Below are 115,343 nucleotides of genomic sequence, written 5' to 3'. Positions count from 1 at the left end.
GAGCTCCTGCCGCCCCGCCAGCGCTTCACCGTCTGGTCGGTGGCGGTCCGGCACCGGCCGATCGCCGAGGTCGCCGCGGAGACGGGCTGGTCCCGGGCCCAGGTCGTGCGCCTGCTCAACTCCGGGCTGGCCACCATGACCAAGTGGAGCCGGAAGTCCATCCCGTTCGCTTGAGACGCCGGTCCGGTCCGGTTTGGTCGGCGGCGCGGCCGGGAATCCGGATCCGGTATTGAGGGGCCGCCCCAGTCCCCGGCGCCGCAGGACTCGGGAAGGACCCCCATGGACGTATCTTCGGTGCTCTCAGCCGCCTTGTGCGGCGTGAAGGCCTGCTTGACCGGCGCTACGGCTACTACGCGGCGAAGATCAGCCTGACCTTGCTGGCGTTCGCCGGCGGCTGTGCGGCGTTCGTGCTGCTGGGCGATTCTTGGTGGCAGCTGGTCACGGCGGTGTTCTTCGCGTGATGTTCGCGCAGATCGCGTTCCTCGGTCACGACGCCGGGCACAACCAGGTCTTCCGCACCGGGCGGGCCAACGACCGCGCCGGTTACGCGTTCGGTGGGATCGTCGGCATGAGCTATGGCTGGTGGATGGGCAAGCACACCCGCCACCACGCCAACCCCAACCACGAGGGCGACGATCCCGACATCGAGTAGCTGAGACGTTCCCCTGCCTCGCTTCACCGCGAGCCCCGCGCGCCCTCGGCCTGGCGCCTGCTGCTGGTCATCGAGCAGGTAGAGCAGCAAGATCGATCCTCCAGCAAAGGTTCCTGAATCGATCCGTAGTGGATCTTCAGGTGATCACCGAAGATCATCGATCAAACGAGAAAACCCTCCCTTATCTGCGGAAGTTTCCGCAGATAAGGGAGGGTTTCCGTACTGTGGAGCTAAGGGGACTCGAACCCCTGACCCCCTCACTGCCAGTGAGGATCAAGCAGGGCGCTGACCTGCGGTTATCGAGAACCCGCTGGTCGGCTGCCGCAGTTGCGCTGTGTTTGATGCGGTTCGGTGTCGTTGGGCGCTGTTGTAACCGACGTCGTGCTCCAGGGCTGCTCCAGGAAAATTGGTGTGAGAGTTGAGGGCGGCTCGATGTCAAGAGGATGGGTGGTAGTCGGCGACTACGGCAAGGCCGCCTTCGACGCTGTAGGCCCATTGCTGCTGATCGGCTGGGCAGAGGTCGGCCCCGATCTGTTGAGTGCCCTGTCGACGGCGTGCCCAGCAGACGCGACGACGCAGCCAGTGCCTCCGGCGATGGTCACACAGATCAAGGAAAGCGTCTCATCACGACCCTTGATCAACTCGAAGTCAGGCGACGATATTGTCGATCAGCCCAGCAAGCAGCTAACACCGACTGCGGCGGACGACGATCTATTTAAGCAGGCACGGGCGGAGGATGCTCGGCATTAGGAGGCTCGTCGTCGGCCAATATCCGCGGACACCCTTCGCCGGAGGTTCCGCATCGGAGCCGCACGCTCTCGGTTGCTTGTGGCGGTGATCAGAGCCGAATCAGCGGGACAGCCAGCTCGACCTGAGCTGGCGGCGTGCGGGTTTGATGCCTCAACAATGAGGCGCCTCTTCCGCAGCCAGTCCAATACTCTGAGGCGCTCGGCCACCGCTCCTCCGCTACCGGGACGTCAGCCGGATGGCGTGTGGTCGATGATGTTGATCAGTTCTGGCAGTTCGGCCAGCTCCGGTCGGCACTTCAGGAGCGCACGCAGCCGTGCGGCGTGCGCCCGGCGAACAATTGGGGTGCCCAACTCGGCGAGTTGACGGCCGATATCCATCGCCGCGTCCGGCCGACCCTGGTCTAGCAGGTGACCGACGACGATCAATCCCCAGGTGGTCGGTGTTGTCCGCAACTCGGGCGCCGTTTCGGCGATGGCCCAGAGCCGACCGAGGTGCCCAGTCTCGATGGCTTGGAACGCGGCGTCCGTGGCCGTCGCGGAATCGGTGACGATGGCCAACACGTCATCCGGGGACAGAGTGGTCCCGAGGGCCAGGACCGCGAGACCAACTGGCGTCGCTGGATCGTCGAAGGTGGCCAGACGCCGCTGGCAGCTGTCGCGCGAGAGCGCTTCCCAGTGCGTGCGGTAGAATCGTACGAAGTCATCCCGGCTCGGCATTGCGAGCCAGGACTTCAGCAGTTCGTGCTCAGCGTGGCGGGCGTCCTGATCGGCCACGTACGCGTCGAACCCGTCTCGCGCGATCACCTTCAGCGGTACACCCAGCTTGCGTTCGATCGAGGTATTTGACCGGAGAGCTGCGATGATCTCCACGTTCGCGGCGAACTCGAGGTCGTCGAACACCTCCTTGTACTCGCACAACAGCTTCCGTGCGGTGATCCAGTCCTCGACTGTTTCCATCGCGTCACAAAGTTCGAGCTGAGCTCGTGGAATCGGCCGCACCGCCCACGTTGGCAAGCCGTCGGAGATCATGCCGTACTCAATGACGACGTCACGGATCGATTGTCTGACACGGAAGGCGTGTGCCTCTGCATCGGCCGTGTCGAGCGCTGGGTCCTCCAGTTCGGCCACGGCGCGGAACACCTGTTCCAGTGCCGACTCGGTATGGTCCGCCGCTGCCCACCGCCGCGCCAGGGCAGTGCGTAGCTCTGAGCGCGCCGGTCCGGGCGGCACAGCGTTGATCGCGTCGTCCCACACCTTACCGGCGGCCTCGTCGTTCTCGTCCACGTCGAACTGTTTGCTGAGTGTGTTCAGTACAACGCAAAAACGGGGAAGGTGTGCGACCGGATCCGCTTCGGCAAGCTGACGGTACAGCGCGACAGACTCCGACATTGCCGCGGTCGCGTCGTGGGGCCGATCCACGCGGGACAGGTAAACGCCGAAATTATTCAGTGAGTCGGCAAGTTTGGAAAGGTGCGCGGTCGGATTCTCCTCGGCCAGCTGGCGCTGGATCGCAACACCTTGTTCTGCGGTCGCGACCGCCTCCTGATGCCGACCCTCCGCTCCCAGTCTGCTGCCGAGAGTGATCAGTGAACTCGCCCACTCAGGCAAAAGCCGGACTCGGCTCAGCTCGTCGAGTTGCTCGTATAGCGCGACGGCTTCCTCAGCGACCATCAGCGCGTCCTCCCGCCGCTCCAGCGCGGACAAGGCATCGCTGAGACCGCTCAAAGCGTTGGGAAACTGGGGCAGATAAGCCAACACGTCGTCCGCAGTCAGTTCCTGATAGAGCTGGACAGCCTCCTCAGCGGCGAGCAGTGCCTCTTGCAGCCGGTCCATCTCGGAGCAAACGACGCCGAGGTTGTGCAGCGACGCGGCAAGGTCAGGCAGGTAGGCGTTCCAGTCGGCGTCAGCCAGTTCGCGATACAGACCAACGGCATTCTTCGCAGATGCCAGCCCGTCATCGAACCATCCCAAGCTGGTCTGGACCGCTCCGAGTAAGTCCCGTGCACGAGCCAGATCAGGAAGGTGTCTGGCGGAATTCACGTCGGTCAGACGTTCGAAGAGGTCGACGGCTTCTACGGCACACTGGTGCGCACGTCGCCACTGCCCGAGATCTACCAGACTCAGGCCAAAGCTGATCAGTGCGGCGCCGAACTTGGACAGGTCGTCAACAGTGGGGTTCCCCTCCGCCAATTGTCGATACAGTGCCGTGGCTTCCTCTCCAGCGGCGAACTCCTCGTCGCGACGCTCCGTCCCGGAGAGCAGACGACTGACGGAGAACATCGAGTCGGCAAGGTGCCGCTGGTGGCGTGCCGGGTCGAGTCGGACGAGACGCCGGTACAGGGCGAGTATTTCTTCCGCTGCTTCCAGCGCTTCCCCGTGCCGCCCCAGATCCGATCGTGCGTTTTTGAGAGCGTTCAGTGCGTTGGCCAGTCCGCTCAGGTGAGCGACCCGGTTCGCTGCGGCGAGTCGCCGATGAAGGGTAACGGCTTCTTCTGCCGCTTCGAGCGCCTTCTCGTGATGGTTCGTGCACGTCAGGGCGAGACTGAGCGTGAGGGTGGCTATGGCCAGGTGTCGAATGTCGGCGTCCGGATTCATTATGAACAGCTGCCGGCAGCTGTCCACGGCTTCCTGCGCGGTTTCGAGCGCTTCTTCCCACTGTTTGACAGCCATCTGGCATTTGCTCAGGCTGATGAGCGACGCGGCGAAGTGAGCCCTATGTCCGGCCCGTCCCGATCCCGCCAGTCGCCGGTAGATGTCAACGGCCTTCGTGACGACCGCGAGGGCACCCCGGATGTCTACTTCGGACAAACGATTGCCGAGGTTGGTCAACGCCGCCGCGAGATCCGGAAGATGGACGGCGGGGTTGGCGTCGGCCAGATATTCGTGAATGTGGACGGCCTCCACCGCCGCGTTGAGCGCCTCACCCAGTCGATCCACGTCGGATAACTGCACACCGAGGTTGGCCAGCGAACCAGCGAGATCGGCCAGGAAGCCCGCCGGGTCGTCAGCGGCGAGCTGCCGATAAAGCGTCACTGCTTCTTCGGTCGCGTCTAGTGCCTTCTGATGAATGCCCAGGTCGGTCCGGGTCGCGCCGAGGATCGACCACGCTCTGGCCCGTTCACGTCGGCGAAAGGTCGAGTCAGGCGTGGTCAGGCGTTGATGGATGTCCACGGCCTCTTCAGCGGCTGCGAGCGCATTCTCATGACGCCCCAGAGCGAGCAGTCGGTTGGCGAGGCTAGCCACCCCGCTTGCCAGTTGGGGCAGACCCGTTCCGAGCTCTGTCCGCGCCATCAGCCGGTAACGTGAGACGGCCTCCTCGGTGGTCGTCAGCGCCTCTTGTGGATGTCCCAGCTGGACCTGGAACACGGCCTGGCGTTCCAGGGACATTGCCAGATCGCGCTCGTAGCCGGCGGGCTCGGTGATCACGAGTTCCCGGTAGTGACCAACCGCTTCGGTGATCGCGGCGAAGCCGGTAGTCGGGTCACCGGCATAGCGGGCACGCTCTGCGACCTGTACGAGAAGCGCGGCGACAATATGCCGAGGCGCTCCGGTCCGCCGCGCGTCGTCCAGGCGGGTCTTGTCGACGATGAGGCCGAGTTCGTACATCGGCACGGTCCTGAGTGGCAGTTCGGCAGAGAGGGAATCCAGCGGAATGGCGGTCGAAGGACGGGAGACGACGTCGCACAGTGCGGTGAGCGCTGGCCCGGGCTGTCGGATCGCCACGGCGAACGCGGCTCGCCACCGTGTCGGCTCGGCACCGAGGATTGCGGTGATCATGGGGACGGTGGTGGCCGGCTCGCGCTGTCCGGCCCTGTCCAGAATGGCGATCGCGGTGTCAATCCGCTGCTCACCAGCGTGAGCGAGCGTCGCGTGGAGCAGTGATTCGTCTCGAGCGAGTTCGCTGAGCAGCAGGTGGTCGCCGATCGGATCGGGGCGGACTGCGAGCCCTTCCCCGCTGGCCGGGCTGAGACAAGTCTGCAGCGTGCGCCGGATGAGGCGTCGTTCCGTTGGGTCGTCGTTCAGGTCGTCGATGGCGGTTAGCACCCGACCCGCCTGCTTTTCGTCTGCGGCCACGAGCGACACACAGGCCGCGGCGGTGCGCAGCAGTCTCCGGTCAGGTGTACGGCCCGCCAGCTCCGTATACACCTTGCACCAGTAGTTCTCTTCGTGCCGCAACGCTTCGTCGTACAGTTCGGTTTGGGTGGTAGGCAGTGTGGTGACACCGGAAGCGGCGATCCACCCGAGGAGCACGAGGTCAAGCGTCGTCCATCGGATGGCGGTACTTGGTGTGAGCGGAATCGACACCCGGCCGTTGGGAGCCAGCGCGGCGATGGTCCGGAGAAATATGTCCGTCGTGCTCGGGTGCTCGTCCGGAAGGTTGATTTCCTCACGTCGGTAGGAATGCCGGTCGTCGTCCAGGGCACCCACGATGTCGGTGAACCACTGGCCGGCGGCGGACCGAGCTGTAAGCACCACGACCGACGGCCGCTCTCGTCCGGCACGCAGCAGTTTTAGCAGGTTCGTCACCTCGCTGACCCGACCGTCCGCGTAGTCCACCACTACCAGGAGGGGTGTGCTCACGGTCGTCAACGAAGTCGGATCGGCGCCCTTGGGCAGCACGCCCGAGTGCCAGCCCCTCTGCCGGAATCGGTTGGCCAACTCGAGCACCAGTCGGGTTTTGCCCGCGCCGCCAATTCCGTCCACGACCGCGATGCCCGTTCGGTCACCCTCGACGACCTGACGGCACCATTCCAGCAGCACAGTCAGTTCATCACGTGCCTGGAACGGCACCAACGCGTATTCCGCACGCAACAGCCGCACCGGTGTTTCCGCGCTGTCGGCCGGCCGGTACGGCTCTCGCAACGGTCCCCCGCCCAGATCCGCTTCCAGGCGCCGAGTCGCGTCGAAGTCCGCCCGCCAACGAGCCAGATCGAATGACTCGGGTGGTACGCCTGCTCGTCTGTCCTTGGCATATCGCTCGCATGCCAACACGAATGATTCCACCGTGGGCCACCGTGAGGCTCTGCCACTCAACAAGTCGCTGATGGTGGCTCTGGCCAGCCTGGCTCCAGGCAGCCTGCTGGCGCAAACTTCCAATTCCCGATAGCTCGGCTCGCCCACCAGTACTCGTAACTCGCGCAGGTGTGCAGCAAATGTGAGACGCGGGTCCACGTGCGGCACTCCTCGGGCGCTCAATCATGCTGGGAAATTGACGCCCAATCTTAGGTGGTCTCGCGTCCGGCTTCGGCGGCCGGACCAAACCGGACACCAGGCGAGCCACTGTTGACTCATGACAACCATGAGGGCCAGAGCAGTTGTCGGCTGCTACGCGCTGGCCGTGACACAACTGTCTACGCTGGCGGCCGTCGCGTGCAGCGCCGCGATAGTCTTGTTCGCCGTCACCTCGGGCCTCGTCGCGATCAGCGTCCTGGCCAGGACGAAGACCCGCCGGGACGCCGCTTACCGGGTCTTGAGGCTTCTACTCGGCCACCGATGCACATGCTGTGATGCCCTGGCGTGCCAGCGCCGCCTTGACTCCGCTGGAGAAAGCGGCGGCACCGGTGGAACCGCCACGACTATCGGTCAGGACGCCGCGATCGAAGCTTCCGATGGGCTCCACACCCGGGACGTGTCTTGAGCTCGGCGGCGGCGACCCTGTCGCGACCGCCGACACGCTCGACGTGGCGATTCTGCTGCTCCAAAGGCGGACCCGACTACCAGGTCACCGCGAACGACGACCTTCCTCACCGCAGTCCAGGTTTACCAGGCCCGCGACGACGACCATCGCCGGCTACTCAACCATGCTCTCTTCCGTCGGCTCTGCATCGCCGACAGCCGCATCACTGACCACGAACCTTTGGTCAGCAACACCCTGACCTAAACATCACCTGTCACGGCAGGCGCGACACCTTGGGACATTAGAACCCGAAAACGGGACCTGACCAGGAAAACCCTCTCGCTCACGTTTCGAGCGAGAGGGTTACTCTACGAACAGATTGCAGGTCAGAGCATGAAAGTCGAACTTCCGGTGGAGCTAAGGGGACTCGAACCCTGACCCCTCACTGCCAGGTCCGGGCAGGGCGATGACCTGCGGTTATCGAGAACCAGCTGGTCGGCTGACGCAGTTGTGCTCTGTTCGATGCGGTCCGGTGTCGTAGGGCGCTGTTGTAATCGACGGCGTGCTCCAGGACTGCTCCAGGTAAATTGGTGTGAGATCTCGGGTCTTAGCAGGAGGTTCATTGCTGCTGACGCGGTACGTCGTAGATGGAGGGCACTTTCTCGGACCAGTCTCAGCCGTGCGGGGAAGACTTCGAGACGAGGACGATCGTGCCGGTTGTGGGGAGAACACGCCCTAAGGGAGTAGGTCGTTGTTTCAACTCGGCGGGTCGGAGTCGGCCAGTTTTGACACGTCGCTAGCGGGTGGTTGCTGCTCGGAGGTCTCGCCCGCGGCATCCTTGGGAGTCGGCGCAGGCGGGCCGATTTCGATCTCGAAGAACAGCGCTTTGATCCGGATCCGGCCGCCTGGCATCACTTTGTCGCGGAACGGGCGCAAGACGAGCCAAATACCGAAGATCACGGTCATGCCAAGGACCCATGCGACCACGACACTGGTTGTGGACATGGTCTCGACACGAGCAACGAACTCTGACACGCGCAACCCTCACCGCTAGCAGAGCCGAGGCGTCTCCACCAGCCGGTAAAGGTGAAGTACGAGGTACTGCACATGCCGACACTCGTCGGCGGGTGTTGCTCCTGGGTTCCGGCCTCGATGGTGCTGTACCGCGCCAAACGGAACACAGGTGTCCAGGCTCGCTGGACGGGTACATGTCCGGACACGTTGCCGACTCATGCACGACTAACCACACTGCCGATCCGCCAAGAACAGGCTGGCACGGCTTTCGCTCCGTGAAGGATGTTCAATCTGTGCTCGGATATCGCGCGTGAGCTTGTCAGGCTCGCACGCAGACCGGAAGGTCTGTGACTCAGCGTACATGGTGTGGCTGATGGGGGATGCGAGCACCTAGGTGTGATGCTCACTTCAGACGGCCATGTCGTGGTGTCCTTGGTTCTCATCTCATCATTCAGGCGTTGTGTCACCTGTAGAACACCACTGTGACCAGGAAACATGCCGTTGTCACGCCCCCTCAAATAACGGATAGACTGCTCCGTAGTTGGCTAACCGTGTAACGAACTACGGAGCGGTCTATCTGCTCCGGTCTATCCGCTTGAATTAATCTTGATGATCATGAAATTGGTTAGTTGATCATGGGGAGGGTTGGATGGAACGCACCCCGCGGCCGATGCCGGAACGCATCTCCAAACGGATCGCCCGCCTGGAGAGCCTGCTGGACACGCCGCCGCGTGACAGCGCCAGCGCCTTCGACGCTGCCACGAAGGCCCGGCGGGCTTTGGTGGCCGTGCGTTCGATCGACGAGCCGCTACGTATGGTCAGAGTGCGGTCGGCGTTGTTCGGCCGGGACGACGATGAGGAAGGGCCGACGCGGATTCAGCACATCAGCACTTCCAAGGGGGCGGCGCTGAAAGTGCTGCTGTTGGTGTTGTTCGAGCTGCAGGCTCGTCCCCCGAGTCGCACGGGGGCTGCCTTGGTGGCCCGGACGATGCTTCCGTTGGATGCGAAATCGTCCGTCGCGGGCGGCGAGCTATCGAGCTGGATCACTTTCTCGGCGCTGCCGACCAAGGATTCAACGCGTCGAACGACCTTCGCTGGAGATCGGAGACGCAACCGGCTTCGCCAGTTGCACTCGGCCCTTGATCGACTGCAAGAGCATGGGCGTATAGAACTGCGGAAACCGCGTGGGGCGCACAACCGGTACGAGTCATTCTGGGTTCTGGATGAAGGACGTCTCAACGACGGTGCCGCCGGGCGGGTCAGGTACACAGTCCCAGAGCTCGGGGCGGGCAGCGCTCGCCGGAAGATCACGACCATCCCGGTGGAGTTCTTCCTCAATGGCTGGATCGACGCGCTCAACGACAACGAAATCATCACTTACCTGGTGCTGCGGCTCATGGCTCAGTCATTCCCCGGCCAGCACGCGGCCAACGGAGTGTTCCTCACCAGCTCCTTCCGTGAAACCACGTTCAATCTCGACCGCGGCTTCGAGGCGCACCGCATGCTGGCCCGATACGGGCTGATCAGAACGCACCGGGATCCCCGGCGTACGGTGCGCGGCACCATCCACCAGCAGTCGCCCGAGGACACGGGAAACCTGCATCGATTCCAGCTCGACGATGAGGCGCTGAACCGAAGCGGTCCGCAACGTGTCATCACCTGCCTGCAGCGCTACGCCGAGCACGAAAGCCTCGACGACTCCCTGATCCAGGACTTGAAAGACGCCAGCAAGAGCGCAGAACCCGCCGCCGAAGAGAAAAGCACCACGGGCTCATTCTTTGCCGGCTGATGCACGGCCCGGCCAGTGAATTTCGGCGACGGCCGTGTCATTCGAAGGCGTTGTGACATAACCGGACCAGCAGCGTCTCCTCGTGTCGATGTCAGGTCGGTTGCGATCCAGCCACCCCGAAAGACGCCTGCCGCATGCTCGGCGTGGCGGAGTTCGGCCGCCACGACTGGCGAGCGCTGGCCTGCTGTCGCCGCAGCTGGCCCGGTACTCCATGATGAGCCCCGCCTGCAACGCTCCGATCATCGCCTGCAGCCGTCCGAACCATCTCAACGCCGGGGAACCTCGCGATGACGCGCTCGACCAACTTCTCGGTGACCTGCGCCGAACGCCTCGAACAGCCCTGGGGCCACCACCGGGTTGACCAGAGGGCGGTGATGGCGGTGGCGTCGGGCGCTCAGCTGATCGAGGGATAAACAAGATCCCGTTGGCCTGAGACTGGTGGGTGGTGCAACGGGGGCTCGTTGCCGCGGGTGCTCGCTCGACCACTTTCGAAGCGAAGAGCTCGGCTGTATTGCCAAGCGCGACTGACGGGACTGGAAGCAGCTGCCGCACTTGGTTCATTTTCGAGCACTTGATACTGCATTGGGGTAGAGTTCGGTCTCGTGACTGAGCAGGCGAGGGTTTTGGGCATGTTGCGTGGCTCTGGCGTACTGGATGGCATCGCCTGGGCGCACAGGTCGGCCTACCAGCAGGTGCGCCAGGACTACAACCCCGCAGGTGGCCACAAGCAATCCTGGATCGGCTACAACGCCTACATCTATCTGCTGGATCGTCTCGACCGGGTCTTTCAGTGCGGGGACTTCGCGGCACAGCCGGGACAGGAGTCAGTGGGGCGCGACGTTCTGGCTGATGGCATCGCTGGCCGGGACTTCCAGTCAATACCGTTGCTGCCGGCGGGCACCGTGGTCCGACATGACCTCAACGGATCTCCTGGCTGGGCGGTCGATGGTTGGCGGTGGCTGCTGGCCTCTTACAAGTTCGGGCAGGTCAGGAAGATTCGCTGGCCGGAGAAAAGCGACACGAAGCAGACAGTTGCACGTCAGCCTCACTCCGAGGACGACGGTGGCCTGTTCCCCGTCACGGCGATCCCCGGCTTGCCTCCGTTGGAAGGCCTTCCGGACGACGAGCGTGATCTCCGGAAGACCTTGGTTCTCGCACATGCGATGGACCCGGTGACCGTCGACTTCGAGTTGTACTTCGGTCGCATCCGGTGGAACTCTGACCGTGGCGATGCCTGGGCATGGCGGGAGGATCTGCTGGATCTGCCGCCTGGGCCCCAGAAGAGCGGAGTGCGGCCCCAGCCGGTCGACCCGATTCTCCCGCCGTCCGGAGATGCTGCTGACGCGGACGTGCGAGTCCGGAGGTCGGCGCGCGGTGACGGCGGACCACGTGCTATTGGTGACGCATGACTGAACGGCTGGGCGATATCGCCGCCTTCTTCGACGGCGGTCGCCTGACCCTGGCTCGACAACTGGCGGGCTTACGGAAGAACGCTCTAGCGGCGTTGATCCAGAAGACGCCTACAGCGGTCGCGGCATACGAGAGCGGGATGAAGCGACCGGCGCCGGCCACGGTGGGCGCCCTGGCGATGGCATTGGAGGTCGACCCGGGATTCTTCCTGGCCAGGAAGCAGTCGTTCCCGATCGCCGCCACCGCTCCGCATTTCCGATCATTGAGATCGACCAGTCAGATCTCGCGGGATCAGGCCTACTCCTACGGATGCCTCGCCGTCGACATCGCGACCACGATCGAGCGGCATGTCGAGTTCCCCAAACGCGATCTGCCCAGCTACCCGGTATCAACCGAAGAAACCAGTGGCCGCGCACCGGAGGAGGCGGCGCTACTGCTGCGGAAGCAATGGGAAATGCCGTCAGGGCCAGTTGGACATCTTGTCAGGCTGGCGGAGAGTCACGGCAGCCTTGTCGTGTTCAGTCCCCTGGACAACGCGACGGTCGACGCTTACTCCTTCGACACGCCCGAGTGGCCGATTATCCTGCTCAATCCATTGAAGGACGACTACTACCGCCAACGCTTCGACGTGGCACACGAGCTCGGGCACTTGGTGATGCATGTGGACGCCGAACCAGGGGGCCGGATCGTCGAGGATCAAGCGCACCGCTTTGCCGCGGAGTTCTTGATGCCGGCAGATGAGATCGCCGAACAGCTGCCAAGCAGGGCGGACTGGCGACGACTCGGCCAGCTCAAGCAGCACTGGAACGTCAGCCTGCAAGCCCTCTTGTTCCGGGCGCGAACGCTCGGTGTCATGAGTGACGTCACCTATCGCAACGCGATGGTCACGGTGTCGTCCAAAGGATGGCGGCGCCGCGAGCCTGGCCCGATGCCCCTGCTGGAGCGGCCGTCTCTGTTGCCTCGCGCCATCGAACTCATTCGCACCGAAACCCAGGTAGACGAACTTGCACTCGCATCGGAGTGTCAGGCACCGCTTGAGCTATTCAGGACCATCACATCGCGTTCTCCGGTGGTTGGCTAGCGCCAGAATCCGCCGAACTGTGCTGTCGGAGACATCTGAGGCTCGATCTACAGTCTGGTAGCGCCGTAGCGATCTTCGTGCAGCCAACGATTAATCTGGGACGAAGTCGGTGGCGAAGCGTCGGCTGGGGAGGTCGTATGGGCAGGCTTGGACGCCGCTTCTGGTGGCTCGGAGGCATGGCTGCTGTCGGCCTGGTGCTCTGGGGAGCGTGGCAGCTTGGCGCATTGAACTGGCTGTGGGAGGAAAACCATCCATATCGGCCGGTGGTCGAAGCACTGAGCTGGGTTGCAGGCATCGCAGGACTGATTCTCGGGGCAATCGCTCTGATCGTCTCGCTACGCCAGCTGCAGCGCGAACACAGAACCGAGGGTGGGGCTGCAACGCGACCAGCAATGGAGGTGGCCGGAAAGTATACGGTCGAAGTTCGAGATGGTCGTGGGGTCCAGATCGGTGACCACAACACGCAGACCAACCACTTCGACCGGTAGTTAACAGTGTTCTCCCGAGATCGACAGGACCGCGGTCCGACCCCGTCGGAGCTGGCGCGGCGTGTCGACGTCAGCCAAAGCGAAGGCGTGCAGGTTGGCGATCACAACACGCAAAACAACACCTACGTGGTTATTCACCCCGAGGGTAACGGTGTCGTCCCGCCAGCACGGGACGATGAGGCGATCAGTGATACCGTGGACAGGAACTACCGGCGGAACCGGATCACGCGGCCGCCGGTCATGGCTGCTCATCCTGGAGCGTCACTTCTGGCCGACCGGTTGACTGCAGATGATGGCCGTCCAGTTGTTGTGATGCACGGTCGTGCCGGTTCAGGCAAGAGCACGGTCGCGGCCGAGGCTGTGAAACAGCTGACCGAGGCCGGCTGGACGGCCGCGGTAGTGCGCATGGACGCGGTCGACAGGGTATGCCGAAACGCCGCGGCACTAGGGAAGGCAGCAGACCTGCGGTCATCCCCTGTGGACGTCCTGGCTACGGCAGCCGGCGGTGGACCGACCGTACTCGTCATTGATCAGCTCGATGCGGTGAGTACGTACAGCGGCCGGATCCCCGACAGCTACCACGCCGTCGCCGAGGCGGTCGAACAGGCGAGTAGGCACGGCCGAATGAAGGTCGTCCTCGTCGTGCGTACAGCTGATCTTTTGGATGATCCGAGAATGAGGTTTCTGCTACTCGACGAGGACAAGGTCGAGCAGCTCGAGGTCGGGGACCTTGATGCCACCGCGGTACGTGCTGCTCTCGCTGAGTTTAGCGTCGACGCGACCTCACTAGCGGCGGATACGTTCGACTTATTGCGAGTCCCTCTGCACCTGGCGGTTTTCTTCCGGCTGGAAGCCAAGTCTCGTGAGCTGCCGTACCGGACACTTCCGGACCTGTATCGACAGTTCACAGGCCAGCTCCGTTCGCTGGTCGAAGGCGACCTTGGGGCGGCTGGCTGGCACGGGGCGATCGCACCTCTCGTGACCTACATGAGCGAACACGAGACCCTGCATGCACCAGCTGCGCTCCTCGATCGGCTTCCGCAACGTGCACGGCCAGCACTGGCTTCGGCGGGGATCCTCCGCGATGACGGCGACACCGTCCAGTTCTTTCATGAGACCTACTTCGACTTCTTGTTCGCACAAGAATTCGTCGCCCAGGGACAAGATCTGCACGACTTCGTGGTGAACTCGGGTCAGCAACTGTTCCGGCGCGCCCAGCTGCGCCAGGTCCTCGAACACCTCATCGGGGTCAATCGACGGCGGTTCCGGACAGACGCGGTCCGGCTCTTGACCAGCGACGCGATTCGTTCGAACCTTCTCGACGTCGTGATCGGGGTCCTCAGTTCCCTGCCGGCCGCGGCAGACGACTGGCTGGCGATCGAACCGTTCGCATTCAGTGGCTCACGTCGTAGTGGGCGGCTCCTCGCGCTGCTGATGGAGCCCGCTTGGTTCGATGCTGCCGACTCGGCCGGTCGTTGGGAGCCGCTGCTCGCGGAGACTGCGACGGCTACACCCACGGCCAACGTGCTGATCAGGGCGGCCAGGGAGCGCGGGAAACGCGTCGCTGAACTGGTCAAGCCGTTCATCGGCAGCTCTGACGAGTGGACGCTTCGACTGCGGTCCATGGTCGAGTGGTTTCTGTCGCCAAGCCTGGTCGACCTGACCGTTGAGCTGCTCCGCCGCGGCTTGTTGGACGGAGCTCGAGGGCCGATCGCGGTCAACAGCAACTTCTGGTCGATCATTGCCGGCCTGCATGACGAAGACCCCGCAGGAGCGGCGCGGGTTGTCGGTGCGTACTTAAACCGCGCCAGAGAACGAGCACAGGCCGACGACGTCGCCAACCCGTTCCCGGACTACATCGACCAGGCAGGAGGTGCCGGTGGCGACAAGACGATCGTCGAGATCGCCACAGCAGCGCCTCAACAGTACCTGGAGCACGTGCTCCCCTTCGTACTTACTGTATTGGACGACACTGCCACGGACGCCGATGGCGAGCGAAAGGCCGGCAGTCCTTGGGCGTACAGGTTCTACCGATCTCATCAAGTCACCGCCGCAGTCTTAGACGGCGTCGATATCGCCCTACGCGCGACTGCACATGACCTTTGGAGCAGCTCGAGCTCCATTATCCCCACTTTGCGCAGCAGTGATCACGAGGTCGCGCGGTTTCTCGCGTGCCGTGCCTACGCAGTCATCGCCGAGCAAGCAGCAGACGAGGCGATCGACTGGCTGCGATCGGACGACCGAAACCTGAAACTGGGCTGGCAGGGCAGCAACGTCTGGGCATCACGGCTACTCATCGAGGCGGCCACACCGCACTGCGGCGATGCCCAACTCGAGGCTCTAGGCACGAAGCTCCTTGCCTACTACCCCGCCTGGGAGAAGAAACCCGGTAGAAATGGAGCCTGGGGGTGCACCCAGTACGTGCTGATGTCGGCGTTGTCTGAGAGCCGGCTGTCACCTGCTGTCAGACGCAGGCTAGGTGAACTCGAGCGCAAGTTCACTCGCGCCGTTATCCGGCCTCCCGAGCCTGTTGAAGCTCACTTCGTTGGCCCGCCGGTGCCCGAAAAGGCAGGCGAACACATGACCAACGAAGACTGGTTGCGAGCTATCGCCAAGTACAGTTCGAGGGAGGAACTCGCTCGTCGGAACTTTGCGGTCGGAGGCTCGCGAGAACTCGCACAACTGCTCGGTCGCCGTGCCACGATCGAACCGCAACGCTTCACCGAACTCGCCTTGACCTTTGACGAACAGATGCCGACATCCAACATCATCGAAGTCGTCAACGCAGTCGCTGGCAAGATCACCACCGCAGAGCTGACTGAACTGTGCGAACACGCAAGGCATATCGTAGGAGAAGCGGCTGGCCAAGCCGTGTGCCGCGCAATTGCGAACTCCGCTGAGGAAGCTACGGACGCACTGATCGACCTGGTCGAGCACTACGCTCGAGCAGCTGATCCTGCGGTGGAACGCGCGGGAGGACGACCCGATGACGACTTCGAGCTGGCAACGGAAGGGATGAACTCGACGCGTGGAGTTGCCGCTGCGACGATCGGTCAGATTCTCGCCGCCGAGGCGACGTACGGACCTCGGCTGCTCCCAGTTGTGGCGGAACTCGCGCAGGATCCAATCCTGTCTGTACGCGCAGAGGCCGCTCGTCCTAGTTTGGCGCTATTCGCAAGCCACTTGGAGCAGGCCCTCGATATCGCTGACGCCCTGTTCTCCACAAGTGCGATCGAGATACACTATTCAAACCCCGCTAACGAGCTGCTGCTGCAGGCCATCTTCGATGCAGGTCCGCGTTTCGCACGGCACCTCAATCATGCGCTCGAAACAGACAGCCCCATCGCGGTGAGGGCTGGCCACATCTGGGCCAACGCCTTATTGAACGACCGGCTACCGGAGGCATGCCCCTCCGACGTCACCGACTTGCCGATCCTGGCGCGGCAGGGAGCCGCGCAAACCATGGCCACTGCACCGCACCTTGCTGCCACCGAGCTCGTCAGGCTATTTGACGACGGCGACCCAGATGTCCGCAAAGCCGCCTCTGTGGCGATCCGAGTCCTCCACGAACCAGCCTCTGCCTCGATCAGTGAACGCGTCGTGGTGGCGTATGCGACCAGCCGAGCCTTCCCAGACAACTTCGGTGACCTCTTCCACGCGCTCGAGCAAAGCCTGAGGCTTCTGCCCTCCACCACGATCATCGCTTGCGAGCGCGCCGTCGAACACGCTGGTGTCGAACTCGGTGATCTAAGCAGGGCTACCGCGGCTATCAGCTGTGACATTGTCACCGTCGTTCTCCGGCTCTATCGACAAGGCGACGCGGCGATGCGCGATAGATGTCTCAACGTCGTGGACAAGCTGGCCGATGTCGGGGCATACGGGCTGCCAGAGGCGCTCCAACACGAGCGCTGACAGGCGGGCGCGCGGCCTGGGCAGCGCCTCTGGTTGTCTACCTGTTCAGAGGACGTTGCTGAGGCATTTCTTGTGATCCCATTTTCGCCACCGCCGGCCAGTGCTCCAGCGTCACCTAGTGACCCTGCCGGGTAACCGTGGACTCGTTGATGGCAGGGATCCGCTGTAGAGCGGCGAGGCCGCGCTTGCGCCGTCTCCGATTGGGCTCCGTTGCCGAAGTAGAGCCCGACACGGCCCGATACAGCCTGGCACTTGGATGGAACGCAAGACCTGCGCTGACCTGCACAGATGGCCGAAACTCGACCCTTTGCGTCACTGGCTGACCTTGCGGTGGAGGGGACTTGTAATCCGAAGGAATCTGCAGCTCATCGACGTGGCGTTGCGTTCCTTGCCTTCATCGCGTTTGCACGGGTAGTAGCCGAGTTGCGAACTGTCAAACGGTGGCGCATACCGGGTCTGTCCATTTTCGACGTTGGCGTCCGGGAGGTTGGTATGGCTTGGACAGAGAAGATCGGCCCGCGCTCGTGGCGTGTCCGTTATCCCACGGCTGACGGCAGGATCGGGTCGCGTTCTGGTTTCGGTACCAAGAAGTTGGCTGATGACTATGCCAATCAGATTGAGGCCGATCAACGGCGTGGTATCTGGTTGGATCCGCAGGCGGCGAAGACCAGCGTGTCCGCCTGGGTGGCCTTGTGGACCGAGACTCTCGACGTGGAGGTCCGCACCGAGGAGAACTATCGCAGCCGGATCCGTAACCAGATCGAGCCGCGGTGGGGGAGTACCGCGGTCGGCGATATCACCGCCCTGGCGGTGACGTTGTGGATCAAGGAGTTGCGGCGCCGTTACGCCCGGTCGACGGTGGCTGGCATTGTCACGGTGTTCTCGATGATGCTTGACGACGCTGTCGACGAGCGGCTCATCGCCGTCAATCCCGTGCGCAGGAGAGCGCGACGTGGTCGGCGCCGTGAGCGGTCGCCTGTTCCCGCGGAACGGATCTGGGCCACGCCCGAGCAAGTCGTCCGGATCTCCGACAACGCTGAGCTACTCGGCGGCCACTGTTACGGGCTGTTGGTGGTGACCGCGGGCTGGACCGGGGCACGCTGGGGCGAACTGACCGGGCTGCGCCGCGTCAACACGCACCTCGACGACGGCTGCATCGTCATCGATCCGGACACCGGCTGCTTGCATGAGGGCAACCACCGGCTCTGGCTCGGGCCGCCCAAGACGCCCGCGTCGGCACGCACCATCACGCTGCCACCGTTCCTGATCGATCAGTTGCGGGATCACCTGGACGGTCACGATGATGACTTCGTGTTCGCCAGTCCGCGTCGCTGCTGGTTGCGCCGCAGTGACTTCGATCGAAGAGTCTTCCGCCCCGCGGTGGACGGAAACCTTCAACGTCCCGACGCTGCTGTGCCGATCGAACCGGTTCGGCCGGGGCTGACGTTCCACGGACTCCGGCACAGCCACAAGACATGGATGATCGCCGACGGTATCCCCGAGATCGCCCAAGCCCGACGGCTCGGGCACCGGCTCGACAACCGCATCGTGGAGACCTATAGCCATGTCGCCCCTGAAGTCGAGCGACGCTTACTCCGCTGTCTCGAGCGGCGCTGGCGCAAAGCCCGCACGGCTGGTGGCCGACCGAATGCGTCACAGTCGGCTGGATCTGCACGAAAGCTGGTTGACCCCCACCGCGCCGCGGTGGGGGAAGAAAGGGTGAGAGCCTGCGGCAGCTGAGGGTTTTCCTGCCTTGCTTCGCCAAGAGCCCCAAGTGCCCTCGGCCTGACGCCTGTTGCTGATCATCAAGCAGCCAGAGCAACAAGATCGATCCTTCAGAAATCCTCCAGCAGAGGTTCCTGAATCGACCCGCAGCGGATCTTCAAGTGATCACCGAAGATCGACGGTCGAACAAGAAAACCCTCCCTTACCTGCGGAAAATCCGCTGATTTGGGAGGGTTTCGTACTGTGGAGCTAAAGGGACTCGAACCCCTGACCCCTCACTACCAGCCCTCGACGCGCCCACCACGCTTCAACAGCGTCGCCGGCTGGAGCAGCTCGGCCCCTGGAAATCCTGACGCGTTCCGAAAGCTGCCGAGGGGAAATCCGGGGTGGGCGAACCCGTCGAATCGATTTCTCTTACGTCAAGCTCGGTGCTCTTCCGGGCCATTTCCGTTTCAGGCGAGTGTCGCGCGACCTTCTTCGACAAGTCGCAGCAGGTCGCGCGCGACCTTTTCCGCTTCAGTCAAGGTGAAGGCGAATCCCTTGCCGTGCACGGTGCTCTCCGGAGCCAACGTCACTCGTGGACCGAGTTCACGGAAGCCCTGGGTCATCGTCACCAGGAGCCGGAGCGGAACCTCGAATGTTTCCTCGCCGATGCGTTCGAACTCCGCGTCGGCGAGCACCGGTTCGAACGCCAGAGACTCGACCGACCAGTGCACGCGGTCGACCGGATGGGCTTCGTCGTGCCTGCCACCGCACCAAGGCGGACAAGGTACTGTCTCGGGCGCGCCGATCCACGTCATCTTCTCGTCGGTGTCGGTCATGCAGCACCTCCGTCGATCAGGTCAGCGGCCGCGTTGAGTTGAGCGGCCAGCGCCCTAGCGGCGTCCGCGCTGAACCAGCCCTCGCCTCCGTCCGCGTCGCCGTCGGACAGCAGGTGGATCGACACCGACTGCAGTCCGTCTTCCTCACGGGCCCAAGCGCACGCGCTGACAGTCGGTACCGGGTCTCCGGCCAGCAACCCGTGCATGCCGTCGATGTACGGGGCATCCCCGCCCACGCAGTTATGTGCGGCGGGTTTGTCCCCGGGGCTGCTGCACCATGGCGCGTGTTCGAACAGCGCATCGGCCTCGTGACACGCGGATCGGTACTCCGTCTCGAGAATCGCGAGTTGTTCAGGCCTGACCTTCGCGGACTCTGGCGCGGCACGCAGCGCGCGTAACGCGGCACCGAACCCACTTGCCCGTTGGGAAGCGCTCGATCGCGTGGCCCTCGTCTCCTCGGGGCGGGTACTCGTTGCGATTGCGGCCATGCGGGGTTCCTTCTCTCGTCGTCCTTGTTCGGCATCGCGTGCTGATGGATTCGAGAGTCGCCAGCCTGTTTCAGATTGTTACGCGGTTTCTATTGATCGGTCATCACCGGATAGGTGTATTCGATCGGCCGAACGGAGCACAACGCGAGTAGCCGACCAGCGGGTCACCGTGGTGACGACAGAGTTTTCAGAAAGGGTGATCCGCGTCGAAAGGCCTCGACTTGTGAGCACCGGGCTGGCCACGCTGCTGGAGCGCAGGCGAGAAGACGCGCGGATGACCCGGGAGAAGCTGGCCGAGCTGGCCGTAGTCGATGTGCAGATCATTCATGACTTGGAGTCCGGCGAGAGCGCGGAACCGCGCGAGCCTGCGGTGCGCCGGGTCCTCTTCGCGCTCAGACTGGAACCCGAGGAACGTGAGACAGCGGTGGACACGGCGTTGCCTCACCGGGAGACGAAGCCAGCACCGGGCGTCCAGGGTGAGTCGCAGGTCGAGCTGGTGGCGTGGTTCGACCTTCCGTGCTTTCATGGCGTTGCTGGGGTTCGGTTCGCTGGTGGTCTTCGCGGTGGTCGCGACCGAGTCCAGCAAGGCGCATTCGCCGATTCAGGCAGGTGTCGCCCTCGGTGTCGGCGCTGTGTCCGTCGTGACGATCTTCGTGAGCGGACGGGCGGCAGGTCCTTTGTTCGAACGTTCGAACCCGGACCAGGCCAAGAACGAAACCTCGCCGTGAAGAAAACAGCCGCGATGGGCGGCCAGGATGTAATGCCCGGTGCGAGCCGGACGACTCCAGGATGGAGGTGGCGGGAGGCGAATGGATGACGGGATCGGCCGGCGATCGGGCCGGGGGTGATCTGCACGGCCGATGGAAGGCCTTGCAGCTGCTTCAACCGGTTTTCGAGCTGGTGAACCGCGGTGCCCCTCGCGCGGGATTTGACCATCGTCGCTACGACCTGCCGCAGCTCGCACTCCGCTTGATCGATTTCGTCGTCCTGAACCAGGCGAGTATGGAGGGCTCGGTCAGCCCGGCCGCGATCGTCGATCACGTGACGCTCGCCGCACGCCGGATGAGCCCGGACGACGAGGCACGGCCGTGGACGAAGGTGGCCAAGCTGGTGCTGATGACACTGCTCAACGACGGACGCCCGCACGAGGTTCTGTGGCGTGAACCGGTCGTCAACGGTGAGGAGTGGAGTGAGGCCATCCCTTTCCGGTTCCAGCTCTTGACGGTCACCGAGGAGATCGAGGGAATCGCGGTCAAGGCGACCGACCAAGCCATTCTCATTTTTCTGCAGGCGCTCAACACCGATTTGGCCGATCAGGCGCTCGCCCTGAAGATCATGGTCGAGATCCAGATGTCGGCCAAGGAGTTCGACAAGGCGCTCGCGACAGCCAGGCAGGCGACCCGAACCGCGCAGGCGTTGTCGGCGAGCCTGCGCGAGAAGCTCGACGACACCCGCCGCGACATCCGGAGTGTCGACTGGGCCGGTGCGATGCCCACCTGGTTGGCGGAGGTGCTCGGCCAGGTCGGTCAGCAGCTGGACAAGGACCGGCAGCTCCGGGACCTCGCCCGGCGGGCGGGTGAGGATCCGGCCGCGGCCGGGGTCTGCCGCCTCATCGAGGAGACCGTGGGGCGAGGACAGGACGTGTGGGTCCGCTTGGAGTTGTTTCTCCAGCAGGCCATCCCGGTCTTTCTCGCCGCGCAGGAAGTCCAGCGGTTCCAGCCGCATGGCCTCGCCGCCGCGATCGATCTCGGCGCGCAGGTCCTGACCCCCGCCTTGTTCGCCGACGATCCCGAGTTCGAGGCGCTTGTGGAGGTGCTGATCGCGGGGACGTCACCGCCGCACGTGCTGCCGCAGTGGGGTCTCGACGATCTGCTTCGCCAGCTGCTCCGGGAGCCGACCGTGCGGGAGATGCGCTCACCGGACGTCGACGATCCGGGCGAGCTGCGCGATACGGCCCAGGACTCGATTCCGGACGACATCGCCGTGTGCGCCACCGAGATCCTTCTCGCCGCCGCGCACAGCCCGGCACGGTTGTCCGGAATCCTCGCCGCCGGGCGAGAGGCAGGCGATCGGGTCGAAGAACCGGTCCGGCTGCTCGACATTTTGTGGGGAGCGGCCTTGTACGTCTTCGTGAACAGCACGGAAGCCGTTTCCGATGAGCAACCGGCGCGACCGGACCTGGCCGCCGCCATCGCGGCCTTGGTTGCGGTCGAAGACGGCACTCCGCTGGAGGATCCGAGATTTTCCGGTCCGGATCTGCTCCTGGCTTCTCCCCTCGCGTTCGATCGCATCGATGCCGCGAGTACCGCCGACTTGATGGGAGCGGAATGAACCTGACCGATGTCGGCGAGGCCGCTTCGCTGCTGCGGTTCGCTCTCGTGCCGAAACAACGCCCGACTCCGGACAGTCCGTACCGTGCCTTGCTGGACCGGTATCGCACGGACGCGGAGTTCGCCGAGGTCGTGACGCGGATCGCCGGTGGACTGGGGATTCGAGTTCATCTGCCGACGCAGCTCGGCCTTTTGCTCACCGGTGCTTCCGACGGTCCCTTCGCCGTGACTCTGGACAACAGCGGATTGCTGCGGCGAACCGGGCCGAAGCAACTGCAGGACAGATATTGTTTCGGGCTGGTCCTGGTCGGGTTGGCCGCCTACGCCTATCCGAACGGCGAGGCATTGCTCGACTCGGGGAGCCCGAGCGTGCGTTCCGCCGAATTGCTGCGGTTCCTCAGCCGGCACGCGAGGGCCGCGGCGGACGAGGTCGACGAGTCCGGTCAAGTCCAGAGCCGCCAACTGGGCGAGGCGGCCAAGTTGTGGTGCGACCTGCCCGAGGTCCCGGTGAACGACAGCGGCCGGAGCCGAGATAACCGGCGCTACTACGTCCACGCATTGCTGCAGCACCTCGTGGCGAACGGCCGGGCCCGGAGAGAAGCCGCACTCGACGATGAACGGGGCGAGGCCTATCAGCTGAACGACCGCTTCCGGATCGGGCTCGCCGAAGTGACCGAAAACGCCGTGTTCGCGGTGCTCGCCGGCGCACGCCGAGCGGAAGAGGAGCGTGACTAGGTGTACCGACTTCGCCGGTTCTACCTCGATTCGATCGGTGTGCCGGACAACCGGTTCTCGGATCTGCTGGTCGATCTGACCGATGCTGACGGCGGTCCCGCCGACACCATTGTGTGGCTGCGCAACGGTGCGGGGAAAACCACCATGCTGTCGTTGCTGCTGGCGGTGATCCTGCCCGACCGCCGTGACTTCCTCGCCACCAGGACGAAGAAACGCACTCTGGAGGACCTGGTCCAGAGCCGCGACACCGCGCATGTCGTCGCCGAGTGGGCGGATCCCGAGGGGCGGCTTCTGCTGACCGGGGCGATCTACGAATGGGACGGGCGGGTGAGGCCACGTGACTACAACGGTCCGGGAAAGGACGGCCTGAAACGTACGTGGTGGTGCGTGAACCCGGAACCGGCGATCGAGGGGTCGTCGCTCGACGAACTGCCGTTCACCTTCCGCACCGGTGGACGCTACGACCGCGAGGCGTTTCGTAAGCATCTCAGCGGACTAGCCGCCGATGGGGTGAACGTCGTGGTGGCCGGCTCGACGATTTCCGAGTGGCACCAGGCGCTCCGGGAGCGGCGCTTCGATCCCGAGCTGTTCCGGTATTTCACCGAGGTCAACGCGACTGAAGGGGGTATCGACGCGTTGTTCGACGGGATCGATTCACCGGGAGCGTTCGTCCGGTATCTGCTCCGGTTCGTCAGCGACCGCAACCGGACGGCGCCGGTGCGTGATCTGCTGTCGGAAACGGCCGTGGAGATCGCCAAGCGTCCCGGCTACGAGGCCGAACGTGACTTCTGCGCCGAGGCTCGGCCCAAAGTGGTCCTCTTGGGTGAGGCCCACAAGAAGGTCGTCGCCGCGACAGCCGCGCGGGACGAAGTGCGCAGGCGGGTCGCCGGCTTCAAGAAGGCGTTGCTGGACGCCGCTGACACCGCGGCGGGGCTGGAACACCTTGAGCGAGGACGCCAAGCGGTCCTCGATGAGCGCTTCCGTGAGAAACGCTCCGAAGCGGACATGGCACGCAGGCAGCGAGACGAGTACCTGAGGCTCGCCGCGGTGTTCAGGCTGGGGACCGCGCGAGCCGGTGTTCGCGAGGCCACCGAGTTGGCCGGGAAGCTCGCTCTCGACGCGGCCGCGTGGCAAGCCGTCGAGGACAAGGCCGCTCTGGACGACGCGAGCGCGACTCTGCTGGTTCGCAGACAGGCCCTGGCCGCGGCGGCCGAGGACGCGCGCCCCTTGCTCGAGATTTTCGAAGCGGCCCAGGCGGAATGGGCGGGAGCTCTCGAGCACGCCGTCGAGAGAGCCCGGCGCCAGCTCACCGAACTCAACGGGGCGGTGCGGACCACACAGGAGGAGAAGGCGGTCGCCGGGCGTGCGAGCAGAACCGCCCATGACCGATATGTCGACTTGGGTCGAGAATATCGCGAACTCACCGAGCGGATCGGCCGCCACCAGGCGGCCATCGCCTCAGCCGTCGAAGACGGGGCCCTCGAACCGAACGAACGGCTGGAGACCGCGGTCGATCGGCTCCGACGGCGGCAGAGCGAATGCGAACGGGCTTGTGAACGGTTGGCGGGGGAGCGGCTGGCGCTCGACAACGCCCTGTCCGTCGCGGCGTCCGGTTACGACGAACTGAAGCGTGCCAGGGAGAACGCCGGCAAACTGTTCGATGCGCTTCGTACCCGGCTCACCGGACTTGAGACACGCTCGGCGGAACTGGGCGACGATCCCACGCTCCGGCAGCTCCTCCAAACGGACTCGGTCGATCTAACCGAGTCGGCGGCCGACGCTATCGCCCTCCTCGCCGAATCGGTGGCGAGTACGGATGCCGAGATCTTGGACGTGCGCACCGCGGTGGCGCAGGACGAGCACGCGGTTCACGGCTTGAACGTGCAGAGGCTGCTGCCTCCTCGTCCCGCCGTCACGACCGTCCTTTCGAAACTCGACCAGGCGGGGATCACGGCCTTCTCCGGATGGCGCTACCTCGCGGAGCACGTCACCGCGGCGGATCAACCGGCGAAGATCGCCGAGATTCCCGAGGTGGTCGACGGAGTCGTCGTCTACGGTGATCCGGCCGCGGCCGCCGCGTCGATCGAAGCAGAAGTGGACGACGTCGTCGTCATCGCTTCCGTGAAAGCATTTCAGACCTCTCGGGCGCCGTACGTCGTCCTCGGCCCGGCCAGAGCACGGTACGACGTGGATGCCGCGGCTACCGAACTCGGCCGTCGCGCGGCACGGCTGGAGAACGGTCGTGGCCGGCTTCGGGACCTCGACCGGAAGCGTGGCGACGAAGCCACCAAGATCGCCGGGATCCAGGCACTTGTCCGGGAGTTTCCCGAGGACGGAGTCGCCGGTCTCCGGCGGGAGGTGCGGACGGCGGAGTCCGCGCTCCGAAACGCGGAGGCAGAAGCGAGCGCGGCCGAGGAGCACCTGGGAGACCTGACAGCACAACGAGCCGACGTGATCGATGAGCTCACCGCGCAGCGAGTCCGTCTCCCCGAGCTCAAGGCCGCCTTGCGCAGGATCGAAGAGCTTACGAAAGAGGAGCGGACGTTCGTCAATCCCGCGAGCGCGAGGCTGGAAGCCATTCCGAGCCTGCAGGAGGTCGAGCGGGAGGCGGAGGCGACGGCGGACGAGGCATTCACGGTTGCCGAGGAACGGATCGAGCACCTGCGCGGTGAGATCCGCGGCCTCGAAGGGAGCCGGCGCGGGTGGGCCGCGACCCGGGCGACGTTGTCCGCACAGGCGTCCTCGACGACGAAGAGTGTGGAGGCTGCCGAAGCCGCTGCACTCGAAGTCGACGAATTGGTACGGCGGCGATTCCCGGAAGCGGAACTCCGGCGAGCGGAAGCGGAGGCCGAGCGGGCGGTCCGCGCTGTCGCCGAACGCTGGGAACGGCACGTCGTCGCGGTCCGGTCTCGCGCGTCTGAAATTGCGGAGTCGGGCTTGGCCGGTGAGCGGGAGCTTCGCCGAGAGGCACTGGACCGGGTTCGGGCCGAACAGAGTGTGACCGAACGGAAGCTCGGCTCTGCCGAAACCGAAGAACGCGAAGCAAGCGCTGAACTCCGAAACGCGACACCGCGCGGCAGGGCTCGCCATACCGAGCAGGTCGGCGAGCCAGAGGACCGCGAAGACTCGCTACGGCGAGCGGCCGAGGTGAACGAACAGGCCACCGTCCTTCAGATGGCCGCCGGCCAGTTGGAGAGAGAACGTGACGACGCTGGACGTGCCGCAGACGAAGCGGCGCGCTCGGTCGGGATGCTTCGCGACCAGGCCAACCTTTTCCGCGACGTCGACCCCGCCGAGGTGGCCGCGGGGCTCGTGCCGGACGACGATGCCGGGATCCGCGCCAAGGTCAACGGGCTGGTGGCCGAATTCGACACGAGGGAAAGCGAATACTCCGGGTTCGTCACGAACCGGTCCCAGCAGGCCGAGCGGCTTCGGGACTGGGCGGCGGACGACCGGTTCGCCGCGGTGGCGGAAGACGAAAACGGTCAGGCGGTGCGGCGTCTCCGGGAGCTGTTCCGCGGTGAAGGGCTCTACGACCGGGTAGCCGACCGCGCCACCGAACTCGCCGACGACCTGGAGACCCGTCAGCAGGCCATCACGAGGCAGCTCGCGCAGGTCGAGGAGCACAAGCAGAACGTGGTGTCCCGGCTGGGCGACCTCGTGGAAGACGCGCTGCGATTGCTCGGCCGGGCGTCGGCACTGTCGGAACTTCCGGAGGGTATCGGGCCCTGGGCCGGATACCGCTTCCTTTCCGTCGACGCCAAGCAGAACCCGACGCGTGAGCAGGTCTCGCTGCGCGTCGGCGAGCTGGTGGACCGGATGGTGTCCGCGAGCAAGGTCAAGATCGAGCTGGATCCAACCGAACTGCTCTGGCGAGCGACCGAGGCTTCGGTCAGCGCGGGCTTCCGCGCGTCGGTGCTCAAACCGGCCCCGGAGCAGCCGACCGGGCGTACCCCCGTCGAAGACATGCGGAAATGGTCCGGTGGGGAGAACCTCACCGCCTCCCTGGTGCTGTTCTGCGTCCTGGCCAGGCTGCGCACCGAACAGCGGACCGGCCACCGCACGGGTTCGGCGGGCGGCCTGGTGCCCCTGGACAACCCGCTCGGGAAAGCCAACTACCTGCCGTTCCTCGACCTGCAGCGGCGGGTCGCCAAGGCGAACGGCGTCCAGCTGGTGTTCCTGACCGGCATCGGCGACCTCGGCGCGGTCACCGCGTTCCCGCGGATCGCCGCGATGCACAAACGGCCGTCGGTGACCCGGCCCGGACGCGCTTACGTGTCGAACGACCTGGACAACTCGTCCACCGGCGGAGGCCAGCTGGTCGATGTCGTCTCGTCGGTGCGTCATGAGCCCTGAGGAACCTCAACTGGCCGAGGCGATCGCGGCGGTGATCCGCGAGCACGGTCCTCGCCGGGTACCACTGGAGACGGTTCTCGCCGCCGCGGCGACCGTGGATCGCACGGCCGCGGTCTCCGTGGGATGGCGCCGACGGGTGCTCTCCGCGATCACATCGCTCGTCGGCGACGGCGTGATCACCGCTCCACGCACGAGGTTCGACCGCAGCGCCGATCCGCCTTTGCCAGCCTATGTGACCAGATGTGAGGTCCGGCCGTGGCGGGGCGAGACGCGGGAGGCGATCATCTGGCACGCCGATCTCGAATGGGTGGCGATCGGCGACGAGTTCGGAGAGTGGAGCGCCTCGGAACGCGCGTTCCTCGCGCTCGTGAACGCCTGGCTGCCCCTCCGCCGTCGCATGATCGTCCCGCTCCGGGAGCGGTCGCTGGACATCACCGGCGACGACAAAGAGCTGGAGTCCCGGCTGTTCGGCCCGCTGTTCAGTCCAGGGCGGCTGACACTGGACCTCCTGCGCTGTGAACCCTGCTGGCCGCCGGTGGAGCGCCGTGTCTTCGGCGAAGGTCCGTGTCTGGTGATCGAGAATTACACGACATACGTCTCCTTGGCGCGTCGGGCGGAGCGGCTGGGCTTCACAGGGCAGATCGTCTGGGGCGGTGGGAATCAGGTCCGGACGAGGTTGAGGGCACTGGCCGCCGGTGGGGAAAGACCGGTCGCGTGCTGGTACTTCGGTGACATCGACGCAGGCGGGTTCCGTGTCGCGAGGTCGGCTTGGGAGTGCGCCGCCGAGCTGGGCTTCGAGGACTTGCGACCGGCTCGCGGCCTGTACCGCCTGGCGCTCGGCCAGGGCGAGAGGCGGCGGACCCGTACTCCGCCCCGGATGAGCGAGACGACCGTCGAGTGGGTTCGCTCGTGGCTGGGGGCGGAACTCGGCGCGTCCTGCCTGATCATCGCTCGCTCAGGCAAGCGGGTCGTCCAGGAGAACGTGGGAGCGGAGCTCCTGGCCACGACGACGCTCGAGGACTGGTTCGACGGCGAGTGACCCTGCCGGTCACCGCACCTCGCGACGCGGCGAGTCGAGCCGGTTATGTCCACGCATATTCCACCGGGCGTAGAGGTTCGACATCGCCAGCGCCGCGGTGCTGAGGTCGGCGGCGCGAGCCCCGGCGATGAAGAGCGAAACTCCGGCGACAACCACCGTGAGCAGGGCGAGCAGGTCGTAGAGATGAGGACGGGAGGGCATGTCGGGGTGCTCCTGGATGAGGTGAGGACGGGTTCGGCGGACTCGCCGTATGACGCCGACTCTGCCCGCGACCGGCCTGCTGGGTAAACTTCTCTCTGAGACAACTCAACTTGTTGCGAGACAAACGAGGCGATGGCCGCACGTCAGGGACGGCCGCGGGGCCGGTGCCGTGGCGATTCCCAGGAGATCAACACACTGGCGCAGCTGCTGCAGGAGCAGCTCCGGCGGGCCGGAATGTCAGTCCGCGGACTCTGCGCGGCCTTCGAGGAGAGGCATTTCCCGGCCGGCGCACCCGCACACGCCACGGTTCAGCGAAGGCTCAACGGTGAGGGCCTGGGCAACCAGCGCGCACTGATTGAGGCGGTCATCGAGCTCTGCACGCCGGCGAACGATCAGGAAGCGATCCGGACCACGGCGTCGCGGCTGATGCGGAAGGCGGCCGCGGATCCGACGCCGGTCCGGCCCGAGGAGCCGTCGGACCGGCTCGCAATCGTCGCCGCCGAGCTCGGCAGGGTCCGATTGCGGCTGCTCAACGTCCAGCAGGAACTGATCGAGGAACGTAAGCTCCGGGCTGAGGCGGAGAAGAGCGCGTTCCGGGCTTTCGCCAGCTTGACTTCGGTATTGGGCCTTCTCGACACGTCGCCGCCGCCTCCGGCCGGTTCGACCGACACGAAGGTGCTTGACCGGGAGATCCCACAGGTCACCGCGCAACGCGACGAAGCCGGCCCTCCACGACCGGCCCAACCGACGAACTCTGATGGCTCGCTTTCTGATCCCGCGCTCGACGCCCTGGAAGCGAAGTTCCGGACGATGGATCCCGACGGACGCAGAATGGCCGCCTGCCTGCGCCGGGTCCTCGACCAGCAGCTCGATGGCGGTCACACGGGCCGTTTTCAATGGACGCAGCTGTCGAAGGCCGAGAAAGGAGCCACAGGAACACTCGTCGCCTTGAGCGTCGGCAAGGAGTTCGGGCTGGGATCCGGCGACGTCGCCGAATTCGAACTCGACGGCGTCGAGTTCGCCGTACGCTATTCGGTGCGGCCGAGCGGCTGGCTCATTCCCCGGGAAGCGGTCGACGGGATCTGCCTTCTCATCACCGCGGACGATCGAACATCCGTCTGGAGTGCCGGCCTCGTGCGGCCCAGGCAGAACATGTTGCTCGGAAACGTGCAGAGAGACAGGAAGGCGCCGCTCAGCAAGGGCAGCCTGGAGGAAGTCCGCTGGCTGCAGCGGGATGCCGCCCTGCCGGAGAACGTGCTCGCCCGGTTGCCGCAATCGGATGTCGTGGCGATCTTCGCCCCGGTTTCGGGGCAAGCGAGAATCGATGAACTCCTGCGGCGGGTACAGGGCAAACGGATCAGTCACACCGTGGTCGACACCGTCGCTCTCCAACGGGACAGCGTGAAGCGCCTCCGCGACGCCAAACGACGCTTGGTGGACGATGGGATCGTCGTGCTCAATGGCTCTCCACGAAATCAGGCGGTCGCGGGGGCTCTCGGTCTTCCCGTCCCGGAAGTCAAAGGGCAATGGGTGAGCGCACGCGTCGTGCCTTCCGAACAGGATGACGACCGCGCGTTCTTCGAGGCGGATGGGCGTCGCTGGAGGCTGGCGGATCCTCACGACCCGGTCACAGCCGGGCCGGTCTTGTAGGTCGACAACTCACGGGCGGCCACGATCCTGAGCGGAGTCTGCTGCGGCCTGATCATGCCTTCGCGGAGTGTGTTGCTTGAACTGCGACTATTCTCTGTCCGACGTCAGTCGTACTATGTTGCGCGGTTCGAATCTCGAGCGCCGTTGGCGCAAAGCACGCATGGCTGTTGGCCGACCGAATGCGCCACAGCCGGCCGGAACTGCCTGAACGCTCATTGACCCCCACCGCGCCGCGGTGGTGGGAAAGCAGGGGTGAGAACCTGCGGCAGCTGAGAGGTTTCCTGCCTCGCTTCACCGCGCGCTCCACGTGCCTTCGGCGTGGCGCCTGTTGCTGATCATGAAGTAGGCAGGGCAGCAAGATCGATCCTCCAGAAATCCTCCAGTTGAGGTTCCTGAATCGATCCGCGGCGGATCTTGAGGTGATCACCGAAGATCATCGGTCAAACGAGAAAACCCTCCCTGACCTGCGGAAGTTCCGCTGATTCGGGAGGGTCTTCGTGTTGTGGAGCTAAGGGGACTCGAACCCCTGACCCCCTCACTGCCAGTGAGGTGCGCTACCAGCTGCGCCATAGCCCCGGAGCGGATTTGCACTCCGCATCTCGTGTGTCCATACATTACACCGCCCGCGGAGGCCGTTCACGCGGGGGTCACTCTATGCGCCCATGGGTCAGGCAAACGTCGTTGACCTGCATCTTTGCGACTTATTTTTAGCCGTGTATTGACTCCGCGTGTGACCGCCGTTACGTTTTCGGGCATCGTGACGCCGAGGTCTCCGCCCGCTACGCCGCGTCTCCACTGGGCTCCGCCTCAGCTCGCCCTGCCCGAATGACGCGGAGGAGATCCTGATGAGGGCCAGAGCAGCCCTGATAGCCCTGTTTTCCCTGGTCGGAGCACTGTTGGTGGTGGCTCCGGCAGCGCAGGCGGCCATCGTTCCCGACACCTGGTACACCGTGTCGACCACCGGCGGGAAATGCGTGGACGCGCGCGCCGCCGGGACGGCGAACGGGACGGTCGTCCAGCAGTACGCCTGCAACCAGACCTTTTCCCAGCAGTGGCAGTTCCAGCCCACCTCGGGCGGCTACTACCGGGTCAACACCCGTAATGCCCCGGCGCAGGTGTGGGACGTCGCCGAGGTGTCGACGGCCGACGGTGGGCTGATCCACCTGTGGGCCTACGGCGGCGGGAACAACCAGCAGTGGCAGCCGGTCGAGGAATCGGGCGGGACGTATCACTTCGTGAGCCGCAACAGCGGCAAGTGCTTGGACATCCCGGGCCTCTCGACCCAGGACAGCACCCAGCTCCAGCAGTACGCCTGCAACGGCACCGGCGCCCAGTCCTTCCGGCTCACCCCTGTCACCGGCACCGCGAATCCCGACCTCGGGCCGAACGTGCTCGTCTTCGATCCGGGGATGTCGCAGTCGGCGATCCAGTCGCAAGTGAACAGCGTGTTCTCGCAGCAGGAGACCAGTCAGTTCGGCTCGAACCGGAAGGCGCTGCTGTTCAAGCCGGGCTCGTACAACGTCGATGTGAACGTCGGGTTCTACACGCAGGTGCTGGGGCTCGGCTTGTCTCCCGACAACGTGACGATCAACGGCGCGGTGCACGCGGAGGCCGACTGGTTCCAGGGCAACGCGACGCAGAACTTCTGGCGTGGCGCGGAAAACCTGTCCGTCAACCCCAACGGCGGCACCGATCGGTGGGCCGTTTCGCAGGCTGCGCCGTACCGCCGCATGCATGTCCGCGGCAACCTGCAGCTCGACGACGGCGGCTGGTCCAGCGGTGGGTGGATGTCCGACGTGAAGGTCGACGGTCAGGTGCGGTCCGGCTCGCAGCAGCAGTGGATCTCGCGCAACTCGCAGTTCGGGAGCTGGAGCGGCTCCAACTGGAACATGGTGTTCGCCGGGGTCGGCGGCGCGCCGTCGACCAGTTTCCCCACTCCGCCGTACACCACGGTGAACACGACACCGGTCGTGCGGGAGAAGCCGTTCCTCTACGTCGACGCCGCGGGTGCGTACCAGGTCTTCGCGCCTTCCAAGCGCACCAACGCCTCCGGCATCACGTGGGGCGCCGGCCAGCCGGGATCCTCGCTGCCGATCAGCCGGTTCTTCATCGCGAAGCCCGGCACGACGGCGTCGCAGATCAACGCGGCCCTCGCCGAAGGCAAGGACCTCCTGATCACACCGGGCGTCTACCACCTCAACGAGACGCTGCGAGTCACCCGGCCGGACACCGTCGTGCTGGGCCTCGGCCTGGCGACGTTGATCCCGGACAACGGAATCACGGCGATGACGGTGGCCGACGTCGACGGCGTCAAGATCGCCGGGGTGCTGATCGACGCGGGCACCACGAACTCGACCACGCTGATGGAGGTCGGCCCGGCGAACTCCGCGCAGGACCACGCGGCCAACCCGACTTCGCTGCACGACGTGTTCTTCCGCATCGGCGGGGCGGGCGTCGGCAAGGCCACGAACAGCCTGGTGGTCAACAGCGACGACGTCATCGGCGACCACCTCTGGATCTGGCGCGCCGACCACGGCAGCGGGGTCGGGTGGAACACCAACACCGCCGACACGGGCCTGATCGTCAACGGTGATGACGTCACGATGTACGGCCTGTTCGTCGAGCATTACCAGAGGTACCAGACGATCTGGACCGGCGAACGCGGCCGGACGTACTTCTACCAGAACGAAATGCCTTACGACCCACCGAATCAGGCCGCCTGGATGAACGGCTCGACGCGGGGTTACGCGGCCTACAAGGTGACGGATTCGGTGACGAACCACGAGGCCTACGGGCTCGGCAGCTACTGCTTCTTCAACGTGAATCCGAGTGTGGTGGCGGATCGTGCGATCGAGGTGCCGAACAACGCGAACGTCCGGTTCCGCAGCATGGTCGCCGTCTCCCTCGGCGGGAACGGGACCATCGCCCGGGTGATCAACGACCGCGGTGGACCGGCCAATTCGGGATCGAACGTGGCCAATCTGGTCGCTTATCCCTGATGACCCCGGTGCGCGCCGTGATGGCGGTCGCGGCGCGCACCGGCCTCACCCCAACGGGTGGCGTGCCGCGCGCTCCCGCGCGGGCGCTCCGATACTCGGCACATGCCTCTCGTCGGTCTCACCGTCGTCGAACCCCGCCTGGCCTGGCCGCTCGCCGCCGTGCGCGGGGTTTTCGCCATCCTGTTCGGCATTCTCGCGTTGATCTGGCCGGGAACGACCGTGCTGGCCCTCGCGATCCTCTACGGCATTTACGCCATCTTCGACGGCATCGGCGGCATCATGCAGGCCTTCCGGCCGGGCGACGCCGCTCATCGCGCCGCCTACGGTGTCCTCGGCGCGTTCGGGATCATCGCCGGTGTCCTCGTCCTGATCTGGCCGGGGATCACGGTGCTGGTGCTGGCCCTTCTGGTCGGCTTCTGGGCGATCTTCACCGGCATCGTCGAGATCGTCGCGGCGATCCGGCTGCGCAAGCAGATCGAGGGCGAGGCGTTCCTCATCGCGGCGGGCGCGCTGTCCCTGATCGCGGGCATCGTGATCGTGTTCAACCCGATCGCCGGCGCGTACGGGATCGCCCTCCTGGTCGGGATCTACGCCCTGCTGTACGGCGTGATGCTGCTCGTCCTGGCCTTCCGGCTGCGGAAACTCACCCAAGCCTGAAGGCCCGCCGCGAGTGGACCCGGGCTCCGGCGCGGCGCAGATTCGACAGGCTCGGCGAACCTTCCACCGCGGTCGCGACGGCGAACCGGTGACCCTCGCGAGCGGCCGTCGCCAGGCCGTGGAGGAGCAGCCGGGCCTGCGCGCCCTTGCCGCGGTGGGCTCGTGGCGTGGCCGAGCCGCCGAGGAGGACGCCGGTCCCGTGCGAACTCAGGGCCGCGGCGGAGATCGGCACACCGTCCTCGACCAGCAGCGACCGCCGGATCCGCGGGTCGGTGTGCTCGGCGGCCATGAACGCGGTCACGGCGTCTCCGCTTTCGTAGCCGTCGAGCAGGACGCGGAGGAAGACGTCGATGTCGGGAGAGTCGTCGATGCCCGCGTCCGACGCCGCGAGATCGGTGAGCGGAAGAGTCGCGATCGGACGGACCCCGGCGGGCACGAGACCGGTGCCGTGGGGGACCAAGCCCTCCGGGAGCACGAGCGTCGGCGGGTCGCCGTCCCAGCACGACGCCCTGGCCAGCCGGACGGCCCGCGGCAGGTTCTCCTCGGTGACCCCGGAGATCGTGCGCAGGAACCGCAGGTCCGGCGCCGTGGCCAGCACCGCCAGCAGGCCGTCGTCACGCCAAGCCTCGAAACGGCCGGGAAGCCTCGCGGCGGTGGCCGCTTCGCACGCGACGGCGGTACGGGCGTGAATCACTTTTTCGGCTTCGGTCGGCATGGACCGAACGTAATAGGCTGATCCGGTGAGCCAGCCGATCCTGTTGACCGTCGACGACGATCCCGCCGTATCCCGCTCGGTCGCCCGTGACCTGCGCCGAAGGTACGGAAAGGACTACCGGATCATCCGGGCCGATTCCGGCGCCGACGCCCTCGACGCGCTGCGCGAGATCAAGCTGCGCGGCGACGCCGTGGCCGCGATCCTCGCCGACTACCGGATGCCGCAGATGGACGGCATCGTCTTCCTCGAGAAGGCGATGGACCTGTTCCCGAACGCGCGCCGCGCGCTGCTGACCGCGTACGCCGACACCGACGCGGCGATCCAGGCGATCAACGTCGTCGACGTCGACCATTACCTGCTCAAGCCGTGGGACCCGCCGGAGGAGAAGCTCTATCCGGTCGTCGACGCGCTGGTGGAGACGTGGCGCGCGGTGGGGGAGCGGCCGGTCGACGAGATCAAGCTCATCGGCCACCGGTACTCCTCGCCGTCGTTCCACCTGCGCGACTTCCTGGCGCGCAACGCCGTGCCGTACCGCTGGTACTCCGTCGACGACGACGAGGGCCGCCGGATCCTCGAGGCGGCGGACGCGGCGCCGCACGACATCCCGGTGCTGGTCACCCCGGGCGGCACGGTGCTGCGCCAGCCGTCCGGTCCGGAACTCGCCGACGCCGTCGGCCTCTCCACCCGGCCCACCCAGGAGTTCTACGACCTGATCGTGATCGGCGGCGGACCCGCCGGGCTCGGGGCGGCCGTGTACGGCGCGTCGGAGGGCCTGCGCACGGTCATCGTCGAGCGCAAGGCGACCGGCGGGCAGGCGGGCACCAGTTCCCGCATCGAGAACTACCTCGGCTTCCCGGACGGTGTCTCCGGCGCGCAGCTCACCGACCGCGCGCGGCGGCAGGCGCTCAAGTTCGGCGCCGAGGTGCTCACCGCCCGCGACGTCGTGGGCCTGGAGGCACGCGGCTCCGCGCGCGTGGTCGTGTTCGGCGACGGGACCGAGATCTCCGCGCATTCCGTGGTGCTGGCCAGCGGCGTCACCTACCGGGCGCTGGAGGCTCCCGGCGTCGCCGAACTCGCCGGCCGCGGCGTGTACTACGGCTCGGCCGCGACGGAGGCGCCCGAGTGCAAGGGCGAGCACGTCTACATCGTCGGCGGCGCGAACTCGGCGGGGCAGGCGGCCGTGTTCTTCTCCAAACACGCCGCCGACGTCACCATCCTCGTCCGCGGCCAATCACTCGAAGCGTCGATGTCGCATTACCTGATCGAGCAGATCGCCGGGATCGGGAACATCCACGTCCGCACCCGGACCACCGTGGTCGAGGCCCACGGCGACGATCACCTCGAACGGCTGACGCTGTGCGAGAACGGCGGCGCGACCGAGACCGTGCCCACCGGACACCTGTTCATCTTCATCGGCGCCGCCCCGCGCACCGACTGGCTCGGCACGGAGATCCAGCGGGACGACCACGGTTTCGTGCGCACCGGGCCCGATCTGCTCACCGACGGCGGCCCGCCGCCGGGCTGGCCGCTGGATCGCGACCCGCACTACCTGGAGTCGTCCATCCCGGGCGTCTTCGTGGCGGGCGACGTCCGGGCCGCGTCGGTTAAGCGTGTCGCGTCGGCCGTCGGCGAAGGCGCCATGGCGGTCACCCTGGTCCACCGTTATCTGGAGGAGCAATGAGCGTTCTGCCCAGGGAAGAACTGCGCGGGCTCTTCCTCTTCGAGCATCTCAGCGAGGAGCAGCTCGACTGGATCGACGAGCACGCCGTGCTGGAGCAGTACACCGGCGGCACCACGGTCATGCGCGAGGGTGAACCGGCCACCTGCTTCTATCTCCTCCTGTCGGGCGCGTTGCGGATGACGCGGCTCGTCGGTGGCACCGAGGTCGAGACGATCCGGTCCGACCAGCGCGGCGCGTACTGCGGCGCGACGCAGTTCTTCGTGCACCAGGAGACCGAGCACACCTACGGCGCTTCGGTGCACGCGGTCAGCGACCTCACCTTCCTGACCCTGCCCGCGGCCGAGTTCGCCACCGAGTTCCGCCGCTGGTTCCCGATGGCGACGCATCTGCTGGAGGGCATGTACCTCGGCTGGCGCAACAGCGACACCGTCATCGGTTCGCGACGGCGGCTGCTGGCGCTCGGCGAACTGTCCGCCGGGCTGACCCACGAGCTCAACAATCCTGCGGCCGCCGCCGTCCGCGCGACGGCGTCGCTGCGGGAGCGGGTCGCCGGGATGCGGCACAAACTGGCGATGCTGGCGAAGAAGAACGTCGACCCGACGCTGCTGGAGCAGCTGCTCGACATCCAGGAACAGCTGGTCAAACAGGTCGCGTCGGCGCCGAAGCTGACCGCCATGCAGCAGGCCGACCGAGAGGACGAGATCGGCGACTGGTTCGACGACCACGGTATCGACCAGGGCTGGGATCTCGCCGACATCTACGTCCGCGCCGGGCTGACGGTGCCGGATCTCGACCGGCTGCTCGACGCGGTCGGCGAGACCTTCCTCGACGGCGCCGTCCGCTGGCTCGCGTACGCGCTCGAGACCGAGATGCTGATGGGCGAGATCGAGGATTCGACCACCCGGATCTCGGTGCTGGTCGGCAAGGCCAAGCAGTACTCGCAGATGGACCGCGCCCCGCACCAGTGGATCGACGTCCACGAAGGCCTCGACTCGACCCTCGTGATGCTGGCGGGCAAGATCGCGCCGGGGATCCGCGTGGTGAAGGAGTACGACCACACGATCCCGAGGATCCCGGCGTACGCGGGCGAACTGAACCAGGTGTGGACGAACGTCATCGACAACGCGCTCGGCGCCATGGGAACCGAGGGCACGCTGACCCTGCGGACGTCCAGGGTGGACGATCACGTGCACGTCGAGATCGGCGACACCGGACCCGGTATCCCGGCGGAGGTGCGGCAGCGGATCTTCGAGCCGTTCTTCACCACGAAACCGGTGGGGCAGGGGACCGGCCTCGGCCTGGACATCTCCTGGCGCATCGTCGTCGAACGGCATCAGGGCGACCTGCGGGTCGATTCGGCGCCGGGTGACACGCGGTTCACCGTGTGCCTGCCGGTCTCGGAGCAGTCCGTGATCTGATTTTCCTTATCCCCCAAGGTTTCGACAGAAAGTACCGACGGCTTCCGTTCATCGATCGTTCACTTCGAAATGGCTCGCCCGCGCGTCAAAAGAGTCGTACGGGCTGAAAGATCGAGCCTGTGAACGAGGGGGTTGGCCGGTGAAACGCCGTCTGTCGATCGGTCTGGCCGTGGTGCTGCTGCTGGCCGTGGCCGCGGTGATCGTCTGGGGCCGGGACGGTGACGAGAACACCGCGCAGGGCACGGATCTGACCACGGTGCGCGGGGTCATCGGTTCGGAGAAGCTCGCCTTCTTCTCCGACAAACGGGTGGCGGACGCGTTCGCGAAGCACGGGCTGAAGGTCGAGGTCGACACCGCGGGCTCGCGGCAGATCGCGAGCATGGACCTCGGGAAGTACGAGTTCGCGTTCCCGTCCTCGTCGCCCGCCGCGCAGCGGATCCAGCGCGATCACCAGGTGACCGGTGTGCACACGCCGTTCCAGTCGCCGATGGCGGTCGCGACCTTCGAGCCGATCGTGAACCTCCTGAGCGCCAACGGGATCGTGCGCAAAGGCGCCGGCGAGTATCAGGTGCTCGACATCGCGAAGTACCTCGAAGCCGCCCAGAAGGGCACGCGCTGGGACCAGCTTCCCGGCAACACCGCGTTCCCCGCGCGCAAGAACGTGCTGGTCACGACCACGGACCCGCGCGAATCGAACTCGGCGGCGATGTACCTGTCGATCGTCTCGTTCGTCGCCAACGGGAACAACGTCGTCAGCACGCCGGAAGCCGAGGCGAAGGTGCTGCCCGCGGTGTCGAAGCTGTTCATCGACCAGGGGTACACGCAGAACAGCACCGAAGGCCCGTTCGAGGACTACCTCGCGGCGGGGATGGGCAAGACGCCGATGGCGCTGATCTACGAGTCGCAGTTCGTCGACCGGCTGGTGCGCGCCGACGGGTCGATCCGGCCGGACATGCGGCTGCTCTACACCGCGCCGACGGTGTACTCCAAGCACACGCTCGTGCCGCTGAAACCGAACGGCGACCAGGTCGGCAGGCTGCTCGCGACCGACCCGGAGCTGGGGAAACTCGCCGCGACGTTCGGTTTCCGTACCGGGGATCCGCGGTTGTTCGCCGACGTCGTCGCCGCGGCCAAGGCGCCGGTGCCCGCGGATCTGGTGGACGCCGTCGAGCCGCCGTCGTACGAAACGCTGGAGCGTCTGCTCGACGCGGTGAAGAAGCAGTACTGATGGACGATTTCACGCTCACTCCACCCGAACCGGTGGAGGCGATCCCGGCCGAGCGGGCGGCCGGCCTGGTCACCCTCGCGCCGGAAGTCCACGCCGCAGTCACGAAGCGCGCGGAGGGGTTCGCCTGGCGTCTCGAAGCGCTCGACGTCCGGTCGCCGGACTTCACACGCGTCCTGGACGAACTGCTCGCGGTCGGCGAGTCCGACATGCGCGCGGCGGCGACCGTCGCCGGTGCGCTGCTGGACCGGTCGACGCGGGCGCTCACGGAAATCGGATCGCCACAGCACCAGGCGACGGTCAGCCTGGCCGGGCTCCGGCGGGCCGTGGCGGAGATCGATCCGGCGAAACTGCCGATCACCGGCCGCAAGCTGATGGGGCTGATCCCGGTCGCGGGCAGCGCGAAGAAGGCTCTGGACCGCTATCGCGCGGCGAACGAGCCGGTGAACGCGCTCGTGCTGGACCTGCGTGCGCGACAAGACCAGCTGCGACGGGAGAACGCCGCGCTCAAGGGTGAACGAGAACGTCTGTGGGCGACGCTCGGCAAGCTCTCGGAAGCGGCCGCGTTCGCCGAAGCCGTCGACACGGCCGTCGACCGCCAAGCCGGGATCTTCGACTTCACCGACCCCGCGCGGGCCAAGGCCTTGCGGGCGGACGCGGTGCATCCGATCCGGCATCGACACCAGGATCTGCTGACCCAGCTCGCCGTCAGCGCGCAGGGTTACCTGGCGCTGGATCTGGTGCGGCGCAACAACGACGAGCTGATCCGCGGGATCGAGCGGGCGGTGTCGACCACGGTCGCGGCGCTGCGGGTCGCGCTGGTGGTGAGTGGGGCACTCGCCGGGCAACGCGACGTCCTCGACGAGATCCAGGCCGTGCAAGCCACGACCGACGGCCTGATCAGGGCCAACGCCGAAATACTGGAACTGCGCAGCGCCGAGATCCAGCGTGCGGGCAGCGATCCGGCGGTGGCGGTGGCGACGATCCGTGAGTCGTTCGAGCGGATCTACCGGAGCATCGACGCGATCGACGAGTTCAAGGCGGGGGCCGTCTCGACGATGGCGGCGACCGTGGAGGCGCTGTCCGGGGAGATCCGGCGGGCCGAAGACCATCTGCGCCGGTCACACGAGACGGCGGCGGCCGAGGGGGCATCGTGAAACGCTGGGCTGTGCTCACGGTGGCGGCGATCTGCGCGCTGTCACTGGTTTCCTGCGATTCGAGCGAAGGCGGGACGGGGCTGGGAGAGGCCGAGGCAGGCACCCTGCGGGTGCTCGCGGGCAGCGAATTGGCCGATCTGCGGCCGCTGCTGGAACAGGAGGCGGCGGCGACCGGCGTCAAGGTCAAGTTCCAGTTCACCGGGACGTTGGAAGGCACCGAGTCGTTGGCGAACGGCAAGGTGGACGGTCAGTACGACGCCGTCTGGTTCTCGTCGAACCGGTATCCGGCGGCGGTTCCGGAGGCAGCCGAACGGTTGGGCGAGCAGGTGAAGATCATGAGCTCGCCGGTGGTGCTCGGCCTGTCCGCGTCGGCGGCGCAACGGCTCGGCTGGACCGGACGGCCGGTGGGCTGGGGTGAGATCGCCGAGCAGGCCGGGAAGAAGGCCTTCACCTATGGCATGACCGACCCGTCCGCGTCGAACTCCGGTTTCTCGGCGCTCGTCGGGGTGGCGTCGGCGCTCGCGGGGGCGGGCAACGCGATCGACGCTCAGCAGATCGCTTCCGTCACCCCGAAACTGACCGAGTTCTTCAGTGCGCAGGCGATGTCCGCGGGCTCGTCGGGCTGGCTTTCCGAGGCCTACCAACGACGGGCGAGCGGCCAGGATCCCGGCAAGAAGGTCGACGGCCTGATCAACTACGAGTCCGTCCTGTTGTCGATGAACGCGAGCGGAAAACTGCCCGAACCGCTGACGCTGGTGTATCCCTCCGACGGTGTCGTCACCGCCGACTATCCGCTGACTTTGTTGCAGAGCGCGAATTCCGACGCGCGGGACGCGCACCGCAAGCTCGCCGAACGGCTGCGGACGCCGGACACCCAGCGCAAGATCATGGAGACCACACAACGCCGTCCGGTCGTGCCGGGGGTCGGGCTGGGGCAGCAGTTCGCGCGAAAGGATCTCGTCGAGCTGCCGTTCCCCGCGACGCAGCAAGCGGTCGACGCGTTGCTGGGCGCCTACTTCGACAAGATCCGGCGGCCGTCGCGGACGCTGTACGTGCTCGACACCTCCGGTTCCATGTCGGGCGACCGGATCGAGTCCCTGCGCGCCGCACTGATCGGGCTGACCGGCGCCGACGGTTCGCTGACCGGGCGGTACCGCCGGTTCCGCAGCCGTGAGGAGGTCACGATGCTGCCGTTCGACACCGTGCCCGGCAGTCCGGAGACGTTCACCGTCCCGGAAGGCGATCCACAACCCGCGTTGGACAAGATCAAGCGTTTCGCCGAGGGCCTCGACGCGAACGGCGGCACGGCGATTTACGACAGTCTTCAGCGCGCGTACGACATCATGGGACCTTTGGTCGCGCGGGACCCCGATCGCTTCAACTCGATCGTGCTGATGACCGACGGGCAGAACGCGAACGGCGCCAAGTTCTCGGACTTCCAGTTGAGGTTCCCGTCGTTGCCGGAGGCGATGCGGCAGATCCCGGTGTTCACCGTGATCTTCGGCGAAGGCGACTCCGCCGAACTTGGCGAGGTCGCGAAACGCACCGGTGGCAACGTGTTCGACGCGCGAGGCGACGTGCTGCCCAAGGTGTTCCAGGAAATCCGCGGGTACCAGTGATCGGGTACCTCGGCTCCACGAAGAACCTCGCCGGTTGTGTCGGCGGGCTGATCGGGCTGGCCCTGTACCTGACCGGCGTCGTCGGCGGGTTGTGGCCGCTGGTCGTCGCGGGGCTGTACGCGGTGTTCGCCCTGCTCGCGCCGCCCGAGAGGGTCCGGCTCGTCTCGGTGGACGCCGTCGCCGAGGCCGGGCAGCTGCGGGCCGACCTCGAATCGCTGGTGGGCAAGGTGACCGAACGGGCGCAGCGGATGCCCGAGTCCTCTGTGGACGGTGTTCGGCGGATCGCCGAGGTGCTCGAAGACCTCCTTTCGCGGCCGGAGCGGTGGGCGGCGAACCCGGACGTCCAGCACGCCGTCACCCGGTTGGCACGAACGGATCTGCCGCTTTCAGTGGAGACGTACCTGAATCTGCCGTGGTGGTTCGCGGCCAAACGGCCGGCCGACGAACTCCTCGCGCAGCTGGAACTGCTGGAGACCGAGGCACACCGGATAGCGGAACGCTTCTACGCCGGCGACGTCCATCAACAGGCCGACCACACGCGCTATCTGCGCGAGCGCGGCGAATCGGCCTAGCGGTCCCGTTCAGTGGTAAGCGAAAAACAGTCTGCCGGTCGTTCTGCATGGGCAAGCCGGTTTCCCCGTGGTGGACTCGTGACGCCGATCCGATCATGGTCGGTATTCCGTCTTCCCCAGGGAGTTCAGACGTGCACAAGTACAGACTCGGGGCGGCCTTCCTGGCCGCTGTGGCGATGTGTCTCGCCGTCGTCGTCCCGGCGAACGCCGCGGAACGTGACGAGCACTGCGTCGCCGACACGATCACCGGAGCTTTCCGGTGCTTCGACAGCGTGGGCGAGTCCCTCGCCGCGGCGTCGGCGGGCGAGGTCGGCGCGTCCGCGACAGTGATCAGCGTGCTCTACGAACACGCGAACTTCGGCGGCGCGAGTGTCGCCGTCACCGGATCGCCGTGCGTCGAGGGGACGAACCAGACCATCGGCTTCCTCGGCTCGATGAACGACAAGGTCTCCTCGTTCAAGACCTTTTACAACTGCTACATCACGATGTACGAGCACGCCGAATACCAGGGCGCCACCCAGGAGTGGTACGCCAACGACAGCGCCAACTACGGGTCGAACATGAACGACCTCGGCAGCTCCGTCGTGTACTCGCGCGGGCCGTCCCGCGCCGAACTGCTCAAGGACTGCGGCCGCGCCACCAAGACCTGCAACGCCCACGTCGACCAGCGCGGCCAGGACTTCTACGGCGACTGGAACCGGGTGGACACGGTCTTCAACTGCAGTGCCAACAAGATCACCCAGGTGATCGGCAAGCGGGACACCCGAAGCGGGAAGAACACGGTGTCGAACGAGCTCAGCGTGAGCGCGGGCTTCGAGTTCCTCGTCCAGTGGACGGTGGCCTACAAGCGCACGTGGGGCCAGGAGTGGGGCTGGGAGACCAGCGAGAACGTCGAGACCCGGATCGAGGTGAATCCGGGCTACTGGGCGGGTCTGGACCGCTCTCCGGTGATGCGCGTGGGCTACGGCTCGTACGACATGTGGTACGACAAGCGCCGATGGGGTCACCACCAGTGGTACGTCTGGAACTTCAGCGGCGAGGGCCCGGCGCCCGGTGTCGTTGGCCAGACCAGGACCGTCGGCAAGAAGATGACGTCGGCCGAGAAGAAGAAGGCGTGCGGCACGAAGACCGGTCTCGTGCGGTCGTCCGCCCTCGCGGAGGCGGATACCGCCGCCGCGTCCGTCGCGAAGCCCGCCGCGCCCGCGGTGCGTGTCGCGCAGGGCGCGTTGCACAGCTGATCGAATGATGGCCCTCGTCACCGTGGCGAGGGCCATCGCCGGTCACCGTCCGCCGAGTCTCGGCAGGGTCAACGTGGTCACGGCCGTCGTCACCCAGCCCAGCAGGTCGCCGAGCGGAATGGTGGACAGCTTCTCCGGCCATTCCTCGGCCAGCGCGTGCAGGACCAGGTGACCGTCGTGCGCCTCGACCGCGGTGAGCCGGATCCCTTGCGGGAGTTCGGGCAGTGGCAGCACGATCGGCTTCAGCCGGGACGGCGGGCCGAACCGGCGGCGTCCGATGTGGACGGACATCGGCCGGAGGACGACGGCGTCGTGCTCCACAGTGGACTCAAGGGCGAGATGTCCCCAGCGGGGCCGCTTTTCCCAGCGGATGTGGAAATGCCCGTCGTCGCCGGGGGTCACGATGATGCCCGGCCGGACCTCGGCCACGCGCGCCTGGAGGACTTCCGGCGATACCCGGATCGCCATCTTCACCTGTTCGGGGATGGCGGCAGGGGAGGGGAGTGAGCGAAGGCGCACGTTCGACGCCAAGACGGTGATGCGTTCCAGCGGGGTTTCCGGCCAGTCGACGTCCTCGACGACGATCCGGACGTCGCCGACCCGGCCGGTGGCGGCCAGACTGAGGCTGTCGGTATGGTAGTCGAGCCCGGTCAGGGTGAGGCCGACGTCGTGCCCGTCCACCTTGGCCGTCAGCCTGCGCCCGACCAGCTGCTCGGTCACGGTCTTCAGGATCGCGGCCGGGGTCACGGGCACGTTCGGCAACAGCGCCCGCCCGGCGGCGGCCAGGCCGAACAGCTCGGGAAGCGGGTTCAGGTCGAACCATCTGCCGTCGCTCATCCGTCCAGTGTCGCCGAACGGGACGCCGATCGCCGCCGCAGGGGGTCAGCGGGCCGCGAAACGGGCGATGACGCCCGCCAGGATCACCCAGAACGCCGCGGCCAGACCGTAGTCGAGGATGACCGCGAGATTCGGGTCACTCACCGGGAAGAGACCCGGCCAGAACAACGCCAGCGGCCTGGCCAGCGCCTGGATGAAGATGAAGAAACCGTTGCCCGCGTTGGCACCCGCGAGCACCATCACCATGTACAGCAGCTCGATGAAAGCGAACAGCGCGCCGATGCCGGTGATGACGCGTACGGCGGTGTTGCTCCTACTGGTGGTTCGCCATCTGGACATGCCGGAAAAGTTCCCGCGCTCCGGCGTGACAAACGCGTCAAGGGCCAAGTTGCGCCGATCGGCCGTACCTCGCTTACTACCCGGAGACGGTCCGCGACACAGTGCGCACCAAGTGATATCGATTATCATTGCCGATATGACGACTGGGGACTGGAGTGATGGCTGGGATCGCCTCATGGCGCGGTATCAGCCAGGACGTGAGCAGGCGATCGAGCGGATGATCGAACTGATCGCGGCGCGCTGCGACGGGCGGACGCCGAGGGTGCTGGACGTGGGTGGCGGCACGGGCACTCTCTGTTCCCGTCTGCTTGCCCGTTTTCCCGAGGCGGAGGTCACGCTGGTCGATCTCGACCCGGTGATGCTGGCGATCGCTCGCGCGTCGCTGCCGTCTTCGGTGGAGGTGATCCGGGCCGATCTGCGTGATCCGGGCTGGGTCGCCTTGTTGCCGCACAGCGGTTACGACGCCGTTCTGGCGATCATGGCGTTGCACTACCTGCCGCCGGACCGGCTGACGGCGTTGTACGCCGAACTCGCCGGGCTGGTGCGGGCGGGCGGTTTCGTGGCGAATGTGGACGACATGCCGGATGGGGAAGCCGTGGCGTCCGCGAGCGACGACGGCTCTTGGGGCGCCTGGTGGGCTCAGGTCGCGGCGGATCCCGTGCTGGGACCGGCCGTGGTGGAACGGGCTCGGCTGTTCGGCGATTCGTCTTCGGCGGAATGGCATCCGCCCGCCGAGTGGCATCTGCGGGCCTTGAAGGCCGGGCCGGTCGACGAGGCCGCCGTGGCGTGGCGGAACGGCGACCAGGCCGCTGTGGTGGCCTTCAGGCCTCGCTGAACGGTGGATCGTCGAGCGGAGTGCCTCGCCATTGCCACCCGGCGCGCGACGGCCGTCCCGGTAGCTCCGTCCGGTCCGTCGCCCACAGCAACGCCGTCCAGGGATCGACACCGGTGACGTCGACATCCGGGAACATCCGGGCGAGCACTCGCGAACAGACGTCGCGCGGCGGGTCGAGGGTGACTTCGAGCCCCCTGGCCATGTCCTCGCCGTGGACCAGGACTTCGACGCAGCCCATCCCGGCGAAACCTTCGAGGTCGGCGTGGCCGCTCGGGTGGTACGCGCGGACGTCCGGGGCCACCGTGCGGAGCGTGGCACCCAGGATGCCGCCGGCGACCGTGACGAACTCCAGCATCTCCGCCGGAGTCGCGGCCTGGTCGGCGACGGATTCGAAGCAGACGAAACGCGGTGTCGACGGCCGCGCGATCAGCAGGCCCGCATAGGAGATCAGGCAGTCGCCGAGGTGTTCGGCCGTGCGCCAGGCGTTCAGGTCGCCGGTGCCCGACGCCGCCGACCAGTCACGGCCCGACGCCTGGCGTAGTTCACCGACCACGCTCGTGATCGCGGCGTCGAGGTCATCGGAGGTGACTGTCATCGTGGCATCAGCTCAGCGACCCTCAACTCAGCGACCCTCGACTCAAGGGTGTCGGAAACGCGACCGGACCGCGATGGCCGTTCTTCCCGACCGCGCGGACACCGAAGAACACATTGTCCTTCGACAGATCCACTTTAGCCTCGGTCGTGTCGCCGACCCTGACGACGTGCGTCCAGTCGGCCGCCGTCGTCTCCCGCCAGACGACCTCGTAGCCGGCGAGGTCCGGGTCCGTTCCGCGCCGCCACACCAGATCCGTCTCGTTCGTCAGCCGGTTCGTCCGGATCCGGACGTCTTCGGGGGTGCCGGGCGCGGTCGCCAGCGACCACATCGTCGCGGCGTTCACCCGCGCGACCCTGGCGATGAACGGGAAGTCGCAGAACTCGGGCAGATCGCCGAACCGCTTACCGTTCTCCACCCGGACGTCCTGGTGCTGATGGGCGTAGTCCTCGTGCGGTTCGGTGAACCGCGCGGCGGGATACCCCTGCTCCAGGAACGGGATGTGGTCGCCGCCGCGGAGGTAGCGGTCGCGCCGGTGGATCACCCGTACGGTCATGCCGGTCGCTTCGTTGTCCGCGACCGAGCGTACGAACCGAGCCAGCTGACGGGAGGGCGAATCGTTCTCCCCGCCGACCGCGCGCCGGATGTCGGCCTGTGCCGGGGTTTCCGACGTCGGCACGCCCTCGGCGAACAACCGGATCGTGCGCGGGTCCCGCGTTCCGTCGTCCGCCCGGCTCGAACCGACGATGTCGTTGGTGAACATCGCCTGCACGTTCGTTCCGGCCGTCTTGAACAGTGTGGCCATGTGACGTGCGCCGAACAAGCCCTGTTCCTCACCGGCGACCGCGGCGAACACGATGGTCGCGGCCGGACGGCGAGTGGCGAGCACCCGGGCGAGCTCCATCGCGACGGCCACTCCGGAGGCGTCGTCGTCGGCGCCCGGCGCGTCCTTCGTCGCGTCGAGTGGATCCGAACACCTTGAGTCGTAGTGACCGGACACGACGTAGACCCGTTCCGGGGTGGTGGAGCCGCGCAAGGTGGCGACGACGTTGGTGATGGTGGTCGCGACCGGGATCCGCGGTGGAGCGGGCTGCTGGAGGTACGACTGTGCCTCGACCGTCATCCGGCCGCCCGACCGCTCCGCGGATTTCGTCATCTCCGCGAGGATCCAGTCGCGGGCGGCGCCGATTCCCCGGACAGCGTCGGTCTGCGAGGACAACGTGTGCCGGGTTCCGAAGGCCGCGAGTCTGCGTACGGTGGCTTCGATGCGGTGTTCGTCTATCTCCCGGAGGATCGCTCGGAGTTCCGCGTCCGGTCGTTGTGGGGTGAGGCGTTCGCCGGATTCTTCGGCGCCGGCGCTCGGTGCGAGCGTTGCGGATGACAGGGCGGCCGCCGAGAGCGCGGCCGACGTGGACAGGAAAACTCGTCTGGACCTTTCCTCAGCCATTCTCTTGTTCCTACGCGTTCCGCCATCGGGCGTCTACCCGCGAAAAGGATGAGCGCGGGTGGGCGGTGGATCGGGGAAGATCGCCGAGTGATCTTCGGGAAGGAAGCCGGCGTACGGGCGTCGACGCCGTCGACTGGTACCGGTCGGCCATATCCATTGCGAACCCTTCCTTGGGCACCATCGCGGGACTCGCCGAGTCGGGGCGGCAAGAGGACGGGCAGTTGCTGCATCCGTTGCTGAGCCACCCTGCGGCCAGAGTGCGAGCTCAAGCCGTTGGGGCCCTTCGGATTCTGGACTCCGTTCCGGTCGATTCGGTGAGGTCGATGGTCGAGGATCCTTCCCGTCGGGTGGTCAGGGCGGTCTTGAAGGCTTTGGGGACACGGGCTCAGGTCTGAGCTTCGTCGTCCTCGGGCCCTGTGCGCGGTTCGTGGAACGGCTCTGGCGCCGTCTCGTAGGTATGGCCGCTCGGCGTGGTGATGATCATGCCGCCGTCGCCGGTGGGCACGGCCGACCATCCGGGCTCCTCTTTGAGCAGGTTGTGGTTCTTGCAGTGGATATGACAGTTGTGGTGATTGGTCTTTCCGTTGCGAGCCCGCGGGACGATATGGTCGATCTCGGAGACCTCGGCCGGCAGGTGACAGCCTGGTTGGGTGCACTCGCGATCCCTCGCCTTGATCAAGCGGGCCAAGGACGCCGGTGACCGATACTTGTCGCCGCCCGCCTCGAGCAGTTGGCCCGTGGCGGAGTCGGTGATCAGCCGGGACCAGGTGGACCCGGGGTCGGAGGCGATTTCGCGGACCAGCCAGTCGGGGATGGGGCCGTACCCGGCCAGTGTCGCGGGATCGTCGCGCGCACCGACGAGTGTCAAGAAGTCGACATAGACATGGATGTGGGCACGTGGCTTGCCCCGACCGTTCTCGGCCAGCAGCCGTTCGGCGAAGATATCGGCGCGATGCTGGTCGAGCGTCCGGGATTTGTCCTTGTTCCGCCGGGAGCGCGCGGCGCGGCTCATCGAGGCGTAGATGGAACCGGCGACTTCCGTGGGAAGGTGGCCGGAGAGTGTGGACATGGTCTCGTCGTCGTGTTCCAACGAGATATGCCGCAACGCGCGTTTCTTGGCCGCTCGTTCGCGGTAGCCGTCGGGATCGAATTTCTGCACGGCACGTCTCACCGAACCCCGGATCGCTCCGGGATCACGGTCGGCGAGACGTTTGGTCAGCCAGGCGTCGACCTGTGCCGCGACTTCGTCCGACACCTCTCTGGTCAACTGCATGACCTTGGAAGCCTTATATAGGTCGATATCACCACGCTCCAAAGCCGCCAGCGTGTTCGGCAGGCGGGCGACGAGGGCGCAGGACGTCTCGACGAGCAGGAAAGCGTGATTGCGGGTGACCGAGAAGCGCAAGGCGACCTCCTCGGTCACGGATCTTCGTGATCCGCCGCGAGCGGCGAAATCGGCTAACGCTCGTACCTGACGTCCCTGCGTCCGCCGAAGCGAAAGCTCTTCGTCGAACGCGGCGTCAAGAAAGCGAGCGGCTTTCGGGTTATAAGCGAGAGTTGTGGTCATGTCCATGATCATAGTCGAACTGACGTTCGAATGGCGGCGAGAGCGTGATCGGATTTACGCGGAGAGTGAACGGGCCAGTCATGGCTGTTCGTTCAGGCTGGGACACGAGCGCCGCCGCGGCTGATTGAATGGGAGGGTGAGCGACTACCCGAGGCTGCTGGAAGACCGAGAAGTGTCGGTGGCGCGTGCCGGTGAGGGGCGACGAGCGCGGCTGCGGGGCTGGCTGGACGGTTACGACGGGCCAAGGCCGCTCTATCGGATCGAGCTCTTCCTCGACGGTGACCGGTTTACGGCCACTGCCGAGGACATGTTCGAGTCGCTCGTCCGCCTGCGTCGTCAGCTGGAACCTGGGGGCTGGGCGATCGCAGTTCAAGGCGCCCGCCGCGACACCTACCCGAGCGGCATGTGCAGGGATATGGGCGGCGGGATGCGGACCTACGTGCTGCGTACCGGCGAAAAGCCTTCGGGAGAGGACCTCGTCGATACGCTGGCCGATGCGGAACTCGACCAAATCGTGAGTGTCGCGGAACAGGAGGCCTGGCACGCCGAATGGTGGGAAGCGGCCACGGGTCGCCGCCTCTGAGCGCATGTGAAGGGAACTGTCATGAGCCGGTCGCCAGCACCTTGACCTCTTGGGCGATCTGCGACAGTTGCTCACCGGGCTCGATCGTCAAGTCACCGGTCGCGGTCCAGCCGACGTTTCCCCAGTCGGGTCGAAACCTCTGGATGGTGACCCGTAGCTGCACGTGGCCGTGCTGGTGGGACGCGTCGATTTTCAGGTCCCTTTCGAGCGACTCCCAGGTTCGGACTCCGTCCCATCCACGCCAGTCGTTCACATGCTGTTGGAAGAACTCCGCGAGATCGGCGAACCCGGTCGCATAGTGGTGCACGACCTGAACTGACGCGGACAAGCCGTGGAGCTGTAGCTCGGCCAGCAAGTACTGTGGCGCACCGTCGTCGGAGCCATCAGCCGTCAGTCGCAGAAAGTCATGGCCGGAGCCAATCCGTGCCTGGATCATGGTCGCAGCATGGCGTTTCGGGCGCGGAGACGGCAACCGGAATTCCCGTATAGCGCAATAAGGCGTGCCGTCATACGGATAGGTGGTAGTCGCGCCGGGCGCTGTCGATATGGTCAGGTTCTTTCCGACTCGATCCGGGTTCGGAAACGTCACGTCTTCCGGCCCTGTATCAGGTTCTCCTTCAACGCTGGATCGTGAACACCCGAACGTGAGAAGCCCCATGGTGAATGGCGCGGAAAGGGAGTACAACCGTCTCGTGGCGAATACGCATGACCCACCTCGCGGATCCGGCGAGCCGGACCCGCCGGAGCCGTCAGATCTGCCGCGGCTCCCCGGCGTGAGCCATGCGTTCCTGACGCTCTCTACCGGTCTGCGGATGCACGTCGCCGAGGCCGGCCGACCAGATGCCCCGACGGTCCTGCTCTTGCATGGCTTCCCGCAGCATTGGTGGGAGTGGCGCAAGGTCATTCTTCCGCTCGCCGAGCACTACCGGGTGATCGCGCCGGACCTGCGCGGCGCGGGCTGGACGGACGCCCCGGCTCAGGGGTACTCCGTGAAGGAAGTCCTCGCCGACGTGCTCGCGTTGCTGGACCGGCTCGGCCGGCGCCGGGTCGGCCTCGTCGCACATGACTTCAGTGCCTTCGTCGGGTTCCGGCTCTGCTTCGACCACCCGGAACGGATCGCGGCTTTCCTGTGCCTCGGCCCGCACCCCTACCTGCGTTTCAAGCCGTACATGCTGGCCGGTATCCCGCAGTTGTGGTTCCAGCCGGTTGTCGCCACGCCACGCCTGGGGCCGTGGGCCCTGGCCACCGACCGGCTCGCCCGCCACCTGCTGCGCGGTGGTTTTGCCACGGCCGAGTCGATTACCGACGAAGATCTGGCTGTCTTCACCACGCGCCTGCACGAACCGCGGCATCCCGAGGCCGGCTCGGCGCTGTATCGAAACCTCATCCTCCCCGAGATGGGGCGCTTCTCCTCGGGCGTCTACCGCAAGCGGCGGCTCACGATCCCGACCGTGGCGCTCGTGGGCGGCGCCGATCGAGGGGTCCGGCCAGGGATGCTCGACGTCCACGGTGACCGGGCGGACGACCTGGCCGGCCATGTCGTCGACGGCGCGGGTCATTACCTCGCGGACGATCGGCCCGATGTCGTCACGGCTCATGCGCTGGAACTGTTCGGGCGTGTCCTCTGACAAACGCCGGCGCGCCTCTGCGACGGCGGCACGTGACAGTTCAGTGGGAAGAAGAAACCGGCCGGCGGCGAAGTGATGGTGAAAGCCGACTGCCGACGGGAAGGACCCACATGTCAGAGGCGGACATATGACAGCGGGGACGGGCGAGCAGGTGACCGACGCCGACCTGGCCGCCCGGTTGCCGCAGGACCCGGAACTGTTCACCGAAGTGCACGATCGCTACTTCGCGGCCATCTATCGGTATGCGGCCGGTCGTCTGGACGCGCAGACCGCGGAGGACATCGCCGCGGAGACGTTCCTCGTCGCGTTCGACCGGCGCGGCACGTTCGATGCCGAACGCGGTGAGGTGCGGGTCTGGCTGTTCGGCATCGCCACGAATCTGGTGGCCAGGCATCGCCGCCGGGAGGCTCGCCACTATCGCGCGCTGGCACGGGCGGGCGTCGCGCCAGTGGCCGAGGGACACGAGAGCAGGGTGGTCGCGTCGGTGGCCGCCCGGCGGCTGCTTCCTCAACTCGCGAAGGCGCTGTCCCGGCTGTCCGCCGGGGAACGCGACGTGCTCCTGCTCGTGGCGCTCGGCCAGCTCGGGTACGAGGAAGTGGCCGCGGCGCTCGGCATTTCTTCCGGCACGGTCGGTTCCCGGCTCAGCCGCGCACGCAAGAAGCTCAACTCCATCCTCACTCCGGAGGCACTCGATGAATGACCTGCAGACATTGCGCGCCGCGCTGGCCGTGGACGAGCCGCCCCAGGACGTGGTCGACCGCAGCCGGCACCGGCTCCAGAACCGGATCCGCGGCGGCCGGGTCTCCCGGCGGCGGACCGGCCGGCTGATCGCGGGGGCCGGGCTCACGGCGGCCGCTGCCGCTGTGGCGATCGCGGTCATGCCCGCCGCACCGGTCGACGGTCCGGCGGGGCGAACGATCAGTGGCCAGGAGGTCCTGCTCGTGGCCGCCACCGCCGCTGAGCGATCCCCCGAGGGAACTGGCACCTACTGGCACGTGAAGGTGACTGTGGCGCACGGCGTTGCTGCTTCGAGTGAGTACGAGTACTGGATCAAGCCGGACGGTCAGTCGTGGATGCGGGGAGCGAAGACAGGTGGCAAGGTCACGCCGCTGAAGGCGCATTCAGCCAACCCGTTCTCGCTGGTCGCGGTCGATCTGACCCTCGAGCAGTTGCGTACCCTGCCGACGGCCCCGGATGCGTTGAAGGCTTGGATCGCCGAGGCCCTGGAGCGTAGCGACGCCAGGACGAGTGCGGGCGAGTTCACCGCGAGCGATCGGGAACAGGCAGGCTTCCAGTCGTTGATCTCACTGGTGTCCACACTGCCGGCCACGCCGGAGGTCCGGGCCACGGCCTTCCGCGTGATCGCCGGCTATCCAGGTGTCGAGAACCTCGGCACGGTACCGGGCGGGCTTGGCCTGTCGCTGCCCAACGGCGAGCGGCTCGTCGTCGATCCGGCGACCGGGCGGGTGAACAGGACGTCGGTGTTCGTCACCATGGACGGGGCGGTGGCCAAGGTGGCCGACCCCGCCGGCGCCACGATCAACGCCGAGTGGACCGACACTCTGCCCGCGTAGCAGATCAGCGGCCGGGAGCGTCTCCTGCTCCCGGCCAACTCCGGGCGCCACGTGCGAACGAATCGGTGGTGCTGCGGTCCCAGAGCGCGTAGAACGTGGAACGGGAAACGGACGTGAGACCGGGGTCGAGTGCTTGATCGGTAAGCCCGCCGGCGTCGTCCTCGATATTCCGCCACCAGTAGCGGCGAATGGCCCCGGACGAGTCCAGCTCGATTTGTTTGACGGCCACTGTCTCGTGCTCGACCACGATCGCTTCCCACAGCCAGCGAGCGCCTTTGTCGACCAGGCCTTCATGGTCCACGTACTCGTAGTACTGGCGAGGCCCAGCGCCCTCGTCCAACGCCCGATACCTCGCGACGCTTGCCCGGAAGGCGGCTTCGGTCTCTTGCGGCCAGTGCCGTTGGGCTGCCAGACGCCGGTAGTGCGCCTCAACGTCCGGCGGAAAGTCGGTCACCATCAGAGTGCGCCGGTGGGTGAGTCGGAAGGCGCGGGATCCAGCTGTGTATCAGGCCATGACTGTGGTGCGGGGCCGAACGCGCGTCTGGCGGCTCGGACCGCCAGGGAGGCGACGGCGGCGTTGGCACCGCCGCCGATCACCGCGCCGATGCCGAATGGAGCCACCCGGCCGAGCACGATGATGCCTTGCTTGGTGCCGTACTTGGTGATGAAGTTCTTGCCCAGGACCTTGTTGATCTGGCGGAGCGTCGCCGTGGGCACCTTGCTGACGAGTTGGCGGGCCCAGTGCTGGCCGGTGCGCTCGGCGGCCTTGCCGACAATGGTCGTGGAACCTGACTGTCCGAGCAGAATCCCCATGACCAGTGTCCGACGGCGTTCGATCTCGTCCAGCTGAACGCCGTGGACCTCGGCGACCGAAAGCACGAACAGTGTGCTCAGTTCGAGCGAAGAGAAGGCCTCGCCCGCCGACAACGCCAGTGCGACCCCGGTACCGACGGCGGGTGCGGCCGCGGTGGCCCCGACCGCGGCTCCAGTGCCCGCCAAGGCACTGACGTACATCCGTTCCAGCGTGCGCACGACCTCCGCGGGCGTCGCATCCGGGTTGCGCTGACGGGCCCGTGCGATGTTCTTGCGCACCAGTGGTGCCTGCAAGCCGATGGCCTTGTCCAGCAGATCGAGGATCGGCTGTCCCGGCCCGCTCGCCGCCGGGGCCGGTCGTTCAAGGGCATCAGAGGCCACAGCGAGCTCCTTCGCGTCGTCAAGTTGCCGCCGAGTCTCGCACCTGCGCGGCCAGAGGTGTCGAGTTGTCGAAGAGGTGATCCCTCCGCCAACGGCTCGTGCAGGTCGGCGACCCTGCTTGACCACGTGGAAGGCAGGGTGTGCGTACCACGCCGCCATCGCCGGTGCGTCGAGGTAGACGTAGTCCTCGACACGGATGCAGCGGCCGTTGCGCTCGAAGTGTTCAAGCAGGCTTGCGGAAGGGCGAGTCTCGGTTTCGACGAGCACCCAGCCCTCGGTCTCCTCGGCGACTCGCTGTGCCAGTCCGCCCAGCACGGGCCGGCCGGCGACATCGCTGACGAAGACGTGCAGCCCGACGTCGCAGCGCATCGTCCTGCCTGCTGCCTGCTGCCTGCTCGACGATTTCGATCTCCGAGGAATCGGTTTCGTGGTCGGGCCGATCGAGGGAGTAACGGTAGGGAAGGCCATCGGCCGAGTGCCAAAGCCGCGGATCATCGGCGTTGCGGGTCATCCCCACGACGCCGAACTCCGCCACCACGATCGGTTCGACACGTTCGGAAAGGTATGGAGTCAAGACGCTGAGCGCGGTTCCGGCCACGGACACCAGTAAACGGCACCCCGACCGCGTTGCCCGAATGGCCCGTACTCGCGCACGGATGGCTGCCCCCAGAGGTACCGACGCGGCGGCCAAGCGGCTGTCACCATGGGCTGACCAGACGAGAGGCCTGCCTCATGTCGTTGCGAACCGCCCGATCGCTCACCGACTCCGGAGCCGAGCCCTTGGCCACCCGCGCGGCCGCGGCGCGAACGCACCCGCCCGCGCTCCCCGGGATCGCGTCGCTCCTGCACCTGCAGCGCACGGCGGGCAACGCGGCGGTGGCCGGCAGCGTAGCGGCGCAACGGTGCGGTTCGGTCCCGGCCGACGAGTGCCCGTGCCAGGCCGAGGACGCGTCCCCGCCGGTGGCGCAGCGCCAGGTAACCGTCCAGCGCGCCCAAGCCGCGCCTGTGGTGCAACGGACGACGGTCGGCCCGATCCTCGACGAGTACTTCTCGCCGCTGTCGTCTCCGCGGGTGTGGGTCATGGAGGAGAGCGACCCTTACACGGTGCTCGTCCGCGGCTGGCAGCCGGTGATCGACGGCGAGGCGTGGCTCCTGAATCACCTCGAGCAGAACGCGGCGGAGTGGGACACCAGGCACCGCACGACGCCGAGCTGGAGCCCCGGCATGACGGGCCACGACCCCGCGGCGGCGTCGAACTCCGTACCCCATCCGCCGGGCACGGACCCGACGACGTGTCGCAACGCGTTCATTCCGTACGTCGCCGGCGAGGTGGGGCGCGGCCTGGCGGGTCCCGTGGGGCCGCTCCTCCCGCGGATCGAGACATGGGAGCTGCACACTTGCGCGATCGGGTCGTTCGTCCTGCGCGCGACGGTCGACGCGATCGACCAGACCGCCGGAACCGCGACGGTGAACATCTGGATGCAGAACGAGATGAGCCGGTCGTCGTTCGGGAGGTTCGCCAGCCGGGCCGTGGTGAGTGGCCAGGCGACCCAGTACATGTGGTGGCATTGGCGTGTGAAGCATCGGTGGGTGCCCGCGCCTCCACCACCCCCGCCACCGGCACCCGCACCGCCGCTCGTGCTGACCGGCGACCTGCTGTTCGACTTCGATTCGGCGACCGTGCGGCCCGAGGCCCGATCAGTGTTGGTCGCCGCGTTGCCGGCGCTGCGGGCGAGGCCTTCGACGAACATCGTGGGGCACACGGACTCCCGAGGGACCGACGAGTACAACCAGAGGCTCTCGGAACGACGGGCGCAGGCCGTGGTGGCTGTGCTCCTCGCGGAGGACGGGTCGCTCGCAGGTCGGCTGCACGCGTCCGGGCGCGGCGAGTCGGAACCGGTCGACACCAACCGCACGCCGGCGGGCCGTCGGCGCAACCGGAGGGTCGAGCTCGGCTCGACGCCGTGATCCCCCGGTCCACTCAAGGACCGGCGGCCGGGTCGTCGAAGTCGAGTGGCGGCATCGTCGCTACATCCTGGGCCCAGGCGTCGCGAAATCCCGGCTGCACCGCGAGATCGACCAGTAGCCGATGTGGTCGAAGCGGGACCCGTCGGTCGCGTCCCACGGGCTTCCGGCGGGGCCATGGATCACCTCGAAGAACGGGGGCCCGCCGGTCGAGAACACGATGTCGTAGTCCCAGTCCCCGAGGGTGCCCGCACGGACCGGGCTCCAGGTCACGCCGAGGGTGCGGGTGTGGTAGAAGGCGTTCAATTACTCAACCGTCGCCCGCCGCAAGCAACTCCCGCAGCATCGCCAGTAGTTCCCGCCGGTCCCCGGCCCCGAGTTTCCCCCGGATCCGTGCCATGTGGTGTTCCACGGTCTTCCCCGAGATGAACAGTTCGCTCCCGGCCTGCTTGTACGTCAGCCCGCCGACGACGAGGCGGGCGACTTCCAGTTCCCGTTCGCTCAAGGCGTTCAGCCCGGTGGCCGCGACGGGCTCCGGTGCCCGGCCTTGGAACTGCCGGGCCGCTTCGAGCAGCTGGACCATCGCCTTCCGGTCGGAGGTCCGGATCGCCGCCTGCCCGGCCAGCCGGGACGCGTCCCAGCAGAGCCCGAGTTCGTGCAGTTCCGACGCGGACGCGGTGATCGATTCCGGATCGAAGCTGCCGGTCAGGACCGCGAGCCAGCCGGTCGCGGCGGCGGCGAGAGCGGCGGGATAGCGGCCGCAGGAAGCGAAATCGTTCAACGCGGCCAGATGTTCCCCAGCCGACGTGTGGTCCTCGACGGTGATGGCGGCGTGCAGTTCGTGCCAGCGCAGGGTGGCTGTCCACAGTGGAGGGTTGCCGAGCGCGTCGAGCACGGCGTGTGCCCGCTCCAGCTGCCCGGCCAGTTTGGCGCTCGCGCCGCCTCTCGCGGCCGCGATCGCGAGTTCTCCCAGCGGCAGCAGCGAATACAGGTCCGGCTGCTGGCGCATCGAAGCCTGATACGCCCGGTCCCAAGAACGTTGCAGGCCGGGAAGATCGCTCGCCCGCCGTGCCAGGCCCAGCTGCAGGGTGGCGGCGAAGAGTTCGTCACGCGCTTCGAGGCCGTCTGGCGGCATCAGGGCTTCGGCGGCGGTCTTGAGGTCGCCCGCGGTCATCGCGACCCAGCCGAGCAACAGCCGGTGCCGCTTCGCGAGCAGGTCGCCGCCGATCCGGCCGTTCGCCGCACGGCTCAACACCGACTCGGCCAGCGCGAGTTCGCCGGAATGCAGGCCCACCAACGCCGCCAGGGCCGCCGGGCTGTCCGGGAGCGGCGCGGGCGCGCCCGTCGATTCCAGCATCGAAGCCGCGCCCAGCAAGGCGGACAGGGTTTCGGCGCCGCAGCCCGAAACCGAATCGGTGATCGCCCGCGCCATCCGCGAGGCGGCACCGGCGAACAACGTCGGGACTTCGGGAGTTTCCAGCACGCCCCGGGCGGCTTCGAGTTTTCCGGTGCCCAGCAACGCGATCGCGGCGAACGCCTTCGACGCGGCCCGCCCGGACCATTGGTACAGCTCCGCGCTGTGCGCCAGTTCGCCGCGATGCGCCAGCACGGTCGCGGCCACTTCGGCGCCCGCGGCCCGGGCGTCCGTGTCCGACGTGCTGCCGAGCATGCCGTCGCCGAGCCGCAGCGCCGTGTCGAGGTCTCCGGCCAGCGCCGCGGCGTGCGCCCAGCCGACGGTGAGCGCCGCGCCGCGCCCACCGGCCTCGGACGCGGCCTCGTAGAACCGCGCCGCGAGTTTCGTGTCGTCGGGCATCGCCTCGCGGGCGGCCGCTTCGAAGGCCGCCGCCGCGCTCGCGCCCGAACTTCCCGTGCCCAGCAACGACTTGGCGAGGTCCAGCACCGGAAGCCCGTCCCGTAACTGGAGTTCCACCAGCCGCTGCAGCACCGTCAGCCGCCGCCCCGGCGAACCCCAGGTCCGGATGGCTTCGGCCGCGATCGGCAGCAGGACGTCGTCCTCGCCGAGGAGACCGGTCGCCCTGGCACTGTCGAAGACCTCGGGGAGACCTTCGCGATCGCGGTTCAGCAGCGCGGCGAGGAGATCGAGGTTCCGGCCCGCGCCCGCTTCCGCCGCGATCAGGTAGCGGTGCACGTCGTCGTCCAGTTGCTCCAGTTCGCCGCGGAAGTCCGCGAGCCGCCCGGTGACCGCGCGCACCACGAGCCCAGGCACACCACCGGTTCTGAGGTGGACTTCGGCCGCGGTGGCCGCGTCGCCGCCGGACTGCTCGACGAGCTTCCGGACGTCGTCGACGCAGAAAGCGCCCAAGGACACCGACCTGCCGAAGGAATCGGCGAGCGTGCGCAACGCCTTCGTGCGCGCCGTCCGGAAGGCCAGGACGACGGGCTGTGTCGTTTCTTCCGCCCGTGCCTTGATCTTCGCGAGCTCGTCGTCGTCGAGCTGATCGGCGTCGTCGATCAGCAGCGCCTCGACGCCGGCGTCGGCGTAGCGACGGCCGAGAAGGCCGAGCAGGTGAGTCTTGCCGTGCCCGCCGGGGGCGACGACGGTGACCCGCACCGGGACTTCCGGGGCGGCGGTCACCTCGTCGAGCAGGCGCCGGGCACCCGGATGGATGATGCCGGGCTGGTCGAGCAGTGCGTTCAACAGCGACCTTCGTGGGGTGACGAGGTGGCGCCGGGGGTGGGCGGCGCGCACGAGCTCGAAGTGGTGGGAGGGGCTTCGGGACCCTTGTCAGCGGTGGCTTCTCGAGTGGTCAGGGTGAGCAGCAGGGTGGTCGCGGCCAGCACCACGACCGCGGCTCCGGCGACGAGGGGCTTGCGCCGGCTGAGCAGTTTCGCCGCCCCGGTGCGTTCTGGCAAGGGGAACGGGGTGATGTCCACCGGCGGCCGTTCGGGCCGCTCGGTGAGCTCTTCGGGGGTGTCGACCCGGGGAAGCAGGGTGGTTTCGACGGTCGCGACGGCGTGCGATCCCGCGCCGCCGGGTTGAGGAAGGTCACGTCGCGCGGCGATGTTGGCCGCGCCGGTCGCCACCGTCAGCACCGGGTCGCTCGACGCGAAGACGGGGCACGGTGTCCGGCCGGGAACCGGCGGCGCCTCGCCGCAGAGCACGATGCCCGCCAGCGCCTGGGGCGGGACCCCGGCGCCGTGCGCGAGTTCGAAGACCTTGCCGACGGCTTCGGCGGGGTCGACACCTTCCAGCGTTTTGATGGGTTGCCAGCCGTTGACGGCGGTGGCGGCGGCGATCGTGACGACCGCGCCGTCCGGGCCGAATTCGCAGACACCGGCGGTGACATCGCCGTGTGGGGCGAGGTACGCGTGCAGTGCGGCGACGGGCGACGCCACCAGTGCGGCACGGGGGAATCCGGCTTCTGCCAGCGCCCGGCGCAGCAGGTCGCGGCGGAACGAACCCCAGCCGACGGGATGCGTGAGCACGATGTGGTGCGGTTTCTCACCGAAGCGTTCGGCCGCTTGATCCACCGCCGCGTCGACGAGGACCGCGCTGAGGGATTCGGCGGGGAACCGTTCGCCACCGACGATCACGGGAACGTCGTCGCCGACCCGTTCGTGGAACCCGGTGAGCAGGCGGGCGGGCGCGGATCGACCGGCTTCGACCGCGGCGTCCCCGGTGAGCAGGTAGCCGTCGTCGTCGAGGAACACCGCCGACGCCGCCGCCGGGCCGCGCGCGCCGAGCCACGACGGCTCGGGCACGCTCCAGCCGTCGCCGGAGTTCACGCAGGTGGCGGCGGTGGTGCGGGTCGAGGCGATATCGATGCCGAGGACGTAGGGCAACGAGCATCCTCCTTCGCTTGACCAGCCCCTAAGGACCAAATAGGGCCACTCACCTGAATGGCTTGACCCATCCGGGTGAGGGTTGGCATTAAACCCAACCGAGTGCGTCTCGGTTAAGCCCCTAACGCCCTAACGATGTCATACCGATCCCCTATTGGCTGAGTGAGCGACGACCAGGAGTGATCCCCGATGTGCCCATGGGTACCGGCTCACTAGCTTCGGTGACCTGCGCTCAGCCGTGCCCTCCGGCCGCTGGGCGCGCCCCACCGACCTAGACCCCCAGGAGAGTCCTTTCATGGGTTCCGTCCAGACCCTGCACGACTTCACGCTGAACCTGCTGAACGACACCGCGGCCCGCGCGGCGTTCGCCAACGACCCGCAGCAGGTGCTGGCCGACGCCGGCCTCGGTGACATCAACGCCGCCGACGTGCACGAGGTCGTCCCGCTGGTGCTCGACTTCGTCCCGGTCGGCACCGCCACCGACCTCACCGGAACCACCGCCGCCACCGCCGACAACCTGGCGGGCTTCGGCGGCGTCACGAACGCCGTCAACGGCACCGACGGCGAGTGCGCCGACGGCGTCCAGGGCGCGATCGACCAGCTCACCGCGCTGACCGCCGGTCTGCCGGTCGCGGTCCCCGGTGCCGGCGCCCTGCCGGGCCTGCCCGAGGCCGGTCTCCCGGCCGTGCCGGGTCTGCCGGAGCTCGGCGGCCTGCCGGAGCTGGGCGACCTGCCCGCCGCCGTCCCGGCCGTGCCCGCCGTGGGCGACCTGCCGGTCGACGTCCCGGGCCTGTCCGCCGTCCCGGCCGTCTCCGACGTGACCGACGTGTCGAACGCCGCCGCCGGCGTGACCGCCCTCGCGCAGAACACGGTCGGCAGCTTCGGCCTGACCGACGACCTTTCGCGTGGCCTCGACGCCGCTTCCGTCGGCCAGGCCGGCGACCTCGCCACCGGCGCCGTCGACACCGCGACCGACCTGGCCCACGGCGTCCCGGCCGTGGACACCGCCGGTCTGCCCGCCGTCGACTCGGTCCCGGCCGTCGGCGACCTGGCCGGCGACCTGCCGCGCGCCGACGGTGTCGCGGGCGACGCCCCGAACTTCCTCTCCGAGGTCGGCGACCTGACCAGCACCATCGGTCACGTCGACGTCGCGGACGTCACCACCAAGGTGCACGACGTCGCGAACAACTACGGCAACGGTGACATCGCCAACAACGTCGGCCACCACGCCGGCGACGTGACCGGCAACGTGGCCAACGAGGTCGGCAACGTCGCGGGCGTCACCGAGGTCCACGACACGGTTTCCGAGGTCGGCAACGACATCGGCCACACCATCGGCAACATCGGCGACGTCAACATCGGCACCGGCGACATCGGTTCGGGCAACGACATCCACATCGGCTGATCCGAACATTCTTCATATCTGTGCCAGGGCCCCGCGACCGCCGCAGGTCGCGGGGCCCGCACGGCATGTTGGCCCATGCCACATTGATTCCGCGCTTGGTTAAGGGAACACTGCATCCCCGTGACAGCCCCCGCCTGGCTCGACGTGCTCAACGAGACCTTGGACGCCTGTGCCGCCCACGGTCGCGCCGACCTGGCCGAACGGCTCCGGCGCAGACGAGACCAACGGGCGCCGGGCACCCGGATCGCGGTGGTCGGTTTTCCCAAGCAGGGCAAGGGATACCTGCTCAACGCACTGCTGAACGCGCCGGTCTGCGCGGTCGGGGACGCGAGTACGCCCGCCGTTCCCACGGAAATCGGGTACGCCGCCGACCCCGCCGCCATCCTGGTCGGGCACGCGCGGGAGAACGTGCCGGTCGGCGACCTCGCCAAGGAACTCGAGGTCCGGCCACCCGGGTCGCTGCGCCGGGTCGAAGTCGGCCTGCCGCGCGAACTCCTCGGCACGGGCCTGGTGCTCGTGGACACCCCGGCGATCGGGGACCCCCGGTCCCCGCGCACGGCGGCCACGCTCGACGTCCTCGCCGACGCGCACGCGGTGATCCTCGTCTCCGACGCGACACAGGAACTCCAGCCCGCCGAACTCGCGCTGGCGAGGCACATCCGGACCTGGTGCCCCGCATTGGTGCTGGCACTGACCAAGATCGACGTGAGCCCGGACTGGCGCGAACTCGCCGCCCGCAATCGCGCCGCGTTGTCGGAGACCGGTGTCGTCGCCGACGTCTTCCCCGTGTCCGCGACGGTGCGGCAAGCCGCCGCGAAGGCCGGTGACGCGGCCCTCAACGGGCGGTCCGGCTTCCCGGAACTCCTGAACTGGGTGGGAGAACAGGCCGCACGCCCGATCGAACGCACCCGCGCGCTCGCCGCCGCGGTGAGTGTGCGCGCGGCGGCGGTCGAACTGGTCGAGACCTTGCAGACCCGGCTGAACGCCGTTTCGCAGGACAACGGCGTCGACCAGGTCACCCTGCTGCACCAGGCACAACGGCGCACCGAGGAACTGCGGCGGCAGAACGTCCGCTGGCAGAACATGTTGTCCGACGAGATCACCGACCTGATCTCCGACGCCGAATACGATCTGCGCGAGCGGACCCGGGTGATCGTGCGGCATGTCGACCGCACCTTCGACGAAGGCGACCCGGTACAGATCTGGCCGGATTTCCAGACCTGGCTGGAAGAGAACCTCGCCGAGGCCGTCGAGACGAACTACAACTGGGTGTCCGACCGGTCGGAGTGGATCGCGCAAGCGGTGGCGTCGACTTTCGGGCCGCATTACGGCCACGCCCCGGAACTGCCGCTGACCGGGTCCGGAGTGGACTCGATCCCCGAAGTCGGCACGCCCAAGATCGAGCGGTTCAAGATCGGGCAGAAACTCTTCACCGGCTTGCGCGGTTCCTACGGTGGCGTGCTGATGTTCGGTCTGGTCACCAGTCTCGCCGGGCTGCCGTTGATCAACCCGGTGTCGCTCGGCGCCGGTGTCGCGTTCGCCACCAAGAGCGTGCGCGACGAGGGCGGGATGCGGTTGCAGCGTCGCCAGGCGTTGGCGAAGGCCGCGGCTCAGCGTCATGTCGACGACGTGTTCATCCGGTTCAGCAAGGAGATCAAGGACGAGGTCCGTCAGGTGCAACGGCGCCTGCGCGACCATTTCGCCGCGCTGTCCGACCAGCTTTCGGAAGAGCTGACGCGGCAACGGGAACTGATCATCGCGGGCTCCGCCGAACGGGACCGGCGTACTCAGCGGGTCAAGAAGGAGATCGACCGGCTGGCCGCCCTGCACCGGAAGGCGGGAGCTTTGGGCGCGACCGCCCGTGATATCCGGGAGCTGTCGGCGTGACCACGCTGGACGTCCGGGAACTGCTGAACGAGGCCGCCGCGCATTACCGGGATCGCCCGCACGCCGTGGCGATGCTGCGGGAATGCCTGGAACGGCTGGACGAACCGCTGCGCGTCGGTTTCATCGGCACGCCGGGAACCGGGAAGTCCACTTTGGTCTCCGCGTTGGCGGAGTGGCCGACGCGGGCCTTGCGCGAGATCGATCTGTTCGACACTCCGGCTTTCGCCGAACACGTCGACGCGACGGTGCGTTTGGTGCGCCATCTCGAACCCGACGAACTCGCCGGAACGCGGTCGGTGGGCGGTTCGGCGTTCGCGCGGCAGACCGCGGCGAACTCGGTTCTGGTGCTCGGCAGGGCGGACGAGGTCGGCGCGGGCCGGATCGACGCCTTGCTCACCGCGAAACAGCTGGCACGCCGGGCCTGGCGCGAGGACCCGGATTGCGCGGGATTCCAAGGAGTCATCGCGGTCGCCGGGCAGCTGGGTTACGCGGGACGGGCGTTGCGGGACGACGAATTCGAGGTGCTGCGCGCGCTGGCGTCGGTCTCCCGGCCGGAGCTGGAGCGGTATCTTCTGTCCGTCGATTCCTTTGTGGACGATCCGTTCCCGGTGCGGGTCTCGCCGGAGTCGCGGAAACACCTGGTGTCGCGGTTCGGGCTCTACGGGGTCCGGCTGGCGATCACCCTGATCCGCACCGGCTGCGACAGCAGGCTCAAACTCTCGGCGGAACTCGTGCACCGAAGCGGTCTCGGCGACCTGAGGGACACGCTCGCCGGATGCTTCGTCGCGAGGGCCGAAGCGTTGAAGGCCCGCACGGCGGTGTTGCGGTTGGAAGGCCTTCTCGCCGCGGAACCTCTCCCGCACGGTGACCGGCTGGCCGCCCGCGTGGAACGCTTCGCCGCGGCCGCGCACGACTTCCGGGAACTGCGGCTCATCGCGGGCATTCGCGGTGGCCGCACGGCGTTGTCCGGCGAGGACGCCGAGGAGGCCGTCCGGCTGCTCGGCGCGCAGGGACTCGCGCCCACCGAACGGCTCGGTCTCGAATCCGACGCGGATCCGGCCGAGATCCACGCGGGTGCCGAAAGCGCCCTGGTCCGCTGGCGGCACGAGGCGGAACGCGCCGACGCCGCGCACGCCGAACGCGCCGCCGCCCGGGTGATCGTGCGCTCGGTCGAGGGACTGCTCAGCCTGTTCGTGGCTTGACGCCTGCCGGTCACCGAGTCACCATAGAGCACTCTATGGCGGCTCTGACCAGGCGAAAGGGGTCCGGCATGCCCGACGACGCGCGTCCGGATGTGCGGCTTCTCGGTGAACTTTTCGCGCACTGGGCGAAGGCGATCCCCGAGCGGGAGGCACTCTCGTTCCAGGGGCGGCGGCTCACCTGGGCCGACCTCGACGACCGGGCGAGGCGCGTCACCGGCGCGCTCGCGGCCGCCGGAATCGGCAGAGGCGACCGGGTTGCCTTCGTCGACAAGAACACGCCCGCCTGCCTGGAGATGACCTTCGGCGCGTCCTCGCTCGGGGCGGCGAACGCGGTCGTCAACTGGCGTCTCGCCCCGGAGGAACTGGCGTACGTCCTCGGTGACAGTGGCGCGCGGATCATCTTCGCCGGGCCGGAACTGCTACCCGCCGTCGAGGCGTTGCGCGATCGGCTGCCGTCGGTCGAGCGCGTGATCGTCGTCGGGGGAGAAGACGACCAGTACGAGGACTTCCTGGCCGAGGCGATGCCCGCCGAGGTCTCGCCCGAGGTCGACGAACACGACGGCGCGCTGATCATCTACACCAGTGGTACCACCGGTTTTCCCAAGGGCGCCGTCCTGACGCACCGCAATCTGCTGGGGCACAGCCGCAACGCCGGTGCCGCGTTCCCGATGGGCGACGGCGACCGCAACCTGGTCGCGATGCCGCTGTTCCACGTCGGCGGGAGTTGTTACGCGATCATCGGGTTCCACTACGGGCAGCCGACGACGATGACACGTGAGCCCGACGGCAAGTCTTTGCTGGGCGCGCTCGCCGAAGGGGTCACGCACGCGTTCCTGGTGCCCGCCGTGGTCGCCGGCATCATGCAGGCGGGGGAGCAGGCCGTCGCCGCGTTCGCGCGGTTGAAGTACCTGGGCTACGGCGCTTCACCGATGCCGCTCCCGTTGCTGCGCAAGGCGCTCGCGGCCTGGCCGGACACCCGGTTCGTGCAGGTCTACGGCATGACCGAGCTGTCCGGGGTGGTGACGACGCTCGGTCCGGACGCACATCGCGACCCTGCCCGGCCGGAGCGGCTGGCGTCGGCGGGCACGGTGCTCCCCGAGGTGGGGATGCGCGTCGTCGACCCGGCGACGCTCGAAGACACCGAGCCGGGGACCCCCGGCGAGCTGTGGTTCCGCACCGATCAGGCGATGGCGGGCTATCTGGGCAAACCGGAGGCGACCGCCGAGACGATCGTCGACGGCTGGGTCCGCAGCGGTGACGTCGGCAGGGTCGACGACGGAGGTTTCGTCTTCATCGAAGACCGTGTGAAGGACATGATCATCACCGGTGGCGAGAACGTCTACTCGCCCGAGGTGGAGCGGGTCATCGCCGAACATCCCGCGGTCGGCGAGGTCGCCGTGATCGGGATTCCCGACGATCGCTGGGGTGAGCAGGTCAAGGCCGTCGTCGCCCCGGCTCCGGGAGAGCGCGTCGACGTCGACGAACTCGTCGAATACTGCCGGGAACGCCTGGCGCATTACAAATGCCCGCGAACGGTCGAGATCGTGGAGGCGTTGCCGCGCAACGCGACCGGCAAGATCCTCAAACGGACCTTGCGGCGCCCGTATTGGGAGGGGCGGGAGCGCGCGGTCTGATGCCGTCGACGGTCAGCCGCGCGCAGTACTTCGACGCGGCGTTGGAGATCCTCGCCGAGTCCGGGTTCGCCGGGCTCAACGTCGGCGCGCTCGGCAGACGCCTCGGTGTCACCAGCGGATCGTTCTACCACCATTTCGGCGGCTGGCCCGGATTCGTCGGCGCTCTGCTCGACTTCTGGGCGCAGCGGCAGGTGCGGATCCTGCGGGAACTGGACTTCGGTTCCGGCGGCCCCGAGGCGGATTTCGCCGCGCTGATGAGCCTGACGCGCGGACTCCGCCATCGCGCCGAGGCGGCCATCCGCGCTTGGGCGGCGAACGACGAAACCGTTCGCGTGGCACAGAAACGCGTCGACGACGCCCGGGTCAAGACGGTCGGGAGGGTGGTGGCCGAGCTGATCCCCGACCGGCGTCGCGCGGAGGTCGTGACCTCACTCGGGCTGGCGATGCTGGTGGGCTACCAGCAGGTGGCGTCGGCGGGCGGATTCACCGACCTCGGCGAGATCCTGGACGAATACACCCGCCTCGTCCTCACCGGCTAGCGGGAGGTGAAGGGGACCGGCCGCGACGCCAACCGTCCACAAGGGACACCGATCCGGGTTAAGGTGCCCGATTTGGGCACTTTGTGCAGTATTGCGTGACGGTCGTGAGTGGTAATGGTCGTTCTAACCCTCTTTGTCACTCACGACCCCTACGCGGAACTGCGCATGCAGGCATGAACCGGACATTCAATCGGCGTGAAATGTCCTCTGTGGACAATCCGAGTCGGGATCGTGCTGCCCATGGGCGGCTGGGCTCATCTTGAAGCCTGCGAAGGGTCTTCGCGGACTTGTCGGCGGTGTCACGAGATGCGGGCTGTCAGGCGTTGCCGAGCACCCGCGTCACGGTGATCTCGATGACCACCCGTTCCGGGTTCGGCTTGGGCTGCCGATAGCGTGCGGCGTAGCGATTCTCGGCGTCGTGCACGGACTCCGGGTCTTCGCGCAGTACCGCGCGTCCCTCCAAAGTGGACCACCGAGGCCCGTCGATCTGGCAGGCGGCGACCGGAATGCCGTTTTCGCCCGCTTCCTTGACCAGGCGTGCCTTCTTGGACGAGCGGAACGTGATCACCCGGGCGATCCCGGCCTCGAAGTCCACCGTGACGCCGACCGCGACGACGTGCGGGGTGCCGTCCGGGCGGACGGTGGTCAGGGTGGCGAGATGCCGTTCGGTCCAGAATTCCCGGAAGGCTTCGCCGCGTTCGCTCAGGTCGATCTTCATGGTGTCAACGCTAGGCCACTGTTCACGTAGGCGTCATTTGAGGTAATAGTAAGGAAACTTTCTTAACTCTCTTGTTTTTGCCCGATCCGGATGTCACTCTCGGAACGCGCCGCCGCCACCAACGACGTTTCCGGAGGAGCCATGAGAAAGACCGTTCGGACAGTGCTGGCCGCGGCCGCGCTGACCGCCGGGCTGGTCGCCACGACCGCCCCCGCCACCGCGGCGACCACTCAGGGGACCCCTTACCTGCCGGGCGTCCTGCGTCCGTCGGCGAGCCAGTCGGCGCAGGACGCGGCGCTGGCCAAGTACTACGACTTCTGGAAGAAGAACTTCCTGACCACCAAGTGCGGCACGGGCACCTACGCGGTCAAGGCGCCGGACGCCGACCACGCCTTCGTCGCCGAGGGTCAGGGCTACGGCATGACCATCGCGGCCATGATGGGCGCCAAGGACCCGCAGGCGCGCACGGTCTTCGACGGCATCCTCAAGTTCGTGAAGGCGCACCCGTCCGTCATCGACAAGGACCTGCACGCCGCCGAACAGGACCCGAACTGCAAGAGCGTCAACGGCGGCGACTCGGCGACCGACGGCGACCTCGAGATCGCCTACGGCCTGCTCATCGCCGACAAGGTCTGGGGCAGCGGGGGCTCGGTCAACTACAAGGCCGAGGCGCTGCGGATCATCAAGGCGATCAAGCGCAGCGAGGTCAACCCCGACACCAAGTTCATGCGGCTGGCGGACTGGGCCGACAGCGGCAAGTACATCAACGGCTCGCGCTCCTCGGACTGGATGCCGGGGCACCTTCGCGCGTTCGAGAAGGCCACTGGGGACTCGTTCTGGGGTCAGGTCCGGACCCGGCAGGAGAAGGCGGTCACGCAGCTGCAGCAGCAGTACGCGCCGAAGACCGGCCTCATCCCGGACTTCGTGGTCAACACCAACTCCACGCCGAAGCCCGCGCCGTCGGACTACATGGAGGACCACCCGCAGCACTTCAGCTGGAACGCCTGCCGTGACCCGTGGCGCCTCGGCGTCGACGGCATCACCGTGTCGGGCAGCCCGGCGCAGGGGCAGGTGCGGAAGATGAACACCTGGATCCAGCAGGCCACCGGCGGCGACCCCGCCAAGATCAACCAGGGTTACACGCTGTCGGGCTCCAAGATCTCGGGCGAGTCCGGCGAGCACCCCTGCTTCACCGCGTCGTTCGCCATCGCGGCGATGAACGACCCGGGCAGCCAGGCCTGGCTGGACAAGCTGTGGACCCGCGTCACGTCCTGGTCGCCGCAGGCCGACGACTACTACGGCACCGGCATCACCGTGCAGGTCCTGATCATCCTCTCGGGGAACTACATCGCGGTCTGATCCCGCGGCGACAGCCGCTCGCTGAAGTGTCATGAAAGGGTCGTTCAGGACATTTTTGTCCTGAACGACCCTTTCATGACATCCGACAGGACAAGATTTCAACACGCAGTTGACCTCTTCAACACCCAGTTGTAGCGTCGGCGACCACCCGAAGCCCCCGTGGAGGTCCGTCATGCCGTCGACGCCGCTCACCCTGAACCGAACCTGGCGCTTGGCCGTGCTCACCGGCCTGGCCGCGCTCGTCACCGCGGCCTGCGGAGGCGGGCCCGACGGCGCCGGAGGCCAGGAACCCGCGGCCCCCGGCGCGCCCGCCGCGATCCCGGACACGACCGCGCTGATCGAGTCCGTCCAGAAGGACGCCGCCGTCGCCGGCACCCTGCCCGCGAAGTACACGCAGGCCGGGATGCTGCACCTGGCCTCGAACCTGCAGTCCGCGCCGAACAACTTCTACGCCGCCGACGGCAAGACCCCGATCGGCTACGAGGTCGACCTCGCCAAGGCCATCGGCAAGAAGCTGGGCGTCACCGTGCACCACCAGGACATGGCGTTCGGTTCGCTGATCACGAGCCTCCAGTCCGGCCGCGTCGACCTCACGATGGCCGCGATGAACGACACGAAGACCCGGCAGGCGCAGATCGATTTCGTCGACTACTTCTCGTCCGGCATCACGATCATGGTCCGCAAGGGTAACCCCGACCAGATCTCCGGGCCGGACACGTTGTGCGGCAAGAACGTCGCGGTGGTGCAGGGGACGAGTCACCAGAAGTTCGCCGAAGAACAGAACGGCAAATGCGCTCAAGCCGGCAAGCCCGCGCTGACCGTCACCGCGACCGATTCCGACACGCAGAACCAGAACCAGCTCCGCACCGGCCGGGTCGCCGCCATCCTCAACGACCTGCCCAGCGCGGTCTACATCTCGCGGACCGCGGGCGAGGGCAAGTTCTTCGAGGTCGTCCCCGGCGAGCCGATCAACGGCGGGCCGTACGGGATCGGCGTCAACAAGGAGAACAAGCCGCTCGCCGAGTCGATCCAGAAGGCACTGCAGTCGCTGATCGCCGACGGCGGTTACGGCAAGATCCTCCAGGCCTGGGGCGTCGAGCAGGGCGCGCTCAAGGAGGCGAAGCTCAATGGCGGAAGTTGAGCCGCTGCCGATCGTCCGGCGCAAACACTGGGGCCGGTGGGTCAGCGCCGCCGTCATCCTGGCGCTGCTGATCCTGCTCGGGATCGCGCTCGGCAACGCGCAGATCCAGTGGGATTCGGTCCCCGAGTTCCTGTGGTACCGCGTGATGGCGGTCGGCCTGCTCAACACCGTGCTGCTCGCGGTGATCGCGCAGGGTTCGGCGATCGTCATCGGGATCGTGATCGCGCTGATGCGCCGCTCGGCGAATCCGGTGGCGCGCTGGTTCGCGGCGGGCTACATCTGGCTGTTCCGCGGGCTTCCGGTGCTGCTGCAGATCCTGATCTGGTACAACCTGGCGCTGGTCTTCGAGTTCATCTCGATCCCGCTGCCGTTCGGCGGCCACCTGCTGCACGAGCAGACCAACGTGCTGATCACAGCGTTCACCGCCGCGCTGCTCGGTTTGGCGCTCAACGAAAGCGCGTACATGGCGGAGATCGTCCGCGCAGGGCTGAACAGTGTCGACAGTGGACAAACCGAGGCGGCGAAGTCGATCGGGATGTCGCCGGGCGCGACACTGCGCCGTGTGGTGCTGCCGCAGGCCATGCGGGTGATCATCCCGCCGACCGGCAACGACTTCATCAACATGCTCAAGGGCACGTCGATGGCGTCGGTGATCGGCGTGACCGAACTGATCCACGCCGCCAACAACATCTCGTCCAACAACCTGCTGGTGATGGAGACCCTGCTGGCCGCCGCCGTCTGGTACATGGTCGTGGTGACCGTTGCCGGGGTGGGGCAGCATTACCTGGAGCGCGCCTTCGACTCCGAAGACCGGTCGCGGAGCGCGTTCTCCCGCGCCGCCAAGGCCCTGCGCACCGCGCCACTGGTGAGGAGTGAACGTGTCTGAGCCACTGCTCAAGGCCGTCGGCGTCCGCAAGAGCTACGGCCACACCGAGGTGCTGGGCGGGATCGACCTCGAAGTCCACAAAGGACAGGTCGTCTGCCTGCTCGGCCCGTCCGGCGCGGGGAAGAGCACCTTCCTGCGCTGTGTCAACCATCTGGAGACGATCGACGCCGGGCAGGTCTGGGTCGACGGCGAGCCGATCGGGTTCCGGCTGCGCGACGGCAAACTGTACGAGCTGAAGGAACGCGAGGTCGCCCGGCAGCGGCGCGACATCGGCATGGTGTTCCAGCGCTTCAACCTGTTCGGGCACCGGACGGCGCTGCAGAACGTCGTCGAGGGGCCGGTGCGCGTGCTCGGCGTCCCCATGGAGGAAGCCCGGGAGCAGGCACTCGACCTGCTCGACAGGGTCGGCCTCGCGCACCGCGCCGACGCGTACCCGGCGCAGCTTTCGGGCGGGCAGCAGCAGCGGGTCGCGATCGCCCGGTCGCTCGCGATGAAACCGAAGCTGATGCTGTTCGACGAGCCGACGTCGGCGCTCGACCCGGAACTCGTGGGCGAGGTGCTGGCGGTGATGGGTACGTTGGCCGCGGAGGGGATGACGATGGTCGTGGTGACGCACGAGATGGGGTTCGCGGCCGAGGCCGCGGACGAGGTGGTGTTCATGGCCGACGGCACGGTCGTCGAGACCGGTCCGCCGGGGGAGCTCCTGAGCTCGCCGAAACACGAGCGGACCAAGCAGTTCCTGGCCAGGGTCCTCGCATGACGCGGATCTCGCCGCGGTACCTGCTGCAGTTCGGCGAGCCCGCCGGGTACCTCGACTTCGCCCGGTTCGGGCCACCGTCGCACGCCGTGCTCGACACGACGGCGAGCCTGCTCGACGCCTCGACCAAGGCCGGTCCGTCCACTGTGGACGACCTGATGCGGCAGGAGACCAGGGCCAAGGCCGCCGCCGCGCGGCTTTCCGGCAGCGACACCGACCACACGGTGCTGTTGCCGCACACCAGTCTCGGCTTGTTCCAGGCGGCGTTCAACGCGCCGGGTGGTGAGGCGCTGGTGTCGGCGGCGGAGTTCCCGGCCAACACCTACCCGTGGGCCCGCGCGGAACAGGCGGGGCGGCTGACCGTACGGCGGCTGCCGCTGGGCAACGTCACCGCGGACGCGGTCAAGGCGGCGCTGACCCCGGAGACGTCGCTGGTGAGCGTGAGCGCGGTCGACTTCCGCACCGGGTACCGCGCAGACCTGGCGGCCATCCGCGAGGTGGTGGGGGACCGGCTCCTCGTGGTCGACGGGATCCAGGGCTTCGGCGTGACCGAGGCGCCGTGGGAGGTCGCGGACGTGCTCGTCGTCGGCGGGCAGAAGTGGCTGCGGGCGGGCTGGGGCACGGGTTTCGCCGTCCTGTCGGATCGCGCGCTGGACCGGATGGAGCCGATCCTTTCCGGCTGGACCGGCGCCCGCGACCCCGGCCTGTTCGACGACGAGATCCACCCGGCCGACGACACCGCGGCCGCCTGGTCGATCTCGAACCTGAGCCCGATCACCTCGGGCGCGTTCGCGGCCGCGCTGGAACTGGTCGAGGAAGCGGGCGTCGGCGCCATCGCCGGGCGGATCGCCGAACGGGTCGGCGAACTCGAAGCGGTCGTGAAATCCGTTGGTGGGGAAGTGGTTTCGGCCGTCGAGCGACGGGCCGGGATCCTCGCCTTCACCCTGCCGGGACACGCGGCCGAACAGGTGGGTTCCGCGCTGGCGAACGCCGGGATCGCCGCGACCGTGCGGCCGGAACACGTCCGCCTGTCGCCGCACGCCTCCACGCCGGCGAGCGCGGCGGAACAGGTGCGTTCGGCGTTGGAGCGGCTGAAGAAACCGTCTCGTGTCTTCGAAGCGCCCGTCGTCGCGTCGGCGGCTTCCGGGGATCTGCTCACCGCGCTCGTCCCGGCGGTGCACGCGCTCGCGGCGATGCTGGGGCCGGGCAACGAAGTCCTGCTGCACGATCTGAGCAGGCTGCCGGACTCGATCGTCGCCATCGCGGGCGACCTCACCGGCCGGACGGTCGGCGGGCCGATGACCGATCTGCTGCTGGGGCTCGTCCGCCGGGGCACCACGCAGGATCTGACGAACTACGAGACCCACGGCCCCGACGGGCGCGCGATCCGCTCGTCGACGTTGTTCCTGCGGGACGCCGACGGCGTCGCGATCGGCTGCTTGTGCGTCAATCGGCTGTCCGACGGCGCGCCGAAGGCCAACGGGCACGAACCCGAGACGTTCCCGCCGGACGTCGACAGCCTGCAACGGTTCCTGGTCGGGCGCGCGGTGGCGAAGGCGGGAATCCCGGTGGACCTGATGAAGAAACGGCACAAGGCGGCCGTGGTCCGGGAACTGGACGAGGCGGGGTTCTTCCTCATCAAGGACTCGGTGGATCACCTCGCCGGGGAGCTCGACGTCACGCGGTACACGATCTACAACTACCTGAACGAGATCCGGGGCACCTGACGCGCGTGCCATGAAAGGTCCTTTCCTTGCAAAATTTGCAAGGAAAGGACCTTTCATGGCGTTCCTGAGGGCTACGGGAGGAACGACTCCACGGCATCGGCGGCCCGCTCGATCCCGCCGTTCCCGCGCGTCTCGGCCCGCACCTCGGCCAGCCGCGCGGCCACCGAGGGCGAACCCGCCACCCGCTCGACGGCGGCACGCAGTGTCGAGGCCGTCACCTCGTCGGCCGGAAGCTGTTCACCGACGCCGAGTTCGGCCAGTTTCGCCGCGTTGCCGAAACCGTCGGTCGCCAGCGGGATCGCGACGGTCGGCACGCCGTACCACAGCGATTCCGTGCTGCCGCCCATACCGGCGTGCGTGATGAACGCCGACGCGGCCTCCAGCACCGCGAGTTGCGGCACGAACGACCGCACCTCGATGTGCTCCGGCAGCGGCCCGAGCGCGGCCGGATCGGTCTGGCCGATCGAGATGACCACGTGCCAGTCCGAGTCGCGGAATCCGTCGACGCACGCGCGGAACAGGTCGAGCTGGTCGGTGAACGCCGTGCCGAGCGACATCAGGAGGACCTTCCGGCCGCTCGGCGGCGGGGTCCAGCTCCGGTCGGCCAGGCGTTCCGGGTCCAGTGCCGGGCCGACGAAGCGGACCGACGACGGCACCCGTTCGACGTTGGGCTGCATCGCCCTCGGCAGCAGCGCGAGCACCTGCTCCGGATGGGAGATCCAGTCCCAGGCGTCGGCCTCGATGCCGTTCTCGTTCAGCCAGCGGGTGAAAGTGGCGAAATAGTCCTTTCCGGACGGTGAGGTCCGGATCGCGGTGACGATCTCACCCATGTCCTCCTCGTAGCCTTCCCAGGCTACGTACGTCGGGGAAAGCTGCACCGCCGGAACGCCGTAACGCCTCGCCAGCAGCGGCGCCGGAAGCCCGCCGATGTCGTACAGCACCAGGTCCGGGCGGTTCTCGTCGTAGAAGTCGGTGAGCACCGGCATCGCCTGGATGCCTTCGTCGAGGAAGACCCGCATCTGCGACGCCGGATCCTCCGGCCACGCCGACTGGTCGCCGAGCGGGAGGATCGAGGGATGCGAGACGACCTCGGCCCCGGTCGGCGCGATCAACCCGGTGAGCGGCTCGCCCACGGCGTAGCTGACCCGATGCCCGCGAGCGACGAGCTCACGGATGATCGCCAACGAGGGATAGATGTGACTCGGCGCGGTGGAGCCGATCATGGCGATGTGCTGGTTCTGCATGATGTCGAAGCCCGGATCCGTGAAGTGGGGTCAGAGGGCGCGAACGCGGATGCGGCAGATCATGATCGACAGCGTAGCGAGCCCCGTGAGGCCTCCCAACCGATTAACCGGTTGCCCGGTTTGCCGCGATCGGGACCCGCCGTTGGTAGGGACCTTCGCCGGAAGGCTTCCGCAGGTCATGGACGTGGATAGGGTTTCGGGGCTTTCACCTTTGGAGGGAAAGGGAGAAACCTTGAGACGTGTTCTCATCACCGCGCTGACCGCGGCCACGCTCGCCTCGGTCGCGGTGACCGCGCCCGCCGGCGCGGCGGAGGCGGCGCAGCCCGTCGAGACGATCACCTGGGGAGCGTGCACCGACCCGACGTTGATCAACGCCGGTGCCGAATGCGGTCACCTGTCCGTTCCGCTGGACTATTCGAGGCCGCGCGGCGAGAAGATCCAGCTCGCGCTCAGCCGCGTCAAGCACAAGACGCCCGAGGCGCAGTACCAGGGCGTCATGCTCACGAACCCCGGCGGCCCAGGCGGTTCCGGGCTGCTGCTCGCCACCCGCGGCACCCGCGTGCCGAACCACGCGGGCGACGCCTACGACTGGGTCGGCTTCGACCCGCGCGGTGTCGGCTCCAGCAAACCCGCGCTTTCGTGCATCCCGGACTACATGGACTACAACCGGCCGAACTACGTGCCGACGACGCGGCAGCTGGAGAAGACCTGGCTGCAGCGCTCGAAGTCCTACGCCGACGCGTGCGCGGAGAAGAACAGCCGCGCGCTGCTGGAGAACATCAAGACGACCGACACGGTCAAGGACATGGACAGTATCCGTAAGGCGCTTCGCGTCGAGAAGCTGAACTTCTACGGGTACTCCTACGGCACCTATCTCGGCCAGGTCTACGGAACGCTGTTCCCGCAGCACGTGCGGCGGATGGTCCTCGATTCCACTGTGGACCCCCGCAACGTCTGGTATCAGGCGAACCTCAACCAGGACGTGGCCTTCGACGTCAACCTGAACATCTGGTTCGGCTGGGTCGCGCAGCACGATGACGTCTATCGCCTCGGCAAGACGCAGGCCGCGGTGAAGCAGGTCTTCAACGAACAGCTGAAGAAGGTGGCCGCCGTCCCGGCCGGCGGCTTCATCGGGCCGGACGAACTCCTCGACGTCTTCCAGCAGGCGTCGTACTACCAGTTGCGCTGGACGCTGCTCGGTGACGCGCTCGCGAAGTTCGTCAACAAGGGTGACTGGCAGACGATGAAGGGGCTGTTCGAGGCTTTCGGCGGACGCGGTGACGACAACGGGTACGCCGTGTACCTCGCCGTCCAGTGCACGGACGTGAAGTGGCCGCCGAGCTGGCAGCAGTGGAAGCGCGACAACTGGCGCACGTATGAGAAGGCGCCGTACTTCACGTGGCAGAACGCCTGGTTCAACGCGCCTTGCCTGTACTGGCCCGCGAAGCCTGCCAAGCCGGTGAAGGTCGACGGCTCGAAGGTGCCGAGTGTGCTGATGATCGGCGAGACGCTCGACGCGGCGACGCCGTACGAGGGCAGCCTCGAGGTGCGTAGCCGGTTCCCCGGCGCTCGCCTGATCGGTGAGCCGGGCGGCACGAGCCACGCCATCACCCCGCGCGGAAACGCTTGCGTCGACAACCGGATCGCCGACTACCTGGCGACCGGGGCTCTGCCCGACCGCAAGCCGGGGCGCACGGCCGATGTCGAGTGCGCGCCGTTGCCGCTCCCGGTGCCGCCTCCGGCACCCGCCGCTTCGGCCACAGCTTCGGCCCCCGACGCGGCGCTCTCCCGGGTGCCCGCCTAAGCAAGTACGTGAAGGCCCCCTTCACTGCGCTAGACGCAATGAAGGGGGCCTTCACGTACTTCTGGGCTTTCCGAGTCAGGGGACTTTGTGTTACAAAGTGCGAGTGAGCTTTGTGGTTCAGAGTGCTCGAAGGGGGAGAGTCATGGCGGACGCGTTCAGCCTCGAAGGGCTGGTCAAGCGCTTCGGTGACGTCCTGGCCGTCGAAGACGTCAGTATGCGGGTCACGCCAGGGGAGGTGGTGGCGCTGCTCGGGCCGAACGGCGCGGGCAAGTCGACCACCATCGACATGCTGCTGGGGCTGAGCAGGCCGGACGACGGCCGGGTCCGGGTCGCCGGGCTCAGCGCGGCCGAAGCGATGGACCGGGGGATGGTCGGCGCGATGGCGCAGAACGGGACGCTCCTGCGGGACGCCACGGTCGCCGAACTCGTCGGCCTGTTCGCGTCGTTGCACCGGAATCCGCTGCCGGTCCGTGAGGTGCTCAAGCGGGCGGGTGTCACCGAGTACGCGAACCGCCGCTGCGGCAAGCTTTCCGGCGGCGAGCAGCAGCGGGTCCGGTTCGCGCTCGCGCTGGTCGGCGATCCGGATCTGCTGGTGCTCGACGAACCGACCGCGGCCATGGACGTCGACGGGCGGCGCCGTTTCTGGGCGTCGATGCGCGAGTACACCGAGACGGGCCGCACGGTCCTCTTCGCGACGCATTACCTCGCCGAGGCCGAGGATTACGCGGACCGCGTCGTGCTCATGCGGCACGGCCGGGTCGTCGCGGACGGTCCCGTCGGCGAGGTGCGGGCCGCGGTCGCCGGGCGGGTGCTGCGCGCCGTCGTCCCGGATGCCACCCAAACCGCGCTCGCCGCGCTGCCCGGGGTCTGGCGAGCCGTGCTGCGCGCCGGCCACGCGGAACTGAGCTGTGCCGACTCCGACGCCGCCATCCGCGGCCTGCTGCGCGAGTTCCCGCTCGCCGCGAACATCGAAATCACCGCTGTGGGACTGGAAGAAGCCTTCATCGCGCTGACCGCCGATGAGGCCGAAGGAGCCTTGAGATGAACCCCGCCTACCTCGCGCTGGAGATCAAGCGCATCGTCCGCAGCCCGCAGTTCGCGTTGTTCACCATCGGCATGCCGCTGGCGATGTTCCTGTTGTTCGGTGGGATCTTCGGTGCCCAGGAGATCGCTCCGGGTATCTCGACCGCGACGGTGACCATGGTGAACATGGCCGCGTACGGCGCCATGACCGCCGCGCTGTTCACCGGCACCCGCGTCGCCACCGAGCGCACCGACGGCTGGCAGCGCACCCTGCGGCTGACACCGTTGCGGGCGCCCGGCTACCTGATGGTCAAGGTGGCGGCCGGACTGTTCGTCGCCTTGCCCGTCCTGCTGGTGATCTTCGCGGCCGGGATGATCCGCGGCATCCGGCTCGAAACCGGCCAGTGGCTCACGATCTTCGGCACGCTGTGGCTCGGGACGCTGCCGTTCGCCGTACTGGGCCTCATGATCGGCCTGTTCGGCAAGGGCGACACCGTCCAGGCCGTGACCGGCGCGCTGATGCTGCCGCTGGGCATGTTCGGCGGGTTGTGGATCCCGCTGCAGGTGCTGCCCGGCTGGATGAACACCGCCGGGCATCTCATGCCGACGTACTGGCTCGGCGAGATCGGCCGCGCGCCGGTGCTCGGCGGCTCGGGCATGGTGACCGCCGTCGGAGTGCTCGCGGCGTGGCTGGTGATACCCGCGCTCGTGGTGATGGCGAGGTTCCGGCTCGACACGGCGAGACTGTGAACCCGTGTTAGTTTTCCCAAGTGGTGGAGGATGAACGGGACGGCGACGAGCGGCCGATGACGCCCGAGGAGTCGCTCGCGCTCATCGCCACGCAGTCGGAGCGGACCCGGCGCGAGATCGGGCCGAATCCGGCCGTGCTGCTCGCCGTCTGGGGTCTGGTGTGGCTGTTCGGTTTCGGGCTGATCTACGTCTCCGCCCCGCCGACGGCGTTGCTGCCGCTGTGGGTCGCCGCCGTGATCACCGTCGTCGGTTTCGCCGGGGCCATGACGTACTCGGCGATCTACGGCATCCGCGCGGGCCGCGGCGTCCACGGCCCGTCCCGGCTCGTCGGGGCGATGTACGGGTGGAGCTGGATGATCGCGTTCGGCGGGCTGACCGTGGTGAACACCGCGCTGATCCGGCTGGGCATCGACGCCGACCTGGTCCCGTTGCTGTGGTCCGGGACCGCGCTCGTGCTGACCGGTCTGATGTACCTCGCCGGCGGCATGCTGTGGCAGAGCAAGCTGCAGTACGGCCTCGGCGTGTGGATCATCGCGTGCGGCGCGGCGAGCGTGCTGGCCGGGGGACCGTACAACTTCCTCGTGCTGAGCGTCGCGGGCGGCGGTGGCTTCCTGGTGGCGTCCCTGGTCTTCCTGGTGCGGGCGCGATGAGCGAAGACGGGCTGCCCCAGCTCGATCCGGTGATCCACGCGCAGGCGCGGCTGCGGGTCACCGTGGCCCTGTCGAGCCTGGGGCCGGGGGACAGCATCACCTTCCCGCGGTTGCAGCAACTGCTGGACATGACGCCGGGCAACCTGTCGACGCATCTGCGCAAACTCGAGGACGCGGGCTACGTCGGGATCACCAAGGCCTTCGAACATCGCACGCCGGTGACACTGGTCGAGCTGACCACGCGTGGCCGGGCCGCGTTCGAGGAGTACACGAAGGCCCTGCACCGTCTTCTCGAGGTACCGGGCGATGGGCGGGCATGACCGGTGGGTCATCCACCTCGACATGGACGCGTTCTACGCCTCCTGTGAACAGCTGACCCGGCCGACCCTGGCTCAGCGTCCGGTCCTGGTCGGTGGCGCGGGTCCGCGCGGAGTGGTCGCCGGGGCGAGTTACCAGGCGCGCGAACACGGGATCAAATCGGCGATGCCGATGTCGCAGGCGCGGCGGCTGTTGCCGCCCAACGGGGTCATCCTGCCGCCACGGTTCAAACTGTACGAACTGCTGAGCACCCGGGTGTTCGACCTCGTCGCCACGTACGCGCCCGTGCTGGAACGGATCTCCCTCGACGAGGCATTCGCGGAACCGCCGTCACTGGCCGGGGCGTCGTCGGAGGACGTGCGGGAGTTCGGTGCGCGCCTGCGGGAGCACATCCGGTCCGACATCGGCCTGGTCGCCTCGATCGGTGCTGCGTCGGGGAAACAGGTCGCGAAGGTCGCTTCGGATCTGGCGAAACCGGACGGGTTGCTCGTCGTCGACCAGGGCACCGAACGCGATTTCCTCGCGCCGCTGCCGACCAGGGTGCTGTGGGGGATCGGCCCGGTGGCGGAGGGGAAGCTGCGCGCGATCGGCGTCCGGACACTGGGGCAGCTGACCGCGCTCTCCGACGCCGACGCGGTGTCCACTTTGGGTAGTGTGGTCGGGCGGGACCTGCGGCGGCTGGCGACCGGCGTCGACGACCGGCCGGTGTCCGACCGCGCGGAGCTCAAGCAGGTCAGCGCGGAGACGACGTTCGACCGGGACCTGATCGATCTGCCGAGCCTGCGGCGCGAGGTCCGCGACCTCGCCGTGCACGCGCACCGGCGGCTCGTCAACGCCGGCCGGGTCGCGCGGACGGTGGTGGTGAAACTGCGGCACACCGATTTCAGCACGGTGACGCGTTCGGAGACGATGGCCTCGCCCACCGACGAATTCGACCAGCTCGCCGCGATGGCGGAACGGCTGCTGATCGACCCGACCGAATTCGGCGGGGTGCGGCTGGCCGGTGTCGCGTTGTCCGGGCTTTCGGTACCGCACCAGGATCCGCTGTTCACGCTTTCCGTTCCGGTTTCGGACGTGCCGGTGGTCGAGCGGGCGCCCGCGCCGGTGGCCGTGGTCTCGTCGAGCTGGCGGCCCGGGGACGACGTCGTGCACGACGAGTTCGGCACCGGCTGGGTGCAGGGCGCCGGGCACGGCAGGGTGACCGTCCGGTTCGAGACACGATCCAGCGGGCCGGGCGTGGCGCGGACCTTCACCCAGGAGGATCCGGCGCTGCGCCGGGGAGAACCCGGCGACTGCCTGGCCTGAACACCGATCTCGCGTGCTTGAAGACGGAACTCGCGTGATTGGAGGCGGAACTCGCGTGTGCGGCCTTCAAGCACGCGAGTTACGTCGCTGATCACGCGAGATCGGCGTTCAAGCACGCGAGATCGCCGGGCGTGACGATGTCCAGTAAGTGCCGCGAAGCCGATTCCGCCCCATCGGCGTCCTTCCCGAGCACTGCCGCCAGGACGAGCGAATGCGCGGCCAGCACGTCGTCGCCGGGAACCTCGTCCAGCGCCGCGACGACCGGCACGTGCAAGCGCGCGATCAGGGGATTGCCGGACGCGCGAAGCAGGGCCGCGTGGAAGGCGCTGTCGGCCTCCCGGAAGGCCCGGACGTCGGCGGCGTCCTCCAGCAATCCGTACGCCGCGACGAGGACCGCGAGTTCGTCCGGGCGGCGATGCCACGCGGCCATCCTCGCGGCCTGTGGTTCGATCGCCCACCGCAGTTCGCGCAGTTCCGCCAGCTGCCGGACGCGCTCGGGCCCCTCGATCCGCCAGGTGATGACGTCCGGATCGATCGCGTCCCAGTGCTCCGGCGGCCGCGTCCAGGTGCCGACCCGCGGCCGCGCCACGACCATGCCCTTGGATTCCAGCACCCGCAACGCTTCCCGCACCACCGTGCGCGACGCGGAGAACCGGCGTCCGAGGTCTTCGGGGACGATCGGCCGCCCCGCCCCGAAGGCACCGGAAACGATCAGCCTGCCCAGCTCGTCGACGATCCGGGCATGCCGGGTCATACCGGCAGACCGACCCGGCGTTCCCCGCCGCGGACCTGCTGGAGCACGACGGCGACGACGAGCAGGGTCCCGGTGGCCATGTTCTGCCAGAACGGGTTGACGCCGAGCCCGGACATCCCGTTGTTGAGCACGCCCAGGATGATCACCGCCAGCACCGTGCTGACGATGGATCCCTTGCCGCCCTTGAGCATCGTGCCGCCGAGCGCGGCGCCGGTGACGGCGAGCAGTTCGAGCCCTTCGGAGCCGGACGTCGGCTGCCCGGAGCCGGTGCGCGCGGTGATCAGCAGTCCCGCGATCGCCGCGATGACACCGACCAGGGCGTAGACGCCGATGATGTAGCGGTTGATGTTGATCCCGGCCAGCCGCGCGGCGGTGTCGTTGCCGCCGATGGCGTAGATGTTGCGGCCGATGTCGGTGTAGCGCAACAGGAAGTGCAGCACCGCCGCGACGAGCAGGAACACCCACACGAGTGTCGGCAGGCCCGCGATCGAACCCTTGGCGAGGAAGATGAACAGGTCGTCGGCGCCGGTGTAGCCCTGCGCCTTGCCGTCCGAGATCACCTGCGCGATGCCCTTGTACGTCGCCAGCATCGCCAGCGTCGCGACCACCGGGTTCACCCGGCCGAAGATGATGATCATGCCGTTGACCAGGCCGCACACCACGCCGACGCCGATCGCGGCGAGCGTGCCGGCCGCGGAACTCCCGGTCGAGGTGAACACCATCGCCGACACCACCGACGCGAGCCCGGCCATCGAGCCGACCGAAATGTCCAGCGCGCCGAGGATGATCACCAGCGTCTGCACCAGCGACAGCAGGCCCATGATGGTGATCGCGCTGCCGATCAGCAGCAGATTGTTGGTACGCAGGAAGTTCTCGTTCAGCGAGCTCATCAGGATCACGAGCGCGATCAGGGTGAGCAGCAGGCTCGAGTTCTGCACGCCGATCGCGGTCACCGTCCGGCGGAACGGGGACACCGGGTGGGCGATGGTGGTCACGAGGCGATCTCCTCGGTGTCTTCGGTGGCGGGGATGGCCAGGGTCAGCACGGCTTCTTCGGTCGCGTCGTCACGGTCGAGCGCACCGGCGACCCGGCCCGCGCGCAGGACGACGATCCGGTCGGCGAGGCTCAGCACCTCGGGCAGATCCGACGAGATCACCAGCAGCGCGATGCCTTCGGCGGCGAGCCCGTCGATGATCCGGTAGATCTCGGCCTTCGCGCCGACGTCGACACCGCGGGTGGGCTCGTCGAGGATCAGCAGTTTCGGACGCCGCGCGAGCCAGCGCGCGAGCACCGTCTTCTGCTGGTTGCCGCCGGAGAGCTTGCGGACCTCCTGCTCCATCGACGGCGTCCGCACGCGCAGTTCGCGCACGTATTCGGCGACGAGTTCGCGTTCCTTGGCCCGCCGCACCACGCGGAACCGGCGCAGGCGGTCCAATGCGGCGATGGACACGTTGTCCCGCACCGATCGCTGCATCAGCAACGCGTCGGTCTTGCGTTCCTCCGGCGCGAACCCGACCCCCGCCTTGACCGCGTCGCCGGGAGTGCGGGCACGCAACGGTTTCCCGTCGAGTTCGACGGTTCCCGAGCGCACCGGCAGGTCACCGACGATCGCGTGGGCGAGTTCCGAACGTCCGGCGCCGACCAACCCGGCGAGGCAGACCACCTCACCGGCGCGGACTTCCAGCGAGATGTCCGCGACGTCGTCGGTGGTGACCCGGTCGAGCCGCAGCACCACACGGCCGGTTTCCTGGGTGACCCGGCGCTCCAAAGTGGACAGATCGCGGCCGATCATCATGCGCACCAAACGGTTCTCGTCGGTGGAGGCAGCGTCCTCGACACCGATCAGGCTGCCGTCGCGCAGTACGGCGACCCGGTCGGCGAGCTGGAAGATCTCCTTCATCCGGTGGGAGACGTAGACGACCGCGACGCCGCTGTCGCGCAACCGCCGGATCAGCGCGAACAACGCGTCGACCTCGTGCTCGGACAGCGACGACGTCGGCTCGTCGAACGCGATCACCTTCGGCGGCGACTTCGCGGTGAGCACCCGCAGGATCTCGACCAGCTGCCGTTGCGCGGGCGACAGCCTGTTCCCGAGCGTCTCCGGTCGCAGCACCCCTTCGAATCCGTACTCCCGCAACGCTTCCTGCGTCATCCGGTGCAGGGTCCGGCGGTTGACCAGCCGTCCCCGTGCGGGCAGTTCGCCGACGAAGACGTTCTCCGCCACCGAAACGTGCGGGATGATCTCCGGCTCCTGGTAGATCACCCGGATCCCGGCGGCCATCGCGGCCCGCGGGCTGTCGAACGTCACCGGGGCGCCGTCGATCAGCAGCTGCCCGTCGTCGGGACCGTGGTCGCCGGAGAGTACCCGGAGCAGGGTGGACTTGCCGGCGCCGTTCTCGCCCATCAGCGCGAGGACCTCGCCGGGCCGGAAGTCCAGGGTGACGCCGTCGAGCGCGGTCACCCCGGAGAACCGTTTGCCGATTCCTTCGGCGGTCAGCACCGCCGCGGGTTCGGATGTGGCCATGGAACCGCCTCCACGCGGGATCAGATGCAGTTGACGCCGGCCTGCTTGTAGTTGTCCTTGGTGACGATCTGGGTCTTCGCGATCGTCTCCGGGGGAAGCTCCTTGGAGTTCTTCACCTTGTCCACGAGCAGCTGGATCGCCGTGCGGCCGACCTCGGCGCCGGAGATGAACAGCGCCGACTTGTTCCCGGTGTCCTTGCCCGCGGCCCAGTCCTTGCAGGTCAGGTAGGCGCCGAGGCCGACGCCGATGATGTCGGCCGCGGGGACGCCGGAGTTCGCGAGCGCGGTGACGGCACCGGTCTCGTTCTCGTCGTTGCAGCCCCAGACCACCCAGTGCTTGACGCCCGGGTTCGAGCCGATCACCGCGCCGGTGCGGTTCTGGGCGTCGACCGGGGTGTTGTCGGTGCCGACCTCGATCACCGGCACCTGTGCGCCGGCGTCCTTGTCGAAGGCGGCCTTCGCGGCGGTGACCCGATCCGAGCAGACCGTCAGATCCTGTTTGTAGGCGCTGATGATCTTGGTGTCCGCGGCGGTCCAGCCCGCCGCCTTGAACAGCTTCGCGGCCTCCTTGCCGACCGAATCGCCCATCTGCGAGCCGTTGAAGCCCACGAACGGCGACTTCGTCCCGGCGCCGTCCTTGATCACGTCGTCGGAGGCGATGATCGGGATGCCCGCGCTCTTCGCCTTGTCGAGCACCTGCGGGCCGATGGCCTGGTCCGGGACGACGATCGCGATGCCGTTGGCGCCCTGGGCGACCGCGGCGTCGAGTTCGGTGATCGCCTTGTTGGCGTCCTGCCCGAGGTTGACGACCTTGAGTTCGACGCCGAGTTCCTTCGCCTTCTCCTGCGCTCCCTGCGCCTGCTCGACGAAGTACTGCTGGTCACCCTGTTTCTGCAGGTAGAACAGGGTGACCTTGCCGCTCGCGGGAGCCTGCTGCTGGGGTGCTGCGGTCTCTTTTCCGGAGGAGCAGCCGGCCAGCACGACACCGGCAATCAAACAAGAACCAACAATGCGCCAGGGCAGGGACCTGTGCGAAGCTGTGGACATCGGATGCTCCCAAGACGAAGCGGAAGAGTGTGACTTGTATTACTAAACACTCTTCCGGGTGACGTCAAGGCGCGATCCGGTCACGGCGACCGGCTCTGATCCGACTAATCGCCGGTCAGGAACGCGATCGATCCTGTGGAACTTGTCCGAAGTATGTCCGATCGTTCTTGTTGACTTCAGTTGAGTGTCGCGCCTACTGGGCGTAAGGCAGGATGGAGGGACCGTCACCCGATCGAGGGAATCGATGTTCAGCTCCCGCGTCCGCCAGACCACCGCCCTCCTCGGCGCCGCCGTCCTGCTCGCCGCGTGCAGCGGCACCCCTGAGCAACAGCCGCCGCCCGCCGCGTCCGAAGCGCCGCGGTCGAGCCAGGCGCCGGACGGGTCCTTCACCATGGTCGCCACCGGCGACGTGCTGATCCACCCCGCGCTGACCGAGCAGGCGAAGGAGGACGGCGGCGGCAAGATCGATTACCGGCCGCTGCTGGCCGGGATCAAGCCGCTGATCTCCGGGGCCGACCTCGGCATCTGCCACCTCGAAACCCCGCTCGCGCCGAAAGGCGGGCCGTACAGCGGCTACCCGTCGTTCAGCGCGCCGCCGGAAATCGTCGACGCGCTCAAGGACACCGGGTACGACAACTGCTCGACCGCGTCGAACCACACGATCGACCAGGGCGTGGACGGCACGACCCGCACGCTCGACAAGCTCGACGAGGCGGGGATCAAGCACACCGGTTCGGCGCGGTCGGCCGAAGAGGCGAAGAAGCCACTGATCGTCGACGTCAACGGCGTCAAGGTCGCCCAGATCTCGTTCGCCTACGGGTTCAACGGGATCAAGGTGCCCGCGGGCAAACCCTGGCTGGTCAACCAGATCGACGCCGAAGACGTGATCGCCCAGGCCAAGGCCGCGCGGAAGGCGGGCGCCCAGGTCGTCCTCGCGAGCCTGCACTGGGGCACCGAATACCAGCACGATCCGACCGCCGAACAGCGCACGCTGGCGAAGAAACTCCTCGGCGACGACTCGATCGACCTGATCATCGGCCACCACGCGCACGTCGTGCAGCCCTTCGAGCAGATCAACGGCAAGTGGGTCGCCTACGGTCTCGGCAACAGCGTCGCCCGGCATTCGGAGCCGAAGGGCTCGACCGAACAGGGCGCCGCGGCGCGGTTCCGGTTCGTGCGGGACGGAGACCGTTGGAAGGTCGACAAGGCCGAATACGTTCCGACGCTGGTCCAGCTCGGCCCGCCGATCCGGCTGCTCGACCTGACCGCGGGGCAGTCCGGGAATGCCGGCGCGGAAGCGCTCAAGGCGACCGACGAGGTCGTCCTCAGCCGTGGCGCCGCGGACAAGGGCCTGACCCGGCCCGGTCGCTGATCTGAGGGGACAGGGGTGGGCACTTCCCCGCCCACCCCTGCCTTACCGCGCCCGACTTCAATACCGTCGCCGCACCACCAGTTTCGCGAGGGCCGCGAGCTCGGCGCCTGGGCGGGGCACCGGGTTCGCGACGGCGAGATGGTGCAGCGCGCCGGTCAGGAGCGCGTCGGCCTGCTCCTGGCTCCACGTCCGGCCGCCCGCCCGTTCCACCAGCTCCGCCGCGTGGGGCAACTCCGCGGCGTCGAGGTTTTCCTTGCGGTACAAGGCATCCAGCTCTCGCCCGGCGTCCGTCCCCGAGTGGAGCGCGGCCACCACCGGCAGGGACTTCTTCCGGTTGGAGAGATCCGAGTGGACCGGTTTCCCGGTCACCGCCGGATCGCCCCAGATCCCGAGGAGATCGTCGATGTGCTGGAACGCCAGCCCGAGTGCCCTCCCGTACTCGGTCAGCCGGTCGACCTGATCCTGCCTCCCTTCTCCGGCCAGCGCTCCGAGCGTGCACGACGCCCCGAGCAACGCGCCGGTCTTCCCCTCGGCCATGCGAACGCATTCGGCGGTGTCGACGTCACCGCGTGCCTCGAACTTCAGATCGGCGCTCTGCCCTTCCAGCAGGTCGATCACGGCGGTGCTGAGCACCCGCAGCGCGGTCTGCCCGAACGGGGCCAGTACCTCGAAGGCCCGGCACAGCAAGGCGTCCCCGGCGAGGATCGCCGCGCCGGTGCCGAAAACGGTCCAGGCGGTCGGGCGGTGCCGCCGCGTGGTGTCGGAGTCCATCACGTCGTCGTGCAGCAGGGAGAAGTTGTGCACCATCTCCACCGCGACGCCCACCGGGACGGCGGTCTCGGCGTCCCCGCCGACCGCCTGTGCCGACAGCAGCGCCAGCGCGGGCCGCAGCGCCTTCCCGCTGTCCGAAGTGGACGGACGGCCGTGTTCGTCCCACCAGCCGAAGTGGTAACCGGCGATGAGCCGCATCGACTCGGGCAATCCGTCGACGGCTTCACGCAAGGCCGGGTCGAGAAGATTCCGGCTCCAGGTCAGTACCTCACCGGCGGGCCGGGCGCCGGTATGGGTCTCGATGGTCGTCAACGGACTCCCTTTCAGTCGACCCGGTGAACCGCGATTTTTCGCAATTCGCGGATACCCATTCGAGTGGGGTGGGCGCAAAGTCAACATAGCAAGGCGTAATGCCCGGTCAAACAGCTCGATCGGGTCTACGGAGAGGTTCACCTGTTTGCCGGATTGGGCCGGACGCGCGTCCTCCGGCGGCCTTTTGGGTGCCGTCACTGCTCGAAATGCCCGTATGCGGCGAGGTCGGTGACGTCTCGTGGTGGCTGATCACCCGGTCGTGAAGTGGGGTTCTCCGACCGGTGACGGGCCTTTCCGGCGCGTGTCGGAAATTGTTTCGAGTCGTGGGAAATTGGGCCGAGCCGGTGATGATCGACTTGTCCCCGTCCGCCGCTGGTATGAATTGATTCAACCGGTCTTTTCCGTTCGTCGAAGGGTGAACTAGTTTCAGCAGTCTCCCGCCTGGAAGGACTCGAATGGGTATTTACCTGACCGGCATCGCCTGGGTCGTCGGCGCGGCGGCCCTCGCGGGTCTCGTCGGCTACCTCGTCCGCAGGTTCGGCTGGGACGAAGGACGGCCCGACAACAACGACGCCGCCGGCCAGGTGTTCACCATCGTCGGCGGGCTGCACGCCGTCCTGGTCGCTTTCATCCTGATCTCCCTCTTCGATTCCGCCAGCGCGGCGCGCGAGGGCTCCTACCACGAGGCGGACAGCCTGGTCGCCGCCGTCTGGGCCGCCGATTCGCTGGGGACCGAGGTCAAGGACGAGGTGCGGAAACTGAGCACCGAGTACATCAGCACGGTCGAGCAGAAGGAATGGCCGCTGATGGCCGGGGGCCAGACGACCCTCCCGGACGCCGGCTGGACGCAGCTCGACCGGTTGCGCAAGGCCGTGGACAAGGCCCCGACGGACGACGACTGGCTGCGCGAGCGCAAGACCGAGGCGAACACGCAGCTCTGGCAGGTCTACGAGGCCCGGCAGGAGCGGCTCAACGCGGTCGTGGGCGGACGGGTCGGTGGTGTCGTGTGGTTCGCGCTCATTCTCGGCAGCCTCATCTCGGCACTGCTGCCGAACCTGTTCGGCGGTACCCGGCTGGCCGCGCATCTGGTGATCGTGTCCACCCTGGCCGGCACGGTCACGTTGCTGCTGTTCGCGATCTACCAGCTGCAGAACCCGTTCGGCGGTGGGGTGCGGATCCCGCCGGACGCGTTCACCGCCGCGCTGGCGAGGATCTCTTGAGCCGGTGAGCGCTGTGGACGGGGTGACCCGGGCGGCGGCGACGGTGGCCGTCGCCGGGCTGGTGGGGGCGTCGGCGCTCCTGGCGCCGATGGCCGCGCGGGCCGCCGAGTCCTGCCTGGTGGTGCAGGCGGAGACCGGGTCGTACGGGAAGTCGAAACTGCGCTGGCTCGATGTCGGCTCGGGCACCACGTCGCGGGTGACCGAGCCGGGCTACCGGCTCAACGCGCTCGGCTACTCCGCGACGCGCGATCTGGTCTTCGGTGTCGCCGAAGGACTCAGCCGGGGCGCGCACGCGGTGACGATCGACCGGGCGGGGAAGACCCGGGATCTCGGCCCGATCACCCGCGCAGGCAACCGGCTGCCGCTGTGGAGCCCCGTCGCGGGAGTGACCGCGGGCGCGATCGGCGGGGATTCCTGGTACCTGCTCAGGAACGGCACACTGTACACAGTGGACTTGACGCCGGGGGAGCGGTTCCTGAGGGTGATCAAGACGGTGTTCCTGCGGCCGATCACGCTCGCCCACGACGTCAACGATTTCGCGTACCACAACGGATTGCTGTACGGAGTTTCCACCACCTGGCGCGGAAAAGGCGCCGTGATCACCATCGATCCGGAGACCGGCAAGGTTCGTGAAGCCGAAGACGCGCGTTTCCCGCCCGCCGACGTCTACGGCTCGGTGGTGCTCGGCCGCGACGGTGCCCTGTACGCCACGGCGAACCGGATCGGCGGGCGCAGCGTGCTCTACCGGCTGGAGCGGAGCGGGCAGGTGACCGTGGTGCTTTCGGGACCGCCGCTGGCGGGTTCGGACGCCGCGGGCTGTCTCACCGCGCCGGAACCGGAGCCGCCCAAGCCTGAGCCGCCCCAACCGACGCCCACGCCTTCTCCTACTTCTACGCCGCCGTCGCCCAGTCCGTCTCCGTCTCCTTCGCCGAGCCCGAGTCCGTCGCCGACGCAGACTCCCTCGTCGTCGTCGTCGCCTTCGCCGTCGTCGAGCCCGGCGCCCACGTCCGCTCCCCAGGTGATGCCGCAGCCGCCCGTCTCCCCGCCGAGGCCGTCTCGTTCGGCGGCGCCCAGGGAACGGAAGGAGGTGGCGGCGGAGGTCGACGCGCACGCCCGCACGAAGGAGAAGAGGCGGTGGGGTTTGACCGCGCTGGTCCTGATCCTCGGCGGTGGCGCGGCGGCCGGTGCCGTCCGGCGGGCGCGGTGAGTCAGTACTTGAACTGGTCCACGTTCTCGCGCGTGATCAGGAGCGGGTCGCCCAGCAGAAGGGTCTTCTTGTCTTCCTCGTACTTGATCGCGGGGAGTTCGAGGTTGACCTTGTTCGACGGGCCGGGCAGTTTGCCCTCGGCGATCTGCTTGCCCGCCCAGGCGGTGAGGTAGCCGAGCGATTCGACGTTCCACAGCACCGAGAGCGACGCGGAACCGTCCAGCAGATACGGCTTGATCGCCTGCGGGGTCCCGACGCCGACGGTGAAGACGCGTCCGATCTTCTGCTGCGAACGGACCGCTTCGGCGACGCCCGGCGCGGACGTCGTGCATTCGCCGACCAGGCCGGTGAGGTCCGGGTACTTGGTCATCAGCTGTTTGGCCAGCGCGGTGGCGTTGTCCTTGTCCTCACCGGCGTAGACCGTCTCGACGAGCTGGGCATGGGGGTACTGGGTAGCGGTATAGGCACGCTGAACGGCGATCCACGCGTTGAGGTTCTCGGCGGTCTCGCCACAGGAGACGATCGCGTACTTGCCCGCGTTGCCCATCTTCTTCATCAGCGCGTCGGTGAGCGCCTTGCCGATGCCCTCCGGGGTCGCCTGATTGACGAAGAGTTCCCGATCGGTGCCGGGCGCGTCGGTGTCCGAAGTGATCACATGGACGCCCTTGGCCCGCGCGTCGGTGATCGCGGGCGCGATCGCCCTGGGATCGTTCGGCGCGATCGCGATGACGTCCACCTGCTGGTCGACCAGGCCGCGCACGATCGAGACCTGCGCCGCGGGGTCCACCGTGACCGGACCGGTCGAGGTCCATTCGACACCGAGCTGCTTGGCCGCGGCCTGCCCGCCGGTGTTCATCGCCTCGAAGTACGGGATGCCGGCGACCTTCGGCACGAACGCGATCCGGATCGGCCTGGCCGCCATTCCCGCCGGCTCTTCGCCATCGCATCCGGCCAGCCCGAACACCATGCCCAAAACGAGCACAGTGGCAACGACGAGCGTCTTCGTCGGCCCTCGCATCTCCACCCCATAGTCACGGAACCATCTGAACCAGCCGATCGGTCTACGCGCGGTGGAGACCTCCGGCGAAACTAGGGTCTCCGGTTACCCCGGTCAACCGGATGAGCGCAAAGGGTTACGGAAGTGAGTTCATCGACCTGGGACGATTACCCAGTCGGCCCTCGGGGGTGACGGTGAGCGACGGCTCGCCCTGCGTTTGATACGGGCGGGGGGTATGGTCTGCCGCATGGGCGACGCAAGACATGGAGCAAGCTGGTCGATGGCGGTGTCGGCGACCCTGCACTGCCTCACCGGCTGTGCGATCGGTGAGGTCCTCGGCATGGTCATCGGTACCGCGCTCGGCCTCGGCAACCTGGCGACGGTCATCCTCTCGGTGGTGCTCGCCTTCGTCTTCGGTTACGCGCTGACCATGCGCGGCGTGCTGAAGTCGGGGCTGCCGTTCGGCGCCGCGCTCAAGGTGGCGCTGGCCGCCGACACCGTGTCGATCGCGGTCATGGAGATCGTCGACAACGCGGTCATGCTCGTGGTGCCCGGCGCCATGGAGGCCGGGCTCGGGACCCTGCTGTTCTGGGGCGCGCTGGTGTTCTCGCTGGCGGTGGCGTTCGTGCTGACGGTGCCGGTGAACAAGTGGATGATCGGGCGCGGGCTGGGGCACGCGAAGGTCCACGCGCACCACGGTGGTCACTGAGTTCTCCAGGATCAATGCGTCCGATTTGGGTACTTTGGGCAGTATTGTCTGGGGGGTCGTGAGTGGCGAGTGTCGTTAGAACGACCCGAAACACTCACGACCACCCGCGCCGACCCCTCACCTGCCTTCGCGACGCTTCCGCCCCCTGTGGACTGTAAGGCCTGAGGTGAAGGGGACCTTCCGCTCATGCGACGCGGGGAAAGTCCCCTTCACCTCACCCATCCCCGCCGGTCACGCGCGGCCGCGCCGGAACGCGTTGCGAAAGCCACTTTCGCAACACCACGCCGCAGCCGGAAAGCCCGGCTCAGACGCTCGACAGATCGACGGCCCGGTCGATCTCCCGCGGCATCAGCACCCGCAGAATGCCCTCCAGCAGGTAGTAGTCGCCGTACGGCAACGAAACCTCGACACCGTCCTCGGCCCGCCGATTGCGCGTGCCCCGCGCCATGATCGCCTCGGCCCGCGTGGATTTCGCGGTCAGGCACGTGTCGCACAGCGCGGTGAGGATCCGGATCGCGGCTTCGCGGTACTGCGGCCGGTTCGCCACCTTCGCCAGGTCGAGCAGCCCGCACGCCATCACGGCCCCGGCGGAGGAGTCCTTGATGTCGTACGGCGCCTGCGGTGCGAGGTAGTCCCACACCGGCACGTTGTCCGGAGTCAGCGCGCGCAGCGCGAAGTCGGCCAGGCGTTGCGCGGTCCGCAGGAACAGCGGGTCCCCGGAGCGCCGGTACATCGTGGTGAACCCGTAGATGCCCCAGGCCTGGCCGCGCGACCAGCACGACGTCGGGCTGTAGCCCTGCACGGTGTTCGGCCCGATCTCGGCGCCGGTGTCCGGGTCGAAATCGAATACGTGCGGGGTCGAACCGTCCGGGCGCACGAAGACCCGTTCGGTGGTCTTCGCGTGCGAGATGGCGACGTCGAGGTACTTCCGGTCTCCGGTCTGTTTGCTCGCGAAGGTCAGCAGGTCCAGGTTCATCATCGTGTCGACGATGACCCGGCCCGCGTTGCCCGGGGTGCCGAGCGCGCCCCACGCCCGGATGAACTTCCCCTTTTCGTTGTAGCGCTGGATGAGCGACGCGGCGGCGTTGAGCGCGCCGGCCCGCCACTTCTCGTCGCCGGTGAGCCGCCAGCCGGTCACCCACGACGGGTAGAAGAGGAATCCGAGGTCGTGATCCCGCGTTTCGTACTGGCGCGGCGCGAGCTTTTCCGCCGACGCCATGGCGAGTGTGCGGAATAGCGGATCACCGCTGTAGATCGAGGCGAGCCACAAGGTGCCCGGCCAGAATCCGCCGATCCAGCCGCCGTTCTGCGAATAGGTCCATTTCTCGAATCGGGTGATCTCCGGAAAGGCCGTGACGCCGGGGGCGACGGCACGCAGCTTGGTCACCGCGTAATCGGCCGTTCGGCGGAAAGTTCTTAGCCCATCGGCTTCTTCCCCTGCCGCACTGGCGGCCGGAGTGATCGTCGTCGCCGCGACGGCGGCACCGGCGGCGGTGGTCAAGAGGGTTCGCCGGGAAACGTTCACAATACCCGCCATTCGTCAGAGGGAATGCGTCACGGGAGTTTCGCACGACGATTACGGACTTGTGAAGACCATTCATGGTTGTGAATAACCGCTTCACTCAGCGGGACGGATGTTCGCGTTGTGGTGGAACACGTTGTCCGGGTCGTGCACCGCCTTGACGGCGGCCAGCCGCGCGTACTTCTCCGCGCCGAACGCCGTGCGCACGCGGTCTTCGTCGTATTCGTTCATGAAGTTCAGATAACCGCCGTAGTTGTTGGAATGCGGCAGGAGTTCCTCCCACAACGACCGCACCCAAGCCCGGTCGGCGGCCAGGAGTTCCGGCGTCGGCGCGGTCGCCGCGAGGCCGATGACGAACCCCGGCGTCCGCGGCCCGCCGAACGCGGTCGCGTCGTCGGGCACCGTCGAGAACGTGTCCTGCAACGGCACGATCGGCATCACGGTCGTCGGCGACGCCTTGTCCGGCAGGCGCGCGGCGATCACGTCGATGACCTTTTCGGACAGTGACGAGACATAGAGCGATTTCTCGTAGGCGAGGATGCCCCGGGGCGCGGTCGGGTCGAGCAGTTTCTGCAGCTCCGCGTACGGCATCGGCGTGACGAGTTCGAACGCCGTGGGCAGCCCGCCCCGGATCCGCTCGACCAGCCCCTCGTGCCGCTCTGGGCCGTCGAAGCCGGCGACGACCAGCGCGAGCCCTGGCGCGAGGTGGTGCTCCGGCGGGACGAACGGCGCGGGCGGCGCGGTGATCCCGACGAGCATCGAACCGGTGCCCGGCGGCAGCGTCGCGATCACGTCCTTCGCGAAGCGCATCGCGTCGGGCGCGTCCGCCAGTGTCCAGAAGAACAGCCCGACCTCGGCGAGACCGACCCGGTGCAGCCGGAACTCGAATTCCGTGATCACGCCGAAGTTCCCGCCACCGCCGCGCAGTGCCCAGAACAGATCCGGATGCTCTGCTTCGGACGCCCGCAGGATCCGGCCGTCGGCCGTGACGACCTCCGCCGAAAGCAGATTGTCGATCGTGAGCCCGTGTTTCGCCGTCAGCCAGCCGAAGCCACCCCCGAGGGTGAGGCTGCCGACGCCGGTGTCGCTCACCGTGCCGCCGACCGTCGCGAGCCCGTACCGCTGCGTCGTTTCGTCGACGTCGGCCCAGACGGCGCCGCCCCCGGCCCGCGCGGTGCGGGCGTCGGGATCGACGGTGATCCGGCGCAGCCCGCCGAGGTCGATCACCAGACCGTCGTCGGCCACGGCGGAACCGCTGAAACTGTGCCCGCCACCGCGAACGGTGATCTCGAGGCCCTTTTCGCGGCCGAAGGCCAGCGCGGTGACGACGTCTTCGCGGGTGGCGCATTCGGCGACCACCGCCGGACGCCGGTCGATGTCGCCGTTCCATACGGCGCGGGCGGTGTCGTAGCCCGGATCGGCGGCGGTGACCACCGTGCCGGAGAGCTTTTCGCGCAGCGTGGTCGTTTCGGGCGGATTCATGGGGACCCCCTCAGGTCGTGGCTACCGCAAGTCTCGATGGCGGACGCCGCGGCCCAAGGTCCTCACGAGCGGGAGAAAGGGCGGACGAAAGGGCGAAGGCCCGGCGTTATGGGGTACGCCGGGCCTTCGCGATCTGTGTTCGACCTATGAACCCGCGACCGCGATCGACGTCGGCAGGGCGCGGCCTGGCATCTCGGGTCACGACGAGTGGCAGGGCGCCCTGCCACCGCGATAGCGGGGCCTTCGGCCGAAGCGGGTTCAGGAGTGCGTCAGCACTTGGGTGCCACCGGCAGGTCCGAGCCGGTCTGCACGTAGGTGTCGGAGACGTAGTGCCCCGGGCCGATCCGGTCCCAGATTTTGCTGGTGCCGAACTTGCCGGTGACGGTCTCGCCCTCGACGTAGCATTCGATGTTGACCTTCGCGTAGTTCGCCGCGAGGCCCTTGATCGCCGCGGTGGTGCTCGCCGAGGCACGGACGTTCATCGGGTCGCCCGCGGTGCTGATGACGCCGGTCGGGCCGGAGCCGGTCCACAGGTAGGAGACGTTGACCCAGCCGTTGTCCGTCATCTTCAGGCCGTCCCAGAAAGTGCCGTCCGCGAGGTCGATACCCGCCGGGTTGGCGACCCTGCGGCCGAACTCGTCCTTGCCGCCGTTGTAGCCGTCCTGGTACGCGGCCTGCGCCTCGGGCTTGCCCTGCGGCAGGTTCTTCCACATCTGGCGGGTGGCCGACGGGTTCCAGTAGTCGTCCTTGGTGTTCCACGGGCCGACGTCCCACACCGGCGCGTATTCGCAGCGGCTGTTGTCGGTGCGGCAGATGCGGACGGTGTAGTTGCCGGTGTTCTTGGGCGCCAGGCCGCGGCCCGAGGGGAGGGCGACGAAGTGGTCGCGGGACTTGATCACGTGCCCGTTGGCGGTGGTGCCGCCGACGAGGCCTTCGCGGGTGCCGTAGACCTTGTACGTCAGCGGGGCCGCGGCCGCGCCGATCGCGTTCACCTGCGGGCCGAGATCACCCTGGAGGGTGACGTCACTGACCTTCGCGGTCACGCCGTCGTTCACCGTGCGCAGTCCGATGCGGACCTGGACCGTGGAGACCGAAGCGGACAGCTGGGCGGCGCCGCCGTCGGTGGGCGTCCACTCGGTCCAGTCCTGGGAGTTGAGCTTGCCGCGGACGTCGACCTCGACCTCGGTGCCCTTCGGCGCGTCGGCGGTCACCTGGGCGGTGACGCGGTTGACCGGCTTCCCGAGCTTCTGCTCGGCCAGCAGCAGGTAGCCCTGGCTGCCGATGGAGTCGGGTTTTCTGTGCCAGGCGGCGTTTTCCAGGCTGAGCACGCCGCCGTCGCTGCGGACGTTGACGTCGTCGCCGTCCACAGTGGACAGGTCGGCGCGCCAGCTTCCTTCGGGCGCGGCGTTCGCGGGGCTGGCGGCGAGCGCGGTGACCGCCCCCACGGCCAGCACGGCCGCCATCACCCGGCGGGCCTTCACGGTCCGGACCATTCCGGTCTCCCTTCGAGCACTCTCGGTTGCTACGAAGGGAGCTTCGCCGGGGGCTGTACACGATCGATACAAACGCGAGTCGGCACCTGATCGCGGTGCGTGAACACCGCGATCAGGTGTCGAAGGGCGAAACGGTCAGGCGCTCGCGGAGTCGTTGTAGGACGCTTCGGCCGACTCCTGAAGACGTGAAGCGAGCGCGGATTCCTGCGGCCGTGCGGAGAGTTCCCGCCACAACGCCAGCGCGCGTTCCGAATAGGTCCGAGACCGCTCGGGCTGGCTCAGCGCCTCGTGCAGTTCCCCGAGCAACTGCGACACCTCGGCCTCGGACCGGCGGTCCCCGTTGCGCCGGTGCACGCTCAGCGAATTGACCAGCAGCAGTTGCGCGTGCGCCAGATCGCCGCTGTGCAGGTACAGCTCGCCGAGATTCTGGTTCGCGTAGCCGACGCAGTGGTCGTCGCCGAGTTCGTTGAAGAGGGCGATGGCGCGGTCGACCCACTCCCGCGCGCCCGCGAGGTCGCCCTGATGCTGACGCAGCATCGCGAGCCGCTTCAACGCGTGCGCCTCCCGATGCCGGTCCCCGATCCGGGCGGACTGTTCGAGGGCTTCGGTGAACCAGCGTTCCGCTTCGGCGAACCGGTGCCGCGCGAGCCACACCGCACCGATGGCGATCCGCGCGAGGGCCTCGCCATGCGGGTCGCCCGCCGCCGAGAACTGGTCGAGTGCCGCGTGACAGTGCTCCAGCGCGACGGTGTCCTCGCCCTTGATCCGCAGCACCGTGCCGAGCCCGGCCAGCGCGATCGCCGCGCCCTGCGCGTCGCCGACCTTGTCGAACAGCAGTTGCGACTGCTCGAACGCGACCAGGGCCTCGGCGTAGCTGTCCTGGTAGAGCTGGATCTGCCCGAGGTTGCGCTGGATGATCGCCTCGCCGCGGACCTCGCCGGACCGCCGGGCGGCGGCCAGCGCGACGGCGTGCGTCTGCAGCCAGTCGTCCTGGTGACCGCGCTGGTCGAAGTACGGCGCCAGCGCGGCGGCGAGCCGCCAGGCCAGCGAATCGAAGCCGAGGTCGGCGGCCAGCGAGACGGCGGCGACACAGGTGTGCCGTTCGGCAGCGAACCACGCGGCCGGATCCTCGATCAGCCTGCCGGTCCCCCGGGGGAGCGCGGGCTGGGCCGCGGTGTCGTCCCGGTAGAGGCCGAAGAAGTGGATCGGCAACCGGTCCGCGGCCTCGACAGCGAGCGCGAGATAGCCCTCCAACACCCGTTTCGTGGCGCCGTGCGCCTTCGCCGGGACGTCCTGCGCGCGGAGTTCGAGCGCGTAACACCGCAACAGGTCGTGCAGGCGGTAGCGAGGCTCGCCGGTGGTGTCCGAGCCACTGAGCTCGACCAGATGGGCGTCCACCAGCACGTCGAGGACGTCGTCCCCGTGCTCGCGGCCGAGCAGGGCCGCGACCACCCAGCCGGGGAACTGCACCGAGCCGAGCCCGCCGAGGCCGCGGAACGCGGTCGCCGCCGACATGGGCAGCAGGTCGTAGCTGAGGGTGACACTCGCCCGCACGGCGAGATCGCCGACGCGGAGTTCGTCCAATCTTCGTCTCTCGTCCCGCAGCCGGTCCGCCAGCACGCGCAACGTCCAGCCCGGCCGGTGCGTCAGCTTCGCCCCGGCGACCCGGATCGCCAGCGGTAGATACCCGCAGTGACGCAGGATCGCCGTCGCGCACTCCGGCTCCGCGGCGACCCGCTCGGCGCCGACGATGCCTTCGAGCAGCTTCGCGGCCTCGGCTTCGGGAAGGAGTTCGACGTCGACCGGGGTCGCCCCGGCCAGATCCGGCATCCGGATCCGGCTCGTGATCAGCACCGCGCACGAACCCGCGCCGGGCAGCAGCGGCCGGACCTGCGCCGCGCTGCCGGCGTCGTCGAGGACCACGCACATCCGCGTGGTCGACAGCCGGGACCGCAGCAACGCCGCGCGTTCGGGAAGATCGCGCGGCAGCCCCGCGTCGGGGACGCCCAGCGCGCGGAGCAGCTCGGCGAGCACCGTCATCGGGGGCCGGGGCGAGGAGGACGTCCCGGCGAGGTCGACGTGCAGCTGACCGTCCGGGAAGTCGTCCCGGACCGCGTGCGCCACCCGGATCGCGACGGAGGATTTGCCGATCCCCGGCGCCCCCGAAAGCACCGCGATCGCCGGCTTTCCCTGCTCGCGGCGCTCGCGGAAGAGGCCGACGAGCTTGCCGACCACGTCGTCGCGGCCGGTGAAGTCCGGCAGGTCCAGCGGCAGCTGGCAGACCGGCGCCATCGGCCGGGTGAGGGCCGCGGACACCGCGTCCTGGGTCGCGGACGGGGTGAGGACCAGCGAGGCCCGCAGCTCCCTCAGCCGCGGGCCCGGTTCGGTGCCGAGCTCCTCGGCCAGCACCTTCTCGGCCGTTTCGTAGGCCTCGATCGCGTCGGCCGTGCGGCCGTCGGCCCGCAGCGCGACGATCAGCTGCTGCCAGAGCTCCTCGCGCAGGGGATGCTCGGTGACCAGGCCGCGCAGTTCGGCGACGGCCTCCGCGGTCCGGCCGAGTTCGATCCTCGCCCGCAGCCGCTGTTCCTGCACCGCCAGCCGCAGTTCCGACAGCCGCGCCACGGTCGCGCCCCAGCCGTGGTCGTGGGGGAGGCCTTCGAGTACTTCCCCGCGCCACAGGGCTTCGGCTTGATCCAGCAGGTCGAGTGCGGATTCGGCCTCGCCACGGCCGAGCGCGTCCTGCGCGCGGGCGGCCAGTTCGCCGAACCGGATGTGGTCGATCTCCTCGGGCGTGGCCTTGAGGATGTATCCGGACGCCCGGCTCCCGATGCGCTCCCCGAGCGCGGGGTCGTGGTCGGCGAGGCGTTTGCGGAGTGAGTGGACGTAGGTGCGGATGTTCGCGGCCGCCGACCGGGGAGCCGACGAAGGCCACAGGACCTCGATCAGCAGTTCGGTGGAGACGACGACGTTGGGCTGGAGCAGGAGAGCGGCCAGCAGCAGACGGGGTTTGGGGCCGCCGAGCGGCACCACCTGCCCGTCCACCGCCACTTCGAGCGGACCGAGAACGCGAAACCCGAGAATAGTCACCTAAACCGCCAATACGGCAGGAGCCCCATATCCGCCGATAATATTGCCGTCCCGCCATGGTTGGCTAGATCCATTCGCATGCATGTGCAGACACCGGTCCGGTTTGTACGTGATGTGTACGACGCCGGTCGACCCTGCGGTCATGAAGCGTTCAAGTGTCCGGCGGCTCGCCGGTTTCTTTCTCGTGCTGGTGACGGCGGGCGCCTTGGGCCTCGCCGGAGCCACTCCCGCGGTGGCCGCGGCCACCGGGACCGTGAAGACGGCGGGTGATCCGCTGAACGTCCGCCGCGCCCCGAGCACCTCCTCGACCGCGGTGCGCACGGTCGCCAACGGCGCCACGGTGACCATCGACTGCCAGACGATCGGGACCTCCGTCGCCGGCCCGCTGGGCACGACGACGTTGTGGGACTACGTTCCCGCGCTGGGCGGTTACATCTCGGACGGTTACGTCTACACCGGTTCCGATCAGCGCATCGCGCCCGACTGCGGAGTCGGTTCCGGTAGCGCCGAATGTTCCACCGGCGTCTGCGCGGGTGAGGGGCAGTTCCGTTCATCGGATGCTCATTTCCTCGTCTACGACAAGGACGCCGACGGCAAGTCCGCCGTGGTCGCCTACTGGCTGAAGGGCGGCGCCGGCCCGTTCTACGTCTGGGCTTCCGGCGGCAACGGCACCCACGTCGACAAGGCCGTGCCGGTCGCGAAGGGATCGTGGGTCTATTACAAGGTCTGCGTCGCCAACGCCGCCGCCAATCCGACGCTCGAAGCCTGTAGTGGCGGCATCACCGATTACGCCGCGTGAAATCCCTCCCCTCTTCTTTCCCCACTTCGAAAGGTTGAATTTTCATGGGCCAGGTGAATCGGCGGGCGGTACTCCTCGGCGGTGCCGCGGCGGTTTCGGCGGCGGCGTTGTCGTCGACGGTGCCTTCGTGGGCGAACGCGAGAACGCTGGCGGCGGCGCCCGCCATCCACGATCCGTTCCAGCTCGGGGTCGCCTCGGGTGACCCGCTGCCGGACAGTGTCGTGCTGTGGACGCGGCTCGCGCCCGCGCCGCTGAACCCCGACGGTTTCGGCGGGATGCCGGACGCTTCGTACACAGTGGACTGGGAACTCGCGAACGACCAGGCGTTCACCTCGATCGCGCAGCGGGGCACCGTGACCGCGGCCCGCGCCTCCGGGCACAGCGTGCACATCGAACCGGTCGGACTAGAGCCGGGACGTGAATACTTCTACCGGTTCAAGACCAGTGGCTACATCTCGCCGGTCGGCCGGACCAGGACCGCGCCCGCCGCCGGTGCCGCGGTGAACCAGCTGAAGTACTGCTTCTCCTCGTGTCAGCACTGGGAGGAAGGCTGGTACCACTCGTACAAGGGCATGCTCGCCGACAACCCCGAACTGGTGCTGTTCCTGGGCGACTACATGTACGAGCGGAAGTCCGGCCGTGCCGCCGCCGAGCGGAATCCGCGCAGGCTGGCCTTCACCGAGGACGTCACGACCCTCGCGCAGTACCGCGCGCGGCACGCCCAGCACAAGACCGACGCCGACCTGCAGAACGCGCACGCGATGGCGCCGTGGATCGTGGTCTTCGACGACCACGAGGTGATGAACAACTGGAACGGCACCACCAGCCCGGCCACCGCGGACCGCAAGGCCGCCGGATTCCAGGCGTTCTACGAGAACATGCCGATCCGCTCCACCGCCAAGCCGAGCGGCGCGTCGATCCGCCTGTACCGCCAGTTCACGTGGGGGAACCTCGCCCGGTTCCACATGCTCGACACCCGTCAATACCGCAGCGCGCAGGTGCCCGACCCCTCCGGTACGACGGGACCGGCGTGCACCGACATGCGGTCGACGTCGCGCAGCATCCTCGGCACCACACAGGAAGCGTGGCTGCTGAAGGCGCTGGAGACGCAGCCGGCGAAGTGGGACTTCCTCGGCCAGCAGGTCTTCTTCGCCACCCGTGACGGCGACGGCAACAAGGCGACGTGCGAGAGCCCCGACTCCTGGCAGGGTTACGAGGCCTCGCGCGACCGGATCGCGAAGGGCATCGTGGACCGCAAGGTGCCGAACCCGATCGTGCTGACCGGCGACGTCCACCGGCACTGGGCGGCCGATCTGCGCCGCGACTACTTCAACCACAGCGACCCGGTGTTCGGTTCGGAACTCGTGACGACCTCGGTCACGAGCAACAGCGACACCGCGACCGACCCGTCGTCGACGTGGCTCTCGAACAACCCGCACATCAAGTACTGCCGGGGAAAGCGCGGCTATGTCCGGGTGACGGCGTCGCAAACGCAGATGCGGGCGGATTTCATGACGGTTTCGGACACCACCGAGTACGACTTCTCGAAGGTGACCTTGGCCGCGGACCGTTCGTACGTCGTCGAGGCCGGCAAGCCGGGGCTGCAGCGGGTCTAGTGCGGGCTGAAAGCGTCCTTCGCCTCGTCTCACGCGGTGAAGGGCGCTTTCCTCGCATCAGATGCGGTGAAGGACGCTTTCAGCCCACGGCACCCCTAGTCAGGAGAGCAGGTCCACCAGCGCGTCACCGCGAGGAGTCCGGACCACGAGGACGACCTGGCCCTCGCGGTGCCGCTGGATCAAACCCGCCGAAACGAGCTGTTCGCAGTGGTAGGTCGCGGTGCTCGCCGCGCACGACAGCAGATTCGCGATCTCGCCCATCCGGGCCGGTTTTCCCAGATGCCGCAACAGTTTCGCGCGGTGGGCTCCGACCACCAGGTCGAGCCCGTCGACACCCGGGGCCGGTTCGGTCTTGCCGCCGTCGAGCAGGCCGTCGAGCCCCGGCAGCGGGTAACCGATCCAGATGGCGTCCTCTTCGTCGAAGTTGGACACCACCGAACGGCTGCCCGCGAGCATCGGGACGAGGATCAGCTTGCGGCCACGGGTGGTGTACCGCGCCGGTTCGGCGTCGGGCAGCAGGAGACATCCGTTGCTGAACCGGAAATGGGGCCGCAGCAGGCCGAGTACCGCGTCCGTCCCGCCGCGGACGGAGGCGACGCCGATGCGTTCGATCTCGCGGTCGAGCAGGGGGCGGGCCTTGGTCCAGAGATTTTCGGTCGCCAGCCTGGTCGCGGTGAAGGCGTCCGCGATCGAGGCGACCCAGCGTCTCGGATGGTCGGCGGCCTGCCGCCACTGCGCGGGCAACCGGTCGCCGAAGACCTCTTCCAGGCCTTTCAGGACGTCGGCCTCCGGCAGTTCGCGCAGCATCTCCGCCTGGGTGGCGGCGGAAGAGTCCTCACCGGGACTGATCGGGACGATGAAGTCCGGCTGTACCGAGGTGCCGCGGCGGGCGAGCGCGCTCGCCGCGCGGTATCCCTGCTCCGGGATCGCCGAGCCCACCTGACGGCGCCAGGCGGCGGGCAGGCCGCGGTCGTACCCGCCGACGACCTCGACGAGCATCGAAACCAGTGAGATGTGCGGGGAAACCGTCACACCGACCGGGATCGTGCTGGTGTCACCGAGTTCGAGCCGGGTATAAGAAGCCGGGGGCGGCGTCTCGCGCATCCGGTCGTCCCTCCTGGGAGTGGGCGTCGCAGCACGCGATGTTAGCGCCTCCGGTCAATACCCGGCACCCGCCCGGAAACCGACCGAAGGACGCTTTCCCCAGGTCGGAAGCGGGGAAGGCGTCCTTCGGCCGGTGCGGCGACCTCAGCGGGCGAGTTGCTCATTCATGATGAGGAACGCGCCGAGACCGTGGAAATCGTTGGTGTTGCGTTTACGCGCGTAGTAATACGCCGTGTCGCCGACGTTGGTGCCTTCGGAAATGTTCGCGATATCGGTCAATCCGTCGGATCCGGTCGAAACCTGGGACAGAACCCCGCGATAGCCCTTCGCGGCCACTGGTCCGTACTCCGGGCCGACGTGGCCGCGTTGCACCGCGCGGGACAGCAGGAACGTGTACATCGCCGAGGCCGACGTCTCCAGCCAGTTGTCCTTGTCGCCGCCCCGGTCGACGACCTGGAACCAGCGGCCCGAAGCCCGGTCCTGCCAGCGCCGGTAGCCGGCCGCGAGGAATTCGACGACGTCCACGAGACGACGCCGCCGCGGATGGTCGCGGGGAAGGATTTCGAGGAGGTCGATCGCCGTCATCCCGAGCCAGCCGATCGCCCGCCCCCAGTGGTACTTCGAATGCCGTCCGGCGCCCGAAGCCCACGGTTCCGAGCCGTCCTCGTCGTAGGCGTGGTAGAGCAGGCCCTTGGCGGGTTCCTTGAGGTGGTCGAAGTAGACGCTGACGTTCTTCGCGGCTTCTTCGTAGCAGTAGCCGGCATCGCCGAAGGTCTTGCCGTACAGGGCGAGGAACGGCTGCGCCATGTACACGCCGTCCGCCCACAACTGCCCGACCCGGCTCGTGGCGTGGAACATCCCGCCGTCGGACGTCCGGGGATAGGACGGGAAGCGGCCACGTAGCTGCTCCGCCGCGGTCTTGTACTTCGCCTGCCCGGTTTCGGTGTACAGCAAGGGGAACATCTGCCCGGAGCGCATCGCGTCCAGGTTGGTGAACCCGTTGGAAATACCGCTGTCGGTGACGAATCGGTCGTACCACGCGAGGATGTAGTCGAGGTAGGACTTCTCGCCGGTGCGCCGGTACACCAGGTACTGGCCGTAGAGGTAGAGACCACGGGTGTAGCCCCACCCGCCGAGCGTGGCCGGGGTGTGGCGTTTCATCGTCGAGTCGACGACCGCGCGCGACCAGTCCACCGGCGCCGCGGTGGCCACGCCGGGCAGGGTGAGCGCGCCGAGGGCGCCCGCGGTTCCCGCCAGCACGGTGCGTCGCGAAAGCCGTGCCGCGCGACGAGGATCCGGTGCCATTCGAGGTCCTTCCTGCGCAAGGAAACCGGGGGAATGAGTGGCCGGGATGCCGATCCGCCGTCCGTCGCCATCCCGGCTGAACAACGTCTACCCGCGTGTTCGACGGCGAGTCAAGAGAGATCCGATCTCTTACGTCATATATCAGATATGCCACTCGAATGGGCGCTCCCGGTCCCCGGGACGGTCCCGCTGGGCGGCACTTTCGGTCTCCGGGCGTCCGCTCGCCTACGATCGGTGCGTGAACGAGCTGACCTTCCGCGGGCGCCGCGTCGCCAGGGACCGCGCCCTGGTCATGGCTATCGTCAACCGGACCCCCGATTCGTTCTACGACAAGGGCGCGACCTTCTCGGATCCGGACGCGCTCGCCGCCGTCGCCAGGGTGGTGGCGGAGGGCGCCGACATCGTGGACATCGGCGGGGTCAAGGCAGGCCCCGGCGCGGACGTCGACGTCGAGGAAGAGATCCGACGGGTGGTCCCGTTCGTCGAGCGGATCCGGGAACTGCATCCCGACCTGGTGATCAGCGTCGACACCTGGCGCCACGAGGTGGGCAGGCGCGCGGCGGAGGCCGGCGCGGATCTGATCAACGACACCTGGGCGGGCGCCGATCCGAAACTGGCCGAGGTCGCCGCGGAATTCGGCACCGGTTACGTCTGCTCGCACACCGGGAACGCCGTCCCGCGCACCCGTCCGTTCCGGGTGCGCTATCCGGACATCGTCGCGGACGTCGTCGCGGAAACGACGGCCCACGCCGAAGCCGTCGTGGCGCTCGGCGTCCCGCGTGAAGGGGTGCTGATCGACCCGACGCACGATTTCGGCAAGAACACGTGGCACAGCCTGGCGCTCCTGCGGCACGCGCGGGAGCTGGCGGACACCGGCTGGCCGGTGCTGATGGCACTGTCCAATAAGGACTTCGTCGGGGAGACGCTCGGCGTGGAACTCGCGGAGCGGGTCGACGGCACCCTCGCCGCGACGGCGTGGGCGGTGGCCGAAGGGGCGAAGGTGTTCCGGGTGCACGAAGTGCGGCGTACCCGGCAGGTGCTGGAGATGGTCGCGTCGATCCAGGGGACACGGCCGCCCGCGCGCGCGATCCGCGGACTCGCCTAGCCGTCAGTCGGGATGACGGCCGAAACCGTGGTGCCCGAGCCGGGTTCGCTCGCGACGGTCAGTTCGCCGCCGAGCGCCCGGACCCGGTCACGGAGGCCGTGCAGCCCGGAACCGCCGCCGAGGTCGGCCGTGCCGACGCCGTCGTCGTGGACGTCCACCCGCAGGCCGTCCTCCTCGACGCGGATGCACACCCGGACCTGTTCGGCCTGCGCGTGCTTCAACGCGTTGGTGACCGCTTCCGAGACGACGAAGTACGCCGTCGCCTCGACGGCGCCGCTGAGCCGGGGCACGTCCGCCCCGGCGAGGTCGACGGCGATCGGGACGCGGGCCAGCAGCGACCGGACCGCGGGGATCAGCCCGGCCTCGGTGAGGATCGGGGGACGCAGCCCGCGCGCGAGTTCACGCAGTTCGGTGACGGTGGCCTGCAGTTCGTCGATCGTGCCGGTCAGCAGGGTCGCGACGGCGGGCGTGAGGTCGTCCCCGAGCCGTCGTTCCGCCATCCGCAGCAGCAGTACGACGCTGACCAGGCGTTGCTGTGCCCCGTCGTGCAGGTCGCGTTCGACCCGCCGCCGCTCGTCGTCGGCGGCGGCGACGATACGGGCGCGGGAGGCCTGGACCTCGACGAGACGTTCCTCAAGTTCCGCGGCCAGCCGCTGGTTGTCCAGGACGAGCCCGGCGGCGGCGTTGAGCGCGTCGATCGACCGGCTGTCCTTCCACACCTCGTCGTCCTGCACGAGCGCGGCCAGCCCGGAGCCGTCGCGTTCCAGCAGGAGCCGGATCATCTCCGCGTTGCCGACCCGCGCCCGCAGCACCCCGATCAGGAACGTCAGCGGCCACAGGCAGAACGAGATCCGGTAGACGTCGAGCAGCGGTTCGGAGAACGGATGCCCGGAGCCGAGCGCGCTGCCGACCGTGGTGCTCACCGCGCCGGCCACGGCGATCGCGAGGACGGGGGAGAGCAGCCGCCGCTGCGGGAGCCGCCCGGCGAGCCAGCGGTAGAGCAGCACCACCACGACCCCGCCGCCGATCAGCGCGCCGACCAGCTCCAGCAGCCGTTTGACCAGCTGTTCGGCCTCCGGCGAGGCGGCGACCGCGGCGAGGTTCCGCGGATCGTCGTTGACCAGCAGGCCGAGGACCGCCGACCCGAAGACCACGGCGTACGCGGAGAACGCGAGGATCCGCTCCCCTCGGGACCGGAGTTTCCCGTGCGGGAAGGCGAGCACGAGATGCGCGATCACCGGACTGGACGCGGCCGAAAGCGCCAAGCCGAGGGTGTGCGTGAGCGGCTCGTCGGAGAACTGGAGGTCCTCGGTGAACAACGCGAGCCCGGCCAGCGCGATGAGCAGGCCGATGGGGTTCGAGGCGCGGCGCACGTGCGCGACGGCGCCGGCGAGGAGGAAGAGGAACCCCGTCGTGGACGACAGGGTGGTGTCGAGCACGGTGTGCGTGCCGTCGGCGATCTTGAGCGTCGTCGCGACGACGCCCATGCCGATCCCGGCGGTCAGCACGCCCGCCATCGCGACGGTCCGAGGGTGCGTCACCACTAAGCGTGATTCGTCCGTTCGGCCCGGACCGTTACACCGGTCCTGATATGTGGAACACCTGTTCCGCCAGGTGTCAAGGATTCTCAGCATCTTTCCCGTCATTCGGATGGCGATGCAGGCACGTGGGTGAACATGCGACTCTCGCGCCATCACCCGAGCCGAAGTCGTACCCTCCGAAAGGCGACCTTCCGTGAGCACCCACCACAGAACCCGTTTGCTGGCCGCGGCCTTCGCCGCCCTGACACTGGCCGGCGGGATCGCGGGGTGTTCACGCGCGGACAGCGGCGCCGCTCCGGCGGAGCAGAAGAGCCAGGGTGCCGCGGCCGAGGTGCGTGTCGGGTACTTCCCCAACGTGACGCACGCGCCCGCGCTGATCGGCGTCAAGAACGGCTTCTTCGCCAAGGAAATCGGCTCGACGAAGCTCACCACGCAGACGTTCAACGCCGGCCCCGAAGAGGTCAACGCGCTGCTCGGCAACTCGCTCGACATCGCCTTCATCGGCTCCGGGCCCGCGATCAACGCCTTCACCAAGTCCAAGGGCGCCATCCAGCTGGTCTCCGGCGCGGTCACCGGCGGAGCGCAGCTGGTGGTGAAGCCCGAGATCACCGCTCCCGAGCAGCTCACCGGCAAGAACATCGCCACACCGTCGCTGGCGAACACCCAGGACGTCGCGCTCAAGAAGTTCATCGCCGAAAAGAAGCTGCCCGACGTCAAGATCACCAACCTCGAGAACCCGAAGACGTTCGACGCCTTCAAGAAGGGCGAGCTCGACGGCGGTTGGCTGCCCGAACCGTGGTCCTCGCGGCTCGTGCTGGACGCGGGCGCGAAGGTCCTGCTGGACGAGAAGAACCTGTGGCCGGAAGGCAAGTTCCCGACCACGGTCGTGATCGTCCGCAGCGAATTCCTGCAGCAGCACCCGGAGACCGTCACCGCCATCCTCAAGGGTGAACTCGCCGCCATCGACTGGGCGAAGACCAACCCCGCCGAGGCGAAGAAGGTCGTCAACGGGGAGCTCAAGGCGCTCGCGGGCAGCACACTGAGCGAGGCCGTCCTCGATCGCGCCTTCTCCGGCATCGAACTCGGCATCGACCCGGTGGCGTCGACCTTCACCCAGCTCGCGCAGGACTCGGTGACCGCGGGCGTGGTGAAGTCCGCGGTGGACCTCAAGGGGTTCGCCGATTTCGGCCCGCTCAACGCCGTGCTCTCCGAGCAGGGCAAGCCCGGCGTGAACGCGCCCGGGCTGACGAAGTGACCGGAGGGGATCAGCGATGACGACCACCTTGGAGCCCGGCCTGTCCACCGATGTCGCCGTGCGGCTCGACGGGGTGCGGAAGGCGTTCGGGCCGACCGGCCGCGCCGTCGTGGCCCTCGACGGGATGGATCTGACGGTGGCGCCCGGCGAGTTCGTCTGTCTCCTCGGCGCCTCCGGTTGTGGCAAGAGCACCCTGCTGAACCTGGTCGCCGGGCTCGACCGGCCGACGTCGGGCTCGATCACGCTCGAGACCTCCCGGCCCGCGGTCATGTTCCAGGAAGCCGCGCTGATGCCGTGGCTGACCGCGGCCCGCAACGTGGAACTGCCGCTGCGGCTCGCCGGTTTCGGCCGGGCCGAGCGCCGCGAGAAGGCGGCCGAACTGCTCGAACTCGTCCGCCTCGGCGGCGCGGGCGACAAGCGGCCGCACGAGCTGTCCGGCGGGATGCGGCAGCGTGTCGCGCTCGCCAGGGCGCTGGCCGCGACCTTGCGTGTCGGCGGTGACGCGGAGCAGTCGCTGCTGCTGATGGACGAGCCGTTCGCCGCGCTCGACGCCATCACCCGCGACGTCCTGCAGGGTGAACTGCTGCGCGTCTACCGCAGCACCGGAACCTCGGTGCTGTTCGTGACCCACGACGTCCGCGAGGCCGTCCGGCTGGGCCAGCGGGTCGTGCTGCTCTCGTCGCGGCCGGGCCGGGTCGTGCGGGAATGGCGCGACGTCCAGGCCTCCGACGCCGAAGAGCTCACGCTGGAGATCACCGGTCACCTCCGGGAGGTGATCAGTACCCATGCCGCGGCTTGACCGCCCTGAAACCGCGGTGGAAGACGCCGACGAGGCCGTCGGCGCGGGACTCGATTCGCTCGACACCCCGACCGGGGAACGCCGGGAAAGCCGGGGCAAGCGGTTCCTGCGCGGCTTCGTGCCGCCGGTGGTCTTCCTGGCGCTGCTGGTCGCGCTGTGGCAGGCGCTGTGGGCCGCCGCGTTCTGGCCGGAGTCGATGCTGCCCGCGCCGCTCGCGGTGTGGGACGAACTCGTCGGCATCACCGTCGACGGCGAGATCTTCGAATTCGTCTGGACGTCGGTGCACCGGGCCGCGCTGGGCTTCCTGATCGGCGTGATCATCGGGACCCCGCTCGGCCTGCTGGTGGCGAAGGTCCGCATCGTGCGCGCCGCGGTCGGGCCGTTCCTGACCGGGCTGCAAAGCCTTCCGTCGGTGGCGTGGGTGCCGGCGGCGATCCTGTGGTTCGGCCTGAACGACGCCTCGATCTACTTCGTGGTGTTGCTGGGTTCGGTGCCTTCGATCGCGAACGGCCTCGTCTCGGGCATCGACCAGATCCCGCCGATCCTGCCGCGCGTCGGACAGGTGATGGGCGCGAACCGGCTCTCGTCGGCCCGGCACATCCTGCTGCCTGCCGCGTTGCCGGGGTTCCTGGCCGGGCTCAAGCAGGGCTGGGCGTTCTCGTGGCGTTCGCTGATGGCCGCCGAGCTGATCGCGCTGTCCCCGGCGCTGGGCAAGGGGCTCGGCGCGTACCTCAACGAGGGCTCGTCGTTCAACAGCATGGAAGGCGTGATCTCGGCGATCTTCCTGATCCTGCTGGTCGGCGTCGGTATCGAGCTGCTGGTGTTCCGTCCGCTGGAGCGTTCGGTGCTGCGGGCGAGGGGGCTGACGGCCTCGCTGTAAGTCGTTCATCTTCCGGAGGTGGCAAACCTACGACACCGTAAGTTACGGTGTCGTAGGTAGCGTTTTCCGTACCCTGGAAGGACGAAACGCATGACGGTCCCCGAAACCACCCGGCTGATGCTCGAGCTCGAGGGGACGGTCGAGGAGAATCTCAACCGGCATCTCTCGGTCGCCAAGGAATGGATGCCGCACGAGTACGTGCCGTGGGACGAGGGCCGGAACTTCGCCGATCTCGGCGGGGAGGCGTGGGATCCCGAGCAGTCGCGGGTGTCGCCGATCGCGCGGACGTCCCTGGAGGTCAACCTCCTCACCGAGGACAACCTGCCGAGCTACCACCGCGAGATCGAGCGCGCCTTCGGCCGCGACGGGGCGTGGGGGACGTGGGTGCACCGCTGGACCGCCGAAGAGGGCCGCCACGGCATCTGCATCCGCGACTATCTGCTGGTGACGCGCGCGGTCGATCCGGTCGAGCTGGAGCGCATGCGGATGCAGACCATGGAGGCCGGCTACGACAGCGGCGACAAGGCGCTGCTGAACGTCTTCGCGTACGTGTCCTTCCAGGAGCTGGCGACGCGGATCTCGCACCGCAACACCGGGAAATACACGCAGGATCCACTGTGCGAGAAGCTGCTCGCGCGGGTCGCGATGGACGAGAACCTGCACATGCTCTTCTACCGGAACCTGGTGCAGGCGTCGCTGGAGCTTTCACCCGACGCGATGATGCGCGCCATCACCGACGAGGTCGTCCAGTTCCAGATGCCGGGCGCGGTGATCCCGAGCTTCGTGCGGAAGGCCGCCCTGATCGCGAAGGCGGGCATCTACGACCTGCGGATCCACCACGACGAGGTGATCTGGCCGCTGCTGCGGCAGTGGAAGATCTTCGAGCTCGAAGGGCTCGGCGAGGTGGGGGAGAAGGCGCGGGACGAACTCGACCAGTTCCTGAAGGCCCTCGACACCCAGGCGTCACGTTTCGAAGAGCGTCGCGCGGCCGCCGAGGCCCGCTCCGCCGCCCGTCGCGCGTGAACGGAGCCGTCACTCGCGTGATCAGAGGCGTAACTCGCGTGATTGGAGCCGGATCACGGAGTTACGCCTTCAAACACGCGAGTTACGCCTCCGGACACGCGTGATCCGCCTGGGATCACGCGTGTCCGGGATGGGTCAGCGCGAGCGGCGCGAGCCGGCCCGGGTTCCCGAAGAGAACGCGGCGGCACCGCCACGACGGGCGGGAGCGCCGCCGGACTGGTTCCGCGAGGATTGCGACTTCGACGCGCCGGAGCCGCGGCGCGGCTGTGCTTCGGCGGCGGCGCGACGACCTTGGCCGCCCTTGGGTGCGCCTTCGCGACGTCCGGTGGACTCGGCCCCGCGACGGCCCTGGCCCGCGGAAGCGCCGCGACGGTCGCCCTCGGAGCGGGGCTGACGCGAACGGCCGTCCGAGGAGCCATCGCGACGTCCGCCGCCCGAAGCACCCCGGCCGCCGCCGGAAGCACCCCGGCCGCCGCCGGAAGCACCCCGGCCGCCGGCCGAGGGACCGCGGCCACGCCCGCCGCGGGCGCCACGCCCGCCGCGAGCCGGACGCTCTTCGTCGTCGCCCTTGGCCGGGATGGCCTCACCGGACGCGGTGACCTTCTTCGGCCGCGTGTCCACGATCGGCCGCCGCGGCGACGCGGTGAACGAACGCTCACCGGGCGCCAGCTCCGACAGCAGCGGGTGGCCGGGGCCGAGCTGTGTCGTGGTCGGCTTGATACCCGCCTTGCGGGTGAGGTCGCGGACGTCGCCGACCTGCGCGTCGGTCATCAGCGTGACGACGGTGCCGGACGCCCCGGCCCGCGCCGTCCGGCCGGAGCGGTGCAGGTACGCCTTGTGCTCGACCGGCGGGTCGGCGTGGATGACGAGCGTGACGTCGTCGACGTGGATACCGCGCGCGGCGATGTCGGTCGCGACCAGCGTCTTCGCCGCGCCGGACGCGAACGCCTCCAGGTTGCGGGTCCGCGCGGTCTGGCCGAGGTTGCCGTGCAGTTCGACCGCCGGCACGCCGGAGGCCATGAGCTTGCGCGTCAGCTGCTTGGCGCGGTGCTTCGTGCGGGTGAACACGAGCGTGCGGCCCGGGGCGGCGGTGAGGTCGATCAGCACCGGCAGCCGGTGGGTCTCCTCCAGGTGCAGCACGTGGTGCTTCATGGTCGCGACCGGCGACTGCGCCGAGTCGACGCTGTGCGTCACCGGGTCGTGCATGAAGCGCTTGACCAGCACGTCGACACCCGCGTCGAGGGTCGCGGAGAACAGCAGCCGCTGCCCGCGCTCCGGGGTCTCGGCCATGATGCGCCGCACGTCGGGCAGGAAGCCGAGGTCGGCCATGTGGTCGGCCTCGTCCAGCACGGTGATCTCGACGTGGTCGAGCTTCGCCTCGCCGGAACGCATGTGGTCGGCGAGCCTGCCGGGGCAGGCGACGACGATGTCGACGCCGTCACGCAGGCGGGTGATCTGCGGGTTCGGGCTGACCCCGCCGAAGATCGTGGTGACCTTGAGGCCGAGCGGTTTGGCCAGCGGCAGGAACGACGCCTCGATCTGGGTCGCCAGCTCGCGGGTCGGCGCCAGGACCAGCGCGCGCGGGCGGCCGGGGCGGCGCCGCGTCGGGCCGTCGGCGAGCCGGGCGAGGACGGGCAGCACGAAACCGTACGTCTTGCCGGAGCCGGTGCGGCCGCGGCCGAGGACGTCCCGGCCGGCCAGCGAATGCGGCAGCGTGGCGGCCTGGATCGGGAACGGGCTGGTGACGCCCTGTTCGGCGAGCGCGTCGACGATCGTCTTGGGCAGGCCGAGTTCGGTGAAGGTAGGTGTGCTCATAAGCGTGTGGGCACAGGTGCGCCCTGGTATCTCCGTAAGGATAGAAAGGGTTGTCCTGCCCGGCGCAGACCTCGGGGGCCGCGGCGCGTGGTCTTCGACAACGAAACGCGGCCCGAGGCAGAACTGAGCGGACCGCAGGTTCAGTGTACTGGGTCGTGATCTCCCCGGCTACGTGATATCGCCCGCACCGGCCCGGTGATGTTCGTCGGTTCGTACGAGCCGGACCCGGCCTCGCGGTGAAACGCTGACCTGACCGGACGAAAGGGGACACGGGTGTCGAACGTTCAGGAACTGCAAGGGGTGCTCGACGAGGAGGCGCGTCGCGCGAGTGTCCCCGGGGCCGTGGTGGGGGTGACGTACCGGGGCGAGGAGTCGGTGTTCGCCACCGGAGTGTCCAGTGTGGACACCGGGCTGCCGGTCGATCCCGGCACGTTGTTCATGATCGGCTCCACCAGCAAGACGTTCGCCGCGGCCGCCGTGCTCGCCCTGGTCGAAGACGGGGTGCTGGACCTGGACCGGCCGGTCGTCGAACACCTTCCCGATCTCCCGCTGGCGGATCCGGTGGCGCGGAAGACGGTGACCCTGCGCCATCTGCTCACACATTCGGCCGGGTTCCTCGGCGACGTGGACTTCACCACCGGATGGGGTGACGACGCGCTGGCCCTCGCGATCGCGAAGTTCGGCGAACTCCCGCAGAATTTCGCGCCCGGCGAGGTGTTCTCCTACTGCAACGCCGGGTTCCAGCTGGCCGGACGGGTCGTCGAGGTGGCCGTGGGCGAGCCTTTCGAGGACGTCGTCCGCGCCCGGCTGCTCGAACTGCTCGGCATGACCGAGTCGTATTACCTGCCGTGGGAGGTGCTCACCCGGCGTCACGCCGTCGGTCACGTCCTGCGTGACGGGAGACCGGCGGTCGAGCACACCGTGGGCCTGACCCGGGCCGACAGCGCGAGCGGCGGCCTCTGGTCGACGGCGGGTGACCAGCTGAAGTGGGCCCGGTTCTTCCTGACCGGCGAGGCCGAGGGGAAGCCGCCGCTCAGCGAGGCCACCCGTGACCTCATGCGTGCGCCGCAGCGCAAGGCCGCGCTGCGCTTCGAGGAGGTCGGCCTGAGCTGGCTGCACACGACTCACGGCGAGGCCCGGCTGGTCCGGCACGGCGGCAACGTGAGCAATCTGCAGCTGTCGGATTTCGTGACGCTGCCCGAGCACGATTTCGCCGTCACGGTGCTGAGCAACAGCGCGGGCGGATCGGCGTTGGGCGCCAAGATCGTCGACTGGTGCCTGGAGAACGTGGTCGGGCTGCCTCCGCTCGTGAGCCCGCAGCCCGTGCCCCAGCCGGATCTCGCCGAGTACCTGGGCCGCTACCAGACCGGTGACCTGGCGTTCGTGATCAGCGACCGGGACGGCGCCCTCTGGGCTCAGCTGGTCGCCGATATCGAGGACTTCCCGTCGCCTCCGCCATTCGAGGCCGTTTTCGTCGGCGGGGACACGATCGCCCCGGCAGCGGACACCCGCAAGCCCACCGCGCGGTTCCTGCGCGACGAGCGTGGACGGGTGACTTCGGTCGAGTTCGGTGGCCGGACGGCGAAGCGAGGCGCTACGGTTACCGGGTAGTAACTTCGGCTGACCAGGAGTGACCATGAGCGAAAAGGCGACCGCGTTGTTGCTGAACCCGGGTGGGTACGACCCCCAGCAGTTCGACCCGGAGACGCGTCGCCTGTTGCGTGCCACCATCGAGTGGTTCGAACAGCGTGGCAAGCGCAAGCTCGTCGAGGACTATCACGGCCGGACCTTCTATGCGGACTTCATCGAGTTCGCGGGCAAGGAAGGCCTGTTCTCCACGTTCCTCACTCCCGGCGCCGACGCCGAGGGGAACCCCGACAAGCGCTGGGACACCGCGCGGGTCGCGGCCCTGTCGGAAATCCTCGGCTTCTACGGCTTGAACTACTGGTACCCGTGGCAGGTCACCATCCTCGGCCTGGGCCCGGTGTGGCAGAGCGCGAACGAGGCCGCCCGCAAACGCGCGGCGGACTCGCTCGCGGCCGGCGGCGTCGCCGCGTTCGGACTGTCCGAAAAGGACCATGGTGCCGACATCTACTCGTCGGACCTCGTGCTCACCCCGGACGGTGCGGGCGGCTACCGGGCGAACGGGTCGAAGTACTACATCGGCAACGGGAACTGCGCGCGGACCGTGTCCGTGTTCGGCCGCATCGAAGGGGTCGAGGGCCCGGACCAGTACGTGTTCTTCTACGCGGACTCGGAACACCCGAACTACCGTGTGGTGAAGAACGTCGTGCCCTCGCAGATGTACGTCGCCGAGTTCGAGCTCAACGACTATCCGGTGTCCGAAGAGGACATCCTGCACGTCGGCGCCGAAGCGTTCTCCGCGGCGCTGAACACGGTCAACATCGGCAAGTTCAACCTGTGCTTCGGCGGCATCGGGATGTCGACGCACTCGCTGTACGAGGCGATCACGCACGCGCACAACCGGGTGCTCTACGGCAAGAAGGTCACCGATTTCCCGCACGTGCGCCGGGAATTCGTCGAGGCGTACGCGCGGCTCGTCGCGATGAAGCTGTTCTCCGACCGCGCCGTGGACTACTTCCGTAGCGCGAACGCGGACGACCGCCGGTACCTGCTGTTCAACCCGATCACCAAGATGAAGGTGACCACCGAGGCGCAGAAGGTCATCGGCCTGGTCGCGGATGTGGTGGCGGCCAAGGGTTTCGAGGCCGACACCTATCTCGCGATGTCCAAGAACGACATCGACGGCCTGCCGAAACTCGAAGGCACGGTGGCGGTGAACCTCGCGCTGATCGCGAAGTTCGTGCCCGCGTACCTGTTCGCGCCGCAGGCGTACGAGCCGGTGCCGACCCGTTCCGACGCGGCGGACGACGAATTCCTGTTCCGCCAGGGCCCCGCGCGCGGGCTGTCGAAGGTACGGTTCCACGACTGGCGCGAGGCCTACGCCAAGGCGTCCGCGATCCCGAACGTCGCGCGGTTCACCGAACAGGCCGAAGCGCTGGTGAAGCTGTTCACCGACGCGGCCCCGGACGAGGCGCAGCAGCAGGATCTCGACTTCGGCCTCGCGCTGACCGAGCTGTTCACGCTGGTCGTCTACGGGCAGCTGGTGCTGGAGCAGGCGGAGATCACCGGCATCGAGACCGAGGTCGTCGACCAGATCTTCGCCGTGCTGGTGCAGGACTTCAGCGTCGCGGCGATCGACCTGCACGGGAAGTCGTCCTCGACCGAGGCGCAGCAGGCGCTGGCGCTCGCTTCGATCCGGAAGCCGGTCGTGGACGCGGACCGCTTCGACCACGTGTGGTCCCTGGTCCGCGATCTCTCCGGCGCCTACGCGATGAACCCCTGACCCAAGTACATGAAGGCCCCCATCCTTGCGCCTAGGTACAGGATGGGGGCCTTCATGTACTTCTGAGCCTTACTTGCCGAAGCCGGCCTTCCGGAGCGCGTCCGCCATGGCGCCGCCGCCACCGAAGTTGCCGCCGCGGTCCCGGCCGCCACCACGGCCGCCCTGGCCGCCGCGCTGGCCGCCTTG

The 115,343-nt window shown here is 67.8% G+C and carries 94 protein-coding genes, 1 tRNA gene and 1 pseudogene (1 of these 96 running past the window's edge); 62 read left to right on the top strand and 34 right to left on the bottom strand.

All coding sequences use genetic code 11. The annotated features are described in order from the left end of the window. From ACSMFO_RS15335 to ACSMFO_RS15320, 4 genes are all read left to right on the top strand, one after another. Positions 1-174, top strand: partial view of an STAS domain-containing protein gene (locus tag ACSMFO_RS15335; protein ID WP_436459096.1) — the end only. Its footprint begins 717 nt before the window's first position; only the last 174 of its 891 coding nucleotides appear in the window; its start codon lies beyond the left edge, outside the window; the stop codon is at positions 172-174. A 137-nt stretch (positions 175-311) separates the two neighbouring features. Continuing rightward, the gene (locus ACSMFO_RS15330) at positions 312-461 is read left to right on the top strand and encodes a hypothetical protein (protein WP_436459095.1); all 150 of its coding nucleotides are present in this window, start codon (positions 312-314) and stop codon (positions 459-461) included. Continuing rightward, a complete protein-coding gene (locus tag ACSMFO_RS15325) occupies positions 461-652 on the top strand; it encodes a fatty acid desaturase (protein ID WP_051972653.1) in 192 nt (63 codons plus the stop codon). The genes ACSMFO_RS15330 and ACSMFO_RS15325 overlap by 1 nt, the downstream gene beginning before the upstream one ends. Before the next feature lie 447 nt (positions 653-1,099). Further along, positions 1,100-1,402 carry a hypothetical protein gene (locus ACSMFO_RS15320; RefSeq protein WP_436459094.1) on the top strand — a complete coding sequence of 101 codons (303 nt, stop codon included), beginning with the start codon at positions 1,100-1,102 and terminating at the stop codon, positions 1,400-1,402. Positions 1,403-1,629: 227 nt separating this feature from the next. On the opposite strand, the gene ACSMFO_RS15315 is transcribed toward ACSMFO_RS15320, so the two are convergent. Together ACSMFO_RS15315 and ACSMFO_RS15310 are read right to left on the bottom strand one after the other, a co-directional pair. Next, a complete protein-coding gene (locus ACSMFO_RS15315; RefSeq protein WP_436459093.1) occupies positions 1,630-6,405 on the bottom strand; it encodes a tetratricopeptide repeat protein in 4,776 nt (1,591 codons plus the stop codon). A gap of 1,369 nt (positions 6,406-7,774) precedes the next feature. Further along, positions 7,775-7,984, bottom strand: a complete 210-nt coding sequence (locus ACSMFO_RS15310) for a hypothetical protein (protein ID WP_436459092.1) — start codon at positions 7,982-7,984, stop codon at positions 7,775-7,777. Between the two features lie 697 nt (positions 7,985-8,681). On the opposite strand from ACSMFO_RS15310, the gene ACSMFO_RS15305 reads away from it, so the two are divergent. From ACSMFO_RS15305 to ACSMFO_RS15275, 7 genes are all read left to right on the top strand, one after another. Further along, positions 8,682-9,821: a hypothetical protein gene (locus tag ACSMFO_RS15305; RefSeq protein ID WP_436459091.1), complete on the top strand. Its 1,140-nt coding sequence runs from the start codon at positions 8,682-8,684 to the stop codon at positions 9,819-9,821. A gap of 287 nt (positions 9,822-10,108) precedes the next feature. Beyond that, complete coding sequence (locus ACSMFO_RS15300; RefSeq protein WP_436459090.1) at positions 10,109-10,234, top strand: hypothetical protein; 126 nt, start codon at positions 10,109-10,111, stop codon at positions 10,232-10,234. A gap of 189 nt (positions 10,235-10,423) precedes the next feature. Next, a complete protein-coding gene (locus ACSMFO_RS15295; protein ID WP_436459089.1) occupies positions 10,424-11,230 on the top strand; it encodes a hypothetical protein in 807 nt (268 codons plus the stop codon). Beyond that, a complete protein-coding gene (locus tag ACSMFO_RS15290; RefSeq protein ID WP_436459088.1) occupies positions 11,227-12,312 on the top strand; it encodes a helix-turn-helix domain-containing protein in 1,086 nt (361 codons plus the stop codon). Before ACSMFO_RS15295 ends, ACSMFO_RS15290 begins: the two co-directional genes overlap by 4 nt. A 137-nt stretch (positions 12,313-12,449) precedes the next feature. Beyond that, entirely contained in the window at positions 12,450-12,800 is a 351-nt protein-coding gene (locus ACSMFO_RS15285) for a hypothetical protein (RefSeq protein ID WP_436459087.1), read from the top strand. Positions 12,801-12,806: 6 nt separating this feature from the next. Next, complete coding sequence (locus ACSMFO_RS15280) at positions 12,807-16,712, top strand: hypothetical protein (RefSeq protein WP_436459086.1); 3,906 nt, start codon at positions 12,807-12,809, stop codon at positions 16,710-16,712. A 492-nt stretch (positions 16,713-17,204) separates the two neighbouring features. Beyond that, on the top strand, positions 17,205-18,452 hold the full coding sequence (locus ACSMFO_RS15275) for a tyrosine-type recombinase/integrase (protein ID WP_436459085.1): 1,248 nt from the start codon (positions 17,205-17,207) through the stop codon (positions 18,450-18,452). Positions 18,453-18,889: 437 nt separating this feature from the next. Here ACSMFO_RS15275 and ACSMFO_RS15270 read toward each other — a convergent pair whose 3' ends face one another. Further along, on the bottom strand, positions 18,890-19,258 hold the full coding sequence (locus ACSMFO_RS15270) for a DUF6907 domain-containing protein (RefSeq protein ID WP_436459084.1): 369 nt from the start codon (positions 19,256-19,258) through the stop codon (positions 18,890-18,892). Continuing rightward, positions 19,255-19,494 (bottom strand): hypothetical protein, encoded by a 240-nt coding sequence (locus ACSMFO_RS15265; protein WP_436459083.1) that lies wholly within the window; start codon positions 19,492-19,494, stop codon positions 19,255-19,257. Before ACSMFO_RS15265 ends, ACSMFO_RS15270 begins: the two co-directional genes overlap by 4 nt. Before the next feature lie 250 nt (positions 19,495-19,744). Here ACSMFO_RS15265 and ACSMFO_RS15260 point away from each other — a divergent pair. The 6 genes and pseudogenes from ACSMFO_RS15260 to ACSMFO_RS15235 all read left to right on the top strand — a co-directional run. Beyond that, positions 19,745-20,155: pseudogene (locus tag ACSMFO_RS15260) on the top strand (helix-turn-helix domain-containing protein); the annotation flags it as partial. Between the two features lie 115 nt (positions 20,156-20,270). Next, positions 20,271-20,474: a hypothetical protein gene (locus tag ACSMFO_RS15255; protein ID WP_436459282.1), complete on the top strand. Its 204-nt coding sequence runs from the start codon at positions 20,271-20,273 to the stop codon at positions 20,472-20,474. Positions 20,475-20,559: 85 nt separating this feature from the next. After that, positions 20,560-22,077: a hypothetical protein gene (locus ACSMFO_RS15250; protein WP_436459082.1), complete on the top strand. Its 1,518-nt coding sequence runs from the start codon at positions 20,560-20,562 to the stop codon at positions 22,075-22,077. After that, positions 22,074-22,811, top strand: coding sequence for a hypothetical protein (locus ACSMFO_RS15245; RefSeq protein WP_436459081.1), 738 nt, complete (start codon positions 22,074-22,076; stop codon positions 22,809-22,811). Before ACSMFO_RS15250 ends, ACSMFO_RS15245 begins: the two co-directional genes overlap by 4 nt. Next, positions 22,812-27,167, top strand: coding sequence for a hypothetical protein (locus ACSMFO_RS15240; RefSeq protein WP_436459080.1), 4,356 nt, complete (start codon positions 22,812-22,814; stop codon positions 27,165-27,167). After that, positions 27,157-28,206: a Wadjet anti-phage system protein JetD domain-containing protein gene (locus tag ACSMFO_RS15235; protein ID WP_436459079.1), complete on the top strand. Its 1,050-nt coding sequence runs from the start codon at positions 27,157-27,159 to the stop codon at positions 28,204-28,206. Before ACSMFO_RS15240 ends, ACSMFO_RS15235 begins: the two co-directional genes overlap by 11 nt. Before the next feature lie 9 nt (positions 28,207-28,215). Here the strand turns inward: ACSMFO_RS15235 and ACSMFO_RS15230 are convergent, their stop codons facing one another. Beyond that, on the bottom strand, positions 28,216-28,407 hold the full coding sequence (locus ACSMFO_RS15230) for a hypothetical protein (RefSeq protein ID WP_436459078.1): 192 nt from the start codon (positions 28,405-28,407) through the stop codon (positions 28,216-28,218). Between the two features lie 132 nt (positions 28,408-28,539). Here ACSMFO_RS15230 and ACSMFO_RS15225 point away from each other — a divergent pair, with 132 nt between their 5' ends. After that, positions 28,540-30,057 (top strand): NaeI family type II restriction endonuclease, encoded by a 1,518-nt coding sequence (locus ACSMFO_RS15225; protein WP_436459077.1) that lies wholly within the window; start codon positions 28,540-28,542, stop codon positions 30,055-30,057. 503 nt (positions 30,058-30,560) lie between these two features. Here ACSMFO_RS15225 and ACSMFO_RS15220 read toward each other — a convergent pair. Further along, positions 30,561-30,633 (bottom strand) — tRNA-Ala (locus ACSMFO_RS15220). 269 nt (positions 30,634-30,902) lie between these two features. On the opposite strand from ACSMFO_RS15220, the gene ACSMFO_RS15215 reads away from it, so the two are divergent. After that, positions 30,903-33,056 carry an RICIN domain-containing protein gene (locus ACSMFO_RS15215; protein ID WP_038518079.1) on the top strand — a complete coding sequence of 718 codons (2,154 nt, stop codon included), beginning with the start codon at positions 30,903-30,905 and terminating at the stop codon, positions 33,054-33,056. Between the two features lie 102 nt (positions 33,057-33,158). Further along, on the top strand, positions 33,159-33,713 hold the full coding sequence (locus ACSMFO_RS15210) for an HdeD family acid-resistance protein (RefSeq protein ID WP_038518076.1): 555 nt from the start codon (positions 33,159-33,161) through the stop codon (positions 33,711-33,713). On the opposite strand, the gene ACSMFO_RS15205 is transcribed toward ACSMFO_RS15210, so the two are convergent. Then, complete coding sequence (locus tag ACSMFO_RS15205) at positions 33,700-34,428, bottom strand: hypothetical protein (RefSeq protein ID WP_436459076.1); 729 nt, start codon at positions 34,426-34,428, stop codon at positions 33,700-33,702. The genes ACSMFO_RS15210 and ACSMFO_RS15205 overlap by 14 nt on opposite strands. Before the next feature lie 25 nt (positions 34,429-34,453). Here ACSMFO_RS15205 and ACSMFO_RS15200 point away from each other — a divergent pair, with 25 nt between their 5' ends. From ACSMFO_RS15200 to ACSMFO_RS15170, 7 genes are all read left to right on the top strand, one after another. Further along, a complete protein-coding gene (locus ACSMFO_RS15200) occupies positions 34,454-36,109 on the top strand; it encodes an FAD-dependent oxidoreductase (protein ID WP_436459075.1) in 1,656 nt (551 codons plus the stop codon). Further along, entirely contained in the window at positions 36,106-37,527 is a 1,422-nt protein-coding gene (locus ACSMFO_RS15195) for an ATP-binding protein (protein ID WP_038518070.1), read from the top strand. Before ACSMFO_RS15200 ends, ACSMFO_RS15195 begins: the two co-directional genes overlap by 4 nt. Before the next feature lie 139 nt (positions 37,528-37,666). Beyond that, complete coding sequence (locus ACSMFO_RS15190) at positions 37,667-38,755, top strand: hypothetical protein (RefSeq protein WP_037346518.1); 1,089 nt, start codon at positions 37,667-37,669, stop codon at positions 38,753-38,755. Then, a complete protein-coding gene (locus ACSMFO_RS15185) occupies positions 38,755-39,909 on the top strand; it encodes a toxic anion resistance protein (protein WP_436459074.1) in 1,155 nt (384 codons plus the stop codon). The genes ACSMFO_RS15190 and ACSMFO_RS15185 overlap by 1 nt, the downstream gene beginning before the upstream one ends. Next, a complete protein-coding gene (locus ACSMFO_RS15180) occupies positions 39,906-41,528 on the top strand; it encodes a substrate-binding domain-containing protein (protein WP_436459073.1) in 1,623 nt (540 codons plus the stop codon). Before ACSMFO_RS15185 ends, ACSMFO_RS15180 begins: the two co-directional genes overlap by 4 nt. Next, positions 41,525-42,100, top strand: coding sequence for a hypothetical protein (locus ACSMFO_RS15175; RefSeq protein ID WP_073847773.1), 576 nt, complete (start codon positions 41,525-41,527; stop codon positions 42,098-42,100). Before ACSMFO_RS15180 ends, ACSMFO_RS15175 begins: the two co-directional genes overlap by 4 nt. Before the next feature lie 131 nt (positions 42,101-42,231). Continuing rightward, positions 42,232-43,338 carry a peptidase inhibitor family I36 protein gene (locus tag ACSMFO_RS15170; RefSeq protein WP_436459072.1) on the top strand — a complete coding sequence of 369 codons (1,107 nt, stop codon included), beginning with the start codon at positions 42,232-42,234 and terminating at the stop codon, positions 43,336-43,338. A 42-nt stretch (positions 43,339-43,380) separates the two neighbouring features. Here the strand turns inward: ACSMFO_RS15170 and ACSMFO_RS15165 are convergent, their stop codons facing one another. Both ACSMFO_RS15165 and ACSMFO_RS15160 read right to left on the bottom strand, forming a co-directional pair. After that, positions 43,381-44,175, bottom strand: a complete 795-nt coding sequence (locus ACSMFO_RS15165) for an LmeA family phospholipid-binding protein (RefSeq protein WP_436459071.1) — start codon at positions 44,173-44,175, stop codon at positions 43,381-43,383. 45 nt (positions 44,176-44,220) lie between these two features. Continuing rightward, a complete protein-coding gene (locus ACSMFO_RS15160) occupies positions 44,221-44,514 on the bottom strand; it encodes a hypothetical protein (protein WP_360122269.1) in 294 nt (97 codons plus the stop codon). A gap of 136 nt (positions 44,515-44,650) precedes the next feature. Between ACSMFO_RS15160 and ACSMFO_RS15155 the strand changes: the two genes are divergently transcribed. Then, on the top strand, positions 44,651-45,349 hold the full coding sequence (locus tag ACSMFO_RS15155; RefSeq protein WP_436459070.1) for a class I SAM-dependent methyltransferase: 699 nt from the start codon (positions 44,651-44,653) through the stop codon (positions 45,347-45,349). Here the strand turns inward: ACSMFO_RS15155 and ACSMFO_RS15150 are convergent. From ACSMFO_RS15150 to ACSMFO_RS15140, 3 genes are all read right to left on the bottom strand, one after another. Continuing rightward, a complete protein-coding gene (locus ACSMFO_RS15150) occupies positions 45,336-45,944 on the bottom strand; it encodes a hypothetical protein (RefSeq protein WP_436459069.1) in 609 nt (202 codons plus the stop codon). The genes ACSMFO_RS15155 and ACSMFO_RS15150 overlap by 14 nt on opposite strands. Positions 45,945-45,966: 22 nt before the next feature. Then, on the bottom strand, positions 45,967-47,388 hold the full coding sequence (locus ACSMFO_RS15145; protein WP_436459068.1) for a M20/M25/M40 family metallo-hydrolase: 1,422 nt from the start codon (positions 47,386-47,388) through the stop codon (positions 45,967-45,969). 385 nt (positions 47,389-47,773) lie between these two features. Continuing rightward, on the bottom strand, positions 47,774-48,967 hold the full coding sequence (locus tag ACSMFO_RS15140) for a DUF222 domain-containing protein (RefSeq protein ID WP_436459067.1): 1,194 nt from the start codon (positions 48,965-48,967) through the stop codon (positions 47,774-47,776). 124 nt (positions 48,968-49,091) lie between these two features. Here ACSMFO_RS15140 and ACSMFO_RS15135 point away from each other — a divergent pair, with 124 nt between their 5' ends. Beyond that, complete coding sequence (locus ACSMFO_RS15135) at positions 49,092-49,538, top strand: hypothetical protein (RefSeq protein ID WP_436459066.1); 447 nt, start codon at positions 49,092-49,094, stop codon at positions 49,536-49,538. Between the two features lie 19 nt (positions 49,539-49,557). Here ACSMFO_RS15135 and ACSMFO_RS15130 read toward each other — a convergent pair whose 3' ends face one another. Continuing rightward, positions 49,558-49,974, bottom strand: a complete 417-nt coding sequence (locus ACSMFO_RS15130; RefSeq protein WP_436459065.1) for a DUF6228 family protein — start codon at positions 49,972-49,974, stop codon at positions 49,558-49,560. Positions 49,975-50,194: 220 nt separating this feature from the next. On the opposite strand from ACSMFO_RS15130, the gene ACSMFO_RS15125 reads away from it, so the two are divergent. The 3 genes from ACSMFO_RS15125 to ACSMFO_RS15115 all read left to right on the top strand — a co-directional run bounded on the left by ACSMFO_RS15125 (position 50,195) and on the right by ACSMFO_RS15115 (position 52,740). After that, a complete protein-coding gene (locus tag ACSMFO_RS15125) occupies positions 50,195-51,166 on the top strand; it encodes an alpha/beta fold hydrolase (RefSeq protein WP_436459064.1) in 972 nt (323 codons plus the stop codon). Between the two features lie 127 nt (positions 51,167-51,293). Next, complete coding sequence (locus ACSMFO_RS15120; protein WP_436459063.1) at positions 51,294-51,866, top strand: RNA polymerase sigma factor; 573 nt, start codon at positions 51,294-51,296, stop codon at positions 51,864-51,866. After that, the gene (locus ACSMFO_RS15115; protein ID WP_436459062.1) at positions 51,859-52,740 is read left to right on the top strand and encodes a CU044_5270 family protein; all 882 of its coding nucleotides are present in this window, start codon (positions 51,859-51,861) and stop codon (positions 52,738-52,740) included. Before ACSMFO_RS15120 ends, ACSMFO_RS15115 begins: the two co-directional genes overlap by 8 nt. A 4-nt stretch (positions 52,741-52,744) precedes the next feature. On the opposite strand, the gene ACSMFO_RS15110 is transcribed toward ACSMFO_RS15115, so the two are convergent. Both ACSMFO_RS15110 and ACSMFO_RS15105 read right to left on the bottom strand, forming a co-directional pair. Beyond that, entirely contained in the window at positions 52,745-53,197 is a 453-nt protein-coding gene (locus tag ACSMFO_RS15110; protein ID WP_436459061.1) for a hypothetical protein, read from the bottom strand. Continuing rightward, entirely contained in the window at positions 53,197-54,303 is a 1,107-nt protein-coding gene (locus ACSMFO_RS15105) for a hypothetical protein (RefSeq protein ID WP_436459060.1), read from the bottom strand. The genes ACSMFO_RS15110 and ACSMFO_RS15105 overlap by 1 nt, the downstream gene beginning before the upstream one ends. A gap of 363 nt (positions 54,304-54,666) precedes the next feature. On the opposite strand from ACSMFO_RS15105, the gene ACSMFO_RS15100 reads away from it, so the two are divergent. Continuing rightward, the gene (locus ACSMFO_RS15100) at positions 54,667-55,902 is read left to right on the top strand and encodes an OmpA family protein (RefSeq protein ID WP_436459059.1); all 1,236 of its coding nucleotides are present in this window, start codon (positions 54,667-54,669) and stop codon (positions 55,900-55,902) included. A 60-nt stretch (positions 55,903-55,962) separates the two neighbouring features. Here the strand turns inward: ACSMFO_RS15100 and ACSMFO_RS15095 are convergent, their stop codons facing one another. From ACSMFO_RS15095 to ACSMFO_RS15085, 3 genes are read right to left on the bottom strand one after another with little or no spacing between them, the layout of a single operon-like run. Beyond that, the gene (locus ACSMFO_RS15095) at positions 55,963-56,205 is read right to left on the bottom strand and encodes a hypothetical protein (RefSeq protein WP_436459058.1); all 243 of its coding nucleotides are present in this window, start codon (positions 56,203-56,205) and stop codon (positions 55,963-55,965) included. A gap of 4 nt (positions 56,206-56,209) precedes the next feature. Next, complete coding sequence (locus ACSMFO_RS15090; RefSeq protein ID WP_436459057.1) at positions 56,210-58,558, bottom strand: LuxR C-terminal-related transcriptional regulator; 2,349 nt, start codon at positions 58,556-58,558, stop codon at positions 56,210-56,212. Continuing rightward, entirely contained in the window at positions 58,555-59,703 is a 1,149-nt protein-coding gene (locus ACSMFO_RS15085; RefSeq protein ID WP_436459056.1) for a molecular chaperone DnaK, read from the bottom strand. Before ACSMFO_RS15085 ends, ACSMFO_RS15090 begins: the two co-directional genes overlap by 4 nt. 295 nt (positions 59,704-59,998) lie before the next feature. On the opposite strand from ACSMFO_RS15085, the gene ACSMFO_RS15080 reads away from it, so the two are divergent. The 5 genes from ACSMFO_RS15080 to ACSMFO_RS15060 all read left to right on the top strand — a co-directional run bounded on the left by ACSMFO_RS15080 (position 59,999) and on the right by ACSMFO_RS15060 (position 66,370). Continuing rightward, positions 59,999-61,108, top strand: coding sequence for an IniB N-terminal domain-containing protein (locus tag ACSMFO_RS15080; protein WP_436459055.1), 1,110 nt, complete (start codon positions 59,999-60,001; stop codon positions 61,106-61,108). A 120-nt stretch (positions 61,109-61,228) separates the two neighbouring features. Beyond that, positions 61,229-62,995 carry a dynamin family protein gene (locus ACSMFO_RS15075; protein WP_038518014.1) on the top strand — a complete coding sequence of 589 codons (1,767 nt, stop codon included), beginning with the start codon at positions 61,229-61,231 and terminating at the stop codon, positions 62,993-62,995. Continuing rightward, the gene (locus ACSMFO_RS15070; protein WP_436459054.1) at positions 62,992-64,197 is read left to right on the top strand and encodes a GTPase; all 1,206 of its coding nucleotides are present in this window, start codon (positions 62,992-62,994) and stop codon (positions 64,195-64,197) included. Before ACSMFO_RS15075 ends, ACSMFO_RS15070 begins: the two co-directional genes overlap by 4 nt. A gap of 68 nt (positions 64,198-64,265) precedes the next feature. Further along, positions 64,266-65,831, top strand: coding sequence for a long-chain-fatty-acid--CoA ligase (locus ACSMFO_RS15065; protein ID WP_436459053.1), 1,566 nt, complete (start codon positions 64,266-64,268; stop codon positions 65,829-65,831). Further along, positions 65,831-66,370: a TetR/AcrR family transcriptional regulator gene (locus ACSMFO_RS15060; RefSeq protein ID WP_436459052.1), complete on the top strand. Its 540-nt coding sequence runs from the start codon at positions 65,831-65,833 to the stop codon at positions 66,368-66,370. Before ACSMFO_RS15065 ends, ACSMFO_RS15060 begins: the two co-directional genes overlap by 1 nt. A 316-nt stretch (positions 66,371-66,686) precedes the next feature. Here ACSMFO_RS15060 and ACSMFO_RS15055 read toward each other — a convergent pair whose 3' ends face one another. Continuing rightward, on the bottom strand, positions 66,687-67,088 hold the full coding sequence (locus tag ACSMFO_RS15055) for a PPOX class F420-dependent oxidoreductase (protein ID WP_037346550.1): 402 nt from the start codon (positions 67,086-67,088) through the stop codon (positions 66,687-66,689). A gap of 141 nt (positions 67,089-67,229) precedes the next feature. Here ACSMFO_RS15055 and ACSMFO_RS15050 point away from each other — a divergent pair, with 141 nt between their 5' ends. The 5 genes from ACSMFO_RS15050 to ACSMFO_RS15030 all read left to right on the top strand — a co-directional run bounded on the left by ACSMFO_RS15050 (position 67,230) and on the right by ACSMFO_RS15030 (position 72,958). Continuing rightward, positions 67,230-68,447 (top strand): glycosyl hydrolase family 8, encoded by a 1,218-nt coding sequence (locus ACSMFO_RS15050; protein WP_038524200.1) that lies wholly within the window; start codon positions 67,230-67,232, stop codon positions 68,445-68,447. Between the two features lie 172 nt (positions 68,448-68,619). Further along, entirely contained in the window at positions 68,620-69,588 is a 969-nt protein-coding gene (locus ACSMFO_RS15045) for an ABC transporter substrate-binding protein (protein WP_038518006.1), read from the top strand. Continuing rightward, positions 69,575-70,474 carry an amino acid ABC transporter permease gene (locus ACSMFO_RS15040; protein WP_436459051.1) on the top strand — a complete coding sequence of 300 codons (900 nt, stop codon included), beginning with the start codon at positions 69,575-69,577 and terminating at the stop codon, positions 70,472-70,474. Before ACSMFO_RS15045 ends, ACSMFO_RS15040 begins: the two co-directional genes overlap by 14 nt. Beyond that, complete coding sequence (locus ACSMFO_RS15035) at positions 70,467-71,234, top strand: amino acid ABC transporter ATP-binding protein (protein WP_038518001.1); 768 nt, start codon at positions 70,467-70,469, stop codon at positions 71,232-71,234. The genes ACSMFO_RS15040 and ACSMFO_RS15035 overlap by 8 nt, the downstream gene beginning before the upstream one ends. After that, complete coding sequence (locus ACSMFO_RS15030; protein ID WP_436459050.1) at positions 71,231-72,958, top strand: aminotransferase class V-fold PLP-dependent enzyme; 1,728 nt, start codon at positions 71,231-71,233, stop codon at positions 72,956-72,958. Before ACSMFO_RS15035 ends, ACSMFO_RS15030 begins: the two co-directional genes overlap by 4 nt. A gap of 71 nt (positions 72,959-73,029) precedes the next feature. Here ACSMFO_RS15030 and ACSMFO_RS15025 read toward each other — a convergent pair whose 3' ends face one another. Then, the gene (locus ACSMFO_RS15025) at positions 73,030-74,202 is read right to left on the bottom strand and encodes a macrolide family glycosyltransferase (RefSeq protein WP_073847747.1); all 1,173 of its coding nucleotides are present in this window, start codon (positions 74,200-74,202) and stop codon (positions 73,030-73,032) included. Between the two features lie 232 nt (positions 74,203-74,434). Between ACSMFO_RS15025 and ACSMFO_RS15020 the strand changes: the two genes are divergently transcribed. The 6 genes from ACSMFO_RS15020 to ACSMFO_RS14995 all read left to right on the top strand — a co-directional run bounded on the left by ACSMFO_RS15020 (position 74,435) and on the right by ACSMFO_RS14995 (position 80,052). Next, positions 74,435-76,006, top strand: a complete 1,572-nt coding sequence (locus ACSMFO_RS15020) for an alpha/beta hydrolase (protein WP_436459049.1) — start codon at positions 74,435-74,437, stop codon at positions 76,004-76,006. A gap of 142 nt (positions 76,007-76,148) precedes the next feature. Next, positions 76,149-77,051 (top strand): ABC transporter ATP-binding protein, encoded by a 903-nt coding sequence (locus ACSMFO_RS15015; protein WP_436459048.1) that lies wholly within the window; start codon positions 76,149-76,151, stop codon positions 77,049-77,051. Next, positions 77,048-77,779 carry an ABC transporter permease gene (locus ACSMFO_RS15010; protein WP_436459047.1) on the top strand — a complete coding sequence of 244 codons (732 nt, stop codon included), beginning with the start codon at positions 77,048-77,050 and terminating at the stop codon, positions 77,777-77,779. Before ACSMFO_RS15015 ends, ACSMFO_RS15010 begins: the two co-directional genes overlap by 4 nt. Positions 77,780-77,799: 20 nt before the next feature. Continuing rightward, on the top strand, positions 77,800-78,429 hold the full coding sequence (locus ACSMFO_RS15005; RefSeq protein WP_436459046.1) for a hypothetical protein: 630 nt from the start codon (positions 77,800-77,802) through the stop codon (positions 78,427-78,429). Further along, positions 78,426-78,749, top strand: coding sequence for a transcriptional regulator (locus ACSMFO_RS15000; RefSeq protein WP_016332004.1), 324 nt, complete (start codon positions 78,426-78,428; stop codon positions 78,747-78,749). Before ACSMFO_RS15005 ends, ACSMFO_RS15000 begins: the two co-directional genes overlap by 4 nt. Beyond that, a complete protein-coding gene (locus ACSMFO_RS14995; protein WP_436459045.1) occupies positions 78,736-80,052 on the top strand; it encodes a DNA polymerase IV in 1,317 nt (438 codons plus the stop codon). The genes ACSMFO_RS15000 and ACSMFO_RS14995 overlap by 14 nt, the downstream gene beginning before the upstream one ends. Positions 80,053-80,143: 91 nt before the next feature. On the opposite strand, the gene ACSMFO_RS14990 is transcribed toward ACSMFO_RS14995, so the two are convergent. Genes ACSMFO_RS14990 through ACSMFO_RS14975 form a run of 4 tightly spaced genes read right to left on the bottom strand, consistent with a single transcriptional unit; the run spans position 80,144 to position 84,325 of the window. Then, positions 80,144-80,806 carry a FadR/GntR family transcriptional regulator gene (locus tag ACSMFO_RS14990; protein WP_436459044.1) on the bottom strand — a complete coding sequence of 221 codons (663 nt, stop codon included), beginning with the start codon at positions 80,804-80,806 and terminating at the stop codon, positions 80,144-80,146. Then, a complete protein-coding gene (locus tag ACSMFO_RS14985; protein WP_436459043.1) occupies positions 80,803-81,801 on the bottom strand; it encodes an ABC transporter permease in 999 nt (332 codons plus the stop codon). Before ACSMFO_RS14985 ends, ACSMFO_RS14990 begins: the two co-directional genes overlap by 4 nt. Further along, positions 81,798-83,330, bottom strand: a complete 1,533-nt coding sequence (locus ACSMFO_RS14980; RefSeq protein ID WP_436459042.1) for a sugar ABC transporter ATP-binding protein — start codon at positions 83,328-83,330, stop codon at positions 81,798-81,800. The genes ACSMFO_RS14985 and ACSMFO_RS14980 overlap by 4 nt, the downstream gene beginning before the upstream one ends. Before the next feature lie 20 nt (positions 83,331-83,350). Then, complete coding sequence (locus ACSMFO_RS14975; RefSeq protein WP_436459041.1) at positions 83,351-84,325, bottom strand: substrate-binding domain-containing protein; 975 nt, start codon at positions 84,323-84,325, stop codon at positions 83,351-83,353. Positions 84,326-84,620: 295 nt separating this feature from the next. Between ACSMFO_RS14975 and ACSMFO_RS14970 the strand changes: the two genes are divergently transcribed. Continuing rightward, positions 84,621-85,748 carry a CapA family protein gene (locus ACSMFO_RS14970; protein WP_436459040.1) on the top strand — a complete coding sequence of 376 codons (1,128 nt, stop codon included), beginning with the start codon at positions 84,621-84,623 and terminating at the stop codon, positions 85,746-85,748. 57 nt (positions 85,749-85,805) lie between these two features. Here ACSMFO_RS14970 and ACSMFO_RS14965 read toward each other — a convergent pair whose 3' ends face one another. Next, complete coding sequence (locus ACSMFO_RS14965; RefSeq protein ID WP_436459039.1) at positions 85,806-86,831, bottom strand: family 2 encapsulin nanocompartment cargo protein polyprenyl transferase; 1,026 nt, start codon at positions 86,829-86,831, stop codon at positions 85,806-85,808. Between the two features lie 455 nt (positions 86,832-87,286). Here ACSMFO_RS14965 and ACSMFO_RS14960 point away from each other — a divergent pair, with 455 nt between their 5' ends. Both ACSMFO_RS14960 and ACSMFO_RS14955 read left to right on the top strand, forming a co-directional pair. After that, positions 87,287-88,051, top strand: coding sequence for a DUF4239 domain-containing protein (locus tag ACSMFO_RS14960; RefSeq protein WP_038517973.1), 765 nt, complete (start codon positions 87,287-87,289; stop codon positions 88,049-88,051). 4 nt (positions 88,052-88,055) lie between these two features. Continuing rightward, on the top strand, positions 88,056-89,258 hold the full coding sequence (locus tag ACSMFO_RS14955; RefSeq protein ID WP_436459038.1) for a DUF6923 family protein: 1,203 nt from the start codon (positions 88,056-88,058) through the stop codon (positions 89,256-89,258). Position 89,259: 1 nt separating this feature from the next. Here ACSMFO_RS14955 and ACSMFO_RS14950 read toward each other — a convergent pair whose 3' ends face one another. Beyond that, positions 89,260-90,282, bottom strand: a complete 1,023-nt coding sequence (locus ACSMFO_RS14950) for an autoinducer 2 ABC transporter substrate-binding protein (RefSeq protein WP_038517967.1) — start codon at positions 90,280-90,282, stop codon at positions 89,260-89,262. 253 nt (positions 90,283-90,535) lie between these two features. On the opposite strand from ACSMFO_RS14950, the gene ACSMFO_RS14945 reads away from it, so the two are divergent. Next, positions 90,536-90,964, top strand: coding sequence for a DUF4396 domain-containing protein (locus tag ACSMFO_RS14945; protein ID WP_174492109.1), 429 nt, complete (start codon positions 90,536-90,538; stop codon positions 90,962-90,964). A 304-nt stretch (positions 90,965-91,268) separates the two neighbouring features. Here the strand turns inward: ACSMFO_RS14945 and ACSMFO_RS14940 are convergent, their stop codons facing one another. From ACSMFO_RS14940 to ACSMFO_RS14925, 4 genes are all read right to left on the bottom strand, one after another. Then, positions 91,269-92,489 carry a glycoside hydrolase family 88 protein gene (locus ACSMFO_RS14940; RefSeq protein WP_436459274.1) on the bottom strand — a complete coding sequence of 407 codons (1,221 nt, stop codon included), beginning with the start codon at positions 92,487-92,489 and terminating at the stop codon, positions 91,269-91,271. A 93-nt stretch (positions 92,490-92,582) separates the two neighbouring features. After that, entirely contained in the window at positions 92,583-93,968 is a 1,386-nt protein-coding gene (locus ACSMFO_RS14935) for an FAD-binding oxidoreductase (RefSeq protein WP_436459037.1), read from the bottom strand. Positions 93,969-94,237: 269 nt separating this feature from the next. Next, on the bottom strand, positions 94,238-95,461 hold the full coding sequence (locus ACSMFO_RS14930) for a hypothetical protein (RefSeq protein ID WP_436459036.1): 1,224 nt from the start codon (positions 95,459-95,461) through the stop codon (positions 94,238-94,240). A 135-nt stretch (positions 95,462-95,596) separates the two neighbouring features. After that, positions 95,597-98,548, bottom strand: coding sequence for a BTAD domain-containing putative transcriptional regulator (locus tag ACSMFO_RS14925; RefSeq protein WP_436459035.1), 2,952 nt, complete (start codon positions 98,546-98,548; stop codon positions 95,597-95,599). A gap of 142 nt (positions 98,549-98,690) precedes the next feature. Between ACSMFO_RS14925 and ACSMFO_RS14920 the strand changes: the two genes are divergently transcribed. Both ACSMFO_RS14920 and ACSMFO_RS14915 read left to right on the top strand, forming a co-directional pair. Next, positions 98,691-99,347, top strand: coding sequence for an SH3 domain-containing protein (locus ACSMFO_RS14920; RefSeq protein WP_037346577.1), 657 nt, complete (start codon positions 98,691-98,693; stop codon positions 99,345-99,347). 44 nt (positions 99,348-99,391) lie between these two features. Beyond that, positions 99,392-100,963 (top strand): alkaline phosphatase D family protein, encoded by a 1,572-nt coding sequence (locus tag ACSMFO_RS14915; protein WP_436459034.1) that lies wholly within the window; start codon positions 99,392-99,394, stop codon positions 100,961-100,963. 99 nt (positions 100,964-101,062) lie between these two features. On the opposite strand, the gene ACSMFO_RS14910 is transcribed toward ACSMFO_RS14915, so the two are convergent. Next, positions 101,063-102,067: a winged helix-turn-helix domain-containing protein gene (locus ACSMFO_RS14910; protein WP_436459033.1), complete on the bottom strand. Its 1,005-nt coding sequence runs from the start codon at positions 102,065-102,067 to the stop codon at positions 101,063-101,065. Between the two features lie 144 nt (positions 102,068-102,211). Continuing rightward, complete coding sequence (locus ACSMFO_RS14905; protein WP_436459032.1) at positions 102,212-103,372, bottom strand: glycoside hydrolase family 88/105 protein; 1,161 nt, start codon at positions 103,370-103,372, stop codon at positions 102,212-102,214. 238 nt (positions 103,373-103,610) lie between these two features. Between ACSMFO_RS14905 and folP the strand changes: the two genes are divergently transcribed. After that, positions 103,611-104,477, top strand: a complete 867-nt coding sequence (gene folP / locus ACSMFO_RS14900) for a dihydropteroate synthase (protein WP_083650052.1) — start codon at positions 103,611-103,613, stop codon at positions 104,475-104,477. On the opposite strand, the gene ACSMFO_RS14895 is transcribed toward folP, so the two are convergent. Further along, the gene (locus tag ACSMFO_RS14895) at positions 104,474-105,994 is read right to left on the bottom strand and encodes a sensor histidine kinase (protein WP_436459273.1); all 1,521 of its coding nucleotides are present in this window, start codon (positions 105,992-105,994) and stop codon (positions 104,474-104,476) included. The two genes, folP and ACSMFO_RS14895, sit on opposite strands and share 4 nt — an antisense overlap. A gap of 217 nt (positions 105,995-106,211) precedes the next feature. Here ACSMFO_RS14895 and ACSMFO_RS14890 point away from each other — a divergent pair, with 217 nt between their 5' ends. From ACSMFO_RS14890 to ACSMFO_RS14875, 4 genes are all read left to right on the top strand, one after another. Continuing rightward, a complete protein-coding gene (locus ACSMFO_RS14890) occupies positions 106,212-107,273 on the top strand; it encodes an ABC transporter substrate-binding protein (RefSeq protein ID WP_436459031.1) in 1,062 nt (353 codons plus the stop codon). Positions 107,274-107,289: 16 nt separating this feature from the next. Further along, the gene (locus ACSMFO_RS14885; protein ID WP_360122141.1) at positions 107,290-108,072 is read left to right on the top strand and encodes an ABC transporter ATP-binding protein; all 783 of its coding nucleotides are present in this window, start codon (positions 107,290-107,292) and stop codon (positions 108,070-108,072) included. Further along, positions 108,059-108,952: an ABC transporter permease gene (locus ACSMFO_RS14880; RefSeq protein ID WP_436459030.1), complete on the top strand. Its 894-nt coding sequence runs from the start codon at positions 108,059-108,061 to the stop codon at positions 108,950-108,952. Before ACSMFO_RS14885 ends, ACSMFO_RS14880 begins: the two co-directional genes overlap by 14 nt. A 90-nt stretch (positions 108,953-109,042) precedes the next feature. Beyond that, entirely contained in the window at positions 109,043-109,975 is a 933-nt protein-coding gene (locus ACSMFO_RS14875) for an acyl-ACP desaturase (protein ID WP_038517929.1), read from the top strand. Positions 109,976-110,110: 135 nt separating this feature from the next. Here the strand turns inward: ACSMFO_RS14875 and ACSMFO_RS14870 are convergent, their stop codons facing one another. Beyond that, complete coding sequence (locus tag ACSMFO_RS14870; RefSeq protein WP_436459029.1) at positions 110,111-111,790, bottom strand: DEAD/DEAH box helicase; 1,680 nt, start codon at positions 111,788-111,790, stop codon at positions 110,111-110,113. Positions 111,791-112,063: 273 nt separating this feature from the next. On the opposite strand from ACSMFO_RS14870, the gene ACSMFO_RS14865 reads away from it, so the two are divergent. After that, on the top strand, positions 112,064-113,401 hold the full coding sequence (locus ACSMFO_RS14865; protein WP_436459028.1) for a serine hydrolase domain-containing protein: 1,338 nt from the start codon (positions 112,064-112,066) through the stop codon (positions 113,399-113,401). 25 nt (positions 113,402-113,426) lie between these two features. Continuing rightward, entirely contained in the window at positions 113,427-115,157 is a 1,731-nt protein-coding gene (locus ACSMFO_RS14860) for an acyl-CoA dehydrogenase (protein WP_436459027.1), read from the top strand. Positions 115,158-115,343: the final 186 nt, after the last annotated feature.

It is taken from the genome of Amycolatopsis sp. w19 (assembly GCF_051373225.1).
Classification (GTDB): domain Bacteria; phylum Actinomycetota; class Actinomycetes; order Mycobacteriales; family Pseudonocardiaceae; genus Amycolatopsis; species Amycolatopsis japonica.
This window is presented reverse-complemented; position numbering and strand designations above follow the sequence as displayed.

Bases quoted from the DNA above. Each gene is read 5' to 3' on its own strand.
- ACSMFO_RS15145 (WP_436459068.1), bottom strand. From the start codon at position 47,388: ATGGCTGAGGAAAGGTCCAGACGAGTTTTCCTGTCCACGTCGGCCGCG.
- ACSMFO_RS15160 (WP_360122269.1), bottom strand. From the start codon at position 44,514: ATGTCCAGATGGCGAACCACCAGTAGGAGCAACACCGCCGTACGCGTC.
- ACSMFO_RS15325 (WP_051972653.1), top strand. From the start codon at position 461: ATGTTCGCGCAGATCGCGTTCCTCGGTCACGACGCCGGGCACAACCAG.
- ACSMFO_RS15235 (WP_436459079.1), top strand. From the start codon at position 27,157: ATGAGCCCTGAGGAACCTCAACTGGCCGAGGCGATCGCGGCGGTGATC.
- ACSMFO_RS14860 (WP_436459027.1), top strand. From the start codon at position 113,427: ATGAGCGAAAAGGCGACCGCGTTGTTGCTGAACCCGGGTGGGTACGAC.
- ACSMFO_RS14980 (WP_436459042.1), bottom strand. From the start codon at position 83,330: ATGGCCACATCCGAACCCGCGGCGGTGCTGACCGCCGAAGGAATCGGC.
- ACSMFO_RS15060 (WP_436459052.1), top strand. From the start codon at position 65,831: ATGCCGTCGACGGTCAGCCGCGCGCAGTACTTCGACGCGGCGTTGGAG.
- ACSMFO_RS15125 (WP_436459064.1), top strand. From the start codon at position 50,195: ATGGTGAATGGCGCGGAAAGGGAGTACAACCGTCTCGTGGCGAATACG.
- ACSMFO_RS15230 (WP_436459078.1), bottom strand. From the start codon at position 28,407: ATGCCCTCCCGTCCTCATCTCTACGACCTGCTCGCCCTGCTCACGGTG.
- ACSMFO_RS14945 (WP_174492109.1), top strand. From the start codon at position 90,536: ATGGCGGTGTCGGCGACCCTGCACTGCCTCACCGGCTGTGCGATCGGT.
- ACSMFO_RS15300 (WP_436459090.1), top strand. From the start codon at position 10,109: ATGACGCGCTCGACCAACTTCTCGGTGACCTGCGCCGAACGCCTCGAA.
- ACSMFO_RS14870 (WP_436459029.1), bottom strand. From the start codon at position 111,790: ATGAGCACACCTACCTTCACCGAACTCGGCCTGCCCAAGACGATCGTC.
- ACSMFO_RS14885 (WP_360122141.1), top strand. From the start codon at position 107,290: ATGACGACCACCTTGGAGCCCGGCCTGTCCACCGATGTCGCCGTGCGG.
- ACSMFO_RS15100 (WP_436459059.1), top strand. From the start codon at position 54,667: ATGTCGTTGCGAACCGCCCGATCGCTCACCGACTCCGGAGCCGAGCCC.
- ACSMFO_RS15285 (WP_436459087.1), top strand. From the start codon at position 12,450: ATGGGCAGGCTTGGACGCCGCTTCTGGTGGCTCGGAGGCATGGCTGCT.
- ACSMFO_RS15110 (WP_436459061.1), bottom strand. From the start codon at position 53,197: ATGGTGACCGACTTTCCGCCGGACGTTGAGGCGCACTACCGGCGTCTG.
- ACSMFO_RS15225 (WP_436459077.1), top strand. From the start codon at position 28,540: ATGGCCGCACGTCAGGGACGGCCGCGGGGCCGGTGCCGTGGCGATTCC.
- ACSMFO_RS15030 (WP_436459050.1), top strand. From the start codon at position 71,231: ATGACGCGGATCTCGCCGCGGTACCTGCTGCAGTTCGGCGAGCCCGCC.
- ACSMFO_RS15000 (WP_016332004.1), top strand. From the start codon at position 78,426: ATGAGCGAAGACGGGCTGCCCCAGCTCGATCCGGTGATCCACGCGCAG.
- ACSMFO_RS15065 (WP_436459053.1), top strand. From the start codon at position 64,266: ATGCCCGACGACGCGCGTCCGGATGTGCGGCTTCTCGGTGAACTTTTC.
- ACSMFO_RS15120 (WP_436459063.1), top strand. From the start codon at position 51,294: ATGACAGCGGGGACGGGCGAGCAGGTGACCGACGCCGACCTGGCCGCC.
- ACSMFO_RS15250 (WP_436459082.1), top strand. From the start codon at position 20,560: ATGACGGGATCGGCCGGCGATCGGGCCGGGGGTGATCTGCACGGCCGA.
- ACSMFO_RS15270 (WP_436459084.1), bottom strand. From the start codon at position 19,258: ATGACCGACACCGACGAGAAGATGACGTGGATCGGCGCGCCCGAGACA.
- ACSMFO_RS15055 (WP_037346550.1), bottom strand. From the start codon at position 67,088: ATGAAGATCGACCTGAGCGAACGCGGCGAAGCCTTCCGGGAATTCTGG.
- ACSMFO_RS15255 (WP_436459282.1), top strand. From the start codon at position 20,271: ATGGCGTTGCTGGGGTTCGGTTCGCTGGTGGTCTTCGCGGTGGTCGCG.
- ACSMFO_RS14960 (WP_038517973.1), top strand. From the start codon at position 87,287: ATGGGTATTTACCTGACCGGCATCGCCTGGGTCGTCGGCGCGGCGGCC.
- ACSMFO_RS14920 (WP_037346577.1), top strand. From the start codon at position 98,691: ATGAAGCGTTCAAGTGTCCGGCGGCTCGCCGGTTTCTTTCTCGTGCTG.
- ACSMFO_RS14875 (WP_038517929.1), top strand. From the start codon at position 109,043: ATGACGGTCCCCGAAACCACCCGGCTGATGCTCGAGCTCGAGGGGACG.
- ACSMFO_RS14915 (WP_436459034.1), top strand. From the start codon at position 99,392: ATGGGCCAGGTGAATCGGCGGGCGGTACTCCTCGGCGGTGCCGCGGCG.
- ACSMFO_RS14990 (WP_436459044.1), bottom strand. From the start codon at position 80,806: ATGACCCGGCATGCCCGGATCGTCGACGAGCTGGGCAGGCTGATCGTT.
- ACSMFO_RS15150 (WP_436459069.1), bottom strand. From the start codon at position 45,944: ATGACAGTCACCTCCGATGACCTCGACGCCGCGATCACGAGCGTGGTC.
- ACSMFO_RS15025 (WP_073847747.1), bottom strand. From the start codon at position 74,202: ATGCAGAACCAGCACATCGCCATGATCGGCTCCACCGCGCCGAGTCAC.
- ACSMFO_RS15115 (WP_436459062.1), top strand. From the start codon at position 51,859: ATGAATGACCTGCAGACATTGCGCGCCGCGCTGGCCGTGGACGAGCCG.
- ACSMFO_RS14905 (WP_436459032.1), bottom strand. From the start codon at position 103,372: ATGGCACCGGATCCTCGTCGCGCGGCACGGCTTTCGCGACGCACCGTG.
- ACSMFO_RS15245 (WP_436459081.1), top strand. From the start codon at position 22,074: ATGAACCTGACCGATGTCGGCGAGGCCGCTTCGCTGCTGCGGTTCGCT.
- ACSMFO_RS15045 (WP_038518006.1), top strand. From the start codon at position 68,620: ATGCCGTCGACGCCGCTCACCCTGAACCGAACCTGGCGCTTGGCCGTG.
- ACSMFO_RS15290 (WP_436459088.1), top strand. From the start codon at position 11,227: ATGACTGAACGGCTGGGCGATATCGCCGCCTTCTTCGACGGCGGTCGC.
- ACSMFO_RS15210 (WP_038518076.1), top strand. From the start codon at position 33,159: ATGCCTCTCGTCGGTCTCACCGTCGTCGAACCCCGCCTGGCCTGGCCG.
- ACSMFO_RS15155 (WP_436459070.1), top strand. From the start codon at position 44,651: ATGACGACTGGGGACTGGAGTGATGGCTGGGATCGCCTCATGGCGCGG.
- ACSMFO_RS15015 (WP_436459048.1), top strand. From the start codon at position 76,149: ATGGCGGACGCGTTCAGCCTCGAAGGGCTGGTCAAGCGCTTCGGTGAC.
- ACSMFO_RS14930 (WP_436459036.1), bottom strand. From the start codon at position 95,461: ATGGTCCGGACCGTGAAGGCCCGCCGGGTGATGGCGGCCGTGCTGGCC.
- ACSMFO_RS15310 (WP_436459092.1), bottom strand. From the start codon at position 7,984: ATGACCGTGATCTTCGGTATTTGGCTCGTCTTGCGCCCGTTCCGCGAC.
- ACSMFO_RS15040 (WP_436459051.1), top strand. From the start codon at position 69,575: ATGGCGGAAGTTGAGCCGCTGCCGATCGTCCGGCGCAAACACTGGGGC.
- ACSMFO_RS14995 (WP_436459045.1), top strand. From the start codon at position 78,736: ATGGGCGGGCATGACCGGTGGGTCATCCACCTCGACATGGACGCGTTC.
- ACSMFO_RS15140 (WP_436459067.1), bottom strand. From the start codon at position 48,967: ATGATCATGGACATGACCACAACTCTCGCTTATAACCCGAAAGCCGCT.
- ACSMFO_RS14970 (WP_436459040.1), top strand. From the start codon at position 84,621: ATGTTCAGCTCCCGCGTCCGCCAGACCACCGCCCTCCTCGGCGCCGCC.
- ACSMFO_RS15215 (WP_038518079.1), top strand. From the start codon at position 30,903: ATGAGGGCCAGAGCAGCCCTGATAGCCCTGTTTTCCCTGGTCGGAGCA.
- ACSMFO_RS15205 (WP_436459076.1), bottom strand. From the start codon at position 34,428: ATGCCGACCGAAGCCGAAAAAGTGATTCACGCCCGTACCGCCGTCGCG.
- ACSMFO_RS15195 (WP_038518070.1), top strand. From the start codon at position 36,106: ATGAGCGTTCTGCCCAGGGAAGAACTGCGCGGGCTCTTCCTCTTCGAG.
- ACSMFO_RS15275 (WP_436459085.1), top strand. From the start codon at position 17,205: ATGGCTTGGACAGAGAAGATCGGCCCGCGCTCGTGGCGTGTCCGTTAT.
- ACSMFO_RS15130 (WP_436459065.1), bottom strand. From the start codon at position 49,974: ATGATCCAGGCACGGATTGGCTCCGGCCATGACTTTCTGCGACTGACG.
- ACSMFO_RS15010 (WP_436459047.1), top strand. From the start codon at position 77,048: ATGAACCCCGCCTACCTCGCGCTGGAGATCAAGCGCATCGTCCGCAGC.
- ACSMFO_RS14895 (WP_436459273.1), bottom strand. From the start codon at position 105,994: ATGGCGGGCGTGCTGACCGCCGGGATCGGCATGGGCGTCGTCGCGACG.
- ACSMFO_RS15185 (WP_436459074.1), top strand. From the start codon at position 38,755: ATGGACGATTTCACGCTCACTCCACCCGAACCGGTGGAGGCGATCCCG.
- ACSMFO_RS15105 (WP_436459060.1), bottom strand. From the start codon at position 54,303: ATGCGCTGCGACGTCGGGCTGCACGTCTTCGTCAGCGATGTCGCCGGC.
- ACSMFO_RS14880 (WP_436459030.1), top strand. From the start codon at position 108,059: ATGCCGCGGCTTGACCGCCCTGAAACCGCGGTGGAAGACGCCGACGAG.
- ACSMFO_RS14910 (WP_436459033.1), bottom strand. From the start codon at position 102,067: ATGCGCGAGACGCCGCCCCCGGCTTCTTATACCCGGCTCGAACTCGGT.
- ACSMFO_RS14935 (WP_436459037.1), bottom strand. From the start codon at position 93,968: ATGAATCCGCCCGAAACGACCACGCTGCGCGAAAAGCTCTCCGGCACG.
- ACSMFO_RS15165 (WP_436459071.1), bottom strand. From the start codon at position 44,175: ATGAGCGACGGCAGATGGTTCGACCTGAACCCGCTTCCCGAGCTGTTC.
- ACSMFO_RS15305 (WP_436459091.1), top strand. From the start codon at position 8,682: ATGGAACGCACCCCGCGGCCGATGCCGGAACGCATCTCCAAACGGATC.
- ACSMFO_RS15080 (WP_436459055.1), top strand. From the start codon at position 59,999: ATGGGTTCCGTCCAGACCCTGCACGACTTCACGCTGAACCTGCTGAAC.
- ACSMFO_RS15050 (WP_038524200.1), top strand. From the start codon at position 67,230: ATGAGAAAGACCGTTCGGACAGTGCTGGCCGCGGCCGCGCTGACCGCC.